At 61.0% G+C, this 115,343-nt stretch carries 96 protein-coding genes and 3 pseudogenes (2 of these 99 cut by a window edge); 51 read left to right on the top strand and 48 right to left on the bottom strand.

The window, feature by feature from the left end:
• The 3 genes from LDN90_RS10345 to LDN90_RS10335 all read right to left on the bottom strand — a co-directional run.
• Window positions 1-1,525: the 5' portion of an arylsulfatase gene (locus LDN90_RS10345; protein WP_223948971.1), read on the bottom strand. It extends 809 nt beyond the left edge of the window; the window shows 1,525 of its 2,334 coding nt (coding positions 1-1,525); the start codon lies at window positions 1,523-1,525; its stop codon lies beyond the left edge, outside the window.
• Between the two features lie 77 nt (window positions 1,526-1,602).
• Window positions 1,603-3,144, bottom strand: coding sequence for a sulfatase-like hydrolase/transferase (locus tag LDN90_RS10340; RefSeq protein ID WP_223948970.1), 1,542 nt, complete (start codon window positions 3,142-3,144; stop codon window positions 1,603-1,605).
• A gap of 197 nt (window positions 3,145-3,341) precedes the next feature.
• A complete protein-coding gene (locus LDN90_RS10335) occupies window positions 3,342-4,400 on the bottom strand; it encodes a formylglycine-generating enzyme family protein (protein ID WP_223948969.1) in 1,059 nt (352 codons plus the stop codon).
• A 196-nt stretch (window positions 4,401-4,596) separates the two neighbouring features.
• On the opposite strand from LDN90_RS10335, the gene LDN90_RS10330 reads away from it, so the two are divergent.
• Genes LDN90_RS10330 through LDN90_RS10310 form a run of 5 tightly spaced genes read left to right on the top strand, consistent with a single transcriptional unit; the run spans window position 4,597 to window position 9,715 of the window.
• Window positions 4,597-5,616 (top strand): VOC family protein, encoded by a 1,020-nt coding sequence (locus LDN90_RS10330; protein ID WP_223948968.1) that lies wholly within the window; start codon window positions 4,597-4,599, stop codon window positions 5,614-5,616.
• A 6-nt stretch (window positions 5,617-5,622) separates the two neighbouring features.
• Window positions 5,623-6,582, top strand: a complete 960-nt coding sequence (locus LDN90_RS10325; protein WP_223948967.1) for a fumarylacetoacetate hydrolase family protein — start codon at window positions 5,623-5,625, stop codon at window positions 6,580-6,582.
• On the top strand, window positions 6,579-7,616 hold the full coding sequence (locus tag LDN90_RS10320; RefSeq protein WP_223948966.1) for a cyclase family protein: 1,038 nt from the start codon (window positions 6,579-6,581) through the stop codon (window positions 7,614-7,616). The genes LDN90_RS10325 and LDN90_RS10320 overlap by 4 nt, the downstream gene beginning before the upstream one ends.
• 39 nt (window positions 7,617-7,655) lie before the next feature.
• The gene (locus LDN90_RS10315) at window positions 7,656-8,726 is read left to right on the top strand and encodes an amidohydrolase family protein (RefSeq protein WP_223948965.1); all 1,071 of its coding nucleotides are present in this window, start codon (window positions 7,656-7,658) and stop codon (window positions 8,724-8,726) included.
• Window positions 8,727-8,740: 14 nt separating this feature from the next.
• Window positions 8,741-9,715 carry a fumarylacetoacetate hydrolase family protein gene (locus LDN90_RS10310; protein WP_223948964.1) on the top strand — a complete coding sequence of 325 codons (975 nt, stop codon included), beginning with the start codon at window positions 8,741-8,743 and terminating at the stop codon, window positions 9,713-9,715.
• A gap of 13 nt (window positions 9,716-9,728) precedes the next feature.
• Here the strand turns inward: LDN90_RS10310 and LDN90_RS10305 are convergent, their stop codons facing one another.
• Window positions 9,729-10,736 (bottom strand): LacI family DNA-binding transcriptional regulator, encoded by a 1,008-nt coding sequence (locus tag LDN90_RS10305; RefSeq protein ID WP_223948963.1) that lies wholly within the window; start codon window positions 10,734-10,736, stop codon window positions 9,729-9,731.
• Window positions 10,737-11,133: 397 nt separating this feature from the next.
• Between LDN90_RS10305 and LDN90_RS10300 the strand changes: the two genes are divergently transcribed.
• The 17 genes from LDN90_RS10300 (at window position 11,134) to LDN90_RS10220 (ending at window position 31,721) form a co-directional block, all read left to right on the top strand.
• Entirely contained in the window at window positions 11,134-12,549 is a 1,416-nt protein-coding gene (locus tag LDN90_RS10300; RefSeq protein WP_223948962.1) for an ABC transporter substrate-binding protein, read from the top strand.
• A gap of 156 nt (window positions 12,550-12,705) precedes the next feature.
• The gene (locus LDN90_RS10295) at window positions 12,706-13,620 is read left to right on the top strand and encodes an ABC transporter permease (protein WP_263426284.1); all 915 of its coding nucleotides are present in this window, start codon (window positions 12,706-12,708) and stop codon (window positions 13,618-13,620) included.
• Between the two features lie 28 nt (window positions 13,621-13,648).
• Window positions 13,649-14,494 (top strand): ABC transporter permease, encoded by an 846-nt coding sequence (locus LDN90_RS10290; protein WP_223948960.1) that lies wholly within the window; start codon window positions 13,649-13,651, stop codon window positions 14,492-14,494.
• A 2-nt stretch (window positions 14,495-14,496) separates the two neighbouring features.
• Entirely contained in the window at window positions 14,497-16,548 is a 2,052-nt protein-coding gene (locus LDN90_RS10285) for an ABC transporter ATP-binding protein (RefSeq protein ID WP_223948959.1), read from the top strand.
• Window positions 16,549-16,578: 30 nt separating this feature from the next.
• Window positions 16,579-17,937 (top strand): sulfatase, encoded by a 1,359-nt coding sequence (locus LDN90_RS10280; protein WP_223948958.1) that lies wholly within the window; start codon window positions 16,579-16,581, stop codon window positions 17,935-17,937.
• A 392-nt stretch (window positions 17,938-18,329) separates the two neighbouring features.
• A complete protein-coding gene (locus tag LDN90_RS10275) occupies window positions 18,330-19,334 on the top strand; it encodes a LacI family DNA-binding transcriptional regulator (protein ID WP_223948957.1) in 1,005 nt (334 codons plus the stop codon).
• Window positions 19,335-19,401: 67 nt separating this feature from the next.
• Window positions 19,402-20,805 carry a glucuronate isomerase gene (gene uxaC, locus LDN90_RS10270; RefSeq protein WP_223948956.1) on the top strand — a complete coding sequence of 468 codons (1,404 nt, stop codon included), beginning with the start codon at window positions 19,402-19,404 and terminating at the stop codon, window positions 20,803-20,805.
• A 35-nt stretch (window positions 20,806-20,840) separates the two neighbouring features.
• Entirely contained in the window at window positions 20,841-22,256 is a 1,416-nt protein-coding gene (locus LDN90_RS10265) for a mannitol dehydrogenase family protein (protein ID WP_223949274.1), read from the top strand.
• Window positions 22,257-22,290: 34 nt separating this feature from the next.
• A complete protein-coding gene (gene manD / locus LDN90_RS10260; protein WP_223948955.1) occupies window positions 22,291-23,520 on the top strand; it encodes a D-mannonate dehydratase ManD in 1,230 nt (409 codons plus the stop codon).
• Entirely contained in the window at window positions 23,517-24,080 is a 564-nt protein-coding gene (locus LDN90_RS10255) for a gluconokinase (protein ID WP_223948954.1), read from the top strand. The genes manD and LDN90_RS10255 overlap by 4 nt, the downstream gene beginning before the upstream one ends.
• Before the next feature lie 287 nt (window positions 24,081-24,367).
• Entirely contained in the window at window positions 24,368-24,766 is a 399-nt protein-coding gene (locus LDN90_RS10250; protein ID WP_223948953.1) for a DUF202 domain-containing protein, read from the top strand.
• Window positions 24,763-25,113 (top strand): DUF202 domain-containing protein, encoded by a 351-nt coding sequence (locus tag LDN90_RS10245; RefSeq protein WP_223948952.1) that lies wholly within the window; start codon window positions 24,763-24,765, stop codon window positions 25,111-25,113. Before LDN90_RS10250 ends, LDN90_RS10245 begins: the two co-directional genes overlap by 4 nt.
• A gap of 29 nt (window positions 25,114-25,142) precedes the next feature.
• Window positions 25,143-25,475: a hypothetical protein gene (locus tag LDN90_RS10240; RefSeq protein WP_223948951.1), complete on the top strand. Its 333-nt coding sequence runs from the start codon at window positions 25,143-25,145 to the stop codon at window positions 25,473-25,475.
• Between the two features lie 217 nt (window positions 25,476-25,692).
• The gene (locus LDN90_RS10235; RefSeq protein WP_223948950.1) at window positions 25,693-27,192 is read left to right on the top strand and encodes a sulfatase-like hydrolase/transferase; all 1,500 of its coding nucleotides are present in this window, start codon (window positions 25,693-25,695) and stop codon (window positions 27,190-27,192) included.
• A gap of 378 nt (window positions 27,193-27,570) precedes the next feature.
• Window positions 27,571-27,795, top strand: coding sequence for a shikimate kinase (locus LDN90_RS10230; RefSeq protein WP_223948949.1), 225 nt, complete (start codon window positions 27,571-27,573; stop codon window positions 27,793-27,795).
• Window positions 27,796-28,001: 206 nt separating this feature from the next.
• Entirely contained in the window at window positions 28,002-28,214 is a 213-nt protein-coding gene (locus tag LDN90_RS10225) for a hypothetical protein (protein WP_223948948.1), read from the top strand.
• A gap of 1,359 nt (window positions 28,215-29,573) precedes the next feature.
• Entirely contained in the window at window positions 29,574-31,721 is a 2,148-nt protein-coding gene (locus LDN90_RS10220) for a glycogen debranching N-terminal domain-containing protein (protein WP_223948947.1), read from the top strand.
• 34 nt (window positions 31,722-31,755) lie between these two features.
• Here LDN90_RS10220 and LDN90_RS10215 read toward each other — a convergent pair whose 3' ends face one another.
• From LDN90_RS10215 to LDN90_RS10200, 4 genes are all read right to left on the bottom strand, one after another.
• Entirely contained in the window at window positions 31,756-32,028 is a 273-nt protein-coding gene (locus LDN90_RS10215) for a hypothetical protein (protein WP_223948946.1), read from the bottom strand.
• A 207-nt stretch (window positions 32,029-32,235) separates the two neighbouring features.
• Complete coding sequence (locus LDN90_RS10210) at window positions 32,236-32,811, bottom strand: NAD(P)-binding domain-containing protein (protein ID WP_223948945.1); 576 nt, start codon at window positions 32,809-32,811, stop codon at window positions 32,236-32,238.
• A gap of 106 nt (window positions 32,812-32,917) precedes the next feature.
• Complete coding sequence (locus LDN90_RS10205) at window positions 32,918-33,790, bottom strand: class III extradiol ring-cleavage dioxygenase (protein ID WP_223948944.1); 873 nt, start codon at window positions 33,788-33,790, stop codon at window positions 32,918-32,920.
• Between the two features lie 84 nt (window positions 33,791-33,874).
• On the bottom strand, window positions 33,875-34,249 hold the full coding sequence (locus LDN90_RS10200; protein WP_223948943.1) for a DoxX family protein: 375 nt from the start codon (window positions 34,247-34,249) through the stop codon (window positions 33,875-33,877).
• A gap of 163 nt (window positions 34,250-34,412) precedes the next feature.
• Between LDN90_RS10200 and LDN90_RS10195 the strand changes: the two genes are divergently transcribed.
• Window positions 34,413-34,940 carry a MarR family transcriptional regulator gene (locus tag LDN90_RS10195; RefSeq protein ID WP_223948942.1) on the top strand — a complete coding sequence of 176 codons (528 nt, stop codon included), beginning with the start codon at window positions 34,413-34,415 and terminating at the stop codon, window positions 34,938-34,940.
• An 881-nt stretch (window positions 34,941-35,821) separates the two neighbouring features.
• Here LDN90_RS10195 and LDN90_RS10190 read toward each other — a convergent pair.
• Window positions 35,822-36,850, bottom strand: coding sequence for an ABC transporter permease (locus LDN90_RS10190; RefSeq protein ID WP_223948941.1), 1,029 nt, complete (start codon window positions 36,848-36,850; stop codon window positions 35,822-35,824).
• Window positions 36,843-38,384 (bottom strand): sugar ABC transporter ATP-binding protein, encoded by a 1,542-nt coding sequence (locus LDN90_RS10185; protein ID WP_223948940.1) that lies wholly within the window; start codon window positions 38,382-38,384, stop codon window positions 36,843-36,845. Before LDN90_RS10185 ends, LDN90_RS10190 begins: the two co-directional genes overlap by 8 nt.
• 372 nt (window positions 38,385-38,756) lie before the next feature.
• Here LDN90_RS10185 and LDN90_RS10180 point away from each other — a divergent pair, with 372 nt between their 5' ends.
• The 5 genes from LDN90_RS10180 (at window position 38,757) to LDN90_RS10160 (ending at window position 44,094) form a co-directional block, all read left to right on the top strand.
• Entirely contained in the window at window positions 38,757-39,983 is a 1,227-nt protein-coding gene (locus LDN90_RS10180) for a cytochrome P450 (protein WP_223948939.1), read from the top strand.
• 176 nt (window positions 39,984-40,159) lie between these two features.
• Complete coding sequence (locus LDN90_RS10175; RefSeq protein WP_223948938.1) at window positions 40,160-41,029, top strand: SDR family oxidoreductase; 870 nt, start codon at window positions 40,160-40,162, stop codon at window positions 41,027-41,029.
• A 174-nt stretch (window positions 41,030-41,203) separates the two neighbouring features.
• Window positions 41,204-42,430, top strand: coding sequence for an acetyl-CoA C-acyltransferase (locus LDN90_RS10170; protein ID WP_223946793.1), 1,227 nt, complete (start codon window positions 41,204-41,206; stop codon window positions 42,428-42,430).
• A complete protein-coding gene (locus LDN90_RS10165; protein ID WP_223948937.1) occupies window positions 42,431-43,234 on the top strand; it encodes an enoyl-CoA hydratase/isomerase family protein in 804 nt (267 codons plus the stop codon).
• Window positions 43,231-44,094 carry a 3-hydroxyacyl-CoA dehydrogenase family protein gene (locus tag LDN90_RS10160; protein ID WP_223948936.1) on the top strand — a complete coding sequence of 288 codons (864 nt, stop codon included), beginning with the start codon at window positions 43,231-43,233 and terminating at the stop codon, window positions 44,092-44,094. Before LDN90_RS10165 ends, LDN90_RS10160 begins: the two co-directional genes overlap by 4 nt.
• 276 nt (window positions 44,095-44,370) lie before the next feature.
• Here the strand turns inward: LDN90_RS10160 and LDN90_RS10155 are convergent, their stop codons facing one another.
• Window positions 44,371-45,564, bottom strand: coding sequence for an FAD-dependent oxidoreductase (locus tag LDN90_RS10155; RefSeq protein WP_223948935.1), 1,194 nt, complete (start codon window positions 45,562-45,564; stop codon window positions 44,371-44,373).
• Window positions 45,565-45,976: 412 nt separating this feature from the next.
• On the opposite strand from LDN90_RS10155, the gene LDN90_RS10150 reads away from it, so the two are divergent.
• The 3 genes from LDN90_RS10150 (at window position 45,977) to LDN90_RS10140 (ending at window position 47,443) form a co-directional block, all read left to right on the top strand.
• Complete coding sequence (locus LDN90_RS10150; protein WP_223948934.1) at window positions 45,977-46,477, top strand: HtaA domain-containing protein; 501 nt, start codon at window positions 45,977-45,979, stop codon at window positions 46,475-46,477.
• Complete coding sequence (locus tag LDN90_RS10145) at window positions 46,477-46,995, top strand: flavodoxin domain-containing protein (protein ID WP_223948933.1); 519 nt, start codon at window positions 46,477-46,479, stop codon at window positions 46,993-46,995. The genes LDN90_RS10150 and LDN90_RS10145 overlap by 1 nt, the downstream gene beginning before the upstream one ends.
• 151 nt (window positions 46,996-47,146) lie before the next feature.
• Entirely contained in the window at window positions 47,147-47,443 is a 297-nt protein-coding gene (locus LDN90_RS10140; RefSeq protein WP_223948932.1) for a hypothetical protein, read from the top strand.
• A gap of 457 nt (window positions 47,444-47,900) precedes the next feature.
• Here LDN90_RS10140 and LDN90_RS10135 read toward each other — a convergent pair whose 3' ends face one another.
• The 26 genes from LDN90_RS10135 to LDN90_RS10010 form a co-directional block, all read right to left on the bottom strand.
• Window positions 47,901-49,163: an FAD-dependent oxidoreductase gene (locus LDN90_RS10135; protein ID WP_223948931.1), complete on the bottom strand. Its 1,263-nt coding sequence runs from the start codon at window positions 49,161-49,163 to the stop codon at window positions 47,901-47,903.
• Window positions 49,160-49,477 carry a 2Fe-2S iron-sulfur cluster-binding protein gene (locus LDN90_RS10130; protein WP_223948930.1) on the bottom strand — a complete coding sequence of 106 codons (318 nt, stop codon included), beginning with the start codon at window positions 49,475-49,477 and terminating at the stop codon, window positions 49,160-49,162. Before LDN90_RS10130 ends, LDN90_RS10135 begins: the two co-directional genes overlap by 4 nt.
• Before the next feature lie 449 nt (window positions 49,478-49,926).
• A complete protein-coding gene (locus LDN90_RS10125; protein WP_223948929.1) occupies window positions 49,927-51,099 on the bottom strand; it encodes an epoxide hydrolase family protein in 1,173 nt (390 codons plus the stop codon).
• 12 nt (window positions 51,100-51,111) lie between these two features.
• Window positions 51,112-52,539, bottom strand: coding sequence for an FAD-dependent monooxygenase (locus LDN90_RS10120; RefSeq protein ID WP_223948928.1), 1,428 nt, complete (start codon window positions 52,537-52,539; stop codon window positions 51,112-51,114).
• 256 nt (window positions 52,540-52,795) lie between these two features.
• A complete protein-coding gene (locus tag LDN90_RS10115; protein ID WP_223948927.1) occupies window positions 52,796-54,451 on the bottom strand; it encodes an FAD-binding protein in 1,656 nt (551 codons plus the stop codon).
• A gap of 191 nt (window positions 54,452-54,642) precedes the next feature.
• The gene (locus tag LDN90_RS10110) at window positions 54,643-55,101 is read right to left on the bottom strand and encodes a VOC family protein (RefSeq protein WP_216923366.1); all 459 of its coding nucleotides are present in this window, start codon (window positions 55,099-55,101) and stop codon (window positions 54,643-54,645) included.
• Window positions 55,102-55,171: 70 nt separating this feature from the next.
• On the bottom strand, window positions 55,172-56,011 hold the full coding sequence (locus LDN90_RS10105) for an SDR family oxidoreductase (RefSeq protein WP_223948926.1): 840 nt from the start codon (window positions 56,009-56,011) through the stop codon (window positions 55,172-55,174).
• A gap of 129 nt (window positions 56,012-56,140) precedes the next feature.
• The gene (locus tag LDN90_RS10100; RefSeq protein ID WP_223948925.1) at window positions 56,141-57,304 is read right to left on the bottom strand and encodes a substrate-binding domain-containing protein; all 1,164 of its coding nucleotides are present in this window, start codon (window positions 57,302-57,304) and stop codon (window positions 56,141-56,143) included.
• A 740-nt stretch (window positions 57,305-58,044) separates the two neighbouring features.
• A complete protein-coding gene (locus LDN90_RS10095; RefSeq protein ID WP_223948924.1) occupies window positions 58,045-59,385 on the bottom strand; it encodes an FAD-binding oxidoreductase in 1,341 nt (446 codons plus the stop codon).
• A gap of 170 nt (window positions 59,386-59,555) precedes the next feature.
• Window positions 59,556-60,191 (bottom strand): TetR/AcrR family transcriptional regulator, encoded by a 636-nt coding sequence (locus LDN90_RS10090; RefSeq protein WP_223948923.1) that lies wholly within the window; start codon window positions 60,189-60,191, stop codon window positions 59,556-59,558.
• Window positions 60,192-60,344: 153 nt separating this feature from the next.
• Window positions 60,345-60,824, bottom strand: a complete 480-nt coding sequence (locus LDN90_RS10085) for a nuclear transport factor 2 family protein (protein ID WP_223948922.1) — start codon at window positions 60,822-60,824, stop codon at window positions 60,345-60,347.
• 269 nt (window positions 60,825-61,093) lie between these two features.
• Entirely contained in the window at window positions 61,094-61,492 is a 399-nt protein-coding gene (locus LDN90_RS10080; RefSeq protein WP_223948921.1) for a nuclear transport factor 2 family protein, read from the bottom strand.
• Window positions 61,493-61,639: 147 nt separating this feature from the next.
• Entirely contained in the window at window positions 61,640-62,575 is a 936-nt protein-coding gene (locus LDN90_RS10075) for a zinc-binding dehydrogenase (protein ID WP_223948920.1), read from the bottom strand.
• 223 nt (window positions 62,576-62,798) lie between these two features.
• Complete coding sequence (locus LDN90_RS10070; protein WP_223948919.1) at window positions 62,799-63,635, bottom strand: cytochrome b/b6 domain-containing protein; 837 nt, start codon at window positions 63,633-63,635, stop codon at window positions 62,799-62,801.
• Window positions 63,636-64,363: 728 nt separating this feature from the next.
• Entirely contained in the window at window positions 64,364-65,332 is a 969-nt protein-coding gene (locus LDN90_RS10065; protein ID WP_223948918.1) for an electron transfer flavoprotein subunit alpha/FixB family protein, read from the bottom strand.
• Window positions 65,333-65,342: 10 nt separating this feature from the next.
• Entirely contained in the window at window positions 65,343-66,119 is a 777-nt protein-coding gene (locus tag LDN90_RS10060; RefSeq protein ID WP_223948917.1) for an electron transfer flavoprotein subunit beta/FixA family protein, read from the bottom strand.
• Between the two features lie 72 nt (window positions 66,120-66,191).
• Entirely contained in the window at window positions 66,192-66,953 is a 762-nt protein-coding gene (locus LDN90_RS10055; RefSeq protein WP_223948916.1) for an SDR family oxidoreductase, read from the bottom strand.
• Between the two features lie 16 nt (window positions 66,954-66,969).
• Window positions 66,970-68,601, bottom strand: a complete 1,632-nt coding sequence (locus LDN90_RS10050) for an SMP-30/gluconolactonase/LRE family protein (RefSeq protein ID WP_223948915.1) — start codon at window positions 68,599-68,601, stop codon at window positions 66,970-66,972.
• 26 nt (window positions 68,602-68,627) lie between these two features.
• Complete coding sequence (locus tag LDN90_RS10045; RefSeq protein WP_216923329.1) at window positions 68,628-69,545, bottom strand: VOC family protein; 918 nt, start codon at window positions 69,543-69,545, stop codon at window positions 68,628-68,630.
• Window positions 69,546-69,566: 21 nt separating this feature from the next.
• Window positions 69,567-70,550, bottom strand: a complete 984-nt coding sequence (locus LDN90_RS10040) for an alpha/beta hydrolase (protein WP_223948914.1) — start codon at window positions 70,548-70,550, stop codon at window positions 69,567-69,569.
• 41 nt (window positions 70,551-70,591) lie between these two features.
• Window positions 70,592-72,202 (bottom strand): bifunctional 3-(3-hydroxy-phenyl)propionate/3-hydroxycinnamic acid hydroxylase, encoded by a 1,611-nt coding sequence (locus LDN90_RS10035; RefSeq protein WP_223948913.1) that lies wholly within the window; start codon window positions 72,200-72,202, stop codon window positions 70,592-70,594.
• 220 nt (window positions 72,203-72,422) lie between these two features.
• A complete protein-coding gene (locus tag LDN90_RS10030; protein ID WP_263426283.1) occupies window positions 72,423-74,375 on the bottom strand; it encodes a 3-hydroxyacyl-CoA dehydrogenase NAD-binding domain-containing protein in 1,953 nt (650 codons plus the stop codon).
• A gap of 122 nt (window positions 74,376-74,497) precedes the next feature.
• Window positions 74,498-75,412 (bottom strand): cyclase family protein, encoded by a 915-nt coding sequence (locus LDN90_RS10025; RefSeq protein WP_223948911.1) that lies wholly within the window; start codon window positions 75,410-75,412, stop codon window positions 74,498-74,500.
• Window positions 75,409-76,149: an enoyl-CoA hydratase-related protein gene (locus LDN90_RS10020; protein ID WP_263426282.1), complete on the bottom strand. Its 741-nt coding sequence runs from the start codon at window positions 76,147-76,149 to the stop codon at window positions 75,409-75,411. The genes LDN90_RS10025 and LDN90_RS10020 overlap by 4 nt, the downstream gene beginning before the upstream one ends.
• Window positions 76,150-76,552: 403 nt before the next feature.
• Complete coding sequence (locus LDN90_RS10015; RefSeq protein WP_223948909.1) at window positions 76,553-77,455, bottom strand: acyl-CoA dehydrogenase family protein; 903 nt, start codon at window positions 77,453-77,455, stop codon at window positions 76,553-76,555.
• Complete coding sequence (locus LDN90_RS10010) at window positions 77,452-78,597, bottom strand: acyl-CoA dehydrogenase family protein (protein ID WP_216923316.1); 1,146 nt, start codon at window positions 78,595-78,597, stop codon at window positions 77,452-77,454. The genes LDN90_RS10015 and LDN90_RS10010 overlap by 4 nt, the downstream gene beginning before the upstream one ends.
• A 250-nt stretch (window positions 78,598-78,847) precedes the next feature.
• Between LDN90_RS10010 and LDN90_RS10005 the strand changes: the two genes are divergently transcribed.
• The 5 genes and pseudogenes from LDN90_RS10005 to LDN90_RS09985 all read left to right on the top strand — a co-directional run.
• Window positions 78,848-80,410: a class I adenylate-forming enzyme family protein gene (locus LDN90_RS10005; RefSeq protein ID WP_223948908.1), complete on the top strand. Its 1,563-nt coding sequence runs from the start codon at window positions 78,848-78,850 to the stop codon at window positions 80,408-80,410.
• A gap of 133 nt (window positions 80,411-80,543) precedes the next feature.
• On the top strand, window positions 80,544-81,392 hold the full coding sequence (locus LDN90_RS10000; RefSeq protein ID WP_223948907.1) for a fumarylacetoacetate hydrolase family protein: 849 nt from the start codon (window positions 80,544-80,546) through the stop codon (window positions 81,390-81,392).
• An 88-nt stretch (window positions 81,393-81,480) separates the two neighbouring features.
• Window positions 81,481-82,467 (top strand): hypothetical protein, encoded by a 987-nt coding sequence (locus tag LDN90_RS09995; RefSeq protein WP_223948906.1) that lies wholly within the window; start codon window positions 81,481-81,483, stop codon window positions 82,465-82,467.
• A 97-nt stretch (window positions 82,468-82,564) separates the two neighbouring features.
• A complete protein-coding gene (locus LDN90_RS09990) occupies window positions 82,565-82,792 on the top strand; it encodes a hypothetical protein (protein WP_223948905.1) in 228 nt (75 codons plus the stop codon).
• A gap of 87 nt (window positions 82,793-82,879) precedes the next feature.
• Window positions 82,880-83,150: pseudogene (locus LDN90_RS09985) on the top strand (IS1380 family transposase); the annotation flags it as partial.
• Between the two features lie 705 nt (window positions 83,151-83,855).
• Here LDN90_RS09985 and LDN90_RS09980 read toward each other — a convergent pair.
• Entirely contained in the window at window positions 83,856-84,842 is a 987-nt protein-coding gene (locus LDN90_RS09980; protein ID WP_223948904.1) for an NAD(P)-dependent alcohol dehydrogenase, read from the bottom strand.
• Between the two features lie 309 nt (window positions 84,843-85,151).
• Here LDN90_RS09980 and LDN90_RS09975 point away from each other — a divergent pair, with 309 nt between their 5' ends.
• Window positions 85,152-86,180: an amidohydrolase family protein gene (locus tag LDN90_RS09975; protein WP_223948903.1), complete on the top strand. Its 1,029-nt coding sequence runs from the start codon at window positions 85,152-85,154 to the stop codon at window positions 86,178-86,180.
• Window positions 86,177-86,884 carry an iron-sulfur cluster assembly protein gene (locus tag LDN90_RS09970; protein WP_223948902.1) on the top strand — a complete coding sequence of 236 codons (708 nt, stop codon included), beginning with the start codon at window positions 86,177-86,179 and terminating at the stop codon, window positions 86,882-86,884. Before LDN90_RS09975 ends, LDN90_RS09970 begins: the two co-directional genes overlap by 4 nt.
• Here the strand turns inward: LDN90_RS09970 and LDN90_RS09965 are convergent.
• The gene (locus tag LDN90_RS09965; RefSeq protein WP_223948901.1) at window positions 86,782-87,138 is read right to left on the bottom strand and encodes an SOS response-associated peptidase family protein; all 357 of its coding nucleotides are present in this window, start codon (window positions 87,136-87,138) and stop codon (window positions 86,782-86,784) included. The genes LDN90_RS09970 and LDN90_RS09965 overlap by 103 nt on opposite strands.
• A gap of 373 nt (window positions 87,139-87,511) precedes the next feature.
• Complete coding sequence (locus tag LDN90_RS09960; protein ID WP_223948900.1) at window positions 87,512-88,846, bottom strand: NAD(P)/FAD-dependent oxidoreductase; 1,335 nt, start codon at window positions 88,844-88,846, stop codon at window positions 87,512-87,514.
• Between the two features lie 320 nt (window positions 88,847-89,166).
• Here LDN90_RS09960 and LDN90_RS09955 point away from each other — a divergent pair, with 320 nt between their 5' ends.
• A complete protein-coding gene (locus tag LDN90_RS09955; RefSeq protein WP_223948899.1) occupies window positions 89,167-89,388 on the top strand; it encodes a hypothetical protein in 222 nt (73 codons plus the stop codon).
• A gap of 445 nt (window positions 89,389-89,833) precedes the next feature.
• On the opposite strand, the gene LDN90_RS24195 is transcribed toward LDN90_RS09955, so the two are convergent.
• From LDN90_RS24195 to LDN90_RS09935, 4 genes and pseudogenes are all read right to left on the bottom strand, one after another.
• Complete coding sequence (locus LDN90_RS24195) at window positions 89,834-90,355, bottom strand: transposase (RefSeq protein WP_263426292.1); 522 nt, start codon at window positions 90,353-90,355, stop codon at window positions 89,834-89,836.
• A gap of 331 nt (window positions 90,356-90,686) precedes the next feature.
• Window positions 90,687-91,094 (bottom strand): annotated as a pseudogene (locus LDN90_RS09945) (transposase); the annotation flags it as partial.
• Between the two features lie 381 nt (window positions 91,095-91,475).
• Entirely contained in the window at window positions 91,476-91,835 is a 360-nt protein-coding gene (locus LDN90_RS09940) for an XRE family transcriptional regulator (RefSeq protein ID WP_223948898.1), read from the bottom strand.
• Window positions 91,816-92,229 (bottom strand): hypothetical protein, encoded by a 414-nt coding sequence (locus LDN90_RS09935; RefSeq protein WP_223948897.1) that lies wholly within the window; start codon window positions 92,227-92,229, stop codon window positions 91,816-91,818. The genes LDN90_RS09940 and LDN90_RS09935 overlap by 20 nt, the downstream gene beginning before the upstream one ends.
• Window positions 92,230-92,534: 305 nt before the next feature.
• On the opposite strand from LDN90_RS09935, the gene LDN90_RS09930 reads away from it, so the two are divergent.
• Together LDN90_RS09930 and LDN90_RS09925 are read left to right on the top strand one after the other, a co-directional pair.
• Window positions 92,535-94,193 carry a hypothetical protein gene (locus LDN90_RS09930; protein ID WP_223948896.1) on the top strand — a complete coding sequence of 553 codons (1,659 nt, stop codon included), beginning with the start codon at window positions 92,535-92,537 and terminating at the stop codon, window positions 94,191-94,193.
• Complete coding sequence (locus LDN90_RS09925; protein ID WP_223948895.1) at window positions 94,190-95,014, top strand: hypothetical protein; 825 nt, start codon at window positions 94,190-94,192, stop codon at window positions 95,012-95,014. Before LDN90_RS09930 ends, LDN90_RS09925 begins: the two co-directional genes overlap by 4 nt.
• Window positions 95,015-95,105: 91 nt before the next feature.
• Here LDN90_RS09925 and LDN90_RS09920 read toward each other — a convergent pair whose 3' ends face one another.
• Window positions 95,106-95,387, bottom strand: a complete 282-nt coding sequence (locus LDN90_RS09920) for a hypothetical protein (protein ID WP_223948894.1) — start codon at window positions 95,385-95,387, stop codon at window positions 95,106-95,108.
• Window positions 95,388-95,408: 21 nt separating this feature from the next.
• Here LDN90_RS09920 and LDN90_RS09915 point away from each other — a divergent pair, with 21 nt between their 5' ends.
• The 3 genes and pseudogenes from LDN90_RS09915 to LDN90_RS09905 all read left to right on the top strand — a co-directional run bounded on the left by LDN90_RS09915 (window position 95,409) and on the right by LDN90_RS09905 (window position 103,462).
• Window positions 95,409-99,707: a hypothetical protein gene (locus LDN90_RS09915; RefSeq protein ID WP_223948893.1), complete on the top strand. Its 4,299-nt coding sequence runs from the start codon at window positions 95,409-95,411 to the stop codon at window positions 99,705-99,707.
• A complete protein-coding gene (locus LDN90_RS09910) occupies window positions 99,704-100,789 on the top strand; it encodes a Wadjet anti-phage system protein JetD domain-containing protein (RefSeq protein ID WP_223948892.1) in 1,086 nt (361 codons plus the stop codon). The genes LDN90_RS09915 and LDN90_RS09910 overlap by 4 nt, the downstream gene beginning before the upstream one ends.
• Before the next feature lie 1,416 nt (window positions 100,790-102,205).
• Window positions 102,206-103,462: pseudogene (locus tag LDN90_RS09905) on the top strand (IS256 family transposase).
• A 542-nt stretch (window positions 103,463-104,004) separates the two neighbouring features.
• On the opposite strand, the gene LDN90_RS09900 reads toward LDN90_RS09905, so the two are convergent.
• The gene (locus LDN90_RS09900) at window positions 104,005-104,607 is read right to left on the bottom strand and encodes a DUF1349 domain-containing protein (protein ID WP_223948891.1); all 603 of its coding nucleotides are present in this window, start codon (window positions 104,605-104,607) and stop codon (window positions 104,005-104,007) included.
• Window positions 104,608-104,708: 101 nt separating this feature from the next.
• The gene (locus tag LDN90_RS09895; protein WP_223948890.1) at window positions 104,709-105,806 is read right to left on the bottom strand and encodes a LacI family DNA-binding transcriptional regulator; all 1,098 of its coding nucleotides are present in this window, start codon (window positions 105,804-105,806) and stop codon (window positions 104,709-104,711) included.
• A 206-nt stretch (window positions 105,807-106,012) separates the two neighbouring features.
• Here LDN90_RS09895 and LDN90_RS09890 point away from each other — a divergent pair, with 206 nt between their 5' ends.
• The 6 genes from LDN90_RS09890 to LDN90_RS09865 all read left to right on the top strand — a co-directional run bounded on the left by LDN90_RS09890 (window position 106,013) and on the right by LDN90_RS09865 (window position 112,900).
• On the top strand, window positions 106,013-108,118 hold the full coding sequence (locus LDN90_RS09890; protein ID WP_223948889.1) for a beta-galactosidase: 2,106 nt from the start codon (window positions 106,013-106,015) through the stop codon (window positions 108,116-108,118).
• A 44-nt stretch (window positions 108,119-108,162) separates the two neighbouring features.
• The gene (locus LDN90_RS09885; protein ID WP_223948888.1) at window positions 108,163-109,515 is read left to right on the top strand and encodes an extracellular solute-binding protein; all 1,353 of its coding nucleotides are present in this window, start codon (window positions 108,163-108,165) and stop codon (window positions 109,513-109,515) included.
• A 70-nt stretch (window positions 109,516-109,585) separates the two neighbouring features.
• Window positions 109,586-110,542 (top strand): sugar ABC transporter permease, encoded by a 957-nt coding sequence (locus LDN90_RS09880; RefSeq protein ID WP_223948887.1) that lies wholly within the window; start codon window positions 109,586-109,588, stop codon window positions 110,540-110,542.
• Window positions 110,539-111,471, top strand: coding sequence for a carbohydrate ABC transporter permease (locus tag LDN90_RS09875; RefSeq protein WP_223948886.1), 933 nt, complete (start codon window positions 110,539-110,541; stop codon window positions 111,469-111,471). The genes LDN90_RS09880 and LDN90_RS09875 overlap by 4 nt, the downstream gene beginning before the upstream one ends.
• A gap of 13 nt (window positions 111,472-111,484) precedes the next feature.
• Entirely contained in the window at window positions 111,485-111,694 is a 210-nt protein-coding gene (locus LDN90_RS09870) for a hypothetical protein (protein WP_223948885.1), read from the top strand.
• 195 nt (window positions 111,695-111,889) lie between these two features.
• Window positions 111,890-112,900 (top strand): LacI family DNA-binding transcriptional regulator, encoded by a 1,011-nt coding sequence (locus LDN90_RS09865; RefSeq protein ID WP_223948884.1) that lies wholly within the window; start codon window positions 111,890-111,892, stop codon window positions 112,898-112,900.
• A 114-nt stretch (window positions 112,901-113,014) separates the two neighbouring features.
• Here LDN90_RS09865 and LDN90_RS09860 read toward each other — a convergent pair whose 3' ends face one another.
• Window positions 113,015-114,061: a LacI family DNA-binding transcriptional regulator gene (locus tag LDN90_RS09860; RefSeq protein ID WP_223948883.1), complete on the bottom strand. Its 1,047-nt coding sequence runs from the start codon at window positions 114,059-114,061 to the stop codon at window positions 113,015-113,017.
• Window positions 114,062-114,387: 326 nt separating this feature from the next.
• Between LDN90_RS09860 and LDN90_RS09855 the strand changes: the two genes are divergently transcribed.
• Window positions 114,388-115,343: the start of an RICIN domain-containing protein gene (locus LDN90_RS09855; RefSeq protein ID WP_223948882.1), read on the top strand. 1,273 nt of this gene lie beyond the right edge of the window; 956 of the gene's 2,229 nt are visible here — the first part of the coding sequence; it begins with the start codon at window positions 114,388-114,390; its stop codon lies beyond the right edge, outside the window.

The following is a 115,343-nucleotide window of genomic DNA, read 5'->3' as shown; positions in this document are numbered from 1 at the left end:
GTCCGCCCAACTCAACATATTGTTCCGTGTGGCGCGTGGGCAGGACCGGGTTCCGCAACCATTCAGCAAAGGAGAGTCCGTCGGTTTCAAGGGCCGGGCGTCCCTTGCAATCGGTCAGTGGTTCTATCCCTGCGAGCTTCATCAATGTTGCTCCCAGGTCTGTCGCATATGCGTACTGCGTGCGAAGGCCGTCATCGCTTGCTGTTCGCGGAAGCCCGGCCGGCCATGACAGCAGCATCGGGACACGGACTCCACCCGCGTAAGTATGCGATTTATACAGTCGGAAGGGGGTATTGGAGGCATAAGCCCAGCCGTGGGGGTAGTGCACGTATGCCTGCGGGCCGCCGATGAGCTCGGGGTCCCGGGGAACATCGTTTGTCCATTCCGGCGGCATTGCCGGATTGCGGGCACCGAATCCACTGAAGTAGCTGCGGGTGCCACCAATGCCTCCGCCGGCCGCTCCCCCGTTGTCGGAGGTGAAAACCACGATTGTATTCTCGTACTCGCCGGTTTCCTTGAGGTGGTCCGTTATCCTCTTGAGGTTCTGGTCCACATTGTCGATCATGGCGGCGTATACCTCCATGTACCGTGCGAACAGGTCCTTTTGTTCATGGCTCAGAGACTCCCAGGGCACAACTTCCATGCCTGGTTCTGTATTGCGGGGTGCACACCGAGTACCCTCGGGGAACAATCCGCTGCTGATTTGGCGGGCGAACCGTTCGGATCGGATGTGATCCCAGCCGGACTCGTACCGGCCTCGGTATTTCTCGATGTCTGCGGCTTTAGCCTGAAGGGGCGCGTGGACTGCCTGGTGCGAGAAGTAGAGGAAGAAAGGTTTAATCGGGTCAGACGCCCGCAATGCTTTGAGCATTCCGAGGGCGCGGTCTGTCAGGTCATCTGTGAGGTAGAAGTCCTCAGGGTAGTCATCCACCACCACCTGTGAGTTGTCCTGCACCAAGCGGTGTGGGTGGAAAAGAGAAGTGAAGCCATCCATGCACCCGTAGTACCGGTCGAAGCCCCGCTGGATGGGCCAGCTGTCTTTGGGCGCCCCGTCGTGCATTCTGGATTCGACCGTCAGGTGCCATTTGCCCACCATGAACGTCGCATATCCGCCGGCGCGGAAGTTTTCCGCCAGCGTGGGTGCGTCTTCCGGCAACTCCATTGCGGTATTTGGAAATCCCGGATCCATGTGCGGCACGAAGGCAAATCCGGCGCGGTGGGGATTCAGTCCCGTCAGGATCGCGGCCCTCGCTGGAGCGCACATCGGCGGAGTCTGATAGTTGTTCAACCGATAGCCCTCCGCCGCTATCTCCGCCAGGGTCGGGGTATCGATTTCCGCGCCAAAAGGCGAGATGTCGCTAAAGCCCATATCATCCAGAAGCATCAAGATGACATTCGGCGCATCTGGCTTGGCGCGGCGCTGCTTGGGCCACGAGGGGATTGATTCCGAGGCGCGCTCATTGACGACTCCGTCAAATCCCTCATAGCCTCGGACAGGATAGGGGCTGTTTTGTGTTGGGCTCATGTTCATCCTCACGCTGGTACTAAGTTGAAGGCGAGCGCACTCGTGGGGCGGCGCGCAGGTGTGTTCTGCTGGCCGTCTTAAGGGCGGCGGGGCTTGTTGTAGTGCTTGTATGCGATATCGAAGCCCTGGCTGATGCGTTCCTGCATCAGTTTTTCGGCAGATTCCGATAGCTGTGCATGGGGCCGCCCGGCAATGAGGTCTTCCCCATTTGCAGTGAAGCCTTCCGGGCGTCCCTCCAGTGTCTTTGCCAGTAGACGCCGCCAGGCGATCAGGTTTTCGGAGTATCCGTCCTTGGCTGCAAGGTCAACGAGTTCATCAGGATCGTCGGCCAAATTGAAGAGCTGTTCCGCACCCGAACTGTCGAACCAGATGTACTTCCACTTACCGTCCGTCAAGGAATGCCAACTGGGTTCGTAGACCAAATTGCCCTCTACCTGCTGGCCAGGAAGTGCGGGGTACATACCAGCGTGCGCTCCCCTGAGGGAATTCTCACTATGGAGATACTCCCTCCAGGCGTTCTCGCCGCTTCCACTCACCAGCGAGACGATGCTCTCCCCGTCTACGCCTTCGGGGCACGGCAATCCAGCCAGCTCAAGCACGGTGGGCAGAATGTCGTGCCACCCGATTGGTTCATCCCGAACTTGAAGTGGAGAGATGGCCGGGCCCGAAATCAGGAACGGGATGTGAGCCGCCCCTTGGTATGGCCGTGACTTGTGGTACAGGTAATGATCACCCAGGTTCTCGCCATGGTCTGACGTAAAGATGATATAGGTATTGGGGAGGCGGGCCGCGGCGGACAGAATACGCCCGATCTGGAAGTCGGCGAAAGTGATGTTGCCGTAGTAGCCTGCCTGAACGGATTTGAGAAGCTCCCCGTCAAGCTTGACGTAGCCGGTCCTGTCAGGATTCCAGTTCGCGACCGGCGGGATGTCCCAGTCGCCAACGGCTGGCTGATCGACGTCGCTGCTGTTGTAGTACCGGTTGAAGAACTCTTCAGGAGGATTGAGCGGACCGTGCGGCGCGTAGTAGCCGACAGAAAGGAAGAAGGGACGCCCTGCATCCCGGGCGCCCAGGAATTTCAGAGCCTCCTCGGTGGTCCACTGGGTGTGATGGAACGCGTTGTCCATGTGGAAAGGCGCCGCGATGAGGGAATTATTGCCCGTCCCATTGCCGTAGTAGCCGCCTGCATGGCCGGGGGCATTCTTCCGAAGAAACTGGAAAAAGTGGTCCTTAGTTTCCTTCAACTCCGAACTCGGGTCACCGGGGACGTAGTACTCGAACCCATTCGGATCATCTGAAGGAACAGTATGAAAGGTCCGCCCCACGAGCGCCGTCTGATAGCCGCCGTTGCGCAAGACGTGAGGCAGAGAGTTCTGCATCGGCAAGTACGGAATTCCAATGTTGCCTTGAACGCCGTGAGTGGAGGCAAGCTGACCCGTCAGGAACGTCAGGCGTTGCGGGATACATACGGGACAAGTGGAATAGGCTGCTGAAAACCTGGCCCCGCTGACGGCAAGGTAATCCAGGTTCGGGGTGAATACCCGCCGCTTACCTTCGATGCCCAAGCAGTCAGCCCGGTGCTGGTCAGTATGGATGACGATGAAACTAGGCTTGGCCATTCCGTCAGTCCTTTCTCATGCGTCGAGCACCAGAAAAGACAGGGCGTGAAGGAGGGGTCCTCGTTGATTCCCTAGGCGTTCCGGATGCAGTTCTGAGTTGATTCAACTACTAGCGTGATGCACCTCATGTATCTGAGAAAGTCTCATCTTCAGATACAAACTATTAGGGAACTGTATATGTTGGGAATTGAAACCGATCAGCTTGGATGGGGTGACCGTTTCATCTCCGCGACGGTGCGGAACCCGCAGTTTCCACTTGATGAATCAGGGGTGTTCGAGGTCCTCGCTGCAACCCGGTAGCGGTTGCAGTAGGAGTGGTGGCAGAGGTATGAACCGCCCCGCATGACGCGCCCCGCTCCGATGGTCGGCCCCTGTGGATTCTCTCTGGGCGAGTTGCGGTAGTACCGGGGCAGGTACCAGTCCGAGCACCATTCCCAAACATTGCCGGCCACCTCGTATAGCCCGTAACCATTAGGTGGAAAGGTCCGGACGGGCGCTGTCCCGACATATCCGTCATCAGCTGAATTGGCCTCTGGAAAAGTACCCTGCCAAATGTTGCAGAGGTGCTCACCCTGGGGACCATAGAGGTCGTCACCCCAGGCATAGCGCATTCCCGAAAGCCCTCCGCGAGCGGCATACTCCCATTCCGCTTCTGTAGGCAGGCGGCGCCCCGCCCACTCGCAATAGGCCAGGGCGTCGCTGTGGGAAACGTGCACCACGGGGTGGTCAGGAAAGTCGGACCAGTGCGAGTTGGCTCCTCCGGGGTTTCGCCAATGAGCTCCCTGCACGCTAAGCCACCAAGGCGCTCCGGAGGCCTGTCCCAAAACATGCTGGGGAGGTGCCGCAAGAAGCAAATGGAACACCGCGGAGTTTCCGTAGAGCTCAGCCTCCGTCGTGTGGCCTGTCGCATCCACAAACTTGCTGTACATCTCGTTGGTTACGGCGGTTCTGTCCATGCGGAAAGTGTCAATGCTGACCTCATGGACCGGCGTTTCGCCGTTGGCGGCATAGCCTTCGTTGAAGGCGTCGCCCATCGAGAAAACACCCCCGGGTATAAGCACGTCGTCATGGATCACACCGGAAGATGGGTGTCCGCCGGTTCCGAGGCCGATCTCCACTCTCCCCAGCTGGTGGTCTCTGCCACCACCAGAGCAACAGGAACCGGACATTTGGGCCGCTTCACCTCTGGCATCTTTCTCGGTGGGCGCCCCAGGTGTGGGATCTTTGGCCAGCGCAGCCTTCGGCAGGTCATTCATGAGGTTCCTTTTACTATCAAGTGAAGTTGGACAGACAGCCCAAGATGATGGTGACCTATGCTACCGACTTCAAACCATATAATTTGCCGATATTTGGCATTCGGAAATCGGTCTATGACAAATACCAATACGCCTCCATAGTGGTGATGTCCCCGGCACTCCGGGATCGAATTCTGCTCCAGAAGGAAGTGACCACGTGGAAACTCCACTCTCCCATCTTGCCCACCTCGAGATCACCAGCCCGGACGTCGAGGCCTCGGCCAAGTTCTATGAGGAAAAGTTCGGCATGCGCATCATTGACCGCGTGGACGGCAACGTCTACCTGCGCTGCTGGGGCGATTATTACCGCTACAGCCTCGTGATCACCGAGGGCCCGGAAGCGTCCCTGGGCCGCATGGCCTGGCGCACCAACTCCCAGGCGGCCCTGGAAGCTGCTGCCGAGCGCATCGAAGCCACCGGTGTGCAGGGCACGTGGAGCGCCGGCGGCCACGGCTACGGCAAGGCCTACGAGTTCACCGGCCCCTACGGCCACCACATGCGCCTCTTCTACGACGTGGAAAAGTTCGTGGCGGAGCCCGGCTTCGAGTCCACCTACCCGGACCGGCCGGAGCGCCGCAGCAGCCACGCCGCAGCACCACGCTTCCTGGACCACGTCACCGTGGCATCCTCTGATGTCCGCGGCTTCGCCAAGTGGTACAACGAGGCCCTCGGTTTCCGCGTCATGGCCTTCGTGGACCTGGACGAGGCTCCCATCACCGTCTTCTCCGTGCTGACCACCAATGAAAAGTCGCATGACCTTGGCGTGGTCCTGGACACATCCAGCCGCGCCGGCCGCGTCAACCACATCGCCTTCTGGGTTGATGCCACCGAGGACCTGCTCCGCACCGCCGACGTCATGATGGAAAACGGGACCCCGATGGAATACGGCCCCTCCATCCACGGCGTGGGCGAGCAGAACTTCCTGTACTTCCGCGACCCCTCCGGCCTGCGGGTGGAGCTCAACTCCGGCGGCTACCGCAACTACGTCCCGGACTGGCAAGCCAACACCTGGAAGCCCTCGCTCGGTTCCAACAACTTCTACAAGAACGGCGCCATGCCGCACTCCATGACCGAATCCTTCCCACCGGCCGAAGGCTTCACCGCCACCGAAGAAGGCGCCTCCCCCGAAATGAAGGAAGCCCTGCTGAACCCGTACGCCAAGCAGGGCCGGGGCTAAGGCGTGATGGCTGAAGCAACGTATGCGCTGGTCCGGTTCCAGGAGCCGGGCGACAGCAAGGCGCGCGCGGGCCTGCTGATCAATGACCGGGTCCTGCCGCTGGACGGGGACATCAATTCGCTGATCGAGCATTGGGACACCACCGAAGTCCAGTTGGACGCACTCGCCGCCTCCGCAGACGCGGATACCGGCCTGCCTCGTGCCGCCGTCGAGATCCTCGCCCCTGTGGAACCGGCCCAGGTCCTGCAGACCGGCGCCAACTACCGCAAACACGTCATCGACCTCGCCGCCGCGCACCGCGAGCCCGGCCAGGTCGAGGAGGAAGTCCGCGTCAAAACCGCCGCGATGATGGACAAGCGCGCCGGCCAGGGCACGCCGTACTTCTTCATCGGACTGCCGACCGCGATTGCATCCGCGACCGACGACCTCACCCTGCCGGCCTACTCCAACAGCCACGACTGGGAGCTGGAACTGGCAGCAGTGATCGGGAAGACAGCGTTCCGGGTTACCCCCGAAGAAGCGCTTGAGCACGTCTTCGGCTACACGATGGTCAACGACATCACCACCCGCGAGTACGTCTTCCGTAAAGACATGCCAGCAATCGGCTCGGACTGGTACCGCGCCAAGAACGCCCCGGGCTTCCTGCCTACGGGCCCACTGCTGGTTCCCGCCAAGTTCTTTGGCGACCCGCAGGACGTCCAGGTCATCCTGAAGCTGAACGGTAAAGCCATGCAGGACGAATCCACGCAGGACATGATCTTCGGCGTCGCCAAGCTGGTCAGCGAAGCCTCCCAGATCATGCCGCTGCGCCCGGGCGACCTGGTGCTCACGGGCAGCCCCGCCGGCAACGGCCAGCACTGGGGCCGGCTCCTCCAGGACGGGGACGTGATGGAAGGCACCATCACCGGGCTGGGCACCCAGCTCATCCACTGCAAAGACGAAACCATCGAAAGCAGCAAGTCGTGACCACACAGGACACAGCACGTATCACCGGAACCGGGGAATCAACTGATTCCCCGGTCATCCGGCGTGACGATCCGCTCGGCAGCATCCGGGCCATGGCGCAGGCCCACAACAACTGGGGCCGCTGGGGCCAGGACGACGTCCTAGGCACCCTGAACTTCATCGACGCCGGCAAGCGCATCGAAGCCGCAGCACTGGTAAAGACCGGCGAGGCGTTCTCGCTATCCCAGCCGTTCGACACCAACGGCCCGCAGAAGGGCTGGCGTCGCCGCACCAACCCCGTCCACACCATGACGGACACCGGCGTCGATGCCGAACGCGGCAACCAGGGCTTCCCGCACGGCTTCGGCGGCGCAGACGACGTGATCGCCATGCCGCTGCAGTGCTCCACCCAGTGGGACGGCCTGGGCCACATCTTCGACCAGGGCAAGGCATGGAACGGCCGCGCCGCCGGGGACGTGGTCACCTCCGAGGGCGACCTGGTCACCGGCATCGAAACCGCCGCTGCCAAAATCGTCACCCGCGGCGTCCTGCTCGACGTCGGCCGGGCGCTCGGACCCGAACTGGGAAGGAACGACGGCGAACTTCCCGACGGGTTCGCCATCACCCCGGAACACCTGCAACGGACCATCGAGATCCAAGGTCCGAGTTCCGAAGTGCGGCGCGGCGACATCGTGGTGATCCGCACCGGCCAATACAGCCGGGTCCGCCGCGACGGATGGGGCGACTACGCCGGCGGAGCCGCCCCGGGACTGTCGTTCAGCACCGCGCCGTGGCTGCACCGCAGCGAAATCGCCGGCATCGCCACCGACACCTGGGGATTCGAGGTCCGGCCCAACGAATTCGATGCCGCCTTCCAGCCCCTCCACCAGATCGCCATCCCCAACCTCGGCCTGTTCCTCGGCGAAATGTGGGACCCGGACGCACTGGCCGAGGCATGCGGGGCAGACGGCAGGTACGACTTCCTCCTCACCGCCGCACCACTGCCCATCACCGGCGCCGTCGGATCGCCGGTCAACCCAATCGCCGTCCGATAACCACGACATTCCTACTGCAGTTAAGAACGAGGACCACACATGACTGACACCAATGTGCCGCCCGTAGTGGATGTCCACGCGCACATCCTGCTCCCGGCGCTGCAGCAGCTCGTTGCCGACGCGGACCCCGAAGGCTTCGCCGTGCTGCAGTCCCTGGAGGTGCGGCGCAACGGGCCCGAGTCCATGGCTGCCTCGGGAAAGATGATTAAGGAACGCTGGCCGCAGCTGATGGACCTGCATCGACGGCTGGCAGACATGGACGCGCAGGGCGTTGACGTGCAGCTGGTCTCGCCCTCGCCCTCGCATTTCTACTACTTCGCCACCGAAGAACTCGCCCTCGAGGTGGCGCGGCAGGCCAACCAGGCAGTACGGGAGTTCGTGGACCGCGCACCGGAACGGCTCAACGGCCTGGGCGTGGTCCCGCTCCAACACCCACACCTGATGGTGCAGACGTTGGAGCACGCCGTGCTGGAATGCGGACTGCTTGGCGTGGAGATCGGCTCCTACGCCGCCACTCCCGGCGATTCCGACCGCAGCACGGTGGAGCTTTCGGACCCCCGGCTGGAACCGTTCTGGTCCCGCGCCGAAGAGCTCGGCGCGGTGGTGTTCCTGCATCCCTTCGGCTGCTCGTTGGATGAACGGCTGGACCGCTTCTACCTGGCCAACACCGTGTCCCAGCCCGCGGAAAACGCCGTTGCCCTGTCGCACCTGATCTTCAGCGGCGTCCTGGACCGGCACCCGGCCCTCAAAGTCCTGGCCGCGCACGGCGGCGGCTACCTCCCGACCACGCTGGGCCGCTCGGACCACGCCTGGAAGGTACGGCCCGAGGCACATGGCTGCGCCCAGCCGCCATCGTCCTACCTGCACAAGCTCTACTTCGACTCCCTGGTGCACAGCCCGGCCGAACTGCGGGCCCTAGTGGCTGCCGCAGGTCCCGGGCACGTGCTGCTCGGCTCTGACTACCCGTTCGACATGGGTTCCGACCTTCCCGTGGACGAGGTGGAGGCTGCCGCGCTGCCGTCCGACGACGAGGCCCGGGTTTTGAGCGGCAACGCACGCGCACTGGGCATCACCGCTGCGGCCGACCTGGCGACCCGACCCAACGCGTAAGGAAGAAGAACCACATGGTCAAGATCGCACGCTGGAATCACGACGGCGGCACGCAGTCCGGCTTTGTTGACGGCGACACCTGTTTCGCCCTCCCCCAGGGCCAGGACGTGCAGACGCTATTCGACGCCGGACTCGATGGTGCGCTGGACGTTGCCCGGCGCACCATCGGGTCCGGCACCGGGGTGCCGCTGGCGGACGTGCAGCTGCTCGCACCCCTGCAACCCGCCACCATGCGGGACTTCGTGGCGTTCGAGGAACACGTCGAAGGGGTCCGGAAGAGCATCGATGGCGCCGCCGGAGTGGTGCCCGAATGGTACGAGGCACCCACCTTCTACTTCACCAACCCGCATACTGTGACCGGAACTGGCGAGGTCGTCGGAATACCCGCCGGCTGCACCGACCTGGACTTTGAAACGGAGGTCGCTGCCGTTGTCGGACGCGTCCCCGGCAGCGACGGCAGGAACCTGTCAGCGGAGGAGGCGCACCGGCACATCTTTGGCTACACCATCCTCAACGATTGGTCAGCCCGGGACCTGCAGCGCCGGGAAATGAAGGTCGGCCTGGGCCCGTGCAAGGGCAAGGACTTCGCCAACACTCTGGGGCCGTGGATTGTCACCGCCGACGAGTTCGAGAACCGGCACGACGCCGAGGGGTTCCTGCCCATCGCCATGTCCGTCGAAGTCAACGGCAAGCAGATCGGACAGGACCTGCTCTCCAACATGGGCTGGCCGTTCGCCGAGCTCGTGGCTTATGCCTCCCAGGACTCCGTGGTGCGTCCTGGCGATGTGCTGGGCTCAGGCACCTGCGGGAGCGGCTGCCTGGCAGAACTCTGGGGGCGCAACGGGTCCCAGACTCCGCCGCCCCTGGCAACCGGCGACGCGGTCCGGATGACCGTTGAGGGCATCGGCACCATCGAAAACACCGTCGGTGAAGGGCGGAGAGGAATAGCACCTCTGGCCGCCAGACCTAGGCCCGGCACGGGCCGTTAGGGTCGAATCGGTGTCAGCCGCCGTTGGCCGCGTGACAGCCGCAGGACTCTCGCAGCTCGATGTGTGGCGGCATCAGCTCTGCGAAGGGCTCGCCCCCGTCAATCATCTGGAGTACACGTTCCGCCGCCCTGGCTCCCAACTGGCCCACGGTAATGGAGGTCACGGGAGGATCGAACAGTTTGGAGATCGGCAGGTCGTCGAAGCCAATAACGGGCAGAGGCTCCTTACCAGTTTTTCGCCAAGCACTCAGGAAAGCGTAGGCCACAAGATCGCTGTGGCAGATCAGGCCGTCAAACTCGGTCTGGGTGGCTATCGCCGCGGCGCTCATCTGCTCGGCAGAATCAGGGGTGACAGGCCCGTGAAGATCGAACACCAGGCTGACACCCGTTGTCTCTTCAATCCTTGCCCGCACGCCGTCCAGCCTGTCGCGCCGCGCAGGCCCTTCGGAGGGACCGCCAAGGAACGCAAGCTTCGTGCAGCCATGTTGGACGATCATGTGTTCGGCGGCTTTCCAGCCGCCAAGGAAGTTATCCGGCCCCACGTAAGCACCGGATTCGGAGGGGGTGCGCGTCACTGCAAGCACAGGAATTGGCGCGGACGCGAGCAGCCTACGAGTCTCCGCCAACTCTCCTGCGGCCGGGACGTAGACCAGAGCATCAACGGGATATTCGAGGAAAGAGCGGACAAGCTGCAGCTCCCGGTCTTGGTCGTCGAAAGTGTTACTGAGCATGGTGAAGTAGCCTGCCGAGGCCAGCCCCTGTTCGAGTCCCTGTGTCAGGTTTGCGAAGGAAGGATTGGCGATGTCGGTGATGAGCACGCCCACGCTCGAGGAACGCTGCGTACGAAGACTCGCCGCGCCGCGATGGTACACATAACCGAGCTCCCCCATGGCTGCCAGAACACGCTCCCGGGTCTCCGGGCTTAGCCGTCCTGTGCCGCGCACTACCAAAGAGGCCGAAGCCCGGGAAACTCCGGCGTGCTTGGCGACATCAAACAGTGTGACGCGCTTTGTGGCGGGCATGGCATCTCCTCATTCCCGAAGACTGAACGCGTGACCAATGGTTGTCATGGCCGGTTCCGTGCATGAGAGAAACCGGGAAGCTTCAATCAGCCGTCTACCTTGATCATCCTAATCCAAGATGAACGCAATTTTGCTAGTTCGATCCAACAAAAGTATTGCAACTCCCATATCGCTGGTAGTAGCCTGTGATAGATCGATCCACCAATTCTAATTCAGCACTCATCAATGACGAGGAGTCAGGATGTTTCCTTTTCCGCAGGGCAGAAAGCCTGGAAGCCTGTTACGCCGGGCGACTGTCACCTTTATGGCTATAGCCCTGACTGTGTTGGTCTCTGCCTGCTCGTCAGCTCGGGATCTGGGCAGTTCGGCGACTTCCACTCCCGTTAAGGGTGGCAGCGTGACCTTCGCAGTAGCGCTCGACGCTATCCCGGGAAGCGTATTCCAGACCCTGGAGACGAACTACCCTTGGTTTAACAACGTTTTCGAATCGCTCTTGACAGTTGATCCTAAAGATCCAGATCACCCAAAGCCCTTGCTCGCTTCCAGCTGGAAGGTTTCTGAGGACAACCTTTCCATCGACATCACCCTGCGCGACGACGTCACCTTCCATACAGGGCGCAAGATGACCGCGGACGACGTGAAATACTCGTTCGAGCAGGCGGCCAAACCTACGTCCGGCTCCCAACTCTCCTTCGTTCCCAAGGCCTTCCAAGCCATGACGGTTGTCAGCCCCACCGAACTGAAGATCTCTTTTACCGGTCCTCAGCCGAGCCTCTTTGACTTCTTCAACCAGACCCCCATCATCGATGAAAAAACTGCATCCGGCCTGGCGGACGGTACCCGGGTTACGGGTACCGGGCCATTCATGTTCACTGACTGGAAGCCCGGCGCCTCATTCACCCTGAAAAAGTACGAGCGGTACTGGAACGCGAAGGCAGTTAACCTCGACAGCATCCAGTATGTTGTCACGACGGATGCGACCGCGCTGCTGTCGGCGCTTAGAAGCGGACGCGCACAAATTGCCATGGGTATCACTGCCACGGATGCCAAATCTTTCGACGGCAACAATCAGTACCAGGTCACAGGCTCCGGCGGGACGTTCTATACCTTCGGTATGAACACCTCAGTGGCCCCATTCAACAACCCGAAAGTGCGTCAGGCCGTGGCATATGCCCTCGACCGGGACCGCATCAACTCCCAAGTGCTGGCGAAGACAGGCTATGTGTCGGACTTGTACTGGGGAGCGGCAACGCCGGGGCTCAATGGCGACGACGTCACCCACTATTCGTACGACCCGGACAAGGCCAAACAGCTGATCCAGGAAGCGGGTGCGGCCGGCGCTACTGTACCAATCACCTTCCACGGCAACCCTGTCGTCAAAGCCATGTTCGAGATTGTCGCCAACAACCTCACGGAAATCGGCCTCGCACCTCAGGCGAACAACGTCGACCAGCCCACCTTCCAGGCCCAGCAAATCGCTGCCGACCTTGGAACCGCTTGGCTCCAAAACAACGGGCAAGGCGGACTGTCACCGGCGACGTTGCTGAATTCCCTCCCCGTCCTGCGGAAGACAAACCCCTCCAAATTCGTCTCTCCGGAGTACGACAAGCGCAGGCAGTCCATGTTTACTGCCACAAGCGAGTCAGACAAGAAAGCCGCGCTGCAAAAGATGACGGACTATGTGCTCGATCAGGTATGGGCTGCCCCAATCATCCAGGCACCATCTCCCGTCGTAGCCTCGTCCGCCCTGCACGGCTTACAGCTTTCCCCCCGAGGCCCCGTCGTGCTGACGGAAGCTTACCTCTCCAAGTAACCGGAGAAATCCCTGTGGGTGGGGCTGGCCCTGGGCTGCCCCACCCACCAAGTCGCCGAAGGCACGGGTGCCAGCGCTCCAAGTTCAGGCCCCCTTGTCCTTGCAGAGAGAACTGAGAGTTTCGTGCTCCAATTCCTGACCCGGAAGATTCCTTCCGTGCTCTTCGTCCTTGTCGTCAGCTCTATCGTTGCCTTCATCCTGCCAAGGCTCGCACCAGGTGATCCGGCCGTCGTGCTCGCGGGCCCTGATCCTTCACCCGCCACCGTTGAGGCTATACGGCAACAGCTAGGCCTGAACCTGCCATTGTGGCAGCAATATCTCGACTGGATGGGAGGGCTTCTTAAGGGAGACCTTGGCCAGTCTTATGTGCTCCACCGCCCTGTCGGCGAGCTCATCGCCGGCAGGCTTGAAAGTACGCTGGAACTCGCCGCGCTAGCCGCGCTCATCATGATCGCTGTGGGCCTGGGGCTGGGCATGCTGGGCGGCTCACCCCGCTCACGTTGGGCGCGCAGCATAATCGACGTCTTTAATACAACTTTTCTTGCAGTACCTCCGTTCCTCACCGGCCTTCTCCTGATCCTGCTGCTCGGTATAGTCATCCCGCTGCTGCCGGTGTCCGGTGAAATGGGCTTCTTCGAAGATCCGGGCATCTCAATCCAGTTCCTGATCCTGCCAGCCACTGCACTGGCCCTTCCCCAAGCTGCCGTGGTCGCCCGCCTCCTTCAGACGAGCATGCTGCAGATCAGGAGCGAGGATTTCGTCGACCTGGCCACGGCCAAGGGCGTCTCCCCGTTTCGGATTACGCACAAGCACGTATTGCGCAACAGCTTCGGCAATGCGGTGGTGGTCATCGGCCTAAGGATCGGGGAACTCCTTGCCGGTGCGATCGTTGTTGAATCGATCTTCGCCCGCAACGGCCTCGGATCCCTGGCGGTCTCCTCGGTGCAAAGCCGCGATTACCTCGTCATCCAGGTGCTGATCATGTCCGCTGTGTTCATCGCCGTCGTAATCCAACTGCTATCCGAAATCGTTCTCGCAGCGCTTGACCCGCGCATTCGACTGGGGGCCTGACATGACAACCATCAGCAAGCAGACAAAAATGGCACGGGAACCACGCCGCTTCAACCTGACAGCCTCCCGCTACCTCCAGGCATTCCGCCAGCCTAAGGGAATCTTCGCGGCCACCGTGATAGTCGTCCTGACCACAGCGGCTTTCCTCGCACCAGCGGTCTTTCCAGGAGGCTACGACCAGCAGGGCCGTGACGCACTCCTCCCCATGTCCCCTGAGCACCTGTTTGGCACGGACGAGTTGGGACGAGACATCCTGGTCCGCAGCTTGTTCGGACTTCGGACCGACCTTACTTTGGTCTATATTGCGGCTCCCATCACCATGGCGGTTGGAACCCTGCTTGGCCTCATCGGATTCGTATCCAAAACTACGGGCACCTTGATCCAACGCATCCTCGACGTCATTGTCGGCTTCCCGGGCCTGGTCCTTGGCATCTGTGTGGTGCTGGTTCTCGGCACCGGGTTTCCCGCCCTCCTCATCTCCATCGTGGTCATCGGTCTTCCAACCTTCGGTCGCCTCGCACGGGCGGCTCTGCTGTCCCAACAGCAGCGGGAGTACGTCACGGCCGCAAGGACACTGGGCATCAGCCGATCGACGATCGTGGTCCGGCACCTGCTGCCCAACGCCGTGGATGCCATCATTGTGCAGGGCGCAGTGTTCATCGTTCACGCCGTCTTTCTGGAAGCAAGTCTCTCCATCGTGGGTCTAGGAATCCAGCCGCCACAGCCCTCCCTCGGCGCACTGCTCAACACGGGGATGCGCTACATCACCCAGTCGCCCACCTACATCCTCGGGCCGATCATCATCCTCCTGCTCCTGGCATTCGCGTTCAGCCTGCTGACCGATGCCCTGAATGAAACGGTGAACCGAAAGTGACCATGACCAGTGACACCAGGGACTCCGCCTCCGTCCGCGAAGATCAACCGTTACTCCGCGTCGAAGGACTGCAGGTCAGCTTCCCGACAAGCCACGGCGTGGTCCGCGCCGTCAACGACATCAGCTTTGAAATCGGTGCCGGAAGAATTCTCGGAGTCGTCGGCGAATCCGGGTCCGGAAAGAGCGTCACGGCACGCTCGATCATGCGCATGCTGCGCGCCCCCGGACAGGTGGATGGCGGAAAGATCATGCTCCATGGCCGCGACCTCCTGAACGAGACGGAGGCGACCATGCGCGACGTCCGTGGCAAGCGGATCGCTATGGTCTTCCAAGATCCGCAGGCTGCGCTAAACCCCATGATGCGTGTCGGCGATCAGATTGCCGAGACTCTCATTGTCCACGGCACCCGGAAGCACGAAGCACGCCAACGCGCCCTCGAACTGCTCCACAAGGTGGGAATCCCCGACGTTGAACGAACCATTGAGCAGTACCCGCACGAGTTCTCCGGCGGTATGCGCCAGCGCGTTGTCATCGCGATCGCCCTGGCCAACGAGGCCGAACTCCTCATCGCAGACGAGCCGACAACAGCGCTCGACGTCACCATCCAGGCACAGATACTCAAGCTTCTGGTAGATCTCCGGAAGGACCTCGGCGTTGCGATCATCATGATTACCCACGACATGGGCGTCGTCGCTGAACTCTGTGACGAGATGATCGTCATGTACGGGGGACGCGTCGTTGAATCCGGCCCTGTGCGAACCGTATTCAACAATCCGCAGCACCCCTACACCAACGCCCTCCTGCGCGCCGTTCCACGCATTGATACACCGGCCGGACATGCGCTACCGGCCATTCCCGGCTCGCCACCGGACCCTGCCCGGCTTCCGGGCGGCTGCAGTTTCCATCCTCGTTGCCCGGTCGCCGTCGAAAAGTGCCGGACCGACCGCCCACCGCTTGAGGTACTGGCCCCTTCACAGAGGGCTGCATGTTGGGTCAGCGCTTCCGGAGGGGACGTGGAGGCCCTTCCGATGCCGGTGGTGAGAACCCGGACCACTCCAGAGGAACCCGGGAAACCGATTCTGCAGGTGGAAAACGTTCGGACAAACGTCGGCAAGCCTCGCCACCCGATTTGGGCCGTGAACGGCATCAGCCTTGAAGTGAGGGCGGGAGAAACTCTGGGAGTTGTCGGCGAGTCCGGCTGCGGCAAGTCGACACTTTCCCGAACGATCGTGGGCATTAATCCGGTTGGTGAGGGCCGGATAACCGTCGCCGGCCGGGACGTCACCCGCATGGGAAAGGAAGACCTCCGAACGGTCACCTCAACAATCCAGTACGTCTTCCAAGACCCCTATGCGTCCCTGAATCCCCGCCGCACCATCGGCCAATCCCTCGAAGAGGCCCTCTCGGTCGCGGGGGTAAAAGGCCACGCGGCCCGCACCCGGTCGCGTGAACTCCTTGAACGGGTTGGCCTTAACGGTGACCACCTCGACAGGTACCCTTACGCGTTTTCGGGTGGACAGCGTCAGCGTGTTGGAATCGCGCGCGCTCTCGCTGCAAATCCGAAGATGCTCATATGTGATGAGCCGGTCTCAGCGCTGGACGTTTCCATCCAGGCGCAGATCATTAACCTCCTTGAGGACCTGCGGGACGATCTCGGCCTAGGCTACCTATTCATCGCTCACGACCTTTCGGTTGTCCGCCACCTCAGTGACCGCGTCGCCGTGATGTATCTGGGCCGCGTGGTGGAAATGGGCACTGCCGAAGAGGTATACGGTGCTCCTCAACACCCCTATACCGCTGCTTTGCTATCGTCCACACCCGAGCCGGATGTCGACGCCCGTAAGCGGGAGAGGATCGTTCTTGCAGGCGACATGCCCAGTCCCGCAAACCCGCCCAGCGGTTGCCCTTTTAGAACGCGCTGCCCGATAGGCCCGTTGTTCAACAAAGACCGAGAGATTTGCGCCACGACTCCTCCCCCACTCGCGGTGACCTCGAACGGCCAGATTGCGGCGTGTCATTTCGCTGGAGAACTCGCTGCCGCAGCCACTGTCTGAGCCTCCCGCCCCATATTCAGAAAGAGAACCATGACAACAGAAGCTCCGGACATCGTCCTCATCCACTGCCACGATTTGGGCCGCTGGCTCTCGATATACGGCATGCCGGACGTACCAAGCCCGAACCTGGAGGCCTTCGCCAAGGGTTCGGTCGTATTTGAGAACGCCCACTCCACAGCCCCGCTCTGTTCCCCTGCCCGCGGATCACTGTTCACCGGACTGTCGCCCCACCGTCACGGCGTCCAGGGTCTCGCCCACAACTCGTGGCGTTACAGGGGTAATGTCCTCACAGCACCCGAACATCTGGCAAAGTGCGGATACAAGTCAACGCTCATCGGACTTCAGCACGAAAACGCCGACGCCCGTCTTATCGGTTTCGACGACGTTATCGGGCTCGGATATCTCCCGCGCGCCAACACGGTCGTGGAGTCAGCCGCGGCCTGGTTACAAAGACTGCCCGCGAAGGGCGAAAGGGCCCCGATATTCCTCACCGTGGGCATCTGGGAGGTCCACCGCCCCTGGCCGGCCGAAGATTACGCTGCTGCCGACCCCAGCCAGGTGAACGTTCCGGCTTACCTTCCGGACAACGAATCGACCCGCGCCGACATCGCAGCGTTCCACGGCTCAATCCGCCAACTCGACGCTGCAATGGGACGGATCTTCAAAGCCATTAATGAGGAACTGAACCCGAGAACAACAATGATTGTTTTCACCACCGATCACGGAGCCCCGTTCCCCCGTGCCAAGAGCTCACTTTATGACGCCGGAACGGGTGTCACGCTCATCGTCAGGCCACCAACTGCATGGGATGTTCGGCCAGGAGTCCGCCGGGAAATTGTAAGCCACCTCGACATCCTGCCAACCTTCCTTGACGCGGCCGGCGCCTCCGCTGACGAGAACCTTGAGGGGATTTCTTTGAGGAGTCCCATGCAGGAACCCTTAGACACAGGATCCGAACGCGTTGTCTTTACATCCAAGAGCCACCATGACCATTACGACCCGATCCGGGCAGTCAGGTCGGAAAACTATGCGTATATCCGGAATTTCGAGCCGAACCCACTCCTGAAGCTCTCCGGCGATCTTGAAGGCAGCCCCACGCGCCACGGAATGGGCGATTCACACCTGGCCCCACGCCCCCGAGAGGAGCTCTACGACCGCGAAATCGACCCGGACGAGCTGACCAACCTTGTCGATGACCCGACATATGCAGGCATTCGTTCCCGATACTCCGCCCTGTTGGCAGAGTGGATGGACGACACCCGGGACCCGCTCTTGGATGGACCCATCACCACGCCGCCACCACGGACACGAACGACCGATGGTCTCCCCGAACTGGCCGCACCGAAGCGCCTTCCGGTCCCGTCCCACCTCGAGCCGACTAAGACCTAGCCAGGGCTGTACAGGGACGTCATGGACACCGGTACGCATTCAGTCAGATGGAACGGATGTCTCCGAACGCACGGTTCACGGCAAATCGACCCTGAGCCCGATACGTGAGCACGGATATACCGCCGGCTATGAAACAGCCGCGCACGAGCACTGAAGGTAATGGGTCTTCCGGGCTGTTGTGGAAGTGGACGGAGGCCGGACTTAGTCTGCCCCTTCGAACTATCACCAATCGAAATACCTTCTACATGAAAGGCACTCTTCCAGTTCCTGGGCTGTCACGGGAGAGTCAACAAGAGGCATTTCTCGAAGGGACGCTTTGGCGACCTTACAACAATTGAGCGAACATCATTGCCCTCATTATCACTGCGGCACAACGAACGGAGGCTGGAGCTGTGGCAAAATCAGTGCATTCCCGTGCAACCATCTACGACGTTGCACGGATGGCAGGCGTCCACCCATCAACAGTCTCCCGGGCATTGAGCACACCCGGAAGGGTGAACGCAGGCACGAAGAAACGCATCGATGAAGCCGCTGCTGAGCTGGGGTATCTTGCGAACCCCTTCGCAAGGGCCTTGCCCACAGGGCGCACCAACACCCTCGGACTGTTAATCCCCAAGACACAAAATCCGGCATTCTATGACGTTATCTGCACGGCCCAACAGGTCGCCGCCAGCCGGGACTATGCCTTATCGCTCCATGTGTCCTCCGGTGGGGCCTGGACAAGAAGTGGTACTGGCCCTCGTCTGATGGAAACAGTGGACGGTCTCTTGCTGGTAAGCCCTGATATGGATGACGACACCATCCGTGACCTAGCTGATGCAAAGCCGGTTGTGCTCGTGAACCGGGAGGTGCAGGGTGTCCCGAGTGTGCTGCCCGACATAAGCAACGGACTTAACCAAGCCTTTCGGAGTCTTGCGGCGTCTGGCCACCGTGAAATCGCTTTTGTGGCAGCCCCCGGTGACTCGTGGATGTCCCGGCGCCGCTGGGAGAGCGCAAGCGCAGCCAGCACCTGGCTTGGACTTAGGCTCCACAAGGTGTACGCCACCAAAGACAGTACTGACGGCGGCAGGGAGGCGGCACGCAGCGTACGTGCTTGCGGAGCGACAGCGGTTGTGGCCGATAGCGACCTGCTCGCCATCGGACTCATGCAGGAACTCCACGCGGCGGGTCTCGGTATACCCGATCACGTAAGCATCATCGGTTCCGACGACATCCTCGCCGCCGAGTTCACCTCTCCGCCACTTAGTACCATCCGTTGCTCCTCGGAAGCTTGCGCAGCGCAAGCGACAGCACTGCTGCTGGACATCGTCCACGGCGCGAGTGCCCTGGACACAGTCATCACCGTGGAAACAGAGTTCGTCATGCGTGGATCCAACGGCAGATTTACCTCTATGTGAGTGTCCCTACTTTTGGTTCCCGAATGACAACGCCACCTAACACCCCTAAATCTGAAAGTGACAGACCATGCCATCGCTAATAGCGTTCCACCCGGAGCGACTGCTGCCTGCCGATCCCGGGGTCAGGGAGATTGCCCGCTCGCTCTTCGCGAAAGTGGAAGGCCTGCCGATCATTTCCCCGCACGGACACGTGGACGCGGCAGTAATCGAACAAAACACGCCCTTTCCTGACCCGGCAGCGCTGCTGGTCACCCCGGACCACTACGTCACCCGGCTGATCCACGCCGGCGGCGTGCCCATGGACCAGCTGGGCCTGGGCAGCCAGCCGGCGGATTCGAGGCAGGTGTGGCGGCATTTTTGCGAGGCATGGCGCGCTTTTGAAGGGACCGCGTCGGGGTACTGGATCCGGCAGGAGTTCGCGCACGTGTTCGGCCTTCTGGAGGAGCCGTCCGCGGAGAACGCTGACCGGCTCTACGACGCACTTCAGGCCAAACTGTCCGAGCCAGGTTTCCGCCCGCGCGAGTTGTTCAAGGAATTCAACATCGAGGTGTTGGCCACCACGGATGACCCGCTGGATTCCCTCGACAGCCACGCAGCCCTTCAGGCGGATCCTGCCTTTGCGGGCAGGGTGCTGCCCACGTTCCGGCCGGACCAATACCTGAACATGGCGCATCCGGCCTGGCGGGACAACGTGGAGCGCCTCATCAGTGCGGCCGGGGACGGTGCCACCGGTTACGCCGGGTACATCCAGGCACTCGAAGCGCGGCGGCGGCACTTCGTGGAGCGCGGCGCTGTGTCCGCTGACCACGGCGTGTTCACGCCCGCCACATTGAAACTGGACGACGGCGAGGCGGAGCGGCTTTTCGAGCTCGGCCGCGCCGGCCAGGCCAGTACTGCGGACCGGGATGCCTTCGAGGCACACATGCTGTACCAGATGGCCAGGATGTCGGTGGAGGACGGCCTGGTCATGACCATCCACCCGGGCTCATTCCGCAACCACCATGTGCCCACCTTCGAGGCCTTCGGTGCGGACACTGGCCATGACATTCCGGTAGCCGTCAACTACACCGAGGCCGTCCGCCCGCTGCTGCAGGATTTCGGCACGGCCAAGGATTTTCACCTGGTTCTGTTCACCCTGGACGAGACGGTGTTCTCCCGGGAACTGGCGCCGCTGGCCGGGTTCTACCCGTCGGTGTACCTGGGGGCGCCGTGGTGGTTCCTGGACGCCCCGGACGCGATGCTGCGGTTCCGGTCGGCGGTCACCGAGACGGCTGGCTTCTCGCGCTCCTCAGGCTTCATCGACGACACCCGGGCCTTCTGCTCCATCCCGGCCCGCCACGACACGGCCCGCCGGATCGAGGCATCATTCCTGGCACGGCTCGTGGCCGAACACCGGATCACCGAAGAACGGGCGCACGACCTGATCGTCGACATCATCGACGCGGCGCCGCGGCGGGTGTTCAAGCTGTGAAGACGACCCAGTCGGCAGACCACCCCGTCCCTACACTGAACTCTGTTCCTGTCCTGCACCGGGGCCTGAAGCCGCTACCCAACGCGCCGGTGCGGATTGTGCACCTCGGCTTGGGTGCGTTCCACCGCTCGCACCAGGCCTGGTACACCCAGCACGCCGGTGATGCGGCGCAGTGGGGCATCGCGGCGTTCACCGGGCGCCGCCCCGATGCCGCAGAGGCACTGTCCGCCCAGGACTGCCTGTACACCTTGGTGGAACGCTCAGCAGGCGGGGACAGCTTCGAAGTCATCGGCAGCATCGTCGAGGCGGTGGACGGCGCCAACGTCAGCCGCCTCTGCGACCTCGTTGCTGCCAAGGAAACGGCAATCATCACCCTGACCATCACCGAGGCCGCATACGGGCTGGCCGCGGACGGAACGTTCGACCCCGGCGGCCCGGGTGTCGCGGATGACCTCCACACGCTGTCGGCAGCCGCGTCCGGCGGAACAGGGGCGCCCGGCACGCCTTTGGGGCGCCTGGTGCTTGCCCTCGCGCGGCGCCGCGACAGCGGCACGGGACCCATCGCCGTCGTCAGCTGCGACAATCTTTCGGCCAACGGCGAGGTGGCCCGTCGCGCGGTCCTGGGCCTGGCGGGCGCCTGGGGCCAAGGACTGGTGGAATGGATCGATACGAACGTCAGCTTTGTCAGCACCTCTGTGGACCGCATTACCCCCCGCACCACGGAGGCGGATATCGCGGAAGTCGCCGAACAATGCGGCTACCGCGACAGCTCGCCGGTGGTGGCCGAACCGTTCCGGAACTGGGTGCTCAGCGGTGATTTCCCGGCCGGCAGGCCGCGCTGGGAGGACGCAGGCGCCGTGCTCGTGGATGACATTGAGCCGTATGAGCACCGCAAGCTGTGGCTGCTTAACGGTTCGCACTCGATCCTGGCGTACGCCGGGCAGCTCCGTGGCCACGCCACGGTGGCCGAGGCTTTGGCCGATCCGACGTGCCGGAAGGCCGTGGAGGACTTCTGGGACGAGGCCGCCCGCCACTTGACCGCTGAAGAGCTGGATATCCCGCAGTACCGGCAGGCCCTGCTGGACCGGTTCAGTAACGCCCGCATCGCCCACCGGCTGATGCAGATCGCAGCTGACGGGACCACCAAGCTGCGTATGCGCGCCGTGCCCGTCCTAATGGCGGAACGGGCCGCGGGCCGCAGCGGCGCCGGCAGCGCCCTGATGATTGCCGCCTGGATCGATTACATCGCCACAACCAAAGACTTCCAAGACCCGCTGCGCTTGGAAATACAGGCGGCAAACGCCCTCAAGGGCGAGGACAGAGTGGAAGCCCTGCTCCGCCTGGTCAGCGCCGGCCTTGCCGAGGACCCGCAGATCGTTGCGCTTGTTCGGCGCCTGCCAGGATTTTTCACCCCAAACGCTGCGGCCACGGCCGCCCCGATACAGCACTGAAACTGCCTCTAGCTCCGGAAGGAACCACTTCTCCATGAAAATCATCGCCGCCGACGTCTTTGTCACCAGCCCGTCCCGAAACTTTGTGACGCTCCGGATTACCACCGAGGATGGGGTTACCGGCATCGGTGACGCGACTCTAAACGGCCGTGAGCTCGCCGTTGCCGCGTACCTCAAGGAGCATGTGGCGCAGCTGTTGATCGGCAAGGACCCGCACCGGATCGAGGACACCTGGCAGTTCCTGTACCGCAGCTCCTACTGGCGCCGCGGACCCGTGACCATGGCCGCTATCGCCGCGGTAGATATGGCGCTGTGGGACATCAAGGGCAAGGTGGCCGGCATGCCGGTCTACCAGCTGCTAGGCGGGGCGTCCCGCAACGGGCTGCGTGCCTACGGCCACGCCTCGGGGGCCGATCTTCCGTCCCTGTTCGACTCCGTCCGCGAGCACCTGGAACTGGGCTACAAGTCCATCCGCATCCAGACCGCCGTTCCCGGAATCAAGGCCGTCTACGGTGTTGCCGCACAGGCCCAGGCCTCCGGGGAGCGCTACGATTACGAGCCTGCCGGGCGGGGTGCCTTCCCCGTGGAGGAAGACTGGGACACCCGCGCCTACCTGCGCCACCTCCCCACCGTCTTCGAAGCCGTGCGCAATGAGTTCGGCCCGGAAATCCCGCTCCTGCACGACGGCCACCACCGCATGACCCCCATTCAGGCAGCCAAGCTTGGCAAGGCGCTGGAACCGTATGACTTGTTCTGGTTGGAGGACTGCACACCGGCCGAGAACCAGGAAGGCCTGCGCCTAGTGCGCCAGCACACCACCACACCGCTGGCCATCGGCGAAATCTTCAACACCGTGTGGGACTACCAGACCCTCATCAAGGAGCAATTGATCGACTACGTCCGCGCAGCCTCCACCCACTTCGGTGGCATCAGCCCGTTGAAGAAGGTCATGGACTTCGCCGCGCAGTACCAGATCAAGTCCGGCTTCCACGGCCCCACGGACATCTCCCCGGTGGGCTTCGCCGCCCAGCTGCATGTTGGCCTGGCGATCCACAACTACGGCATCCAGGAATACATGCAGCACTCGGACAAGACCAACGAGGTCTTCCAGCAGTCCATGACGTTCAAGGACGGCTACCTGCACCCCGGGGACGAGCCCGGCATCGGTGTGGAGTTCAACGAGGAAGCCGCCGCGGCCTACCCCTACCAGCAGGCCTACCTGCCCTACAACCGCCTCATCGACGGAACGGTCCATGACTGGTGAACACTTCCCAACCCAACACAGGCCAGCCTAAGCTCCGGATCGTCGTGATGGGCGTTTCCGGCTGCGGCAAGACCACCATCGGCGACGTCGTGGCGCGGAAACTGGGCGTGCCCTTCCTGGACGGCGACTCCTTGCATCCCGTGGAGAACGTGGCCAAGATGGCAGCCGGCACACCCCTGACGGACGAGGACCGCTGGCCCTGGTTGGCAATCGTCGGGCGGGAGCTGGCTGCTGCCGGGGAAGGCGGCCTGGTTCTGGCCTGCTCGGCGCTGCGGCGTGTCTACCGCGACGCAATCCGCGCCCAGGCACCGGACACGATTTTCCTTCACTTGAACGGGGGCAAGGACGTTCTCGCACAGCGGGTGGCAGGCAGGTCCGCACACTTCATGCCCCCCGCCCTGCTCGACTCCCAACTCGCCACGCTCGAACCACTCGACACCGACGAGGCCGGCGTCGTCGTCGACATCGCCGCCCCAGTCACCGACGTCGTGGCCCAGGCACTTACGAGCCTGGCCGCCCCTGCTCACGTACTGTTCGCTGAACTCCCAGAGCAAAGGTGACTGCTATGGAACGTCAAGGTACTTATTGGGCTTGTTTCCTATCAGCTTCGCGTCGACGAGCTGATGGCCGCCGCGAAGCAAGCCGACGGCTACCCGCGCAGAGGCACCGTGCATCACCTGCGATTCCGGCCCTTGCCACGGCTACTTCTAGGAGGAAATCCCGCGCTAGGGCTGTCACGTTCGGTACCGCGTGCCTTTCCTTCGGCGACCTTGCGACTCCGCACACTCCCCCCAATTGCCAAAACCGCCGGGCCCCAATCCGGTGGCCTGGTTAGAAAGAAACCTACATGTCAAACACCAGGCCAGATGACAGCGGCAGCCGGATGCCGCTGTCGGTCCGCCTCCTGCGCGGCGGCGAAGAACCGGATCCCCGATTCACCCTCGCAAACGAACGAACTTTCCTGGCATGGATCCGTACCTCCTTGGCTTTACTTGCTGCCGGCGTCGCGGTCGAAGCCTTCATGGCAGACTTTTTCGGCCCGGAGCTACGGAAAACCATTTCAGTTCTCTTACTGTTTTTAGCTCTCGCCCTTGGCAGTGGATCCTTCTTTCGATGGCTTGCTGTGGAACGTTCAATGCGCCATAGCATCCCTCTGCCGCTACCCTGGATCGCGCCCATCCTGGCCGCGGGCGGTAGCCTGGTTGCCGCCGCCATGGTCGTTTTCGTTATTGCTCACCCCACATGATGAAACAGCCATCAAAGGACCCCCCAAGGCATGGCGATGCCGGCCTCCAGCCTGAACGCACGGACCTCGCCTGGGGGCGCACCACCCTATCTCTGGTCGTCGCGGCTGCCGTCTTCCTGCGCTGGATTCCCCATCACGGCTGGTTTATCGGAGTCCTCGTCGCCGTAGCCATTCTTGGCGCCTTGTCCATCAACTTCACCCGCAGACGCCGGTACCACCGGGCGATCCACGGTATTAGAAACGAAATTATGGCCTCCGACCTTGCATCCACAGCGGCCCTCGCCACAGTCGTCGTCGTCTTATCGGGGCTTGGCATCTACGCTGTCCTCTTCCTGCCCTTGGGTTAGAGGACGACGCATGCATATTAGGAGGACTCGTGTCCCACGATCCGCTTTTTTCGATCGTCACCGCAGCCTTGACCATTATGGGCGGCGAGCGTTTCCCGACCTGGCCGTTTCCTCCTTCCCTTGAGGTCAGCGTTGTGGAGGAGCCCAGAAGCAAAGATGAAAAACTTAGCCACGCGGTCGGCCTGCTGATACCCGCGGCTTTGGAACGGAAGCAGGGGATCCTCGTCATAGAACGCGATTATGGCCAGTACACCATCCGTGTCGATCAAGGAGTGCCATGCGGCGTGACTCAGGAGTCACGAGGAGGAGTGGTCTGGTCACCAAGGATGCCCTCGACCATAAGGGGCGACGGAAGGGGCTGAAGCCTCATGCCCGGCCGCACAGCCCCCATTGGAAATCCCACGGTTCACCTCTGCCCTGCGAACCATCGGAAATTTGCATAAATACTATTTAGAATCCGGCTTTTTCAAATACTTCAATGCGAGGAGAGTTGAGTTCAGCAGAGAGCCCGTTAAGCGGGCCGTCACAGGTTCCTGCGTGCGCGGGAAGTTCCAATCTCAAAAGAGGATGTAGGCCTTCATGGATAAGCCCAACATTGTTTTGGTTGTTTCGGATCAGCACAGAGGCGATTGGTTAGGGAGGGCCGGCAGTAAACTGGTAGACACCCCTAACCTTGATCGCCTGGCCCAAAGGGGCGTCACTTTCGAGCAGGCGTACTGTTCTTCGCCGCTTTGCGTGCCGTCACGAATGTCCATGATGGCTGGCAGGGAGCCTCACCAAGTTGGTGTTTTCGGCAACGAGGATATTCTGCCTTCAGGGATTCCAACCTTTGCGCACGCTCTGGGGCTTGGCGGATATGACACGGTCCTGTGCGGCAGGATGCACTTTGTCGGCCCGGACCAAAGGCACGGCTTCCAGCATCGTTTGGTGGGAGACATTACCCCGAGTTATCCGGGCGGTCCCAAAACCGACTATGCCCATCTCGCCCGTACCCCGGGCCCGGTGAAAGACTCGATCGACCTTGCAGGTCCTGGTCATAGTCCAGTGATCGACTTTGACGACGCTGTAATCCGAGGCTACGAGGACTTCGTCCTGGAGCGTGTCCGTGCCGGAGTGCAGGATTCTCTACTGATCACAGTGGGCCTCTACTCACCGCATGCACCCTTCACATGCCCGCCCGAGGAATTTGAGAAGGCGTTGGCGGCCGTGGATGCCTTCGACGAAGTTGTCGCCGTCGATGATCGGCCACATCCGTGGGTTGAGGATCAATGGCGCAAGCACGGGCTGAATGAGGTTACACCGGAGCAGGTGAGGATGGTCCGGGCCAATTACGCTGGCCTCATCAATCATCTCGACAAGAACATTGGCCGCATAGCTGCTGTCGCTGCCGAACTTCCTGGCGACACTATTTTCGTCTACGTGAGCGACCACGGTGAAATGGCAGGGGACCATGGCCTTTTCTGGAAGCGTTCGTTTTACGAACCCTCCTCACGGGTACCGATGATATGGAATCAAATCAGTCAGGGATCGCGCCGTTACGTTGCAGAAGGTCTCCGGATGGACTTGCCGGTCAGCCTCACGGATATCGCGCCCACCTTGGTCGCCCTTGCCGACGCGCCGCAGCTCCCCAACGTGGACGGCGATAATCTCGCGCCCCTACTGGCTGGAGATCCGACAGACAGCGACTGGACTGAGCGCCCTGTTTTCTCGCAGTTGGTCGATGGAAGCACCTCCGCTATCCGCATGGTGAGGAAAGGGGACTACAAATGCGTCTATTACCACGGGTCTCTTTCGGTCCAACTGTTTGATGTGCGGAAGGACCCGAGCGAACTCAACGACTTGGGCAGTGATCCTGCCTACGAGGACGTTCGTGCCCAACTCCTTGAACTTATCCGCGAAGGATGGGAAGCCGACGCCATCCTCAGCGAACGCTCTCTGGACAGGCATGACAAGGGCTTCCTCCGCGAATGGGGACGAAAAGTTGGTGCCGGAAGGATGGACCTGTGGACAGAAACCGGGCCGTTCTTCGACTCGGTGGCGGCCCAGCGTGCAGCGAAGCTGGAGCGCGTAGGGGGATAGCAGGTGCAGACCGTCCGAGAAGGACGTAGTCGTTGCCGTCCTATTCAATTGGCACGACCTCGACGCTGGCGTTTCTTCGATTTTCGAGAGAACCGGTGGGACGACGGGCACCACCGTTCCGAACTCCAGAAATTCCCGGGCGATCTCAACTCGCCCGGGAATTTACCGTCAAGGTCACCCTAGAACTTCGCCCGCCCTCCCTGGTTTTCATTATTTCCGAGCTGATCCACCCGGTCAGCGCCACCCACGTGGGGAGAACTTGGTGCTTCGCACGTTTCTGGCGACGCATGGAGTTGTGGCAGTGGTCGGCGCACTGTGTTCGCTTGGTTCCAACGGCCGCGAGAATGCAGCAATCAATAAGGAAATTACTGCCCTATAGTGGCTCTGACCGCCGAACCGGTGGCGGTGCTTCCACGCCTGCTCAGAAATCCCGACCGCCCTCTACTAAAGGGCAAGGTGGCCGAACAGTGGCTGAAACTTCACGAACAGCGGAAGGCTATATACGCGTCAATGGCGGACATCAGTCTCGAAGCGGGCCTCGGAACCCCAGCCTGCCACGCCCAGAAACTCCTCGTGCTACTGGCTGCCACATCGGCTACGTGATCTGGTCCAGTCGATTCCTGGCCGAATCCTGTCGTAGAACTTGAGCAGTCCAGCTGAGGCGCTCCCCATGCTGACGGCCTTGTGTGAACGTCCCCGCGTTCGGATCCGTCAGGCAGCCAACGCCATCCGTTCGTAACCAGCCAAGCCTCCCTTAGGAGTTGTCCCACCGACCACCGGATCCTTCCCTCGTTATGCACGTGACCCCGATGACCACCGCGTCTCCCCCATCGATCACACTCAGTATCCGCCGCCGCGCCGAAATGGAACGCCAGCTCGACGGCGCGGTCGAGAGCTTAGTGGGAACGGCAAAGCAACTTCGCCAAGGCGTTCCCGTCACCCGAATCAGCCCGGCCCAGTTCGAGATCAGCCTCAGCCAAGAAATACCGTATGGCACGATTAACGAGGACGTCTGCTGGTAAGCACTGTCCCTATCGTTGGAATGGTCAGTGTTTAGGCAGCCCCGTCCGGGCAAGGCACACCCAATCCTGACGTCAGATGCCATCCGATACGGCATCAGACTAGGGCGTATGTCGCAGATGTCTGACGGTTCACCCCCGAGGTCGTAGACCCTGTGCTGGCCAGTCGGCCGCGACTCAGGCTAGCTAAAGCCTTTCCGCCCATCGTCGTTGGAATGCAGCTTCTAACAAAAGATGAGACGAAGTGCCGCTACAGCACGTGGGTTTTTGGCGACCAGTCATGACGCCGATGACGGCACGCGGAATGAACACGTGACAGCAAAAAAGCGAGCAAAACGTGGTCACCAACAAAGCAGACTTAAGTGTGCACATTGTGCACACCCCCTTTGGCCGGACAAAGCGGCTCTTCCGTGCCGTGACGAGACGGAAATCTCTCGAAGTCATGTCGTGCCAAATCCCCGACCCCATGAACAGGTGTAGGCCACCACGGACCTACCGAACAGAACCGAAGAAGGAATCCGCGTGACACCATCTGAGATCCAGCGGAACGCCCACCAGCCAGGGCACTGAACCCGCTCCCCCACACAACCGAACAGGCCGCACCCGGCGGCCAGGCACGAGCCGGGCATCCCAATCAGAGGGACTTGTCAACATTTGTACACACTTAAAAGCAAAAACCCCTCTGACGAGGGGTTATGCCGTGCCCGAGGTGGGACTCGAACGCGATTCTTGGCCTTGTGGATACTGGGAAGTGGCGGAAACATGCGGAATCCGGGCCAGTCCGGCGGTTGTACGGAGCAGTCCGAGGCGAAAGGTGTGCACATCGTGCACACTTTCTTATTTGCCCGTTTGCTGGGCAGCGCGAGACATGCCGAACTGCCCGGCGAACGGCCTCAGGAATCACGGACAAGGGCAGGCTGGCGGCGATCCAACCGCAACACACTGGGCAACTAGACTTCATCACTTTCCTCCTTCAGACATTCATGCTGTACCTAAGCACGAGCGACATGACCTTTCGCCGCGTCGCCGCAGCCTTCGTTCGAGGTGCGCCAAAAAGGCTGTGGGCATGAAGAGTCACCCGCCCTACGCTCCGGCTCGCGAGGACAACGGCCAAGGTCCCCACCCGCGCCGGCACGCTCCTTCTTGAACCTCCTCGGCGGCTCTCACGGCGCAGGACCAGCAGACCCACGGCAGTCATGGCAAGCGTTGAAATATGGGGCGAAAGCTGGCTGAGTGGTGCTGGCATCAATGAACACACAGGCGTAGCGTCGATTGGACAATCGACGGCGGCAAAGTCACGTTGACGCGGTACCTTGTGCAGGTCCGTGGTGAGCCGTTAAGTCAATCCTTTAGGAGCTTGGGATGACTGGATGGAATGTGGACACCGTTGCTGGGCCCCTAGGGCCCGGGACAGTCACCTTGGTGGAGGGCTCGTCTTTCTGTATCTCCACGGCGAACGGGGACATCCATCCGGATTACCCGCACGGGGTTTTCTTCGAGGACACCCGCATCCTGTCCCGCTGGAACCTGACCGTGAACAGTCAACCATTGGAGCCACTGGCCGCGAATACGACTGAGCCATACCGGGCCCTGTTTGTCGGTCGCGTAGTCCGATCGGACGGGTACTCTGACAGCCCGCTGATCGTTGAACGGCTTCGCGAGGTAGGTGTCGGGATTCTGGAGCAGATAACTGTCCGAAACTACGGAAACATCAGTGTTGATTGCGTGGTTTCCCTCTGGGTCGAAGCGGACTTCGCGGACCTTTTCGAGGTAAAGGAGGCCAAAACCCAGCGCCGCTGGAGCGAATCCCGCGAAGCAGATCCCGAATCGCTGACGATCCAGGCCCTCTGGCAGGACGTGAGGAAGGGCGTCGTAGTGTCGGCCATTGGAGCCGACGTGGCACCTGAAGGCCTTAGCTATCATTCTGTTGTCCCGCCGCATGGGGAATGGAGCACGACCGTGAGCGTGGTGCCTACCTCCGACGGGACGGGCCCGATGGCACCGTTCGTTCGTCCGCATGAGGGCGAAATGTCTCCGCAAGACGTGCGCCGACATGAGTGGGTATCCAAGATTCCCGTGCTGCACATGGGCAACAGCTCCATCGAACGGACCCTGCGGCGCAGCTACGACGATCTGGGCGCACTTCGCATTGAGGACCCTGACCACCCTGATCGGAACGTGGTAGCTGCAGGCGCCCCCTGGTTCATGGCGCTGTTCGGACGGGACGCACTTTTGGCCTCCCTTATGGCACTGCCCGTGGATCCGTCCTTGGCCCTTGGCACCATCCAGACGCTGGCCGACCGTCAAGGTCGCGTCGTGGACCCAATAAGCGAGGAAGAACCCGGCAAGATCCTGCACGAGGTCAGGCTCGATGTCTCCAGCGGACTGGCTCTGGGTGGGAAATCCGCCTACTACGGCAGCGTGGACGCCACCCCGCTCTTCGTGACCGTGCTGGGGGAAGTGGGCCGCTGGGGTTTTGCCGCGGAGACCATTTCCGCACTCCTGCCACATGCGGACCGGGCACTGGACTGGATCCGCGACTACGGCGACAAAGACGGTGACGGTTTCGTCGAGTATTCGCGGCTCAATGACCGGGGACTCATCAACCAAGGATGGAAGGACTCCTGGGACGGTATCAACTTCGCTGACGGCAGTCTGGCCGAGCCACCTATCGCGCTGTGCGAGGTGCAGGCTTACGTCTATAGCGCATATCTGAGTCGCTCCATGATCGCCTACGACGCCGGTGACATGGCACTGGCCGAAGAGTATCGAGAGCGGGCGGCGCGGCTGAAGCGGCAGTTTAACGAACAGTTCTGGCTGCCCGATCGCGGTTACTATGCCATCGCACTGGACGGCCGAAAGCGGCCGGTCGATGCATGCGCGTCCAACATGGGGCAATGCCTTTGGTTCGGCATCGTCGACAAAGATAAGGCACCACTAGTAGCGGAACGTCTAATGTCCCCCGAAATGTTCAGTGGCTGGGGGGTGCGTACCCTGGCAACCGACATGGGGGCCTATAACCCCGCAAGCTACCACAACGGGTCGGTCTGGCCCCACGACAATGCGATCATCGCGGCCGGTCTTCTCCGCTATGGCTTTGTGGAACAGGCGCAGCGCATCTCCACAGCGCTGCTGGAGGCAGCACAATACTCAGAGGGAAGACTTCCGGAATTGTTCTGCGGCTTCAGCCGAGAGGTCCTTGACGAACCCGTACCCTATCCCACCGCGTGCTCGCCGCAGGCCTGGGCCGCCACAACCCCGATCCTCTTGGTGAAAAGCCTCATGGGTTACTACGCCGACGTCGCCCGCGGCAGTCTTTGGATGGATCCTGTGCTCCCGGAATCCTACGGTGGACTGCATATCACCAATGCACCAATGGCCGGCAGTCGCATCACCATCGACATTTCCGGTTCCACGGCTACTATTCAGGGGTTGCCGCAAGGGATGGTCTTGCACCACGGCATCCGGCCGTGGGCGGCCGACCTCGTGGAACAGCGCCGAAAGGCATAAGCCTCCACTTCGGAGGCCGTTCGTCTGTCCGGATTCAGTAGGGTGCCGGCAGGTACATGAGCGCCTGATTCACTTTGTAGTTCAGGCCAACATCTTCAGGAGTTACCCATATTTCGAAAGACTCGCACCGTTCATACAGTCTCCGTCTCCCCGTGTCGTCGTAAACCCACGCAATGGCGCCATCGCTTGTGACACGGTCGATGACGCCGCGCGCCATCGTTCGACCCTTTAGGAGGATTTCAGCTGCGGCGCCGTTAACGGAAGTCCAATCGTCAATTCGCCGGAGAGCGCCTGGTTTCGAATTCACGATTTGATCTCTACGGTCGGCGGTATTCGCCGCTCCAGGCGTTGCTTCAGGGTGCCCCGATACGGCACTGAGGTGCCGGAACCTGCTGTTGCAGCTATGGACGCCCTCTGCGGGTCCAAGGTCGGTGGCATGTTTGCCTCTCTTACCTCCGCTCGGTGGCCGTACCTGTGTCCTACTCCAGTGAGGCCAATTCGGGAACACTGGGTGCTACTTGACAACAGCAAAGCCGCCGGTCCAGCCGACCTGTTCGGAAACGGCCAGGGTGATCTGCAGGAAGCCAAGTGCTTCAAGTTCGCGGGCGCGGCGCAAGGAACCTGCGTCTATGCTACGGAGGCCGCCGGCGGTGACGACGTCGGTGAGTGCAGTCTTGGCGTCGGCATCGTCGCCTGCTATGAGCACGGTGGTGAGCTGGTCCCCGACCCTGCCCATGGCGAGGGTGGGGGCCAAGATGGTGTTGAAGGCCTTCAGGACCCTGGACTGCGGGAGTGCTGCGGCTAGTTCCGCAGCTGCGGAGGAGTCTGCCGGGACGGTGAGGGAGTCGAAGGTCTCGAAGTTCACCGGGTTGGTAATGTCGACGACGGTGCGGCCGGAGAGCTGTCCGGCGCGCAGTGCAAGGACTTCATTGATCGCGGGATAGGGCACGGCGAGGATGACGATGTCGCCGGTGACGGGCTGATCTGTGTCCTTGCTGTTGAGGGCTTGGACGGTGTTGCCACCCTTTTCGGCGATGGCCGCGATGGCCTTGCCCATGTTGCCGGTTCCGAGAATGCTGATGCGGGTCATGACGATCTCCTCTTGGTATCCGCACTCTTTGAGTGTCTGGTTGTGATGGCTGTCGGGGACGGGTTAGGCAGCGCCCGGCCCTGGTCAAAAGGTTTGAAGCTCCGGTTCATGCGACTTGGAGCGAGCGTATGGAGTTGCCGAAGCGCATGCGGTCGATGGTGGTGGTGACGCTTTTTGGGTCGGTAGCGGCTCCGAGCGTCAGGAGCAGTGGGACGAAATGGTCCGCGGTCGGGTGCGCGATGCGTGCACCGGGACCTTTGGTCGCGTAATCGGTAAGCGCGTCAACGTCCCCGCTCGTGAGGGCGTTGTTGGCCCACTCGTCGAACGCCTCCATATACCCGACGAGGGCGGGCCGACGCATAGCCTCGAAGCTATGGGTCATGAAACCGGACCCTATGATCAGGACACCCTCTTCGCGAAGATGTTTGAGTCGCTGGCCGAGCTTGAGGAGGGCTTCGGGGGCAAGGCTGGGCATGCTGAGCTGCACGACCGGAACGTCTGCGGCCGGGTACATGGCCATAAGCGGAACAAACGCTCCGTGGTCCAGTCCGCGGTTGGCGTAGTGATGGATGGTGGTCCTGTCGGACAGTGTTGCAGAAATACGCCGGGCCAGCGCGGTTGCGTCCGGGGTGGCGTACTTCAACGTGTAGTAGCGGGGGTGAAAACCGCCGAAGTCGTAATACAGGGGCGTCCCGGCCGCGGCACCGGTGATGGCCATGGGCGCGTTTTCCCAGTGTGCGGAGACGATGACGATCGCGCGGGGCTTGGGCATACTCTGGGACCAGGTGAAGAGGTCGTTGAGCCATTCCGGGTCGTCCAGGGTGGGAGGGGCGCCGTGACTGACGAACAGCGACGGGAGCGGCCCGTCGTCGGGCTGCCACGATTTCTGCGCCTTCGCCAAGGGCAGGACACGTTTGAGCAGGTCATCGTAAGCACCGGCCGGAACGGCCGGATTGAACAGGTCAGTGGTGTTGGTCATGACAAGGGTTTCCTTCACGGATCCGCTGCTGGGGCGGGAGGGCGCTGGCGGAGAGGCGGCCCGGTACTGCCGGGGGTGGTGGTGCTAGAAGGCCCCGGCACCAAAGCGTCCAACGGCCACAACCAGGGCAAGAACGGCGAGGACAACATTGACGAGTGCCATCGACTTCTCGCTCCGTTTGAGGTGGGTGGTTACTGCGCCGACCATCACGATGGCCAACCCCGTCGCAGCCAAGGGAACCAAGTAACCTGCGATACCGGTGGCCGCGGGAAGTATCAGGCCCACGGCCCCCAGAATTTCGGCGAGCCCGATGGCCTTGATCGTGACGGATTTTGAGTCCTCGGTCCAACCCATGCCAGAGGCGGCCAGCTTTTCCCGTGGCTGGAAAATTTTCATGCCACCGGCGGCAAGGAAGGCCAGGGCCAGGAGGGAAGCGATAATCCAGAGGGTGATGTTCACGATGGGTATCCTTTGCTGCGTGGATGCCGGCGGCGTGACCTTCCGACACTTGGTCAATTCTCTTCACGATTGAAGTAAACTGTAAGCAGACTTGCTTCAAGATGCAAGTAGATTTCAATTCTTTTAGTTCAAGGCTGAACCGATGGGTTGGTACAATCGGGCTATGGAAACGTCAGCCAATACTAAAGTGCCCGATCCCGGAGCAGGGGGCAGTCCACCGTCCGCGCCCCGCTGGCTGAATGAGGAGGAACGCGCCACATGGTTTGCTTTCGCCAGCGTCCTTCTGCGGCTTCCCGGAGCACTGGATGCCCAGCTGCAGCACCAAGCCGGCATCAGTCATTTCGACTACATCGTCATGTCCACCCTCTCCGAATCGCCGGGGCGCACACTTAGGATGGGTAGCCTGGCTGTCATGGCCGAATCTGGCCTGCCCCGCCTCTCCCAAGTCGTTGGACGACTCGAAAAGCGGGGCTGGGTTACACGAACAGCTGACCCCACCGACGGACGTTCCACTCTGGCTTCCCTCACTGACGAAGGGTGGGAAAAGGTGGTTGAAACAGCGCCCGGACATGTTGAAGAAGTACGCCGGCTCGTATTCGACCCGCTCACTAAGGCCCAACTGAAGCGCCTTAACGAGCTCAGCCGCCGCATCATGATCACGGTTGACCCCGAAGATCGTTGCCTCCGGTAGTTACCTACGACCTTCGTGGCATCGCGGCTGCAGACGGGATCTCACTCCCGAAATTTTCGTTGTCGCTGGCAGGGGCACGCGGGAGCAGGCAGTTCGAGAAAACCTCGTATCCGTCAAGACGGAACACCATCTGCCTCAGTGAGGCGCCTTCTGTAGAAATCCAAAGAAACGAATCGTCCGGCATGACGGCCTCGACCGTGCCTTTACGGACCAATTTACCGCCCTTCCAAATTTCTACACGCTGCCCGACAGTGCGTTGCCAATCCGGTTGCAGGTGAAGGTCCACCGTTTACTCCTCGTGCACTTCAGTAAGACATGAACAGCTGTCCGGTGACTCCGGGAGCCGAGGGCTCGACGCCCTGGTTTTGCGCATTTTCACAATTTACGTGCTGATATCCGAACGGCGGCTGCGGATGCCGCTCGCTCCCGGCACCCGCCCGGACCCGGTCCGCACGAGCCCGGCTGCGGTATCGTGCCGCTGAAGGGACGGAGCGCTTCCTTGGCGAATGTCCGGTGCCCGGGTATCGAATAGCCAGGACGGCTTGACCGTGTCACCTCATCGTGCAGGGGTGGGTGGTTGGGCTACAACGTGGTCATTCGGGCTGCGCTTCGAACAGTATTCATCTGCATAGTGCATTCCTACCCAGGGGGAGACAACTAGCTGTCTCGGATAGGCCTCTCTCGCGAATCCCGATGCGTTATCCCACCCCGAATCTACCTCCCGAGATGAGCAAACGACTTCTGTTCGTGTCCTTGTGAATCGCATTGTGCTTCCAATCTGTTCTCTTCCTAGTGACTTTTTGGACATTCCATCGTGAGCCGCCGTTGGAATTCAGTCAGGGCATCGCTACAGCCTCAGCCTTAAGAGCCCGCCATCGGGATCAGGTAGCCTCTCCGTTTCCCTTCTTTGCGTTTCTATCGCGTACCCTCACCATGACTTTCGAGAAAACGACAGCAAGTACGAGAACGCCGCCATTGAATACCTGAGTGATCCAGTTCTGGGCGCCGAGGAGCGTGAAGCCGTTGACTGCGATGGCGACGAAAAAGACGCCGATCATCGTACCGACGACGTTCGGATATCCGGGCTTGATGGTGGTCTGGCCGAGGAATACAGCAGCGAGGGCAGGGAATAGAAAGCTGGGTGCTGAAGCGGCATCGGCAGAACCCGATCTCACAGTGAGTAAGACTCCAGCGAAACCAGCCACCAGGGCACCTAGCATGTAGGCGATGAAGACATGCCGTTTGACGCCGATACCCGCGAGCCCCGCGGCACTCCTGTTGGAGCCGATGGCGGCGAGCCTTCGGCCAAACGGGGTCTGATTCAGCAAGTACCAGACGATCGTTGCGGCAAGTAGAAGCAGCCAGAAGGGGCGGGCGATCCCGAGCCACTGTCCAGCACCCCAGGTTCCGATCTCCGCGGGGACACCCTGAACCACCCTGCCTCCCGTGAAAGCGAGCAGAATCCCGTTAATCAGAACGTACGTCCCGAGAGTCACGATGAACGGATCCAGATCCAATGCCGTGATGAGCGCGGCGTTTATCACGCCAGCAACCAGAGCAAAGAGTACGGACACCAGCATTGCCATCCAGAGGGGTACCTGATTGGAGGCGAGTAGGGAGGCCATCGTCACGCTGGAAATCCCCGCAATGGCAGCGACGGAGATGTCGAAGTATCCCGCAACGAGCGTGATGACCATGGCCAGGGCGATGAGACCTGCCACTGATTGGTTGGCGAGAATATTCTGGATGTTGGGTGCCGAGAAGAAAAGCCTCGAGGTTGGAGCTACCAACCCGAACACCAGTATCATCAGAACGAGCAGCCCACCCAGGCCGTATCTTTCAGCAAGGTTGACGGGGCTCCGTCGGGCCCGGTCCTTGGGATCTTTTCTTGCTTCAACCTCTTCAGACAACAACACTGGATTCCTCTCCCCGTTGGTAGATCACTTCGTTCAGCCCCTGCGCACTCAGCTCAGGCGCCCGTACCTCGGCGACAATCCGGCCCTCATGCAGCACGATCGCCCGATCAACGACCTGTGCGAGTTCCTCCAAGTCAGATGTGACGATCAGCGCCGCGCCGCCGGCAGCGACCACCTCACGGACTGCCGAATAGATGTCCGCTCTCGCTCCGACGTCGACACCCTGGGTCGGCTCGTCAAGAAGTAGCAGGCTTGGGCTGAGGCGAAGCCACCGACCCATCACAATCTTTTGCTGATTCCCTCCAGACAGTGACCGGATCGCTACGTCCCCGGATGGCGTCTTCACCCTGAATCGCTTTCGGAGGACGCCGGCGTCACGTTCGATCGCGGCTCGACGGAACCAACCGCCACGCCAATATTTGCCGAGTACGCTCACCGACATGTTTTCATCGACGGTGAGGTTCGGAAATATGCCACCGTTGACACGATCCTCCGGGACCATGATCACGCCAGCAGCGATCGCCTGACCCGGGTTGCGGAAAGCAACGTTTCGTCCGTTCAACTCAACTCGACCAGATGCCAGCCGCAGGTCCCCGTACAGAGCACGTAAGAGCTCCGTCCGGCCGGATCCGAGCAGGCCGGCCACCCCTACAACCTCCCCCGGGCGCAGTTCAAGGTCTACGTTCCGCAGTGGGCCGGCGTCGAGATCGGCAACCTTCAGAACAAGAGGTCCGGGAGCGCGCCCGGGGTGGTGGATTTCGAGGCGGTCTGCGGCTACCTGCCGTTCGGTTCGATCCATCGTCGACCGCTCACCAAGAATTGACCCGATGAGGTCTTGCTCGGTGAGGCTGGCAGTTGCATGTTCGCTGACAACCCTTCCATCGCGCATTACGGTGACGCGCTGCGTGAGTTCGAGAACCTCGTCCAGTCGGTGGCTCACGAAAACTACCGCATGACCCTCTGTGGCCATTCGTCTCACTGCTTTGAAGAGGACGTGTACCTCGTGCCTGGGCAGTGAAGCAGTGGGTTCATCGAGGATGATGATTCCGTGGCGACCATCCATGCCGCGCATCGCCCGTGCCGCCGCGATCTGCGCTCGGACAGCAACGGGAAGGTCGCGAATAAGGTCAGTGGGACGAGCAGCGATGTCCAGCTTCCTTATTGCATCGCGAGCGCCCTGATGCAGTTCGCGCCAACGAACCTGACCGAACCCTGTTGCCGGGTAATCTGTGCCGAGTCGCAGATTCTCGGCGACGCTGAGGTCCGGAAACACTGCAAGGTCTTGGTGGACGACTCTAATGCCGAGGTCGTGAGCGAACCGGGGGTGCATTCGGGCCGCTTCCATGGTGTGACCTGCAATGTGCACCTCACCCGCGTCAGCCTGGACGACGCCGCTGAGAATCTTGATGAGTGTCGACTTGCCGCATCCGTTGCCCCCGACCAAGGCGTGAATCTCCCCTCCGCGTACATCGAGGTTGACACCGTCGAGTGCGCGGGTGCCCGGATACATCTTCGATACACCGCGCACTGACAGGAGTGTTTCGCCGTCGTGCATCACGCCACCCCTCCGAAAGCAACCAAGTGATCGGTTGACATGGCTCCAGCCATAGGCCAAGGTAGGCCTCTTCGCCGCAGTATGCGACGCCGCCGCCACGAGGCAGTGCCGCCGCGGAAATAACAGTTGAGTGACATTGCAGCTCCTTTGCTGTTGTGTCCTACCAAGCTCCGTGCAGGTTAGCATCCAATTCTTAATCAAACAACCGTCGGGTAGCTTCATCGGCTCACTCGCGTAGACAATCGGTCGGTTGGTCGAATAGAATCGCGATGGCACAGTGCAGTGCGATCGAAGTGCTGCAACAATTCAGTGCTTCGGGATCGAGACCACCAGAAAAGGAAGCGCATGAAGAACGCGACTAAGGCATCCCGTCAGGGAGCACAGTTTCCACCGCGGCTACCGATTGAACGCGACCCCGTCGACCGAGTGGCACCGTCATCCAAGCTCGCCGAGGCTCGTCGGAGCGGAGAGTGGCCATCTTTCGACTTCATCGACCCGATGGTCGGTGGCTCCGGCGTCCAAGATGCGAAGGCTATCACGCGATATGCGGAAGTACGCGAAGTACTGCGAGCTCCGGGAACGCGGTTGGGTATCGTCGTCCATGCGGAAGAAGAGTCGCTAAAAATGCCAGGCATGCTTCTCGTCGGAGAAGGCGAGGAGCATAGGCGGGCTAAGTCCGTGCTCGTAAGGCACCTCAACCCGAGGCGGGTACAGGAATTGAGGCCCGAGCTTGAGCGTATCGTCGACGAACTGCTGGACCGACTTGCAACACAACCCAGTCCAATAGATCTCGTTGCGGAGTACACGTCCCAGCTTCCGGCTCTGATGGTTTCGCACCTACTCGGGATACCGTACGAAGAAGCCAGCAAGATTGACCACTGGACGCGGAAACAGTCAGACCAGACAGTCAGTGCCGGGGAAGTTCAGACCGCCATAAGCGAGTTGAAGGCGTATACCGCCGAGAAGGTGACTAAGGCTCGGGAAAATCCAGGCAACGACCTTCTAAGCGCGCTGGTCCACGATCACACCGACGTTCTTAGTGACGAGGAGTCTGGCGGCCTCGTCTTTAGCATCATCACCGCGTCCCTCGATACGACTGCGAGGTTCAGCACTCTCGTCATCTTGACGCTGCTGCGAAACGCAGAGCAACGGGCCATCATGCAGGAAGCAGGCGGGATATCCGAAGCGAACATCGACGAGCTCATTCGCTATCTCTCCCCTGCCCCGGCCGCGCAATGGCGATACATTACGGAGGACCTCGAGATTGGCGAGAAGTCATTGAAAGCTGGTGAACGCGTGCAAGTTTCACTCCTGGCGGCCAACTGGGATCCGGAACTGGTGGGCGACCATCCGGAACTCGATCTCCGACGCAAGCCCATACCGCATGTTGCGTTTGGCTACGGTATGCACCAGTGCCCAGGGCAGCACCTCGCGCGCCTTGAAGTCAGCATTCTCGTGAGCAAGCTCTTCAATCGCTACCCTGGTCTTCGACTCGCAGAGGACATTGATGACCTTGAGTGGCTCAAAGATGACCTGCTTTACGCCACACGCACGCTCCCGGTCACGTGGTGATAGAACCGAAGCTTTTGCCGCAGACAGCGCCCCGCACTGGCTGTTGTTTCTTCGGCCTTGTCGAAACCCAAGTGACGAGCCGAATCAACAGCACAGCCAGCTCACGGCCCCGCTCCGCCAGACCTTAGTCCGCTGGGGGCAGAATATCCACAAGAATCCGTGAAAGGAACGACCGCATGAGCATCGTTATAACTGGCGCAACGGGCCAGCTGGGTCGCCTCGTCATCGAGGCCCTATTGGACCGCGGTGTTCCCGCCGGGGGCATCGTCGCCGCGGGCCGCTCCATTGGGAAGCTGGCAGATCTCGCCGGTCTCGGAGTCAAGGTCACATCATTGGACTACGAAGACGCCGCCTCTGTCGCTGGAGCGTTGAAAGGGGCCAGCAGAATATTGCTGATCTCCAGCAGTGAGGTCGGCCAGCGTGTGGAGCAACACCGCACTGTTATCGAAGCGGCCGGGGACGAGGGCGTGGAGCTGCTTGCCTACACCAGCATCGCGAACGCCGACACAACTGGCATGAAGCTCGCCGCAGAACACCAAGCTACAGAGTCAATCCTCGTGGAATCCGGAGTCCCCTTCGCACTCCTACGGAATAGCTGGTACCTGGAGAACTACACCGGCCAATTGTCGGTAACGCTGGCCCAGGGGGCGTTGGCGGGCAGCGCTGGAAATGGCAAGGTCAGCGCTGCCTCCCGCGCCGACTACGCAAACGCTGCCGCTGCCGTCCTGTTGGCAGAAAACCAGGCGGGCAAGGTATATGAACTTGGTGGAGATGAAGCGTTCACCATGAACGACTTGGCAGCCGAGATCACCGCGGTCTCGGGTCAGACGATTACCTACAAGAATCTTCCTGCCGACGACTACATTGGCCTGCTGACTGGTGTGGGCGTACCGGAATCTTTCGCGCATATCCTTGCCGATTCCGACCTGGGCATCGCGCGCGGAGATCTCTTGGTTACCGGCGGTGACCTTCGCAGGCTGATTGGACGGCAGGCAACCTCCTTATCCGAGGCCGTACGCTCGGCTGCCGCCAGCGTCTTGCCCTAATCCAGCCCGGTCAGGAGATGGAGCCTTGAGTGCCTGGATGTCCGCACAGCATGGGAGCCCCAGCGGCGGTGACGCGATATTACATTGACCGTGCGCCACCCCCGTGTAATCTTTATAGAACGAACGGTCAGTAATTGGCTTCTGACCCCCACTCACTTCGCGAAGGATGTTCTCATGGTCGAGGCTTTTCTTGTTGGCGGCGCACGGACGCCGGTTGGTCGTTACGGCGGGGCATTGTCCTCAGTCCGTCCTGACGACCTCGCCGCGCTGGTGGTCCGTGAGGCAGTGGCGCGTGCCGGCGTCGATCCTGACTCCATTGATGAGGTAATCCTCGGCAACGCCAACGGCGCTGGCGAGGAGAACCGCAACGTGGCCCGCATGGCGACCATCCTCGCAGGACTTCCCCTCCACATTCCGGGCATCACCGTTAACAGGCTCTGTGCCTCCGGCCTGAGCGCCATCATCATGGCGAGCCAGATGATCAAGTCCGGCGCCGCGGACATCGTAGTGGCCGGTGGCGTCGAATCCATGAGCCGGGCACCCTGGGTCCAGGAGAAGCCGACCACTGCATTCGCCAAGCCGGGCCAGATCTTCGATACGTCCATCGGCTGGCGCTTCGTCAACCCGCTCTTCACCAAGGGCGAGCTCTCCCGGGACGGCAAGATGACCTACTCCATGCCTGAAACGGCCGAGGAAGTGGGCCGCGTGGACAACATCTCCCGCGAGGATGCAGACGCTTTCGCTGTCCGCTCGCACGAGCTCGCGCTGGCAGCCATTGCAGGCGGCCGGTTCAAGGACGAGATTGTTCCGGTCACCGTCAAGACCCGCAAGTCCGAGACCGTGGTGGACACTGATGAGGGTCCCCGCGAAGGCACCACCATGGATGTCCTGGCTGGGCTCCGGCCAGTAGTTCCCGGTGGCTCCGTCGTCACTGCGGGCAACTCCTCCAGCCTGAACGATGGAGCCTCCGCGATCATCGTTGCCTCCGAGGCAGCCATCAAGAAGTTCGGCCTGACGCCTCGCGCCCGCATCATCGATGGCGCTTCGGCGGGCTGTGAGCCGGAAATCATGGGCATCGGTCCTGTCCCGGCAACGCAGAAGGTCCTTGCCCGCACTGGCCTTACCGTGGACCAGCTCGGCGCAGTGGAACTCAACGAAGCTTTTGCCACCCAGTCCCTTGCCAGCATGCGGCGCCTGGGGCTGGACCCGGGAATCGTCAATAACGACGGCGGTGCCATCAGTTTGGGGCACCCGCTGGGTTCCAGCGGGTCACGTCTGGCCATTACCCTCCTGGGCCGCATGGAGCGGGAGCTTGCCAGCAACAATGGACCGAAGCTTGGCCTTGCCACGATGTGCATCGGCGTGGGCCAGGGCACGGCAATGCTGCTGGAAGGCGTGTAAATGGCACTGAACCAGGAAGACTTCAGCACCCTTCTCCTCGAGGACCGTGACGACAGGCTCACTGTTCTTCTCAACCGTCCCGAAGTACGCAATGCGATAGACCAGGAGATGGTAGATGAACTCCATCTGGTGTGTGCCGAACTGGAGCGCAACCCCAAGGTCCTGATCCTTACTGGCGCCGAGGGCGTGTTCGCGTCCGGTGCTGACATTGGACAACTCCGGGAACGCCGGCGGGATGACGCACTGCGGGGAATCAATTCCACAATCTTTGTCCGCATCGCCAAGCTGCCGATGCCCGTCATCGCAGCTTTGGACGGCTATTGCCTAGGCGGCGGTGCGGAGCTTGCCTACGCGGCAGATTTCCGCATCGGGACCCCAAGTGTGCGGATTGGCAACCCCGAAACAGGCCTGGGAATCCTTGCTGCGGCCGGCGCCAGTTGCCGGCTCAAGGAGCTTGTGGGCGAACCAAAAGCCAAGGAAATCCTCCTGGCCGGTACCGTGTTGCGGGCCGAGGAAGCGTTGCGGATCAGTTTGATCACCGAGATTCACGAGGCCCCTGAGCTCATGGAGGCCGCGCACAATCTGGCTGACAGGATCGGCCGCCAGGACCCCCTTGCGGTCCGCATTACCAAGTCGGTGTTCCACGCTCCAGCCGAAGCACACCCACTGATCGACACCCTTGCCCAGGGGATTCTGTTCGAATCCCAGGCCAAATTCGATCGAATGCAGGCTTTCCACGATAAAAAGTCGGCGAAAGCTTCGCAAGATACTGACGCTCCCACGCAAGACAGGACCGAAAAATGACAGCAGTTCCCGCTATCCCCCACGTCGTTGGAGTCCTGGGCGGTGGCCGGATGGGTGCAGGCATCGCGCACGCGTTCCTCACCAAGGGCGCCACGGTGGTGGTGATTGAACGTGACCATGAGGCAGCGGCCGGGGCGCAGGGCCGCGTCGCGGAGGCTGTGGCGAAATCAGCTGCCCGCGGCACCCTTCACGGGAGCCCTGAGGAAGCGATGGCCCGCTTCAGCACCTCCACGGACTACGAATCGTTAATCCACTGCGGCCTCGTAGTAGAAGCCGTGCCCGAGGACTACGAGCTCAAAGTCACGGCACTGAAAGCCGTGGAGGAACACCTCTCCGCCGATGCCTACCTCGCGTCCAACACCTCATCCCTGTCCGTCACAGGGCTCGCCAACGAATTGCACCGCCCCGCAAACTTCGTGGGGCTGCACTTCTTTAACCCGGTGCCCGCCTCCACCCTCATCGAAGTGGTGCTGGCCAAAGAGACTTCGCCCGAACTCGCCCAAGCGGCGAAGAACTGGACCGTCGCACTCGGCAAGACCGCCGTCGTCGTTAATGACGCGCCCGGCTTCGCGTCCTCAAGGCTGGGCGTCGCTATTGCCTTGGAGGCAATGCGCATGGTCGAAGAGGGTGTGGCATCAGCGGAGGACATCGACGCCGCGATGGTCCTTGGGTACAAACACCCCACCGGGCCGCTCAAGACCACCGACATCGTGGGTTTGGATGTTCGTCTGGGCATCGCGGAGTACCTGCATTCCACGCTGGGTGACCGCTTCGCGCCACCACAAATACTCCGGGACAAAGTAGAACGCGGCGAACTAGGACGCAAAACCGGCAAAGGCTTCTTCACCTGGAACAACTAAGAACGCTGCGGGTCCTTGCACGACCAAGGGCCCGCAGCTTCGAGGGAGCATCTCAAGCGCTTCCGGGCCGAGGAACTGGTGCCCGCAACCTATACGCTCAACCCGACGGTAGTGGCCTGGTTGGAAGCAAAGGGCGGTACCTCAGCGAGGATCTCCCCCGCTGGGGTACCGCCAAAAAACCCGCATTGTGTGTTCCCGTCTCCGGCAAAAGCTGCCTAAAAGGTCCGGCCCCGCCAGTTGGGGCTACGCGGACCTTTTGGCCGCTATTGCAAGGCGCTATGCCGACATCGAGAGCGCCTTACGCTCGTCGGTCAGCCAACGCTTGAAACGCGCCGCTCGTTCCTTCATGCCGACAAGGACAACACCCACTGGTGCACCAGCTCGTCTATAGGCGACTGCGCATTCGGCGGAGAGGTCACCCTCGAGAATCTCGACTTCGTCAGCGAGCCCGAGCATTCCGTAAGACGTCAGGCGCACGTCGCCTTGATCCGACCAGAACCAAGGCATTAGGGCGACTGCCGGCGGAATGTCCCGGGTGACTCCGAGGTCGTAGAGAAGAGTTCGCGCTGCGAATCGGGCAGTGTCAATGGCTGTCTGCCAGTGCTCGATACGAAGTGGAGGGGCATTGAAGACCGGATTCGCGAAGCGCGCTGCATCGCCTACGGCAACGACACCCGGTCTGCCTCCTGCACGCATCTGAGCATCGCAGAGAATTCCGTTGGTGAGATCAAGACCGTTTCCATCGAGCCAGCCAGCGTTAGGTACGGATCCGATCGTTTCAAGGAGGATGTCAGCGGGAAGTCGTTGCCCGTTGTCGAGCACCACACCCTCAACCCGCCCGTTGCCCTCAGTCGCTAAAATCGTCCGCGACATATGGAAACGCACACCGATCGCCTCGTGTCTACGCTGAACTTCGCCGCCTACCATTTCTCCCAGAGGAACGAACATCGCGCAGGGGTCCATTGCGACCACGTCGACCTCACAGCCGAGTTTGCGGGCAGTCGCCGCCACCTCACATCCGATAAAGCCCGCTCCCAAGATGACAACGTGGGCACCAGGGACCAAGGCACTTCGAAGGGCAGCCGCATCTTCGAGCGTGCGAAGTACGGTTCGCCCCTGTACCGGGCCCGGTGCCGACAAACGTCGCGATGAAACTCCGGTTGCGGCCACGAGGCCGCTGAAGCTGAGCTCAGTACCCGTGGCCAAGGTCAGGACACGGGACTCGAGGTCGGCCTTCACCACAGGAGATCCTAGTAGCCAGTCGACATCGGCCACGCTGTCGCTAAGGGCGAAAGTCAAGTCCTCGCGTTCCATCGTCCCCCAGAGCAATTCCTTCGAGAGAGGCGGTCGGTTGTAGGGCATCTCCCGTTCGTCAGAAGCAACTACGATCCGGTCGGTCCACCCTCCGGCGCGGAGGTTCTCGGCCGTTCGAAGGCCGGCAAGGGCTCCTCCGGCGATGACAATAGTCATGGCATACCTACTAAGACGGCGGATAACGTCACGCCGTCGAGCGCTCCGCTTCCAGCCGGAGCGGAAGGGATATCAACACCAAACACTAGGACTCCTATCTACGCACTATGAGCGGCGTGAGGTCACATGGGGGTCGTTTCGCCCGATCACTAGCCCACCGCGTAGCGACTTCTGACGCCTGCTAGAAAGCTAGCATCAAGCAGCCAATCAAACAACTGGCCGGTTTATAAATCGCCTTGGCATTCATTGCGGCAAGTTGACGTCGATCAACATTTTCCGCCGATTGACAGGGATACGAAAGCGTCGAGCGTTCCCGTTGACAACCGGTCGGTTGGTTGAAATAATCAAATGGTTATTGCCATGGTCCTTAGTTCGAGGACGTTGAAATTGGCCACCGTCGAAAGGTGTCGCTGTGGATTCGCTCGCTTGCCTGTGGGGCATCAAAGCAAGCTTCAGGCGGTATCTCGCTATGCAGCCTGGTGCGGAGGCCACCGTTGGCGGTGGAGCTGCCTCCACGGCACGTAGTGAGTTCCTGTTCCCTGCGGCAGTCGGAGTCGATCTTCTCCCGCCCACCGGGCATGGCGAAATGAAGTTTGAGGGCGACGTTCAGTTCACTGCCCACGGCGGTTTGCTTAACGTCATACTCGCGGACCCGTGTATTCAACGCGGCGACGACCAGATCTTACTGAGTGTCATCACGGGACAATACTCCGGATCTGCAGGGAGCCAAACGGTTGTCGCCGAACTCGTTGAGCGGGTCGAAGTGGACGGCTCAATTACTTACGATGCGACGTTGGCGTCCTCTGGCGTCAAGGTCTTCGGCGGTGTCTACTCCGCTGGTGAACCTCTTGATGCGGTCCGAATCATACATAACCCCCTGTCAATAGCCACGCCGAGAGCAAAGAAGAACTAATGATGACCCAGACCACTTATGACATTCGCATCATCTTTGGATCGGAATCGGGTGGTGGCGAACTTACCGCAGAAGACATATCGGAGTCGCTCCCTGAAGGGTTCCAAGCGCGGATCGAAAGTATGGCTGACGTTGATGTCGCAACTCTGACCGACGGGGCTTTCCTCTTCGTCATTTGCTCAACATATGGGGAGGGCGAACTGCCCATGGGTGCGCAACCCTTTCACGATGCGCTCGAATCCGCGCGGCCCGATCTAAAGGGCTTGAGATACGCTGTTTTCGGCCGGGGCGACAAGACCTACCTCAAGACCTTCGCGCAAGGCAGTGTCATCATCGACAGCCTGCTCGCCGAGTTGGGCGCAGAACGCTTCGGTGACGTCTGCCATCACGACGCGAGCGACTGGAGCATCAGTGATGATCTCGCCATCGAGTGGGCCGCAGGGATCGTTAAGGGCTTCTTTATGGACGAAATATCAGCACAAACGGTCGCTGTCGGTCAGTCTGCGAAGGCCACCTAAGCGGCTGTTGCCTCTACGGAGGGTCCCTCCTGGCGCCGCACACCAGCATTCCAGCACAGGCGGTAGACCGGCGGCAGCGTTAAGGCTTCAACCGGGCTGTACGCACGAGACCTAGTTTCAGGAGCCGAACGCGCAGCCTAGGGGCAAGCCGATGGCAACACTCCTCGTAGCCGAACCAGCAGCAGGGTTAACGGCCCGCGCTGCCTCCTGCGAGTCATCCCTGACCATCAATACCGCCTTCTCCCGAGGCGAGAAGTCCGAACGGCGACGACGGGAACTGGATCTTTGCAGCCTGCCCGCAGCACAATCGGAGCGCTTCCGGAACCTCGAGCCGAGCGGATATGTCGTTAGTTGTGTCCCACTGGCCGGGCTGGTGTCCAGATCCACGATGGTAGTCATCCAGGGTTCGGACCCGGTCCGTGCTCTCGTTGACGGGTCCGGGAAATAGCGCACGGACCGGGAGCGATGCCCGTCAATGCCCAGGATCCGCGGACGATGTCTCTCGCACGCCCGCTCCTCGCAGGAATACCCCTCAGCGGCGGGAAGACCTCCCGCTGGCCTGCAGCGGCGGTGGTGGAGATAACGCGGTAGTCGGGCAGGCAGAAAAGAAGGGTCGCAGCTTCCGCTGCGACCCCGGAAGGCTCGCTCAAGATTCGTAGTGCTGTTCACATTGAATGCGAAACAAATACTCTTCCCGCCAGCGCCATGGGCCGATTGTCCTCAAGGACACGTACACCAGAGTCCTCGTCCCCCATGCGCCTTTGGCGGAACGCCGGCCCGGCACTCTGCGCGCCACACCGGCATACCGCCGTACAGGCTCCCTCAACCTAATAGCGAATTTGGGCCCAAGTATGATGCCGGCGCTCGACCGCTCCGCTGCATATTCTGCGCCTTCCGCAACAGTTCTAAGGCACTTTTGTCGTCAAGCTCTTGAGCTGGATCGAGGTGTCGGCAAGCTCCTCGGCGGTCGCTGGCGTGCCTTGCGCGACCAGGAGCTTCCCCTGCGCGAAGTCCGCTATTGAATTGATGCAGTCCAGAGCGACGACCCTGCCACCGCGAAGGTAGATGACACTGAATTTGGACTGCCCGGGCTCGCCTCGAAGGATTGCCTCGTCGTGGCCAGCCTGCAGACCCACCGTCTGCAGCCGGGTGTCGAATTGATGTGACCAGAACCACGGTGGAGTCATACCTTCGTTAGGCGTCGATAGAATCGCGCTCGCAACGGCCTTACCGTGCTCGACGGCGTTGGGCACGGATTCCAGACGAACGCGTATCCCACCGGCGAACGGACTCTTGTAGTTGGCGCAGTCCCCGACAGCGAAGATGTGAGGAACCGAGGTGCGGCAGTCACCATCTACCTCGACGCCGTTAGAGCAGACGACGCCGGCCGCTGCAAGCGGCTCGACATTCGGAATCAGACCGACACCGACGATAACCAAGTCGGCAGGCAAGATCTGGCCGTCGCTGAGTTGCACTCCTGCTACGTGGTCGTGTTCGCCGAGAATCTGTTCAACGCCCGAGCTAAGCAGAACTGTGGTGCCGGAAGCCCTGTGGAGGTCTGAGTAGAAGTCAGAGACCGCAGCACAGGTTACACGTGCCAGCAGGCGTTCCTGCACTTCGATAACAGTCACGCTAACACCTCGCTGAACGAGCGCTGCCGCAGCTTCCAGGCCTATGTAACCTCCACCGATGATAACGGCGTTCCGTGCACCAACGAGGCTCCCCCGCAACCGCTCAGCGTCAGCGTGATTGCGCAAGCTAAAGACGCCGGAAAGGTCTGCTCCCGGTACGGTGAGCCTCCGCGCCCGCCCGCCGGCCGCCCAGACGAGGTGCGAGTAGCCGATCCGTAGACCCACACCAGTCAGGACCTCGTGCGCTTCGACATCGACAGATTCAACGGTCATACCGGAGATCAAGTCGATTGAGTTCTTTGTCCAGTAATCGGCGGACCTGAAGCGGAACTCTCCCACCTCTGCATCGCCGCGGAGGTACGCCTTCGAAAGCGGCGGTCGCTCATATGGCAATTCGTTCTCTGCGTCCACTATTGCTATGGAACCGCTGAATCCACCCTGGCGAAGAGACATTGCTGTCTGCACTCCGGCTTGCCCGGCACCGACGATAAGCACATCGTAGGACCGGGGTCCGCCAGCAGAAGACTCCCCGCTCATTGGTGATCAGAGATTCGCGAGGTAAAGCCATGCATGTCGGGGTGGACGCGGATCTGGCACGCGAGCCGGCTCTCGGGCCTCACATCATCCATCATGGAAAGCAACTCACGCTCGCCCTCCGATTGCGGGGCGACCCGGTCGCTCCACTCGTTGGAAACGTATATGTGGCACGTTCCGCAGGTGAGTTCCCCGCCGCATTCTCCAACGATCCCAGGCACGTCGTTTTGGAGGGCCGCCCGCATGAGGGATTCACCGTCCGTGGCGTTTACTGTGTGCTCGGTGTCATCGACTGACACATACGTGATCTGCGTCATTATTATGTCCTCATCGTTTGGGCCGTCGCACGTTCTCTGGCCGCCTGGAGGCGAGCACGTCCCGGCGAGCTGGCGGTGGGGTCACGCAATCGCTTGCGCTTGAGTACCCTTAGTCTACCATTCATTTGGTTGATTAGACCCGTGGCGCGGGTAGGGATTGGCGGCAGTCGGTCACCTTGGCTAGTCCCGACGCCGGCGAAGAACCTGGCCTGGGCTCTTTCCCTTGAGAGCGGACGGCGCCGCCCAGAATCCCACAATGGGGCAGGATCACAGGGCCCCAAGCTGAAGGCCCCCGAAGGCTAGTGGGCTTGCCCGCGGCTGGGTGATCCGGCTCGTCGCGGACCTACTACGCGGTGGCCGGTCCCTGAAAGAACAGCGGCGCGGAGCTGATCGCTCCGCGCCGGTGTTCCGCACGAAATACTACATACAGGCAGAGAGAAACTTCCGCCCTATCCGACGCTCCTCTCGGCAGGCACGCCTGACATTGCACGGAGCGACTCTCGAATATCGGTAGCCAGGAGTTGTGGCTGTTCCAACGCCGGGAAATGACCGCCCTTCGCTTGCGGAGTCCACCGCACAACGTTGTAATGATGCTCCGCCACCCGCCGCGTTGCGCGATAGAGCTCGTGCGGAAAGATTGCCACGGCAACGGGCGACTCGACCCGCTCTGATGAGGGACCCATCATCCCTGCGGCGCCGGTCTCGAAGTAGAGCCGGCCCGACGACCCACCGGTCGCGGTGACCCAATACGTCATGATGTTGGCCAGGATCTCATCCTTGCTGAGTACTGACTCAAGGACGCCGCCATTGTCAGTCCAAGTGTTGAGCTTCTCGACGATCCATGCCGCGAGTCCAACCGGGGAGTCGACCAGCGAATAGGCGATAGTCTGTGGTTTGGTCGCCTGCAGTGCCAAATAGCCCGTTTCTACCATGTTGTATACGGCCTGGTCGGCAGCCAATTGCGCCTCTTCCGCCGTCGGGTCGCCATCCTCCGGCCGAAGGCCACCTGTAACCAGGAACGTAACATGTAGTCCAGCAACCCGGTCGGGATGACGAACTGACAACTGACCCGCGAGCACCGAGCCGAAATCGCCGCCATGGGCAAAGAACGTGTCGTAGCCAAGTCCCGTCATGAGCTCAGCGAACGCGTCGGCGATCCTGCCCGGATGCCAGCCGGCCTCAGTCGTCGGCCCACTGAAGGCAAAACCCGGAACCGACGGGATGACAAGATCGAAAGCGTCCTCGGCACGCCCGCCGTGCGCAACCGGATTGCTTAGTGGTCCTATTACCTTCAGGAACTCCAGCGGAGAACTGGGCCAGCCGTGCAGTAGCAACAGTGGCTTAGCTTCAGCTTCCGGCGACTTCACATGAAGGAAGTGGACATGCTGCCCATCGATGATCGTGGTGAACTGCGGGAAGGCGTTGAACCGCTTCTCGAAGGCGCGCCAGTCGAAATGGTCCTTCCAATACGTTACGAGTTCCCGCAGGTAGCCGAGATCCGCGCCGTAGGTCCAGCCGGAGCCGGGGATAGCGTCGGGCCAGCGGGTGCCTGCGAGACGACGATCCAGATCAGCAAGGACCTCGTCGGAAACGTCGACACTAAAGGGTCGGAACTCCATCATCACTGTCCCCTCTCAAACGTTGCTTGAAACATCAGAGCGGCGAAGGGATCCGAGACGATCCCAGTCCCCGAGCACACGATCCCGGAGAGCCTCGTCGCCCAGCCATTCTGTAGACCGCACCATGTTGATCGTCTCCATGAACTTGAGCGAAATCGACTCGTCCTCTGTTGCGAGGGCGATCACGCGGTCGGCGTACTCGGATTCCGGTGACTTGGACGACTCCTGGGTTACACCGTTGATTTCCACCCCCGGGATGCCGTAATCAGAAGTAGTTGAGAACATCCAGGACGGCTCAATGACGGCCTGAAGATCGTTCTGGAAGCGCTCGGCGAAACCATCCAGACCCGATTCCGGCGCGGAATCTTGAAGGAAGTCCGTGAGCGAAGAGTCCAGCGTTCGTGCGCCGCGTGCCGCGACGGTCATCCCCTGTCCGTAAATGGGGTTGAAAGCTGCCGCCGCATCACCGACGACCACGAAGTTCTCGGGACGCTCTTTAAGGTTTGACCAGTCACGGAGCCGGTTGGAGGTGTTCTGCCAGGCCTCGATGCCGCTCACCCGGCCGTACTGCTCGATCAGATCTCGGAACTCTGACGAACCAAAACTGGAGATGAAGTCAAGGAAACCCTCGACGTCGCTCGGCGGCAAGTCACCGGCGCACCCCTGCGCTGTGACGACCATGAGGTTATCCTCCTGGCGCCACATGGATGCGCCGCGCGTTGCCGCGTAGCCTTCGCCGCTGACGGTGGGCCCGACGTAAAGGGCAGTCCACCCCGGGTCAAAGCCCTCCGGTACGCGAACATAGGTAGTGGCATAGCCCCACCGTGCGTTGATGACCGTCTCGACAGGCTTCGCGTAACCGGCCTCAGCAAACCAATCGGGGGCGATTGACGGGCGCCCGCTCGCGTCCACGATGAGGTCGGCGCGAATGACTCGGAGCTCTTTGGTGTCGAGGTCCTCAACTTCAACGCCGACAGCCCTGCCGTCCTCGATGACGAGGCCCTTCGCGGGAGTACGCTGTATGTACGTCACGTTGCCTAGTTTGGCAGCGCGGCCCCGGAGATACCACTCAAGGTAGCGTCGCGTGCCAAGCAGGATGCGCATGTCGGAAGAGTGCCTCGGAAACCAGCCAAACTTCGACCCATACCGGAAGACCGCGGTCGGATCGGCATACGGCACACCGACTGCCGTCAGATCATCGGTTAGCCCGGGAAATATCGCCTCAAGGTCCAGCCTGCCGCCCGCGCTAAGGATGTGGAATTGACCCGAGTGGGGTACGCCCCGTCGTTTAGTGGCTTCGGCTGGGAGAGTGTCGCGATCAATGACGATCACCTCTCCGAACCTGGTCGAGAGCGCCGCCGCGGCGCTGGAGCCCGCGACGCTTGCACCGATGACGACGGCCGTGCCGAGTCCTCGGGTGGAGACGTTTTGATCTGAGGTCATGAGTATCGGAATCCTTTCGTATGCCGGGCGGCATTGCCCGGCCTGTTGTCTGGACGTCATTCCGTCGCCCGCACAGGCCCGACTAACGTCCACTAATGTTACCAACCGGCCGATCGTTTGACATCGGCTAACCGGTATTTTTCTTATGAATTACTCGCCAAGGGAGTCCTTGGAGGTCCTGGGGCGCAAGACGGAGGGCGCGCAGCTGGTGGGGTTGCGCGGCGCGACCGGACCACCTGCACGCGCAACTCTTGGCTTAAGGCGCCGAATTTGCCGCCGCGAGGGCAGCCCGATAACCGAACACCATTGCTGCTCCAATGGTTGCACCGGCCGCAGGGTAGGAGTCCCCGAGCATGGACGCCGTGGCATTGCCAACCGCATAAAGCCCCGGGATCGTCGTGCCGTCTTCACGCAGCACCCTGCCGTCGCAGTCGGTGATCGCGCCACCCTTTGTCCCGAGGTCCCCTAGCCCGATCTTAATGGCGTAGAACGGCGCGGACTCTATCGTCCCGAGCGTTGGGTTCGGCTTCTGACGCGGATCACTGTAGTGCCGCTCAAAGGCGCTGTAGCCGCGGTTGAAGTCCTCGTCGATGCCGGTCTTGGCAAACCCGTTAAAGCGATCAACAGTAGTGCGGAGGGCCCGAGGATCGAGACCAATTTTGTTGGCAAGCTCCTCGATGGTGTCCGCGCGAATCAGGAAGCCTCCATCGATCGCCGACTGGGGAGTCACGCCGGGGGGCATATAGGCGAATGGGTATGAGCGGCGATGCTGACTATCGATGATCTGCCACGACGGCAGGGCAGGAACCGTCTTGTTGCGCTCCTCCATCGCTGCACCGAACTCAAGGTATCCGGTGGATTCACTCACGAAACGCTGAGCGGTCGAATCGACAACAATCGCGTGGGGATGCGATCGTTCCCAGATATTGAACCGCGTCACACCCTTGTCATCGATCATCGTCGGCATCCACCAAGCGAGGTCCATCTGCGCTGTCTCCGCACCAAGTTCAGTCACCCACTGGTAGAAATCTCCGTCGGCACCTTCAGGAACGAGGCTCCAGTTGAGGTCAACGGGGCCCTGCTGGAACTCCTGGCGCATGCCCGTGTTCCGCGAGAAGCCTCCTGAAGCAATCAGTACACCCCGGCTGGCGCCGATCCGCATCTTCTTGCCGTTATGGTCCGCCACGACCCCGACGACGCTCCCGCCTTCGACGATCAGCTCGCCTACAGGGCTGGAGGGCCAGACCTGGACCCCCCGGTCCAACGTGATCTTCAGCAGTTGACCGATGAGCGACTGTCCCACGGCAGCCGTGTGCCGGCCGATGATCTTCTGAATGAATGACCGAAGGCCAACCTTGCCGGCTGTATAGAAGCCACGAATTGTTCGCCGAATCATCAAAAAGTCGCGGGCTTCGGTGTTATACAACACAAGCCCCGGCATGCCTTGGGCTCCGCGGACACGCTGCTCCCAAGGCCCAAGCGTCCTCATGTCGAAGCTGTCCACCTCCAAAGAGCGCCCCTTGACATCGCCCTTGGGCAACGATGAATAGTACTCGGGATACGGAATCATGACCCGCCAGCGCATGCCCTCGGCTTCGAGGAACTGGACCATTTCCGGACCACTATCGAGGAATGCCAACCGAAGGTCCATGCTCGTCGCCGGCGTCTCCGGTCCGACTGCAGCATTCATATAGGTGAGCGCGTCCTGGCGGCTATCGCCTTGTCCTGCCCGGTGGAGTAAGTGGTTATTTGGAATCCACACAGCACCACCTGAAATGGCGGAAGTGCCACCGACCTTATCGGTCTTTTCCAGGATCAGCGTCTTCATTCCCTGCTTGCGGGCTGCAATGGCTGCGGCGAAGGCTCCAGCTCCCGAACCGATCACCACGAAATCAAAGTTTGCGTCGAACACAATGTCTCCTCTCTGAGACTGGCTACCATGCGCTGTAATCCAAATTGAATCGCCTCAGCCACTTTCGCGAGGTTTCATCTACCAACTGTATGGTAGATTCGCTTGTCGCTAAGCGCAAGCACCTTGGCCGGATTCTTCTTGATGGCGTCCCCGTGGCCCACGCTGTCTACCGCAAAACGACAAGAACAGGTTCAGGCGAAGCTGCCTGTATCGAACCAATGCTCAAAGGAAGCCCGTTGAGCATCGGCGACGTATTCGACCCGCGCCCCGGGCACGCTGGCCGACCGCGCATAGATGATGGATACAGAACCGTCCTCCTCGCGGAAGACAGCATCCACGGGATCGCCGGCTTCCTCCAATGCTCGTAAGCGCCCAGTGGGGTCGGGCTCCCAAATTCCCAAGTGATGCAACCCAAGGAAGTCCTTCCCATAGATGCCCACGCCCGTACTTTCTATAACCTCCAGCCGGAACGGAGAGTCGATCGTATAGGCAATCCACAGATCCATCGGGCCTCTGGATCCGCTAACGCGGTCCTCCATGTCCTGAGCTTTCACCTGGGTGGGTTCGTTGAATCGGTATCCGAGACGTTCTTCGAGATCTCGGATGCCCTCGCGGATGTCGGCAACGATGAATCCGGCATGATATGGCATCTGCAACATAGTGTTCCCATCAATTGTTTGTTGGATTGAAGAACCAGTAACTGAATAGAGGACGCGCTAGTCAGGGAGACACCATCGCGGAGATTTCTGCAAAGGTTGTGCTCATTGCTGCGTCTGCCCAGCTGTACGCATCTGTTCCGCGCAACACCACCTCCGCGCCGCCGTCGCAGTAGAGCATTTGCCCGCACATATGGCTGTTCTGCTCAGACGTAAGCCAGATCAGCAGATCCGCAATTGATTCTGGCGGCTGGTGGCTGTTCAGCGGAGTCGGCACTATGGCGTTCATCATGGTCGCGCCATCAGCCGTACCGAGCAACCCTGCCGTCATCGGGGTCATTACCAGACCAGGTGCCACGGCGTTGAGCGGAATGCCGGCGCCTGCCCAGACAGCGGTTGGGGCCTCGCGACGTAGCCACAGAGATATCGCGCGTTTGGTGGACTGATAAACGAGATTCGCCGAGCCCTCATCCAGCGTCATGTTGGATGCAATCTTGAGCGCAGCGCCCTCATCGTCAGCCACCAACGCGTCCACCAATTGCGGGTGATTCGGGTGGATACACGACACGGAGGAGACGAGTGCGGCACGCGGGGCTGACGCCTGCGCCAAAACGGGGCGGATCAAAGTAAGGAACTCCGTCATGCCGAAATAGTTCACAGAAGCCGTCAACGGCTTCGGTAACGCGATTCCCGCACAGGCGATGACCGCATCCACGGAGCCAGACGCTGCATCGACGGCAGCCTTCACTGCCGCCCCCCGGCCGGTAGCCGTCGACAGATCCCCCTGGATATCAGCGCCCCGCAGATCCACTCCCACGACGGTCGCTCCCTGTGTAAGCAAGCGGTCCGCGGTGGCCTTACCTATACCCGAACCGGCCCCGGTGACTACATACGTGCGGCCCATGTCCAGACCATCCCTTCTGCTGGCGTAGCAGCCCGTCCCCAGGTCAGTTGCCTCGGACTCCTTGCCTGCAGGAAACCGGGCGTAGGATTACCAACCCGTAGCACTCGGCTACCCTGGATCATGATTTGGCTAATTCCCGGCCCAAACCGACCTGTAGACGGCTTTGTAGTCAAACGGCACCTGATACGGCTTGCCCGCTGGCGGAATGGCGTCCGGGTTATCTGTGTTCACGGCCGCCTGCCCCACCCCCTGAGGGGCCGCAGCCACCCCATTGAAGTACCGGTTGAGGTTGTCCATCGCAGCCCACCCCTTGAAAGTGTCGTCTGCGGCGCCGGGCCACGTTAGTTTTCCGTTGCCGACAAGTTCAGTCGCCTCGGCGATGCCGAGCCCTCCGGCCATGGTTGCCTTACTGCCCGCTTCGTTCATCGCCGCGGCTCCGCCAAGCGTGCCGTACATGAAGTCAAACGGCAGGAACACGCCGTTGGCGTCGGGGTTGGTCACGAGTGAGGTCCTGAAGTTTTGGATCCACGGACCGTTTGGGATGAGGTCTGTCCCCGGGGAATTTATCGACTGAAGAATCTTGCATCCCGAGCACTTTGCGATCTCTTCCTGGAACCCTTCGGCGATCGCATGTTCAAGCGGATCCGGCCCATCAGTTGAGATAGCTCGTAGATTTCCTTTGGTTGCTGCAATGAGGTACCATGCAGCCCTCCTGCCGTTGTCCTTCCAAAATTCCTCGATATTGTCACCGACGGACTTATTGACGGCGTTCGGGACAGTGAACAAGGGGGTTCCGTCGGCACCATTGCAGTTCACGCCGTCAACGCTGATGACAGGGACACCTTGGTCTTTCGCCTCTTGCAAGGGCTGCTGCGCGACCGTGCAGCTGAAGCCTTGGATGTAGAGGGCATTAGGGTGGGATGCCAACGCTGTGCGAATCGCGGTGGCATACCCGCCGGCGATGTTCAGGTTTCCGTCCGCGTAGTTGTAGTCCCAACCCAACGCTTTGGCGGCTTCTTTGGCAGCCTCCGCACCCGAGTTGCAGGGTGAACCGCAATTGATGACCCACACCGACTTGCCCTTTGCGGCTGCCGGTCCGTCGGAGGGCGGTTCTGCAGAGGTGCCCTTGTAGAGTTCGGCGAGCGACGGAAAATCCGCAGTGCCGGCGCCGCCGGAGGATGAACCGATATTTGCAGCCTCAGGTGATGCTGACGAGCAGCCCACCACCAGCATGGCCAGCACTCCCATCACTGCGATGGCCGTAGACAGCCTCCGCGCTTTCGTGAATCTCATCTTGCTTCCAATCTATGAGTAGTTAAAAGTTGCCGTGAGAGGGTCGCCGCCGGAGTCACTTCGCGCCTATTCCAGCCCGCTCCGGTTTTGGATGACTTTCCCAAGCCTGACTCGGTACCGCGCTACGGGCGGCAGCGGCGCGTCCGCACCATGTGTGCTCGTCCTACTGAAGCCAGCGCCCTGCGGGACCGCTGCCGTGCACACCAGAGTCGAGGACATTTCCAGCTCCCTTGCTGTTGTGTCCTGCCAGGCTCTTTGCACAAGTTAGCATTGAAAGATGTATCAAACAATCGTACGGTAGTTAAATTTTGCGACAGATTCTCGGGACCCTACTTCTGAGCTATTACGCAAAATCGTTTATTCCTGCGCCGACAGGCACCCAGCTTCATGCTCAACGTCGTTGACCTGGTTGTAAGCGCGGTAATGTTTCCGCCTCGCCTGGCTAGGCATGGAATCCGCCATTCGGCGGGATGATATACACTGGCGATTCTCATTTAACGGAAGCCTTTGACGGCGCCAGCGCTGCCCATTTCCATACCGGAATCGTCCGGCGTTCTGCGCTCCCCGCTCCCGCGCACAAGCGTCCTCACGGAGTTCAAGACAGCCGTCATCCACACGGGACTCCGGGGTCAACGCCGATATGAGGCCTCCCGTCCCCTTAGCGGTCGAGGAGTTCAGAGATCAGTGGCAACGTCTTTATGGTGCTTGGTCACGAGGACGCCGGCGTAGTACGGTATTGGCTACTCAAAACCGGGAAAATTGAAGAACCGCCTCGACCCATCGTGCTTGTCGCGGAGTTCCTTCAGCTTCTTGAGCTTCGGCTCTGAAAGCGGTCGGAAATAGCGACGCCCGAGGTTCTCGTCGTTGAGCTGCACCCCATTTGACCAAGGCTCAAGGGCCCGCATGTTCTCAGTTACCCACGCAATGGCTCTCTCATCGTCCGCAGCGTCTTCGTAGATCGCGTACGCGGAATAGAACGAGGGCCCAGGAGAGGAAACGGCAGCGGTCTCCTCGTCGTCAGCGGTCCACAGCCACCACAGAAGATATGACCTTGGTGACGGCAGGTTGTCGATGATAGGCGCCAGCTGGGGAATAAGGTCATCGATTCCCGCACTTGTCCACATGTTATCGACGGCATACCTGTAACCAGGCGGGTCGATGAGGTCATTAAGCGCGTAGATCTCTTCGATAGAAGTAGGCGCGGCTTCACCAATGGCAGCTTCCGCCACCGGGCAATCCTTGAGTGGCTGAAGAGCGGCACGAGCGGCCTCTTCGCTGTCGGCAAAGATGGTTGCCGCAACCAATACTCCGAGGTTAATAACCGAAGGGTCCTCACTGTCGGGGTAGCCGCCGATCAGCAGGTATAACTCGACATCGTTGTCAAGCTTGTCCGAGATGGTCAGGCTCCATCGCAGCGCCTCCTCCCAGCGCGATAACGGAAACGTGAGGGACAAGTTCATCCCCACACTGGGCCGTGGATAGACCTCGAGATGGAAGCTTGTAACAATGCCAAAGAATCCGGCGCCCGAACCACGTGCTGCCCAGTAATAGTCAACGTTCTGGGTCTCGTCAGCGCGAATTAGTTCGCCTTGTGGAGTGACGACGTCGATCGCACGTACGCTCATGCACGACTCGCGCTTACCCCCTGCCACGCCGTAACCGCCACCCAGCAGGAAACCGCCCAGACCCACCGAAGGGCAGTGGCCCGTGGGAAAGAAAAGATCATAGGGAGCCAAAGCTCCGTTCAGCTGTTCTCCCTTGGTTCCCGGCCCTACACGGGCCAGATGTGATTCAACATCTACTTCAATCGAGTTCAAAGCAGAGAGATCGATGAGCACGCCTCCGTCACGCAGACTCGAGGCGGCCCAGGCGTGGCCACCAGATCGCGCGGAAACCTTCATATTATTGGCTGCGGCCCATCGGACCACCTGGGCAACCTCTATTTGATTCTTGACTTTCACAATCACGTCAGGAAAACGGTCAGGGACGTTCTCCTGCCACACAATCCCCCGACGTGCTTCCTCGTAGCCATCCTCACCTCGAGCGACTGCGAAGTCCACCAAATCCTCTACGCTACTCATCCCGACAGGTCCTCTCCACAGCCCAGGTAATGAAGCCCATTCAGCGTATGCTAAGGCGATACTCTACCCTACAGTTGTTTGAAAAGGGGGTGGGTCCCGTCGCTGTTTTACGGAGTTGCTGAAGACGGGCAGTCGCCCTAAGACTAAAGTGAATGTCGGGACTCTCGCAGCTAAGAGGCTCGGATAGAGTCGCCGACAAGAGCGACGAGCGCATCAACAATGGCATCGTGGTCAAACTGACGGCTCGAACGCCGGCTCGGCCAGAACCTGACGTTATTTACAGCGCCGAGTATGAAGCGCGTCAGCAGGCGCTGATCGATGTCGTTGCGGATACTTCTGTCGGCTTGACCAGCGACCACCTGATCGCTGATGTCACGTTCGAACGCGCGGCCCCAACCTGCAGCCGCCACCTGCCGATCTCCGGTCAAGTGCTTCATCTCCGTGAAGAAGATGTTCGCGCGCTCGACGTTCGCCAAGTACCACACACTTAGCCTGCGAACGTAGAGGAGGAGGGTTTCCAGCGGCGGCAAGTCGAGTTCGATCACTTCACGGTGAATTTCCCTCGACTGCTCGTGGGACTCTTCCAGGATGCGGTAGAGAAGCTCTTCCTTGGAGCTGAAATAGTGGTAGAGGCTGCCCTTAAGAACGCCGACCCGTTCCGCGACCTCCTGGATCGACGTCGATGCGTAACCTTTATCGGACATGACCGAGATAGCTGCAGCGATCACATTGTCGTCCCGGTTAAAGCGTTCGCGCGTTTTTGCGGCTTTCTCTGGCACGCCTTGGGTAGTCTTGGCGGTCGGCATATTCCTCCTAGGATCAGCTCCACGCGACTGGCTGCGCGGAGAATTATCAAGATTATGGCTTCAGGCAGATTCGCCAGGAACATCAACGAAGTGCCACTACCCCCGTTTGTCAGTTACGAGACTGCCGTGATGAGGTGCAGGTTGAAACTCCAGCTAGTCATCTCCCCTCACGGTCCAGACCGCGTGGTGGCGAATGAATTTGGCGCTAGCGACCTTCCAAGCCCCGTCCACCCTTTTGTAGGTCTCCTCGTAATGACCGTAGCCCTCCAGTTTGGAGAAGCGAAATTCCGAGCCGGGTGGAAACCAAATCTGATCGTTCAACGACCACGTACCGATGGCTGACTCATCATCCAAAATATCGATGTCCGGCATGTGGCCGTGGTGCGACGTTACGGCGTCACCGAGGGCATCCCTGGCCCACGCCGCTGCTTCCTTGGCGCCTTCAACCCGGTAGACATGCTGAACGAGTTCGTCGACATCTTGGCCAGTATCCGACTCCGTGAAGTCGAAGATGATGTCGTCAGTAAAGTTCGCGGCAAACGCGTCCCAGTCCTTTTTGTCGAGCGCTCGAAAGTACCGCGACTTGAGTCTTTTGATTTCTTCCACTGCGATCAGCCGCTGGACATCATCCAAGCCATTCTCCTCTCGACGTTTTCCCGAACAGGATGTAGAATCCTCAATTTTACAGAAGTGGCAATCTCCTGTCAAACAAACGATCGAATTACTATGGGCTGGTCCCACGCGTGTTGAGATCACCGCGTACCGGGCAGCAGAGAGAACCGTGCTGCCCGGCAACAAGGCCAAGAGCGCGGAAGCCAGCCGACGCATGGCCACGTAGACGGCTGCATTGCACCCCGAATTTGTCTCGGACCGGCGACATCGTGAACCCAGTAGTCATGGCCTTATGACTGGAAGGCTTCAAAGGCTGCGTAGCTATCCAAATGCTCGCGGAAGAGATTGATCTTGTCGCCCTGGAAGCGAAAGTACCAGTGATAGCGATTGGAGTAGCGCTTTCCCGACCCTGTCACCGTTTCGCATGAGCCCTGCATCGACGCGTGGGTGCCGTCAGCCAAAGCTTGGCCGCAGGTGTAGTTGAAACCGTTGGGGAACATTTCGCGAAGCACGCCAGGCATTACTTCGAGAAATTGATTCCTGTCCACTTTTTGCGAGCTTCCGGGTGCAGAGGTGATGATTTCAAATTGAAAATCTGCTGCGATCATGTCGGCCAAGTCTGCTGTAGCATTTCGGTCAAGTGCTGCGATGAACTCGCGGATGCGCTCTTTCTGTCGATCTGGGTTCATTATTCTTTCCTTTCAGAACGTGATTTCACTTCCAGTGGTGATGACTTCGGGAAGCCGAGAGCCTCAATGAGCATCTCTTCTACCGTACGTTTGGCGGCTATCTCACAAAGTGCCGGTCGATGTGCCCAACGACTCAGGGTTCGGGGCTCAGTACACCGCGACGAGGCGCCCCGTAACTTCCCCATTGGCGAGCCGGCGTATCCCGTCCGGGATACCTTCGAAGTCGGTGGGGGAGATTACTGGCTCGATGTCACCGGAAGCGATCCAAGCGAGCACAGCTTCCATATCCCTTTTGCTGCCTCCACCGCTGCCCACAAGGGTGACGTTCTTCGATACCAGTTGATAGGTGTCGATCGTCGCTTCCAAGCGGCCCATTCCAATCAAAACAACTCGTCCGCGCTCACGGACAGCACCGATCGCACCTGACGTAGTAGACCCGAACCCAGCGAAGTCAACGATGACGTCCAGCTCCAGGTCCGCCAATTCGGACACGTCGCGCACCACTCGGCGCGCACCGATCTCTCGAGCATCCTCCCACACGTCCTGGTTTACTTCGGCGACGTAAATCTCGGCACCGCTTAGCACAGCGATGCGCGCACCCATCCGTCCAAGCGCCCCGAACCCGATGATCCCAACGCGTAGCCCACTCTTAACCTGGCCAGCACCGACAATGCCCGCGTGGGCGGTCATCCCAGGTTCCGCGAACACAGCTCGCTCCAGCGCAACGCCATCGGGAATGCGAACCAGATTCTCGGCGCGCGCCACAACATACTGTCCGAATCCACCATTCCTCAGGTAGCCGTGGAGCTCCCCAATCGACCACACAACCACGCGGTCCCCCTTGGAGAACCCCGTGACATCTGAACCGAGAGCGATAACTTTACCCGCGATCTCATGGCCGGGGACGACGGGCACATTCATCATGCCAAGCCATTTGCTGTCTTCGAACAGCCCGACATCGGAGTGGCAGATACCACAGGCACCCACGGCGATGAGCACCTCCCCCGCTTTGGGTTCGGGGTTCGGTAAATCGACCAACTCGAGTGGGGCATCCGTATCGCTAAAGCGCCAGGCTTTCATCATTCTCTCCTTCTATTTCGGGCACAGCTCGTGCCGTGCAGACGCACCGAGAACGGCTCGCGTCTTATGACTTTCGGTAAAACTGATGCGCGAAGGTCTTAGCGAGATGCAGTTGGTTCGTTCCTCGACCACAACGAGCGGCACCGGTCTCCGACCGGTCGCAAGGAAGAACCAGCCATGTGCGATCACGCCCCCGCCGATTTGATTTTGCAAATCTGTGACGCGCTCAGCGCCCGCTGACTTTGCCAAAGAGTTGGGCTACGGGCGCCAGCACTGGGGGCCGCGCGGCGAACCATCCGACAACGATCAGCACGAGACCACCGAAGAATACCCAGAACCCAAACCAGTTCACGGCATCCTGCCCGCCGTACATGTGGTTAAGGTTGCGAAGGGCACCCGTCGCCATGACCAGAGTGACGTGCACGACAATGAAAACCACGAAGTAGAGCATCACTGGGAAATGCACCGCGCGCGCCCATTCGAGCGGGTAGAACTTATTCAACCTGGAAGCGTTCTTGGGCCAGAAGCCTGACATGCGTACACCGCTGATGGCGGCCAGCGGTGCAGCAATGAAGATAGTCAGGAAGTAGGCGAGCACCTGCAGGCTGTTGTAGTTGACCCATCCGTTCTCGGTCGGCCAGTCCAAGGATACGTACTGTAGCGCTGCCGAGCCAGCGTTCGGAATGACATCCCAGCCGGTAGGAACAACCCGCATCCACTGGCCAGTCGCGAAGAGCAGGACGACGAAGACAAGGCCGTTGATCAGCCACAAGAGGTCAAGGGACTGATGAAACCACAGCGAAAGGCTGACCTTGCCTCCGCCATTCATGGACCATCGAGGCGTCCAGAACACGCGTGGACGCTTATCTGTGCGCACCTGCCATCCGGTACGGATGATCAGCACCATGAAGAACGTATTGAAGTAATGCTGCCAACCCAGCCAGCCGGGAATCCCCACCGACGCAGTATCCGGCAGACGCGACTCCCCCGGATAAGTTGTCAGGAAATCCTGTACATCATCAAGCGAGACGAACCATCGTGCTGCAAGCACGAGCGCTGCCATGGCAACAAGCATCCCACCGCCACCTAGAAGGCCCGACCGCCACCACTGAACACCTGTGCGGGATCTGCGGCGCTTCGGCTCGGATGGCGGGGCCTTACTGCTCGACGATGGCGCCGGCAACACACCCAAGGTAGGCATTCCCGGCTTGTGCGGTACCGCTGGCACGGCATCGACGGATTCTGTTGGAGCCGCAGCAGGGTGGTCGAAGACGGTCTTCGGCGCTTGGGGGGCCAGCAAGGGCGACGCATTAGGCTTCGGTGCGGATCCCATCGCGGGCTCGCCGTCGACAGCTCGCGGGAGCCCCCGACGCAGCGGTGTCGGACCGGCGACCGGTTCACTGACTGACCCCTGGACGGCCTCGACTACCGAAGACGGTTTCGGTGCCGGTTTGTCTGCGATCGCTGAATTTGTCTCGAGTAATCCCGGAATTTCGGGGATGACGTGGGGTACGGAAGGCCAGGGTTCGCCTCCGGAAACGCGTGGGAGCCCGCGGCGGGGGGCAAGGACTGCCGAGCCGGTGGTCGACACAACAGCGGTCGATGAAATACCGACGGGGGAGTCTACCGACGCCGCGGAACCTGCCGCCAAGCGTTCAAAAGGCTCTTCAGCCCCCGCATTCCCCTCGGCCTGGCCGCGCTCAGGAGCCGACACAGAGATAGGCCATGGCTCACCACCCAGGCGCCGTCGCAGACCACGGCGTGTAACTCCCCTATACATCCCCATGGGCTCTAGACCTTCCGCGCTTGCAAAGCCGCGATCAATTGCGGCACTACGGTGAATACGTCGCCGACGACACCGAAATCCGCAATCTCGAAAATGGGTGCCTCCTCATCCTTGTTGATCGCGATGATAGTCTTGGCTGTCTGCATTCCCGCCTTGTGCTGGACCGCCCCCGATATACCCAGTGCGACATAAAGCTGGGGCGACACCGAGACACCGGTCTGGCCCACCTGATGTGCTTGCGGCACGTAACCCGCGTCAACAGCGGCCCGCGACGCGCCGACCGCGGCACCAAGGGCGTCGGCCAATTGATCCACGAGCACAAACTGTTCCTTCGAACCCAGTCCCCGACCACCCGACACTACGGAGACCGCTCCCCGTAATTCCGGGCGGGACGTGGCGACCACCGCGATGTCCACCGAACCGATCGACGCCGAGCGCCGCCCCGATGGCTGCACCACAAGTTGCTCCGCAGCCGGTGGCATTGCCTCGGCCCGCGCCTCAATGGCGCCTTGGCGTACCGTAATTACAGGCGTACCCCAAGTGGCCGCAGACTCGACGTTGTAGGCGCCCCCATACACCGAATGTTGGATGACGATCCCCTCTGCGTCTCGTGCAAGACCGACGGCATCCACGGCGAGCGTCGACCGGGTGCGTGCTGCATATCGGGCGGCTACATCGCGTCCTTCAATCGAGTTGGACACGAGGATGGCGTCGGGACGAACCAGGCCTGCCGCAGCCACCAGTGCGTCGACCAGGGGTACGGTGAGTCCGGCGCCAATAGGGGCGACCAAGACTGAAGCCGCACCCAACGCCGCGGCGTCCGAGGCAAGCTCGGTCCCGTCGGCCACAATCAGCGCTATTGGGGTGCCGACAACGGCGGCGGCCCCAAGCAACGCTGCACTGGAACGGGCGAGCTCGCCCGTCGGCGTCACATCGAGATACACCAGGATCGCATCTTCCGCGTATGCAACCATTTCGATCTCCTTAAGTCAACTGGTTCTGGATGAGAAAATCCGCAAGCTGCTCGCCCGCGTCGCCCATGTCGACAATCTTCGTGCCCCCGGCGCGCGGAGGCTTCTCCGATAGGGCAATCACAATCGACCGGGATGCTTCTGGATCTTCCGCACTGACGCCGAGATCCTTCAGCGACAACGTCTCGATGGGTTTCTTCTTGGCGGACATGATGTCCTTGAAGCTCGGGAATCGCGCCTCCGGCAGGGCCTCAGTGATGGAGATTACCGCCGGCATTTCGGCGGACACCTGCAGGGACGCGCCGTCTGAGGCACGCAGGCCGGACACCGCACCTTCTGATATGGCAACCGAGCTCAACGACGAGAGCTGTGGCGTATCCAACAACTCGGCAATCATGGCAGCGATCACGCCACCCGAACCGTCTGTGGACTGATTTCCCGCGATCACCAGATCGAACCCGATTCGGGTGAGTGCTGCCGCGAGTACCTCAGCTGTCAGCCCCAGGTCGGCCCCCGTTAGCGCATCGTCGACCACCTGAACGGCGGAGGCCGCCCCCATCGCCAAAGCCTTCCGCACCGTGGCAGTTGCCCCCGACGGAGTCATGGAAAGCACCACTACCTCAGTCCCTGCATTCTTTCTTGCATAGCTCAACGCGACCTCGAGCGAACGCTCACAGACTTCGTCCATGACCATTTCCACTGTGTCACGATCAGCCAGTCCCGTCTCCAGATTTAGCTTTCGATCCCCATAGGTATCCGGGACGTCCTTGACCAAGACGACGATCTTCATATGCGCTCCCAACTTTGGCTAGAAACATAGTCTACCAAACGCTTGTTTGCTAAACAAGCATAGCGGACTGGTTCAGCAGATCGAGTTTCCCCCGTCGGCCACAATCGTGGTACCGACGACGTAACTGGAAAGCTCAGATGCTAGCCAGACAACAACGTTTGCGATCTCATCCGGCGTTCCGAAACGGCCAGCAGGGATTGAGGCAGCCATGTCAGATCGTATTTCGGCGGTGGTAGACGACGAGAGCATCGGCGTGTCGGTCATGCCAGGAGCTACGGCGTTGACGCGAAGCCCACTCTGGGCGTAATCAAGGGCGGCAGACTTAACGAATCCAAGCACAGCATGCTTGCTCGCGACATAGGCGGCGAGCCCCGGTGCGCCTACGACGCCAAGTCCCGATGCTGTCGCAATAAAGGACGCGCTTCCCGATTTCACGAGTTCGGGTACCGCCGCCTGAAATGTCACGAACAGACCTGTCAGGTTGACCTCGAGCACACGCCTCCACAGATTCAGCGGGATATCGCCGGCAACTGAGGCTGGCTGGGAAACTCCAGCGTTTGCATGGACGACGTCAAGTTTTCCGAACTCGGCTACAGCAAAGGCAACGACCGCCCCGACGTCGTCAGGATTGGTTACGTCTCCTCGCATGTATCGGGACGAGCCCGGCCGAAGGATATTGGCAAGGCGACAGGTTTCCGCGAGGGCGTCCTCGTCCACGTCGCAGCCCACTAGGTTCGCTCCGTGCTCCACCAGTGCGAGCATGGAAGCGCGCCCGATTCCCTCACCCGCACCGGTAACGAGCGCAACTCGTCCAGTCAACAGGTTCGACGTCATAGCTTCTCCATTCGTTTCAATCGACACTCGACTTTTCAGGTTCGCGTTTGACTGCGATGATGCCGCCTGACCCGTCGCAACCCACCACGACGGAACCGTCCGGAGCAATGGCCAGGTCGGCGAAGGGAAGCCATGGACCGGGAGCGAGCCCCGGGAGTCCGGCGACAATGGTCTCGCCCACTCCAGCGGCGGGTCCGACAGGGACGTTATTCGCGATTACCGAGCTCGGTATACGACCACTGAGCGCTACATGATGCAGCTCCCGCGTTTGGCGATCGATCACGTATGCGTCGTCGCCGGAAGCGGCGACGCCGTGAGGTTCACCAAGGCCCGTTAGCAGCAATTTCGAGGACCCGTCCGGATTGAAATATCGTAGTTGTCCTGACCCTGACTCGGACACAATCACTCCCCCATCCTCAGTCACCGCGACGCCCATAGGGCGCGCAAGGCCCGTTGCGAGAACGGCCACGCCGGTAGTATCGACTCGCAGGATCTCACCGCTCTCCGATGCCGCGGCGATTATCGCACCGTCTCGGGTGCTGGTGATTCCCATCAGCCCATTGATTCCTTTTGCCAGAAACTGCGCGTCGCTTCCCGGACGGTAGACCGCTATGCCGCCGGCTGTCGTTCCGAGGGCGAGCCGTCCGTCGCTGAGATACGTGACTGAACGCAAGACCCCTGGAAAACCAGGGATACTTACAGATGCTGGTCGATCGATGACGCCATCTTGTCTCAAGACCGCGTAACTCAGAGCGTCTGCAGCACAGATTGTGCCGTCTGGTGCGACGTCGATCCCGAACGGACCCACGAGACCAGGACTGATAAGGACCGCCGACGCGCCGTCGTGGTCTATTCCGACTATGCTCCCGTTGAGCTGATTGGATACGAACAGCCAGCCGTCCCTGCGGAACGCCAAGTTGTCGGTTCCTTGCGGCAGGGATGCCACGACGACGGTTGAACCCGACCGCGGGTCCACCCGCAGCACATCGCCTCCAGCCAGTGATGCATAGAGTTCGCCCTCAGGGCTGAACTTGACCGCGGTTGGACTGCTTAATCCGGAGGCTACGCGCTCGGGTGAACCTGCGTCGATGCCAACTTTCCACAGCTCCCCTGCGAAGACCGATGGGTAGTAAAGGTGGTAGTCGGGTCCCACCGCTAAGCCGTTGGGCCAATCGACGCCCTCGGCGATCACCCTTCGCTCACGTCCGTCGGGGTAGAGTTCCATGATGCGTCCGCCCGGACGAAACTCATCGACGAATACCCTGTCACCATGGGTCGTCACGCCGTTGGCCGACGGCACGTCGGCATCCAGAACGCTAACCTCACCGCCTGGATGCCGCATACTGACCCTTCCGAGAGCAAACTCGGTGACGTACATCGTGCCGTCCGCGCCGAACGCGAGGTCGTCAGGACACTCGATGGGGTCGTCAGAACGACTGATGTTCCGCACACTCCCGTCACGAGTGTTGATCGCACTTATCTCGCTTCCATGCCCTTCAGCGACATAGAGGTCTCCATCCGGCCCGAACACCAGTCCATTTGCACCGACCAGCGAGCTTGGAGGAGCGACCTGCGTCCAAGACCATCCCGGAGCCACCCCGAGTTGGTCGACGACATGTCCCCCATATCGGGTCGTAGTTTCATTCATCCGGCTTCGCCCCCTGACCGGCAAGGCTAGCGCTTGGCGATCGGTGCGTGCGGGGCCATGAGCTTCTGAAAATCCCCGGGCATTTCGCCCCAGAGGTTACCGCCGCGAGGGTCCTCGACGCTCCAGTGGCGTGGCTTCCATCCATCTCCGGCGATCTTCTGCATGTCCGCGTATACCTCTACGAGCAACCCATCGGGTGCTACATGGTAGCTCGCGATGTTGTCCCCACCACCATGCCGTCCAAGTCCCCACATGTATCCGAGACCCGAGCGCGCGAGTTGGTCGCCCAAGCGTCCGAGGTCAGCCGTGCCGGGTACTTCCATGGCGTAGTGGTGAACGCCCTCGATCGGTCCGCGTCCAACCGCAATCGTGTGATGCTCAAGGTGGCACCGCAGGAAGCCGATGTAGGGATCTTCGGGTGTCCCGATCCAGTCGGACGCCTTGAATCCGAATACGTCGATAAGGAATTCGACCAACCCTTTAACATCCTGGGTCCACATGAACGCGTGTGCCAGCCGGTGTGTCATGACCCCCTTGGGTTGGTAGTCGCGTTCGACCTGTTCCATCTCCACATAGGTGTCGATGACGTGTCCAGTGGGTGCGATAATGCGCAGAAGTTCCGGAATTCCGGGCTCACTGGTAACAGAAGAGTCAATCGTCGCCCCGATCGCGATGGCTCGCGCACGGATCTCGTCCAGTGCAGCTTGATCCTGGGCGATGAGACCGATGTGGTCGAACTCCGGTCCCTCGGATCCGCCAATGAACTCCATGATGTGGTGGTTGCACTGCGGCCAAACGGAGGGGTAGGGGCTTCCTTGAGTTACGTACGCGGTATCTCCGATGCGCTCAACTTCGAGCATCCCGAGTACTTCCGTGACGTATTTGACAGAGACATCGACGTCCGGGACGCGGAAGGCGATATGTCCGATGTCGGCGATAAGCATGAGCAGTTACTCCTATTGGTTTTAGACGGTATCCGTAGCCGAACCGGCGACAGGGTTGAATGGTTGGTCGGTGTAGGCCAGTTGGCGCTGAATGAATCCTGCTATCCCAGCGAGGGCCCTGACGAGGTTTTCGCTCTCGGGAGCGAGACCCCGATTGAGGAAGATATGCGGCGCGTCGGGGTAGATCGCGAGTTCCACGATCCCGCCAGCTTTGGCGTAAGCGCCAGCGAAGGCTACCTGACGGTCTGTCGAAACGCCTCCCATATCGTCGGCATCGCCATGAATGAGAAGCAATGGCGGAGTGGCGATGTCCGTGCGCGAAGAGACGATGTGCAACGGACTCAGCGCAGTGACCTCCTTCACGCCTCCGAAGTATTCGTGCAAGCCGTAGAAGTCAGGTTCACCCACCTCGATACCGGGAGCAGCTTCGGTGACATTCGCGTCCACCATCATGTCGACCAGGTCGACTGGGGATCCGGAGCAGACGATGTACGCGAGACTGGCATCGACCGAATCCGCATTGGGAAGAGTCGTTGCCGTAAAGGGTGCCTCGTGCCCCAACATTGCGTTGATAAGAACGTTGTGTGCACCGCTGGAGACCCCCAGGGCACCGACACCCTCGGCATTTGCGTTGAACTCTGCGGCGTGTGCCTTGAACCATCGGATGCCGAAATTGACGTCGCTGAATGTAGCCGGATAGGGGGCATAAGGACCATCGACGCGGGTGAATGTCGACGTCGGGGGCGCTTGGCGGAAATCGAGCGATACGACCACGATGCCATGCGAGGCGAGTTCGAGATCGATAGGACGCTGTCGTGTGCGACTGAAAAGACGCCACCCGCCGCCGTGGACGTCGATGAGCATGGGAAACGGACCCTGGCCCCGCGGCTGGAAGACCGTAGCGACGAGGGTCACTCCGTCCACATTGAGGTATTCGACGTCGCGGCTGTCGACTTCGAACATCGCGGTCGGATCGTAGTAGAGCGCAGACTTCAGATTGGACATAAGCTTTTGTCTCCTTCGTAGTGTCGAATAACTTTTGGCGGCTAGCCGGCGTGCGCTGCTTCGTGCACCGCTTGTTCGTGCGATCCACTCAGCTGCCGGCGCAGCTCGCCGACGACGACAGCCGCGTCCTCGATCTCGTGCATAACTCCGAAGACGTAGAAATCCGGCCGAGCGAGAATTCCCACGATGCGGTGTTCGTCGAAGTAGGCGGCATACGATCCGTCGACGTCGACTGCCACGCCGTTTCTCTCTACGTCACCGACACCGACGACGGAGCAGTTAATCGCCTCGAGAAACGCACGGTCCTCGTCCGAGAAGCTTCTGGAGACGTCCGCGTCCCGCACGATGAGTTGGAACCCCCAGCCAAAGACGTCGTCAAATTTTCCTTCACGCCCACCAAAGGACACACGTCCTTGGGGGGCGAGCTGGCCCACTGCCGGTTCAATGTCATGCTTGAAGAGGATTCCCTCATCGATGTCGGCGGCTGGTGGCGGCGGCGGCAACACAGCTCCATCAAGCAAGTCCTTGTCACGTTTTCGAGCCTTCACCGGATCCAATTCCATCGCCCAAGCTCCGATTTGCTCGGATACGGCAACCACCTCGCTGACCTGCGGAAAGCGCTCGACGAAGTACATGTCGAGCAATGAAGGATCGCTCGCGCCGCGCAGAACAAGATCAAGTTTCCACGAAAGATTCACCGCGTCGCGCAATCCGGAACAGGCTCCCTGGGCAAGGAACGGCGTCATGGTGTGGGCGGCGTCCCCCGCCAGCAGAACCCGCCCCTTCCTCCACGTGCGGGCGAGTCTGCTCTCAAAGGGAAAGAGCACCGTCCGGTAGATCTCGACATCGTCCCGCGTCAATCCATGCACGCGCTCAAGCACCTCATAGCCAGCATCGAAGCCCATCCGCTCGTCGTGCGCGCTCGCCGGGTCGGCGTAGAACTCGAATCGAAGCCGTCGGTCACCAATGGGGATAACCGCGAACGCCCGGCCCTCGGGTGCCGCCATGATAACCGACTCCCGCATGTCTTCCGACAGGCCCCAGAATTTCGGCAGAGTACGTTTGCGCACGGCGTCGACGCAGATCCAGGCACTGCGAAAATCGGAGCCCTCCCTCGCGATGCCAGCGGCTTCCCGGACGGCGCTTCGTGCTCCGTCCGCGCCGATAAGGTATTTTGCCTGGAGAGTCATGGTGTCTGCGGGATCATTGGACCCGGTCTGCCGCGCTTCGACCGTGACACCATCTTCGCTTTGGGTCCAAGACTGCACTTCCCATCCTTGGTAGACGGTAGCGCCGTGCTCACGGGCCGCCGCGTCCATGGCGTCCTCGATATGCGGCTGATACATCGAAATATGGCTCGGGTAACCGCTGGTGGTGATGCGATCGTGATCCATCTTCAAAATGAGTTGCTCGTCCTCATTCAGGAGCAGGGTGCGCCTAAGTTGGTGCGAGTCACGAAGTGCCTCATCGATGTTGCCGGCAGCCTGGACGATCCTCGCGGACTCGCCGTCGATGGTGCATAGCCGGGGAAGGCCATACAGGGAGGGCCACCTTTCTATGACACAAACACGATGACCAAGCCGAGAGAGCAAAGATGCAAAAGCCTGCCCGGTCGGACCGTAGCCAGAGACGATAACGTCAAAGGTTTCCATATGTGCGCTTCCTCCACGGAGCTAGACACCGATGTCTTTTGTAGTTTCGCGAGAGCGGGAAATACCGGCTCATCAAACGACTGGTTGTTAGATTAGCATCAAAATTACGACAGTTCCATACTTTGCCGACCTTGGGCCTTTATATGGCCCTATCCTTCTTCGCCGAGCAACTCCCCTCCCGATTCCAGCATCGTGTGGCTAAGCCTCAGCGGCGTAGAAATCAGCGATTCGGAGCCCGGACAGCGTCCAGAGCAACGCGAATATCCTGTGGCACCTCGCCCAGAAGTGCGGGTTCGGCAATTGCGAACGCAATCGGGTCGGATTCAAAGACCGCTTTGAGGACACGAACGACGTCGTCGTCCTTGAAGCTGGAAAAGTAGCGGAGCGGGCCACCCAGCCAACGCGGGAATCCGAATCCTTCCGTTAAAGCGATGTCGATGTCGCTGGCCCGGTCAGCGACGCCGGCCCGCAGCACGACCGCCGCCGCGCACACCATAGATCCGAGCACCCGCAACTGGATGTCCCGGGCAGCTATCGCCCGCGGAGTAATTCCCTTTTCAGCACGAGCCGCATCTATGATGGCCGCGACTTGTGAATCGGGGGTCCCTCGAGCCGCACCGTCCGCATAGCTATACCACCCTGCACCCGTCTTCTTGCCGAAGCGGCCGAGTTCGCAGAGTGTATCGGGAACTACGACATAGCGCTGAAGAGGGTCGCGGGTCGCCGCGAGGCGCTTCCGGCGCGCCCAGGCGATATCAAGGCCGGACATATCGCCAACCGCGAAAGGACCTATCGGGAGGCCAAAGTCGCGCATCGCTGCATCGATTTCCTGCGGATTCGCACCTTCCTCCATCAAGAACTCGACTTGACAGCGGTAGTCTGCATACACGCGATTGGCAACGAACCCGTCACCCACACGCGCTGGAATCACCGTCTTTCCTAGTTTGCGCGCCAACCCCGCGAGTACTTCGATGGTCTCCGCACTCGACGACGCCGTGCGCACCACCTCGATCAACGGGTTACGATCAGCCGGGTTGAAGAAATGGAACCCGGCGAACCGCTCCGGACGATTGAGAACACTGGCAATCTGATCGAGGTCGAGATAGGACGTATTACTGGCGAATATAGCTTCATCGGATACCAGTGGTTCCAGATCCGTGAAGAACTGCCGCTTAACTTGCATGTCCTCGAAGATCGCATCAATAACGACGTCCGAATCGGCGAGATCCTGCAGCCGGTCCGTAGTCACAATCGCGCTCGTTGCACCAACTCGCTCCAGGGCAGTCGCATTTAGATCGAAAACGATAACGGAAAATCCGCAAGCGTTAAGGAGCCGCGCAACCGCCGCACCCATAGTGCCCGCCCCGGCCACTGCGATCCGATCGATTCTCCGTTCACTCGTCGAGGCGCGCAGGCTCCTGACGGCCGTCCGCTTGGCGAAGAACAAGTAGCGAAGATTCGCTGCCTCATCAGTACGTCGAAGTCTGTCGAAAATCGCACGCTCTTCCAAAAGCGCCTCGTCCGGTCCCAGAGTTAGGCCGCGGCGCACCATGGCGATGGCTTCGAGCACATTCGGCCGTGCGCGCGTTGCAGCGCGTTGAGCCGCGTCTTCTATCACCGCCGGATCGAACGCGGGAACAGGTAGGTCTCGAACCCGCCGCTTAGTGCCCATGGTGGATGCATATTCGATGGCGGTATCGCGCAGCCTGCGAGGCTCTACGACCCGGTCGAGGATACCCAGTTCTTTTGCCTCCCTGGCGTCAACCCGCCGCCCAGATCCGACGAGATCAATCGCAGAGGCAGGCCCGATGAGACGTCCAGCCCGGACGGTACCTCCAGCTCCGGGGATTATGCCGAGTGTCACCTCGGGGAATCCCACTATCGCACTAGTGTCCCCTATGCGTGCGTCACAGGCGAGCGCGAGCTCGAGCCCTCCGCCAAGTGCAAACCCGTTGATTGACGCGACAACGGGCACCGGCATCGCCTCGATAAGGGTGATAACAGCCGTCAGCTGCGGTTCCTCGATTGGATGATCAAGCTCACCGATGTCTGACCCCGCATAGAAGTGGCGTCCCGACGATTCAATGACCACGCCGTCGAGGTCCGCAACAGCCGCAGCGCTGAGAAGAGCGTCCCGAAGGTCGCGGCGGAGAATTGCGTCTCCAGTATTCATGGGCGGATTATTTAGTGTCAGGATCGCTGTCGACCCAGACCACGAGGTTTCAACGGGCATGATGTACTTTCCAGATGTTGAGCACCGTGCAGATCTGCCGCGGGCTAGGGAGTTCAACTTAGTCAGAGGATCGCCATCGCATTCGCAGGCGAACTGACCCCTCCGCTGAGATGCAGGGGTACAGAGACGAAGAGGAATTCCCATCGCCCCAGGCGCTTGCACATTTCGCTAAGCGTTTCCAAGTCAAGTAGCTCGAACATTGACATTCCGAGTGCGGGCAGCAGACGACGGTGCAGAGAACCAATATCACGGGCGCCGGGCGCGCACTCCACAGCGGGGTTGTCTGCTCCCACCGCGGCGATTCGGTGATCCCACAGCCACGCAGCCATGGCCTCATCTGCTCTCAGGCCGTTCCAGCTCGAGGGGGGCCTCCGATTGGACGCCGGCAGCTGCAGATACCCTGGCGCCCACCCCGTCCGAATGAGCAGAACATCGCCTGATTGGATCTCGACCCCCTGCGCATCGGCCACGTCGTTGAGCAATTTGGTGTCGTACATACGCCCGTCGAATGGTGTGAGGCCTTCCCCGCCATCGCTTTCAGCGATATCCAGTAGGACACCGCGAGCTGCGATACCTCGCGATGCGACATGCTGGATACCGATTCGCTCGCGGGCTTCTGCGAGTTCAAGGAGTCCGCCGAAGTACCCGAACTCACGGGCACGAACATGCGCAAGGCCGTCGAGTTGAGAAGAGGCCTGCGGGTTGAACGAATCAATCAGGTCCTCGGCCTCATTACCGGTCGGCTGCAGCACTGTATGGCCAATGGGCGCCCGCCCGAACAGCGGTGGATCGAAGGCGTTGATGGGGAGGTTCAGAGGGATTGTAGCGCCGGCCGAGACGAGCTTGCCCGCCCGTACGATGTCCTCCGGTTCAACGAACGAAAGCGTCCCCATGGGCGAGGACAAAACGTCCCAGGAATGCCTGATGTCGAGTCCCCCAAGTTTCGGAAGGTCCGAATAGGGTGGCAGTATGTTCACTGCGCGTCTTCGATATCAGGCAGACCGTCGTCACGGAACCGCTGGATCGCGCCCTTGAGACCAAGTTCTTTGATCCAGGCTTGGGCGAGAGCCACCTCCGGAGTGAGGTGAAGCAGTGCATCGGTCTCAGCACCCGTCCGCGCATAGCTCAACAGTCCGTCCATTTCGGCCGCTCGATTGATCGCCTCCTTTTTTAGCCGGAGGAGGTTACCCGGCGTCCTTGCAATCGAATAGGCCAACTCGCGCACGTAAGTCTCGAGTTGATCGGCGGGGACTGCCTCGGTGGCCCAACCCCAATCCACGGCCTGCGTGCCCGAGATGCGTCGACCTGCATCGAAGGACATCAGCTTCGCGCGTTTCGGTCCCACCAGGTGCACCCAGAGAGGGGAAAGATATCCGCCACCGATCGGCAGGGAGGGAGATGACTGAATCGATGCGTCATCGGCGACGATCGTTATGTCGCATAAGGATGCCAATTGGGTGCCGCCGCCAATGCAGTGCCCGTGGATTGCCGCGATGACCGGCTGCTCGTGGCGCCAGATTCGGGTCCATAATTCGATATTGGACAGCAGCCTGTCGCGGTCACCCACGGGCCCGCGTGCTGAGGCGTACCCTATCTCTTCGGAATCTGGGGACACGTCGTAGCCGGCGCAGAAGGCACGTCCGGCGCCGCGTATGACCACTACCCGATTCTTCGTACCCCGCAGGCTCTGCAGCGCACTGTCGAGATCGGTCAACAGTTGATCGTTCATCGCGTTGAGACGTTGTGGCCGGTTGAGTGTGATCCACGCAACTGGGCCATCGTGCTCTAGAAGTATGCATTCATATGACACAGGTGACTCGCAAAGGTCGGAACCCGTCTCCGGGTTGAGATGGTGCCCTTGACTGAGTCGCATAATAGAGCCAGTCGGAGTCGGGCCAAGGTGGCCACAACAGGCAGTAAGAAGGGGAACAAGAATTACACCCTTCAGGTTCACAGTTCATCGGCATTAAGAACTAATCAAACAACCGATTGGTATTATCGTAAAAAGGTAATGCTTGACCGTCAACGGTCCGGGTCCTGCCACGAAGGCCTACAGAGATTAGCGATCGGGGTCTGTTCGGGGTCGCTCGTGGATTCAGCAACCCCGAACGCGTAGTTCACGGACAGTTGCGTAATCCACCGACAATCTCTTGTGCCGTGAGCATATGGCGCAGGTAGTAGTGCAGACCCATCTCCCAGGTGAACCCCAGTGCACCGTGCACTTGGAGGACGAGTTCGGCCGCATCAATACAGCGCTTGACGACGAACTCCGTAGTCTGCCGTACGCCTTCAGTGGTCCGACTTGCTCGAATGACTGCGGTGTCAGCCTCTTCTACGGCGATCAACGCATCTGCCAGATGATGTTTGACTGCCTGGAACGAGCCGATAGGTCGACCGAACTGCTGGCGTTCCTTCGCGAAGGTGACACCGAGTTCAAGCATTCGCCTCGCAGCTCCAACTGAGCTGGCTGCATAGACGACGGCGAGCTCCCGAGCTGCAGTTTCCGAGAAATCAGTCAGGATCACATCCACTTCCAGACCACGAGCACAAAGATCCAGTCCGGCTGGGCGACCTTCCGGAATTTCAATGAGTTGACCAGAATCGCCGCCAAGGGCTGTAACCACACGCAGGCCTGCGAACTGTCCAAATGGGACATACCGCTGCTTTCCAGGCCCGAGGGTCGAAGTGGGTAACGCGAAGGACACGGGACCGTCCCAACTTCGGGCTATCTCCGAGTGACGTTTAGCGATCACAGTTTCCAGGTACGGTAAGGGGATCAGGCGAGTTCCCCATACTTGAGCGATGGCGACAATATCTCGCAGTTGAGCTCCTTCCCCATCGTCAAGGATCCCAACGAGGTCCCACCCCCCTTCCTCAAGCGCGTTCCACGACAAAGGCGATTCGCCTTCGGCGTAGGCGGTGATGCTTGTTCCAGCGGTGGCCCGTTCGATGATGTCGCTTATCGCCTCAGACGCAAGCTCGCCAATTTCTCCGGCCTTTGTATCAATGAGAACGTTCATCGCGGCAGCCCCAAAACTCGTTCCGAAATGAGGTTACGCTGAATCTCATTCGTGCCTGAGTAAATTGATACAGCCTTCGACTCGAAAAACTGGTAGCGCCAATGCTCCCTGTCGGCAGGAACGTGAGCCTCGAAACCCACCCGCGCCACGACTTGCCATAGCTCGCTCCATAGAACCTTGAGGACTGATACTGCCCGCGCGAATGCCTCACCACCCATGCCCTCAAGATCAATCACCTTGGCAAGATGCCAGCGTAGAGTCTCGGTGCGCTCGTCCAGTTCCTGCAGTGCGTTCGCCAATTCCGGCCGATCGCCGCAGGTGCGGAACAGCAGGTCCAAATCGGATCTGATTTCGACATACCGGGCAGCAGCCTCGGAGCCACCCCGTTCATCACCGAGCAACTCCATGGCTATTTTCCACCCGTCACCTTCATTCCCCACACGATCTCGTTCCGCAACAAATACGCCGTCGAAGTGTGTCTCTGCGAAGTGGATGGCGCCGGAAATCTGCCGGATGTCGTTGATGGACACGCCCGGTGCGCGCATGTCCACAAGGAACATGCTCAGGTTCTTGTAGCGCGGTGCATCGGGATCAGTGACTGCCAGAACAAATATTCGGTCGGCGTGCTGGGCAAACGTGGTCCAGGTCTTGCGCCCGGTGATTCGATAGCCGTCACCGTCTCGCACTGCGCGGGTCCGCACGCCAGCAAGGTCAGATCCGGCGTCCGGCTCGGAGAAGCCTTGGCACCACAATTCCTCCCCGCGCAACAAGGGCGGAAGATAGCGTTCCTTCTGCCAGTCGGTTCCGCTGCGAACCACCATGGGGGCAACAAGCGTTTTGCCAACGCGCGAGAAGCCGTCGGGAGCCTGCGCCTTGGCTGCAAGCACGTGAAATATCACGTCCTCGGCCAGACCTAGGCCCTGGCCACCAAAATCTTTGGGAAAAGCTATCCCCGCAAATCCTCCGCGCCACAGCTGAAGGTCCCACTCGCGCCGGATTGCATCTGATTCCTCGCCGCTGAGAGCACCTCGGGACTCCCGCCACTCAACGGGCACCGCAGTCTGCAGCCATTCCTCGGCACGCAGCGCAAAATCGCTTAAGTCCGCGTCGCCTGCACAGACATCATTATTCACGGTCGTCATGGTGCCACCTTTCGCTTACAGCCAGGCCCGCGAACACTTGGTTACTCGCGAGCTCTACAAATCGATCGTTTGTTTGGTAGCATACCGTATTGCAGGCCCAAGCTGGCAAGTGGGCGGACTTTATCTTCGATCGGGAGGCGATCGGGGTACATGATGGTTGCATTCGACCAACATGCTGCTTGACGCGGAAATCGGATCATCGCATTCGTTCGATCGCTTTCACACCAGGACCAATGCTCGGAGGGCAACGATGACCACCACACAGACACTCCTTAACCCCGCCGCATACAACCTCGGCTCTCTCGTGCGAATTGGTGCTCAACGGGCGCCTAACCGCATTGCGATCCGCATGCTGGATGGAATCGGCGTCACTTACGCCGAGCTCGATGACAACACCAACCGCATTGCGAACGCGATGCTGGGCGCGGGCATTTCGTCCGGGGATCGTGTAGCGATCTGGATGGAAAATGACATCCGCTATATGGAGGCATATTTGGCCTGCCTGAAGGCCGGTATGGTGGTCGTCCAATGCAATGTGCGGCACACATCCTTCGAGGCACAACACATGCTCGACGATTCCGGAGCAGTCGCTCTCTTCATCGACGACAGTACGGCAGAGCGGGTCGAGGCACTCGAAAACCGCGACTCCATTCGGCTGACGGTGACGACAGGGGCCAATCGCGATGCCGCCACACGCGGGTACGAGGGATTTCGCGCTTCCGGACAGCCGACCCCTCCAACGCCAATCAGCCCTGCTCCCGACGACCTGGCTGTTCTGGCCTACACAAGCGGCACCACAGGTCTCGCTAAGGGAGCCAGGTTGACCCATCGTTCACTTCGCTCGATCGTCCAAACTAATCAAGTCGCAAACCGCTACAGCATCGGCAGCACCCAGATATTTGCGCTGTCACTATCGTCATCCGCGGGTATTCCCGCCCATGTGTTGCCCCATCTGGCAGTAGGTGGCACGACGATCCTCATGAGCAATTTCGACACACCGCGACTCGTTGATGCGATCGATCGGCACCACGCGACATTCACTACTCTGCCTGGTCCGCCGATCGTCGACTTCTGCACCATTGTTCGCGAGCAAGGGCTAACGCTGCCATCGCTGCAGAGTCTGCTCCACGGCACGGCCAAGGCACCAGAGGAACACCTGGAACTCCTCGTGGACGCCATCGGCCCCCGCTTGGTCGAGGGGTGGGGCATGACGGAAAACTCGGGAGGACTCGTGGCTGCCACATCGGCGTTGGACTACTCAGAGCGCCGACCAGGAATCTTCTCATCGACCGGCCGATCCGTACCGGAGACCGTCGTCCGACTCATCGACGAACACGGAAACAAGCTCCCTCACGACGGCAGTTCCGTCGGTCAGCTGATCGTCCGCTCCGGCTCTCTTGCTGACGGGTACTGGAACAACGAAGAGGCGTCAGCGAAGGCATTTCGCAATGGCTGGTATCACACTGGCGACGTCGGCAGAATCGACGAGGAGGGGTACATCGAAGTACTGGACCGTCGCACCGATCTCATCATCTCCGGCGGCATGAACATTTATCCGAGCGAGATCGAGCGTGTCCTGCTTCAGATTCCGGGCGTCATCGAATGCGCCGTCGTCGGCGTCCACCACGAGAAGTGGGGTTCCACACCCGTCGCATACGTCGTTCGGGCTTCGGACGTATCGCCGTCTCTGGGCGAACTCGAGGCTGTTTGCAGACGGCAGCTCGCCTCCTACAAGCAGCCAAGTCGAATCGAGTTCACGTCGGCTCTCCCCCGAAATGTTGGCGGGAAGGTCATGCGCCATCGACTCCGGTAGAAACCAGCACTAACAACATAACCTGACGGCGACCCCCGAGCAGCTGACACGCGTTCGGCTGGCCTCTGCCTGAGTGGTCCACCCCGTAAGTCAGCCCTGGTGCTGGCTTGCGACAATCATGAGGAGAGCAGTCATGCGACTTGCAACGATCAGGCTAGAAGGCAGCACCGCGGCAGCCCGAGTAGAGAACGGGCTATATTACGTACTCCCGTACTCGGACGTTCGAAGCGTCCTGGAATCGAGCGGGGACTGGCGGAAGACCGCAGAGACCGACATAGGTCTCGTGCTCGATGAACACCAGGTGGATCTCGCGCCTGTTGTACCGAATCCGGAGAAGATCATCTGCGTCGGCCTGAACTATCAAGACCACGCAGCCGAGACTGGACAAATGATCCCGGAATTCCCCACCCTCTTCGCCAAGTACTCGCGGAGCCTCATCGGCGCGTTCGATGAGCTGGTGCTTCCCGATGCTTCCGACGCGGTCGACTGGGAAATTGAGCTCGGCATCGTCGTTGGCCGGCAGGTACGCAGTGCCCCCCCGGAAAAGAGTTGGGATGCCATCGCCGGGTATACAGTCGTCAACGACGTCTCTATGCGCGACTGGCAAGTTCGAACGTCGCAGTATCTTCAGGGAAAGACTTTCGAGTCGTCGACTCCGATCGGACCACACCTCGTATCGCCGGACGAAATCGACCACGCACGTGACTTGGAAGTGCGATGTGACGTCGACGGGGATGTCGTGCAGAAGTCGAGCACCTCAAAGCTGATTTTCAACCCCGCAGAGATCGTGTCATACATCAGTCAATTCATTACGCTCGTCCCCGGTGATGTTATCGCTACGGGAACACCCGGTGGAATCGGAGCTGCGCGCAATCCCGCCCGCTTCTTGGAAGCGGGCCAGCGTCTCACCTCCACCATCGACGGCATTGGTTCGCTCTCCAACCCCTGCACCCGCAATATTGGACAGAACAGAAAGGTATAGCAGTGTTCATCACAGCTCTAAGACTCATTTCCCGCGTCGACCGGACCCGGCTCTGCCCCTCCCCCGGATCCCAGCCGTTCGGGCTGTCATGAGCATCCACACGGTAAGCGGTACCGCCGAGGAAGCATCAATTGGCTTCACCCTCATGCATGAACATCTGTTCATGCTGTCAGTGGGCATGTACGAGCGATGGCCGCACCTCCTTGACCGCGATGCTGCCGTCGCGGCCGTTGCAGCCAAGGTCTCTCGGGCGAAAAGTCTCGGTGTGAAGACGATCGTGGACATGACAACGCCCAACATGGGACGGGATCTGTCGCTGTTGACGGAAGTTGCCCGCCTCACCGATGTGAACATCGTCGCCGCTACCGGGGCGCACCCTCACGAACCGCTGCCGCTCTATCTGCAGGGAGTGGTTGGAGATGCTGCGGATGGTATCGATCCAGACCGGCTGGCCGATCTGTTCGTTCACGACATCGAAGTGGGCATGGATGGAACCGAGATCAAAGCGGGAATCATCAAGACCGGCTCCGACCCAGTTGTGGACGAAAACAACACACGGCTTTTGTTGGCGGCGGCGCGCGCTCATCTGCGCACGGGTGCTCCGATCTGTACCCACACTCACGCGGGCAACCAGGTGGGTCTCCAGCAACAGGACGTCTTTGCCAACGCAGGTGTCGATCTCCGTCACGTGATAATCGGACACTGCGGCGACAGTACGGACCTGAGTTATCTCACAGCTCTGGCAGACCGGGGCTCGTATCTCGGGATGGACAGGTTCGGCTACACCATGCCAGGACGTGCCACTTTGACAACCTCCCAACGCGTAGAGGTTGTGGCCGAGCTCTGTCGCCTCGGCTACGCATCCAAGATGGTGCTTTCCAGTGATTCAGTCACCTGGAGCGATGTCATCTCAGGTGACTACTTCGCCGAGCATCTTCCGGATTGGAACTTGGCGTACGTGCCGAACACCGTTATCGATCACCTGAAGGAAGCGGGAATCTCTGACGACGATCTGTACCAGATGACGCATATGAACCCCGCAACGGTTCTCTCGGGCGGACGGGGCGGTTCCTAGAGCGGGACTACATTTCCCGCGATGGGGCACACCTCATGGGGCACAAGGCTGGCCCAGTATCGCCTGCGGCTGCTACCAACCACTAAGGAGACCAGGAATGACCGTCCAAGAGCTGGAACCCATCGAAATTAGAGTCCACGACAGGGCCTCAATGGACCGTTGCCTCGCCGCTGCGGTCGACCAGATGATCGACAGCGCCAAGGGGCAACGGACGCATGGCATCCTACTGACCCGGCTTGGCGATGGGCACTTCATTGTCGCTTTCAGCAGTGCAGTCCCCTTTGGCCACACGGACCAACTCGATCTCCGACACCAAACCGCCTAGTGGACTTGCCGACACGCTTCCTGTACTTCGAACTATTCGGGCTCAGGGCCGCTCTGTCGGGACCACCGCGGGTGCAATTCCGACGACGGCGAGGTGCGCAGGCTCTTCCAGGCCCGTTATGCGCTCTCGACCGCGGGCTCGTTCCTACGATCCGTCACCTGCGGGCACTTCCGCCAACTGGATGCGGTCGACTCCAGGTTCTGCTGAACCTGGCCGGCCCGGGCCCCCTCGGCTTCAGGCCGGCACGGGCGGATATACACTGGTGGAGGTGGACGCCACGATCGTCGAAGTCCACGAATACCAGAAGCGGGGCTCGGGCTACGGATATTCCGGAGCGCTCGGGCTGAACGCGCTCCTTTGGTCCCGATTCGGCGTTCTAAGGACGCACCGCGGCCAAAGCCGGCGCCGTGATTTCCATCGCAGCCTCATAGACCCACCATCACACGGCCGATCGCGGGAACAGCCCAGGACGCCTGCAAACCCATCCAGTACAGGGACGCGGTCTTCGACGAAAATGCTGACCGGTGGCTCTCCACTGGTCAGCATCGCTGAAACCCTCGCTTCCTCCGTCGGGATCTTCTGCCACCGCACGGACCATCGGACCCGGAGAAGGCCTTCTGGACCACCTTCAGCCAGGACTCCACCCCTTGCCTCTGATGCCGCCGGAACGAAGCCCATCGGAAACATCACCTATTTGCGCACCCGTGAGGCCTGACGCTACCTGACCACCGTCATCGACCTGCACACCCGCATGGTCATCGGCTGGACTATGACCGACCACAACCGTGCCTCCCTTACCCGGACGCGCTAAGAAATGGCCAGTAACACCTGACTCTGATGCTGATGCCACTTCCCGCAGCGAATACAGTCTCGCCAGCCGCTAGGCCGCCCGACGGGCGACCGAGCGCTACTTCCGAGGTCTTCGATGACCGCAGGCCGCCCCACACCAACAACGACGGCGGGGCACCCGCCGGGAACAGCAACAGCCAACTACAACAGATGAACTGTTAAGAACAGACACCCCAGCCATGCACTCGGCGCGCCTGGCACACCCGCCAGTCGTCTAGGGCACGAGAATGGCGCGTCCAACGACCCGCCCGCGGTGAAGATCGTCCAGCGCATCAAGAGCGGCATCGAGCGGATACTCCGAGGTGTGAAGGGTGACGAGACCCTTGGCCGTAAGAGTCATCAGCTCGACCAGGTCTGTGTAGGTGCCGACCAGATTCCCTACCACGCTGATTTCTTTCGAGATGACCTCGATGGTCGGTAGCTCGATTGCCCCGCCATAGCCGATCACGTAATGCGATCCCTGGTTGCGCAGCAGCTGCGGAGAAATCTTCTCTGCGCCCGACTCCCCGACGTAGTCGAACACGACATGCGCCCCGCCCTCGGTGATATCCCGCACTCCATTCCTCACCGCGTCGTCCGTTGTGGCGAGGATCGTATGGTGGGCCCCCAGTGTCCTCGCCAGCTCAAGAGCCGATTCACTCCGATCCACTACGGTGATCTCGGTGCTAGTGATCGCAGCCAGAGCCTGCACCCCGATGTGGCCCAGCCCACCGGCGCCGAACACAACGGCGTGCGAGCCGGGGAATAGCCCGGGGGCGGCTTTTCTCACCGCATGGTAGGCCGTTAGGCCGGCATCCGCCAAGGCCGCCACCTTGCTGGGGGTGAGCGAAGGGTCCAACTTGACCACTGCCCGGGCGTTTGTCCGGATCAGCTCGGCCATACCGCCGTCTGCGTTGATGCCGGGGAAGCTTGCACGCTCGCAATGCGAGTCCTGTCCGATGCGGCATGAGGCGCAGAGCCCGCAGGTCACGAGCGGATGCAGAATCACCAGGTCTCCCGGCTTTACATTGTCGACGGCGCTGCCCACCTCCCGCACCCAACCGGCGTTCTCATGCCCGAGGGTATATGGCAGATCGGGTTTCTGGATCTCTGCCCATTGACCCTCGATGATGTGTAGATCCGTGCGGCAGACGCCTGCCGCGCCAATCTCGACGATCACATCCCAGGGACCAGAGACCGTTGGCTCGTCGATCTCATCCATCGAGGGTGCTTGCTGATATCTGTGGAGACGAAGCGCCTTCATTTTCCTACCTCACTGTCGATCACGTGGTGACCACGCTAACAAACAAGTGGTTGGTTGGCTAGCGGGGGCTTGCCACCCGCCCTTCCGGAGCAAGCGCCCCTTTGACGGGTCCAGTTTTGAACCAATCTGGGGCCACATTTCAGGATATAGCCGGGCATGTCTTCAGATGTGCCTTGCAGTATCAAACATATGATTGGTAGATTGCCTTTGACATGCAGTATTCAATACCGCGACGCAGCTGTCGCGGGATAGAGAACGAGGGTCGAGATGTACTCCAAAGACGGGGAAGATTATTTCGTAGTGGACTCCCATGTCCACATGTGGGATGGCTCGGACGAGAACCAGCGGAACATTCACGGAGCGGAGTTCATTGAGTGCTTCTACGCCTACCACCGAAACCTCTCTCCCGAGGAGTACGTGTGGGATTTCCGCAAGTATCAGAAGTACACCGAACAGAATTTCATGACAGACATCTTCGAAAATGGTTACGTCGATCACGCGATTTTCAACCCGGCGGCACTCCCAGCGTTCTACAAGAACGGATTCAGTCGCGACCTTGCTCAGGACATGGCTCGCCGGTCGCCGGAGCGCCTCACCTACAACCATAATTTCGATCCTCGATTTGGTGAGGCAGGGCTTGGCCGTTTGGAGGACGCCGCCCACGAGTTCGGTCTAAAGGGCGTCAAGGTTTATACGGCGGAGTGGCATGGTGAGAGCCGCGGGTTCAAGATGAGCGACCGCGAAACCTACCGCTATCTGGAGAAGTGCCAGGAGCTCGGGATCAAGAACATCCACGTTCACAAGGGACCGACAATAAAGCCACTCGACCGCGACTCGTTCGACGTCGCTGACATCGACTACTGCGCCACTGATTTCCCGGATCTGAACTTCATCGTCGAGCACGTCGGCCTTCCCAGACTCGAGGATTTCTGTTGGATCGCGACGCAGGAGACCAATGTCTATGGAGGACTCGCAGTCGCGATGCCCTTCATCCATACCCGACCGCGTTACTGGGCTCAGATCATCGGCGAGCTCCTCTACTGGATCGGTGAGGACAAGATCCTGTTCGGTTCCGACTATGCCCTCTGGCAGCCCAAGTGGCTGGTGGAGAAGTTCGTCGACTTCCAGATTCCGGAAGATATGCAGGGCGAATACGGCGAGATCACGGTGGCACAGAAGAAGAAGATTCTGGGCCTCAACGCCGCCGCACTCTATCCGCACATAGAGGTGCCCGAGCACCTCCGCTTGAATCCCGCAACGACCGAAGCCGAACCCGTGGGCGCGCTGGAAAAATGACCGCGACAAGCACGCGTTTTGGCTTGATCGAAGACCGAGCATGGCGGGCACTTTCCACCGTCACTGACCCGGAACTGGATGAGCCGCTCACGACCCTCGGATTCGTCGGGAAGGTAGAGACGGACGGCAGGGTCGTCACAGCCACCCTCAGACTACCGACGGCCTTCTGCTCCCCTAACTTCGCGTTCATGATGGCGGCCGATTCCGCTGATGCCTTGCGGACGGAGTTTCCCGAAATGTCCACTCGGGTTGAGCTTGAGGGTAATGCTGACTCCGAGCGCATCAACTCGGCTGTGGCCGCGGGAGTCGGATTTGCCGACGCCTACCCGGACGAAGCATCAAGCGGCCTGGACGACCTTCGCGCCATCTTCCGATCGAAGGCCCACCTCGCATCCCTTGAGCGCGTGATCGCGAGACTCGTATCCATTTATGCGGTCGTCCCAGAATTGCTGCCGTCGATTCGGCTCAAGGATGTGCCGCCTATGCAGGAACGAGAAGCTCTGGTGCGGCGCCGAAGCGATCTCGGGATCAGCATAGACGACAACGCGTTCCTCCTCGTCAACGCCGATGGTTCCCCCTGGGACACCACCGACCTGGCAGTTCAAATAAGGTTCGCCAAGGCAACACGAATCTCAATCGAGGGAAACGCCCACTTCTGTCGCGGTCTACTACGCACTCGGTATAACGAGCCTACACACGCCTGAGCCCATAGGCCCGTGAAGGGTTTGTCCTCCCGTTGGTGTTGTCGGCTTCGACCTTGCCATTCGTGGTTGTCAACTTCAACTTTAAACTGACCGCTGGCAGCAGAACGGAAGGACGGCTTCTCCAAGATTGATTCGCTACGAGCATCTATTAGCTTGGAGCCGATCTTGGCGTCCTTTGCCCGGGAAGGAATCAGGCACCAGCGGGCTATCAGCAGACGCCTGTCGATTGTGCCCTCATCCAAACGCTCTGCCACGATCGGCACGTTTCTGGGTCGGTGCCACGTTCCAGCTCCGCCGTGGTGGGGTGCCTTCAATTTCCTTTGCCTCGAAGTGGCTCAGAAGGTCACTCGTTTGCTTTGGACATCACGTATCTGCCGCATATGAGCCCATTCTGCCCACAAAACCGTCAAACCTGGACCGGCCGTCACACTCACGTCTTCTGTGTCCCGAGCTCCCTGCCTCAAGGGCTAGCGAGAAGCAGGGGACACGGAATCTAATACTTCCCCTGGATGTCACTAAGGTCGAGAACCCGGATCAGGTGAAGAATCTGATCCGGGTTCTCTTCCCCTAAATGGGAAATGCAGTAGATAAGCATAAATACCGGAGCCGTAGTGACCTACGTTGTGCTCACGACTTGGATACTTTTGCCTTCTCTGGAGCATCCGGAATGTGAGCACTTTCGGAGGCTAACAGGTCGTTTGAGGCATTTGCTGCCGTGAATGCGGATTCTATTGCACCGTCAATCCAACCGGCCCATCCGGACGCCAGATCAGAATTGGCGAAGTGAACGCGCCCGTGAGGTACTTGAAGCTGGTTGGAGTATTTCATGACCTGGCCCGGCCGGTAGGCCATCCACGTTCCCAAAGAGAACTCGTCCTTGTTCCAGTCGTGCGAGTCCAGTGCGAGGACCGTTGCTTCAGGGAGGAATTGGCGCACGGCGTTGGTAACGGCATCCATGTCTGTTGCGTCAATGTCTGCTTCCGCACTGGCGAAGCAGCACAGGTAGGTCCCGTCATCGGTTGTGTATTCCGACGCAATCCACTTGAACGTAGTGTCCATCCCGATGCCGTAAAAGTCCTTTTCCAACTTGGGCACGAGTGCCCAGACTTTTACGGACTGCCCTGCCTGCTTCTCGGTGGCCATGGCCCGGTGGGCTTGGGGCAGTTCGGGTACGAAGTTGATTCGTTCCCAGGTGTTGACAGGAGCAGTTACGATGACGGACCTTGCGAGGATTGTCTGGCCATCTTGGGTGAGGACCCGCACTTGCGAATCTTCGTCCACGATCGATTCCACTGCAGAGCCGTACCGCACGTCAGCATTCGCTTCGTGGAGGATGTGCTCAATAAGATTCTTCGTTCCTCCCACAAATTTGTCGGACAACAGGGTGTACCACCCCACGGAGCTTCCGAAACCGCTCACCCAGGAAATAGCGTGAAGGGCTGAAAGCTCTTGAGGGTAAGCCCCGAAGTAGAACGTAGGCCACGCAAGAAGGAAGTCCCGCGTCTTGGCCGGGACGTTGAGGGCGTCGACGTATGCCGAGAATGGGATGTCCAAGTCTTCCAGGCCAGTCTGCCCGAGGGGTGCTTCGTAAAAGCGGATTCGTTCGGCATCCTTGTCAATCTGTACGATGGCATGCTCCAGCGCCGCCCATTCGTCGGCTGGGATCGGAAATCCAGTGTTCAGCATCTCGCCGTCGAGGCCCCAGCCAAAGCTTGATGCTACCGGGCTTTGAAAGGTCTGTACCTTATAGCGTTCCAACTCCGCCTGCACGAACTTCTGCTGGTCGGGGGCAATCCAGGTTCCGCCGATTTCGACTCCCTGATCTGTTCCCTTGAACTTCCTGTACCAGGTACGCCCGCCGAGGCGGTCGCGCCCTTCGAGCACAAGCACGGATTTCCCATCAGCCCTTGATTCGCGGGCTGCGATTCGCCAGCGAATGGATAGCAGCACAGGGGCCAGCACGATTCGGTGCTAGCGTCAGGCCGCACTACACCTCAACCTGTCGTCAGATCCCCTCCGAAATAGCGTCAGACTAGCGCGCATGTCGCCGATATCTGGGCGGCTTACGCCCAAGGCCATAGACCCTAAGCTGACAAGTCGACCGCGACGAAAGGTAGCTGACGAAAGGTAGCTAAAGCCTCGCCGCCCACCGTCGCTCGGATGCAACTGCTAACAAGACATGGGACCAAGTGCCGACCCCAGCCTCTGAGCTTTGGCGCTTAGTCATGCCGCCGATGACCGCACGCGGAATGAACACGTGAAAGCAAGAAAGCGAGCAAACCGTGGCCACCAACAAAGCAGACTTAAACGTGCACACTGTACCCACCACCTTTGGCCGGACAAACACGACGAGTCGGCAGGCGGCAGGAAGCATCGTTGAACCGGATCCGGAAAAACTCTTCAAAAATTTCCGTGAAAGTCATGTCATCGGCACACGCGACAACCATGAAGCAGTGAACGGCCAACAGCAACCACCGCAACACCCGCAAAGGAGGGCTGAATGACCCCAAAACCCAGCTGGCGGAGCGCCCACCAGCCAAGGCACTGAACCCGCTCCCCCACCCAAAACTGAACAGGCCGAACCCAGCGGCCAGGCACCACCCGGGACCTCAAAACAGAGGGAAATGTCAAGCTTTGTACACACATTAAAGCAAAAACCCCTCTGACGAGGGGTCATGCCGTGCCCGAGGTGGGACTCAAACTGCATTCAAGGCCTTGGCAACACTGGGAACACCTGAAACATCGCCAATCCGAGCCAGTCCGGCCAACGTACGACTGAGACCGAAGCCCAAAGTGTGGACATTGATGCTCCTATTGTTGTCAACGGTTGTTGAGCCACGCGGCCGCGCAGGTTACCGTGGCCGCCGCTCCGGCCTCAAGGGTCGCTCCTGCGATCGCTGCGCGACGGCCATGCGGCCGCCCTTGACCCCGGGGCTTGCGCGGCCATGGTCAGGCAGGCAGCACGCGGGCCAACCCGGGATCCGGCATGTGCACGGTTGCCGGGGACTGGCAGTTGAGCCAGGTTTCGTAGCGTTGGTGGAAGTCGTTGTCGTGGGTGAGTCCGCGTTCGAGGCGGGACAGTGCGGTGGGCCAGACGTGGAGGGCGTCGGCGGCTTGCTGAAGGGTCAGCTGCTTGGTCGTGCGTACCGTCCGGAGTGTTCCGGCGTCGGGGCCGGGTCGCGGGTGGAGGAGTTGGTCGTAGATTTCCCGGGCGACGTAGCGCTTGAGGCAGCGCATGATTTCCTTGGTGCTCTTGCCTTCCTGGTGTCGCCTGGCCACATAGGCCCTGGTCCTGGCGTCGTATCTCATCCGCACGAGGACCACGCGGTGGATGGCTTTGTTGGCCTGCCGGTCGCCGCCGCGGCTGAGCCGGTGACGGGCGGTCTTTCCCGATGATGCGGGGATCGGGGCGACGCCGACCAGTGCGGCGAACTTCGCTTCGGAGCTCACGCGTTCGGGGTTGTCTCCCACCGTTACGAGGAGCTGGCTGGCGACGTCGGTGCCCGCCCTGGAGATCGCGGAGCATCGGTGCGTGGAGGGCGAGGATGGCGTCGAGTTCGGCGTCGATCAGTGCCAGTTCCTGGTGCAGGTGCCGGTAGCGGACGGCGAGGCGTTTGAGCACGGTCGCGGTGCTGGTGAGTGGCTCGGAGGCCGGTCCGGCGGGCCGGGTCTTTTCCAGCGCGGCCATCAAAGCGGGACTGGTCATGGCCCGGTATCTGGCGCGGATCGTTTCCGGTGCGGTCACCAGGATCGCCTTGACCTGGGCCATCACGGCGACCCGGGCGCGCATTGCGGTGGCGCGCTCGGCGCGCAGTACCCGCAGCGATTCCACGGCTCCGTCCCGGGATTTCGGGGTGGCGCCGGCGTGGCCGGACAATACCGATTCGGCGGCCTGATAGGCGTCGAGCGGGTCGGATTTTCCCTGCAGCCGGCGGGCCTGCCGGTTCGGGCGCATCACCTCGACGACGTGAATGCCCTCGCGGACGAGTACGCGTGAGAGTTCGGCACCGTAGCTGCCGGTCCCTTCCACGCCGGCGGCGAGGACCGGACCGAACTCTGCGATGAACTCGATGATGCCCTGGTAGCGGGACCCCGCGGCAGGGAATTGCCTGTCGGCCAGGTGCCGGCCGGTGTCGGTGATGAGGGCGACGTGGTGGGTACCGGCGTGGGTGTCGATCCCGGCGATGACTTCCAGATGTTCGTTTGCCATGATGAAACTGCCCTGACCTTTGCATGCGATGAGAAAAGGGCACGCCGGCCGGGTGGGCAGACAAGACAGTAATGGGACTCTTCGGAACAGGCTCCTATAAGGTCATGTCCACCTGGCCGCCGCGTTTAGTGCGGTCGTGTCGCGGCGGACAGATCAATGTCAAGACAAACCCCTCACAGGGCGTCAGCCACACTTAGAGCCACGCCGCGACACAACCAATTTCATCATTACTGTCCACACTTCCTTTTTGCCCCATTCACGTGACTCTTGAGACCGGCCGCACTCCCCCAGCCGCGCGAGCAGTGGCCACATCACCGGAAGCAAGCTCGACTATGCGGAGTCCCCTCCGGATGGCGATGCCGGGTCCTTCCGCAAACGTTCTCAGCCCTGCACTTGATGCTGCAGACTGCGGAGGTCCAGTTCAATTTCGCGGCCGTTAACGTGCACCACCATCTTTGCGTCTTCTACGCCCGCGGCTGACAAATAGTCCATAAGCGTTGACAGAAGCATGTCTTCGCGGCGCTCTGTCTTCGAAACAACACTCTGATCTATTCCAAGCCTCTGGGCCAAGTCATCCTGTGTCAGTTCTGCGGCCTTGCGAATTGTGGCTAGGTTAAGGGCGTAAATACGGTCCTCGCGTGCGGAAGCTTCCCGAATTTCGGCTACGCGTTCTGTCATACCCGGCTTTGCCAGGATACGTCCGAGCCGGTCATCGCCCTTCCTAAATGTCTTCCTCACCATTTTCATCAACCTCCCCTTCTCTGATCCATTGATCGATTATTTGGTCAGCTCTGCTTCCCACACTGTCGTAGAAGACATCGCCCATGTTGGCTTTATCACCTGAAAACAGGGCCACCACCGCTGTGTTCTCATCGGGTGGAAACCAGACGATCAATCGGACGGCGATCCCGTGATGGTACGGGTGAGAAACCCGCCATACTTGGTACCTCTTCGCCTGACGCACCGTTTTGAGTGTCGGAGTCTCTTCGGCGGGTGGTGCGCTCAGGCGCCGCAGATAGTCCATCTCTGCGGCTACATATTCGAATACAGCCTTAGCCCTCTCATCACCGCTTTCGGCCTCCTCTTCGAGTCGGTCCAGCTGCTCGTCAAAGCTGTCCGGCCAGAAAAGTTCCATAGGCAATTATGACTTTGAAGGCATATGCATTGCAAGTCATTCAAAGAGCCATCTCCGAAGGCACAACTCGCACTGTCAGCCGGTATAAAGGGACTACATCTTTGGTCAGCCCATCGCCCTCCTTCTGAAGGAGGGGCCGCTATTGGCCCGAAGGTTCACCTGGGAGAGCCGCACCACTTGGACCGGGACAAGCGGGTCATCACCAGTATACTGACCTTCCGTTATCGCTTACCTTCCGCGTCAGAACTAGCGGGCTCCCTGTGACTCGGCCCATAATGTCACCGCTCGCCGTTACCCTGACCTGTATGGAAGTCGAATTCGAGCCAGGCCGCCCGTTTGACGATGCCGCAAGTGACCTTATCTCTGATAGGGCTTTGACTTCGGCCGGCTTCGCCCAGCGGGTGAAAGCGCTTGCGACGACGGCACCGCTGCATGATCTTGACGCCCGCAAGGCCCAAGTACAGTCAGCCGACTACACCGTGTACCAGATGGCCGAGCTCGCGCTGCACGCCATCGACCTAGTCACCATCGCGATGGACTTCGACACCGGTGCCCGCCCCGTGTCCGTGCTGAAAGATCTGGCCGCCGGTGTCACCGCACAAGCTCCAGACCGCGCACTCGCGGAACATCAGCGTGTTGCGAGCTGGGTGCTGGAGAACCTCCTCAACGTCGGATCTACTGACCGCGGGTTCCGCACCGTATATGGCCTGACCGGGCCGGGCGGGTACGAGCGCCGCACCTTCGACTTCAAGCTGCTTGAGGAGACGCGCGGCCTCGACGGGGACCTCTACCTGCGCGCGTCGAACGAAGCTGTGAATGTCCTCGTCGGCGCGCTCGAGGTTGACCTCGAAGCCGCGCATATAGCTGCCGACGTCCGCCTGGATATCCTCATAAAGCGTGGCCGGCTCAGCGAAGCACAAGCCGCGGCGCAAAACGCCCGCTACCGCACCATCCAGTACGGCGAGATGCTCCGGCAACGGCTCGAGGCCACCAGCCGTGATGTCCGTAACGTCGACTGGGCCCAGGCCATGCCGGCGTTTATCGACGAAGCCCTCGCCCACATCGAAGGCCGCTATCGGGCCGAAAACGCCATTCTGGTCAACCTCACCGAAGTCCGCGACACCGCCGACACCCCCGCCCGCAAGGCGCACGCAGCGCGTCTGGTCGACCTCGTAAGTGACTGCCTCCGCCGCCACGACCAGCTCCAAGCGGGCCTCCAGACCGCCGGCCGCCGGTTCCGTGCCGAACAGGACCGCCAGACCTTCGCCCCCGGACCGATCCGGGCCGCCCTTGACCTGCATGCCCAGCTGCTCCAGCCGGTGCTAACCCGTCCCGTCGCTGAAGCGGACGTGCCCCTGCTGCGCTTCTTCAGCCCTGCCGCCGGCCTCATCGTCCCGCACGCGCTGCGTCTGGTCGACCTCTTCGAAGGACTCATCACGCCGCCGGCCGAACGAGACCCCCTCGGCGGCCTCATCGAGGATCCCGAAATCGAGCTCGACGAGGAACCGCCGCGGTTCCCAGGCGCTAGCTACGAACATCTTGCATCCCTCCTGGATCTCGACCCCGCTGCGCCACAGCGCCTGTCCGGGCTGCTGGCCGACGCACGCGCACGTCAGTCCGAGGACCCCGACGCTGAAGACCTGCCGCTGCTGGTCGTGGTCCGAGTCCTTGCCCTGGCTGCGCAGGAGATCGGTGTCGCACGACGCCACCACGACGCAACTGTGCTAATCGCCCTTGATGACGGGACCGTGCTCCAGGACCCGGCGTTCGCCGGCGCCGATCTCCTGGTCGCCCGCGCCGAGGTCCTCCAGACCCGGTCCGGCGACACTCAACCTATCGTCCTCGAAACCGCCGACGGCAGCCACTGGGCCAGCGATGGGACCGAGACCATTGATGCCGGCCCCACGAACGTAAAACCGGAGGGGAACATGAACAGCAACATGATCCAGGAGAACGCACCATGAGCTCAACCGGTCAGACCACTGCCAGCTCCGTCGGGGCCGTCGCCGATGCCTCCCGTTTGGTGGCGTTTGCGTTGCGCCCCAAGCTGCGCCCAGCGCGCGACGAAACCTACGCCGAACTCGTCCGCCGGTTCCACCATGATGACGGGTTCGCCGAACTCGTCAAAGCCATTTGCCTGGGGCTGGATCTCGTCATCCTAGACGCGGACGACCGGCACGGTCTCGTCGTCGCCAGCAGCGAGGAAAGCGTCTTCGCAGTCCGGATGACTGACTACGCCCGCCGCTCCGGTGGGGAAGGCAAGGCCGCAGAACGCGTCCTGCACGCACTCGCGCATCTCGGCGCCGCCACCCTGGCCTATCCTCGCCCCGCCGACCTTTCCAACCCTGCCTACGTGGGCCGCGTCACCGTCAACGGCGTCGAGGCGTTTGTCCGTGAAGCCTGCCGCCGCCTCAGTGAGGCCGCCGCCGAAGCCGGCGACGACGTCGATCCGTCAGCGGATACCCCCGATCTGGAAACAGCTTGGCGGGTTTACCAGCGCCGTGCCGCGACACCCGGCTCCGGCGACGGACGCCGGGTGGCGTCCTCGACCATCGGCATAGTTGGCAAAGCTCTCACCTTCCTGGCCGACCAAGGCATGCTTGTCAAGCGCAGCGAAGAGGACGGCGGCACCTACGCCACCACCAGCCGGTACCGCATCCAGGTTGCCGAGGCCGGCAGCCGCATGTTCGCCGAGCTACTCTCCCTCGGCATCACCGAGATCACCGACGGCACCGGAACGCTTACGCCCGTCGAGTGGACCGACCAGACGGTGAGCCAGCTGTGACCACCACATGTACTGCCACATCCATCGCGACGATCCGCAACATCCGCTCCGGGAGCTGAACGCCACCATGTACGAATTGAACCGAGCTCGCCTAGTTAGCATCGGCCCCCGCGGTGCCCGCTACTCCGATGTCACCATTGACCTGTCCGGCCTCGGGGAGCAAGTCCCTCCGCGGAGCCTGTTCGACGCCCTCACGCGGCGGCCTTCGCCTTTCTCGCTGCTGCTGCTGGAGAACGGCGGCGGCAAGTCGGTCCTGCTCAAGCTGCTGTTCAGCGTGGTGTTGCCCGGGCGCCGCAACACCGTCGGCGGCGCCTCGCTCGACAAGTTCGTCCTCGACGGCGACACCGGCCATGTAGCGCTGGAATGGATGCACGTGACCACCGGGGAACGGCTCGTGACCGCCAAGGTATACCAGCGGCGAACTCGCAGCGGTGACAAGTACCCGGTCGCCGAGGCCTGGTACTCCTTCCGGCCCAGCCAATCACTAGACCTCGAGACGCTTCCGGTCGCTCACGACGGGCACCGACGACGGCTCGAAGGGTTCCGCGAGGCCGTGCAGGAAGTAGACCGGCTCGAGGCGACCACCGAGCTAAATTGGCTCGGCGACGACCAGGGTCGGTGGCGCGCACACCTGCGCGAGCGCGGTATCGAACCGGACTTATTCGACATCCAGCGCCGGATGAACGTCGACGAGGGCGAAGCCGCCAAGGCGTTCAAGTACGCCTCCTCCAGGGAGTTTGTCGACTGGCTGCTGACGACCGTCACCGATCCCAAGGACGCCTCCTCGGTCGCCGAGACGTTCAGCCAGTGGGCAGCGAACCTCGCCGACCGCGAGCAGATGCTGCTAGAGCGCGACTTCCTCGAGGGGGTCATCGCTTGCCTGGACCCGCTCTCAGTCGCGTACATCGCCCACCAGGAGGCCGCACACGACGCGGCAGCCGCTCTCCGTGGCGCCGAAACCCTGGCCGTTGAGCTCGACCTGCGCCTGCGGTTCGAGCGGGAGAACGTGTCCCAGCTGTCCGCAGAATACGCAGCCGCACAGACGGCCGTCGTCACCCGGTCTACCGAGCGTGACGCCGCCCGCGCGCTCCTCAACGAGGTCCGCCGCCAGACGCTCCAGCTCGAGCTTGACGAAGCCGAGACGCAGGCGACAGACACCAAGGAGCAGCTCATTGCCGCCGACCTGGAGCTGCACGGATGGCAGACCATCGCCGCCATTGAGGAACGTGACCAAGCCATCGCGACCGCCGACGATCTGGCCAAGCAGGTCGCGGCCGCCGACGATGACGCCGCGCCCGCGCTGGCACGACGCGACGAAGCCGCTGGCCGGCTGCTTGCGAAGTACCTGGCCGAGGCCGATGCCAGTGACCGGGAGGCTTCCGACAACGACGCCCAAGTTGCCGCCGCCAAGCAGGCAGCGGCCGACGCCGATGCTGCCCGCAGCCGTGCGCTGGGGGCCGCCGCCGCCGCCAGTGAGCGGCACCGGGCGGCCGTCCAGACGGTTGGCGCGGCGACTGATAGGCTCACCGCCGAGGCCGCTGCCGGGCTGGTGCCAGCCGGGACCACGCCCGGGCAGGTGCCCAACGTCGTGGAGACCGCCCAAGGCGTCCACGCCACCATCGTCACGCGCCTCGCCGAGGCCAAGCACAAAGCCGCCGCCGCGGAAACGAAGGTGAAACGAGCCACGGGCGCGGTCAAGGAAGCCGAGAAGGAGCTCCGGACCAGAACCGCCGCCGCCGACAGCACCTCCCGTGACCTGCGCGCAGTCGAGGACGAGGCTACGCGACTGGGCCATCTCACCGTGCTCGCAGAGGCCGCCGGAGCAGAGTCCGCCCCCACCAAGGACAACAGACCGGAGTCCGGTGACGCGTTGAGCGTCGATGAGCTCGAGGAGTCATGCGACCGACTCCTTGCCCAGCTCGCCCGCGACATCGTGGACCACACCGAGCACCTCGATGAGTCGCGGACAGCCCAGCGCGAGGATGCACGGGTTGTCGAGGCGCTCGGCACGGGCGGGCTGCTCCCTCCGCGCGAAGAAGTCGAACGGGCATTGGAGGTCCTGGACGCCGCCAGCGTCGTCGCGCACGCCGGCTGGCGCTATCTGCACGATGCCGTTCCGGCCGCACAGCGCATTGAGCTGATCGCCGAACACCCCGCCCTGGCTGACGGGGTGGTGGTCATCGACCGCGACCAGATGCCCGCAGCACGTCAGGCCCTGACCGAGGCGCGGCTGCTTCCGGCAGCGGCAGTCGCGGTCGGGTCCGGCGCCGATCTGCTCAGCATCAACGCCAGCATCTCAGAGGTCGACGCACCCGCCGTGCGGGACGGAGACGAGTGCTCGGACGTGTTCGTGGTAGACCCGACCCCGGCATTGTTCGACGAGGAGTCCGCCGCCCAGCGGCGCGAGGAACTGCGCGAGCAGATGACCCGCCGAGGCGAGCAGCTCCAGTTCGGCGCCGAGCAGCTGGGCATAGTAACCACCGCATGCAGCGACCTCGACCGATGGCGGAATTCGAACCCTCCGGGACACCTTGCCAAGCTCCGCGAGACTGCAGCCGACGCCGCCACTCGCGCAAGCGCCGCGCAGGAGCGTCTCGACGCTGCCGAGGGAGACCTGGAGACGGCCACTGCCGATCACGAGCGGGCGGATTCCGACGTCGAGCAGATAGCGGGCCAAGAGCGGCGCGCCTCAGAACGCGCTGCGAAGCTGGAGGGCCTCGCCTACCTCGTCGAGTCCGCCGCCCAGGTGCAGCAGCTCCTACCAGAGCACGAGGCAGAGGTCCACCGGCAAAACGCAGCCGCCAGCGACGCACTCGACCGCCGTGAACGTGCCCAGCAGACACAGGAGGAACACGCCCGTCTGGCTGAGCAGGCACGTGGGCAGGCTCGACGCCACCGGGCCGCCCGTGACGAAGTGCCCTCAACAAGCGGGCAGCCCTCGCAGGAAGTTCCGACGACGTCACTGGCTGACCTGCGGGCGGCAGCAGCCGCAGCCCAGCAGACCTACCTGGCCGCAGCCGTCGACGCCGACCTGCGCCGCCGCGCCGAGGAGGCCGCCGAGAAGGTCCAGTCAAAGCGCTCTGCGCTTGCCCTGCGCGACGCCGGGCACGTCGTCGAGGCCGAACGGCTCCGCGCGACACCAGCGGGTGCCGACCGTGCGTCGTGGAGCGTCGGCGCCGACAACGCACGCCGCGCCGTCTCGACGTTGCGGGCCGAAGCCGACCGCCTCGGCAAGCGCGCCGGGCAGCTGGAACAGGCGGTTCTGGATGCTTCTCCGACCGAGCCTGGCCGGCGATCGTGGACCAGCCTTGGCGAACAATGGCAGCCCACCAACCCCAGGCATGGCCGTGAGCTCCAGGTCGAAGCGCAGCAGGAGTCCCGGCAGGCTCAGCAGCGCCTCGACGAAGCGACCGGCATCGTCAGCAAGCTCGAGCAGCAGCGCCGGGCAGCTGACGACGCCGCCCGCGGCATCAACGAGGCGCTGCTGCCACTGGTCACCCTCCTGGGAGGAGTCCCTGAGGGTGTCCCAGCAGGCGTTGCTGCGACGGCGTACACCGCCGACGAGGCCGCTGCCCAGCAGGCTGCATCCGTCGCGGTCGACAGACTGCGTGACACCAAGGACCGGCTCGAGAGCTGCCGTAACGAGCTCGCGGACGCAGCCCAGGAGCTGGTCGCGTACGCCAGCCTGGCCCGGTATGAATCGCTGGCCACCCAGGCGCGGCGCAGCATACTGGAGTCGAACCGGAACACGCTCCCGGTACGTGCTGCCGAGTGGTCCATCTCTCTCCAGGCTCGACTGGCGACCCTGACCAGCGACCTGGAGAACGCCAACAGGCACCGCAAGACCATCGTCGACCGGCTCAGCGCGCTGGTCGACCAGGCCCTCAAGACCCTACGCCGGGCCACCAAACTGTCCCGGTTACCTGAGGACCTCGCTGAATGGGGCGGACGCCCGTTCCTGCGGATCGCGTTCAGCGAGCCGGACCGCACCGCGATCAGCGTGCGCGTCGGAGAGGTTGTCGACCGGGTCGCCAGTGAGTACGCTTCCCGCGCTGTCGGCACACAGTCCCGCAGTATGCGCCGCGACGGGATGGCGCTGTTGCTTAACGCCCTCAACGCCTCGGTTCCAACGGGGTTCACCGTAGACGTCCTCAAGCCAGACTCCGTGCTCCGCGACGAACGGGTCAGTATCGAGGAGATGAACGATGTGTTCTCGGGCGGGCAGGAGCTGACTGCAGCCATCGTCTTGTACTGCACTCTGGCTGCTCTCGCCGCGAACGAACGCGGCCAGATGCGGTCCAAGCACTCCGGCGTTCTCTTCCTCGACAACCCGATCGGGCGCGCGAACGCCTCCTACCTGATCGACCTGCAACAGTCCGTCGCCCGCTCTCTGGGTGTCCAATTGATCTACACGACAGGCATCTCCGATGACCGGGTGCTCGCCGCGTTCCCGCTGTGGGTGCGCCTGCGCAACGACGCCGACCTGCGCGCCGGGCTGAAGCACATTCGGGTCGCCGAGGTCATGCGCCGCAAGCTGCCAGCCCCATACTCTGACGGCGAACTTGCCGCCAATGGGGACCAGAACGGCGGTCCGTCCGCGCCAGGCACCGTCACCGCGACCCGTGTCCACCGCCACCCGGCCACTCCTGCCCGCGAAGTGCGCGACGCCGATGAGCCGATGGAGATGCCGTGACCGCTAGGGACAGTCGTCAACCCGGCCAGCCGGGAGATGGCACTGCAGTGCAACTGAGCCCGCGCGCCGTCCGGCTGGGGACCCTGCTTGAGCGTGTCACTGGGCGGACAGTAACCCTGACGGACCTGTGGCCCTTGTGGGCCACGGCCGACCCCGCTTCCGCCGGACGGCCCGACCGGCGGGCTGGGCTCGCGCAAGCCATCGAGCAGCTAGCGGCAGCCGGGCTGGTGACTCCATCGAAGAAGCAGGACATCCACGCCTGGCCACACCTGCCGTCCAGGCTCACGCTGGCGCCGCCGGCGCCCTCTGAGTCCGCGGCTGCACTCGCCCGCACCGTCGCTTGGCGCCCTGAACTTGCCTGGGTGCTGCGCACCCGCCTGACCTTGGGGCAGGTCGCCCAGCTCCGCCTGGTCAACAACTGGCTCCGAGACCACGGCCGCGAAGCCGACGTCATACCGCTGCGCGAGCGATCGCTGGAGGTTCTCGGGCACGAGAAGGCGCTCGATGGCCTCCTGACCACGAATGTGTTCGCGCCGGAACGGCTCAGCCTCACTCTGCTGCGAACGTTCCGCACCCACCCACCCCTGCCCGTCGTTCGAATCGGAGACGGGCCCGTACTGCTGGTGGTCGAGAACGACAACACCTTCCACAGCATTCGTACTGTTCTGGCGCCAAATCCGGGGCCCGTCGGCCACGTTGCATGGGGCGCCGGAGGCGCGTTCGAGGCTTCCGTGCGGTCGGTCGGCGACCTGCCCGGCCTGGAGCGTGTGCGGTACTTTGGCGATCTAGATGCCGCCGGATTGCGCATCCCTCGCAATACCGCCGAAACCGCGGCACGAGAGAGGCTGCCGCCCGTTACCCCGGCGCTCGATCTGTATCGCGCCCTGCTGGGCAGTGGCATACGCCAGGGCGGCCAGCCACCCCTCACCGCTGAACAGACTGGCGCCTTCGTCGGATGGCTTGAGGACGCAAGATTGATGCTGGAAGCCGCCGACATGCTGCGCTCCGGCATTCGGGTGCCGCAGGAGGCGCTCACACTCAGGTCTTTGGCCCGTGACCGCTACTGGCTGGACGCACTGTGACGTGAGAGGCGCCCGAGACCCGTTGGGAACGATGGCATCTCAGCGGCAGTCCTTGCGTTGTGGCGTGACTAGTCTTTCGGTTGGGCCCGACATAGCGCCGCGCCCGCTACCCTGATGGGATTGAGCCAAGGGCCCGCCGTGATCCCTATGCGAAAGATGCCAATCCCGTCACGTTGAACCACACCCAAACCTGACAGCCCGACGGTCTCGAGACAGCACAGCCCCGTCACCCTCGTCGCTGGAATGCAGCTGCTCACCAAGAACGAGACGAAGCGCCGGGACAGCACCATGGGTGCTTGCCTTGTCATGTCGCCGAATCCGGCGGGCGAAATGAACACATGAAGGCAAGAAAGAGAGCAGACCGTGGTCAGAAACAAAACAGACTTAAGTGTGCACAACGTGCACACCTCTCTTGGCCCGACAAAGCAAGTATTCGGCGCCGTGCTATGCCGGAAATCTCATGGCTGAAACCGACGAGATGGAAATCTGCGGAAGTCATGTCGTACCTAATCCCCTAGCCCATGAACAGGTGTAGGCCGCCCCAGACCTACCGGACAGAACCGAAAGAAGGAACTCGAATGACCGCAGCATAGAGCCAGCGGAGCGCCCACCAGCCAGGACGCCAACCCCGCTCCCACATCCAAACTGAACAGGCCGATTCCGGCGGCCAGGCACCAGCCGGAACAACAAGTCAGCGGGACTTGTCAACGTTTGTCAACAGTTAAAAGCAAAAACCCCTCTGACGAGGGGTTATGCCGTGCCCGAGGTGGGACTCGAACGCGATTCCCGGCCTTGATATTGCTGGGAAGTCGCGGAAACCTGCGGAATCCGGGCCAGCCCGGCGCTTGTACGAGGCAATCCGAGGCGAAAGGTGTGCACATTGTGCACACCCTCTTTTTCCATGGAACCAGTGCCACGCAGGACGTCCCAGACGGCGCAGCGGACGGGTAGCCGCCCCGAATCGAGGGCTAGATGTAGTGGAATTTCAAGGGCCGGACGGGGGCAAGAATCCTCCATAGTGCCACCTCCTTTCACACTTCTATGGTTCGCTCAAACACTCCCGACATGACTTAATCCGATAACTCCAACGACCGCTCTTTCACCGACGTCGGCCTGGACGTCTCTCTGACCAACTCACCAGTCACTACTAGGGTTCTGGAAATGCCCTTGATCGCGCTGCTGCGATCTGCTTCCTCATGTACAACAAGCAGAAAACATCGCACGCCTAACCTGGCTTGAGCTGCCCGATCTTGGTTGCCATGACATCCTCGAACGCCGAAACGCCACGGCGAAGCTGTTCCGGCAAACGACGCCGGTTTCGCCAGCAGAAACGGGACTGTCTGAATAACGGTGTGTGGGGTTCGGCCTGATCCGAAGGAGACGGCCGTGTCAGAATCCGCGACCGAGATGACAGGGATGATGATCGATCCTGTGACGGGAGAAATCATTGACCAGAAGGAGCTTGCGGAGCGGTTGCTCGCGCAGGCCAAGGAACAGGGCGTGAGCCTGGTGGGCCCTGGCGGACTACTGAACCAGCTCACGAAGAACGTCCTGGAAGCGGCACTGGACGCGGAACTGACCGAGCACCTCGGGCATGAGCATGGCCAGAAACCGGTCGCCGCGAACATGCGTAACGGCACGAGATCAAAAACCGTGCTGACCGAGATCGGCCCGGTTGAGATTGAGGTGCCCCGGGACCGGGACAGGTCATTTGAGCCGATGATCGTGCCGAAACGGAGACGGCTTTTGGACGGGATCGACGAGGTCGTGCTCTCGCTCTCGGCACGTGGGCTGACTACCGGGGAAATCGCCGCGCATTTCGAGGAGGTTTAGGGGCCAGAGTTTCTAAAGACACCATCAGCCGCATCACGGAGAAAGTCGCAGCCGAACTGGCCGAATGGTCCTCCCGGCCGCTGGATCCGGTTTATCCGGTGCTCTTCGTTGACGCGATCGTGGTCAAGGTCCGTGACGGGCAGGTACGCAATACCCCGTTCTATGTCGTCATGGGAGTAACCGCGAACGGGGAACGGGACATCCTGGGTATCTGGGCCGGTGACAGTGGCGAGGGTGCCCGGTTTTGGCTGCAGTTCTTCTCCGAGTTGAAGAACCGGGGTGTGGAAGATGTGTTGATCGCTGTCTGCGACGGGCTCAAGGGCCTTGCCGGAAGCGATCACGACCACATGGGAACGCACGATCGTGCAGCAATGCATCGTTCACCTGATCCGAAAAAGCTTCCGCTATGCCGGCCGCCAACACCGCGACGGCATCGTGAAGGCACTCAAACCCGTGTACACCGCCCCGTCCGAGCAGGCAGCCAAAGACCGGTTCGCTGAATTCACGGCAGAGTGGGGACAACGGTATCCGGCAATCGTGCGGCTTTGGGAGTGCTCCTGGGCGGAGTTCGTGCCGTTCCTGGAATACGACGTCGAGATCCGGAGGGTTATCTGCACGACGAACGCGATCGAATCGATCAACGCCCGCTACCGCAGGGCCGTGAGGGCCCGAGGTCACTTTCCGAACGAGAATGCTGCCCTGAAATGCCTGTATCTGGTCACCAGATCCCTTGATCCAACGGGCGGCGGAAGAGCACGCTGGACCATGAGGTGGAAGCCCGCGCTCAACGCGTTCGCCATAACGTTCGCCGGACGGTTCGAAAGAAGCATCAAACAATGAAAACCGCCGGAGCCCACACACCGTTTATCGGACAGTCCCGCTCTAATCGAAGTGATCGTGGGCCTAACCAACGCGAGAGTCGATGAGGATAGATCCGAGTAGCCTAAGGCGATCGCTATCGACTAACTGACGAAACGATAATTATCGGCATTCAGAGCACGGGAGTGGAAGCTGCTGCGTTAACTCGTCCTGAAGGATCTTTCTACGTTTTTCCACGTCAGCTGTAGGCCAATGCTTGCCTGCTTCAGATAGCGATCGGCATGCCGAGCGCATTGTCATTTGCAGTTCGTCCGAGCCAAGCTGCAGCGAGGAAGCCGGGGGCAGCCGGACAGGTAAATCCAACACAAGCCAGTTCCGGACGCGCTTACGTGTAATTATCTGGAGCTGCCATAACCAGACCAACCAGAAATGGGCCATCAGGTAGAAGCGCTATGGATGTGAAAATCATCAACGAATAAACTGAGCCACGGGCTAGGTGAGTCACTGAAACAGTGCCTCGCCTACTCGAATGTGGACAAGTCCTCGCTATCCCGGCCGCGACGCTAGCTACCGTCCCGCAGGTTGGAGGGTGGTTGCCTCGTCAGGTGGATCATGTCGAACGTCGCCACACAACTCCCGCCCAGTGGTGCTTGTGACAGGAACCCGACATGGACGTGGTTTGGCGTGCCCAACCTGAACAAGCGGACGAAGCTCCACATCTTGCCGTCGGCGGAGTAATGGAAGGCCCAGGCTGGCCCTATCCGGCTCACGCGGAGGTGGACCCATGGCTCTGCGACAACAGTCGAGTTGCCGTCGTCGGAATAGTTGTTTGTTACAACGCTGACCACCATCGCCTCGCCCTGGGGAGAATGCTCGAAACAGAGCTTGGCCCAGTGGTCTTGATCCACCCACAGGCTCAGCGCCCCGGCGTCGAACGTCGTCCGGGGTGCCTCCACTCTGACCCTGGCGGACAGCGAAAAAGATGTTGGCGCGGTGAAGCCAAGTGCCGAGGCCCGATGTTGCTGCTGCCCGCCGAGGGAATCGTTACTCCAATCGACTCCCGGCGCAGCTGTCAGGGTCAGCGTCGCAGATGTGGGCTCGTACTCCGCTTGACCTTCGACGCTCGTCCAGGTCAGGGGTGGGAGCCCTGCTGCTTCGAGGGTCATGTCCATGCTCCTTGTTCAGTTTTCCGCTGCGCATGTAGCGAGCGGGGCGGCGGTGTGGGAGAGCCTGCGGTGCTGAGGCGCCTGCCAGCGGGTTTTTAGTTTTACTGCCCGGACAAGTCGGATAAGTTCCGCCCTACCGGGCCCGTTGATTTCCGGGCGACGAGGCGGGATGGCAGGGCTGGTCTGGGAGGAAGTACGAGGTGCTCGATCTGGGCAAGGAGCTGTTCGACAGCGTTGCGGCCTTGGGTGGCAAAGTCAACCCGGAGTGTGGTCAACGGCGGCGCGAAGTAGGCCGCTTCGGGGATGTCGTCAATGCCGGTCACGCTGACGTCCTCGGGAATGCGGTAGCCGCGTTCAGTCAGCGCAAGCATCGCACCCAGAGCCATCTGGTCATTTGCGGCGACCACAGCGGTGACAGGAAGGGGCCCTTTGAGGCTCATGATGGCGTCGTACCCGGATTTGGCCGACCAGTCGCCATACAAAACGCCATGGGAGCCCAGTCCGTGCTTTGCCACAGCGCGCTCATAAGCCCGGACGCGGTTCCGCGCGGCTGACCACGCAGTGGGCCCGGCTATATGCAGCAGCCGCAGATGTCCCAGGCCTGCGAGGTGGCTCAACAGGGCAGGCAGTCCCACGGACGTGATCTCGGATGGATGCCCACCACGGGCGTCATCTTCCTCGGCAGCTATGTACGCGGGTACACGGAAGTCCGCCGCTTCGAAAGCTTGCGTCATTTCATCGGTTGATGACAGCGCCAGGACGCCGGCGAGATCATGCTGCATGATCAGCTCCAGGGCCTGGTTGATGGCGTCCCGGTTGCTCATGTCCAGCGTGACGATGTCCAACAGGTAGCCCGCCTCGCGAGCGGCAATGCTGGCACCCTGGGCGATCTTGCTGGGACCCACTTGGTCAATTTCATGGGTCAGGGCACCGATGCGGTGGGATCTGCCGGTCGTCAAGGAGCGTGCAGCAAGGTTCGGCCGGTAGTCCACTTCATGGAGGGCCTTTAGGACCCTTTCCCGTGTTTCGGGTCGGATTCCTTGGTACCCCCGCAGGAAGCGGCTGACCGTCTGGTGGGAGACCCCAGCCAGCCTCGCCACGTCGTAGATCGTCGGGGTCTTCGTAGGGTCGACATCAGAACGGTCAGTTGGGTCTTCGGATCCAGCTTGATTCATGCCTTTAGGCACTTCCAGTTCCATACGGGCCCCCTGATCCGCCCTTCCGGGCCTTGGTGCCGAGACGTTCGGTCTCGTGCGTACTGAAACTACTTTACCGGCAACATCGCCGCGGAAGCGCGATGTTTGTTTCCGGTAACAGAAAATTCCAAATAGCCTTGTTTCCGGTAACATCCTCCCGTAACGTACCTCACATACCTTTCGAGCACGACAACGGAGTACACGTCTCAATGAACCTTCGCCCTTCAGTTTACGAACCGTCCGGACTGCTGTTCGGTGTTGCCTATTACCCTGAGTACCACCGCACGGATCGATTGCACCAAGACCTCGATTTGATGCACGACGCAGGGATTAATGTCATCCGTGTAGGGGAATCGGTGTGGTCAACGTGGGAACCCCGTGACGGCGAATTCGATCTTGAGTGGTTGGCTCCGGTCCTTGATGCCGCCCAAGAGCGCGGCATCAAGGTCGTCCTTGGGACCCCGACCTACGCGGTTCCGCCTTGGCTGCAGGAGGCACACCCTGAAATCGCGGCGGAGCGCCGCTCCGGAGAGCCCATAGCGTGGGGCGCCCGGCAGGAGGTTGACTACACTCATCCCGGCTTCTTGTTCCATGCTGAGCGTGTCATCCGTGCCGTACTGGGTCGCTACGCTGGCCATCCAGCAGTCGTAGGTTTCCAGGTAGACAACGAACCTGGACTGGAGATTTTCCACAACCACGGTGTTTTCGTGCGCTTCCTACGATGGTTGAAGGCACGGTACCAGGACGTCGAGACCCTCAACCGGGAATGGGGTTTGACGTACTGGTCCCACCGGATCGGTGATTGGTCAGAGTTGTGGCGGCCGGACGGAAACACTTTCCCGCAGTACGACCTGGCGTGGCGGCGGTTCCAGGCGGAGCTGACCACCAATTTCATTTCCTGGCAGGCAGGGCTGGTCCGCGAATATGCCCTCCCCGGACAGTTTGTCACCACTTGTCTTCAGTACCCGCGCCGGGCGCTGGATGACGAGCAGTTGTTCTCCAATCTCAACATCGGGGCCGGCAACCCGTACTACGGCATGCAGGACCACTTGGACGCGCACGAGCAGCTTGCGCAGCCGAATTACTGGACCACGACGGGCGTCGCGGGGCTGTTCCGCCAAGCGGACCGGATGTATTCATCCAAGCAAGCCCGGTACCTCGTGACGGAAACCAACGCCCAGTCCATCGGCACGGCAGACCAGAACTTTCCGTCCTACCCGGGGCAACTGAAACAGTCTGCCTTCGCACTTATTTCCCGGGGCGCCGCCATGGTCGAATACTGGCACTGGCACACACTCCCCTACGGCACCGAAACGTACTGGGGCGGGCTACTGCCCCACAGCCTCAAGCCAGGCAGGGTCTACACCGAAGTGGCGGAAATCGGCGCCGAACTCAAGCAAATCGGGCTGGCACTCGACGGCTACGAACCAGACGCCGACGTAGCGATCCTGTGGTCGAACCCCAGCCGCTACGCGATGCAGTACATGCCGCCCCTTCACCGTAACGGTGCCCCTGATGAGGAATCCTACGAACGCATCGTGGACGCTTTTCACCGTGGCGTAATTGGCGCCGGGGGCCAGGTCCGCATCCTCCACATCAGTCAATCCCATGCCATCGGCGCTTCGGAGCTTGCCCGCAAGTTTCCGATTCTTGTTGCCGCCGGCATCTATATCACCACCGACGAGGACCTGAACCTACTGCGCGACTACGTCAAAGAAGGCGGGCACCTCATCATCGGACCACGCACCGGCTACGCCGACGAAGAAGCCCGGGCGCGGGTCGCAGTAGCACCGGATAAGCTCAACGACCTCGCAGGGGTCTGGTACGAGGAGTACTCGAACCTGGACGGTGCTGTCCGCGTTGTCCCCAGCCCCAACGGGCTGGTCCTGGACGAATCGGCTTCGGCGGAGGCCTGGATTGACGGGTTGAGATCCGAAGGCGCGAGCGTCCTCGCCCAATACGACCATCCGAGGTTCGGCGATTTCCCGGCCGTCACCACGATGTCCCAGGGCAGTGGCCGGGTCACTATGGTCGGCTGCGTTCCTTCTCCGGGACTGGCACGGGGAATCTTTGCCTGGGCGGCACCGACTCCCGTCGCCACTGAACTTGCCGGGGAGGTCAAGCTGCCCTTGTATGTGTCCTCCGGCACGGTGGCCGGAGGGAGCCGTGCATGGTTCGTTTTCAACTGGGGATGGGACAAGCAGGAGATCACCTTGGCCCTGCCCGTCTTCGATCCTGTCTCGGGCATCAGCCACGAGGCGGGCACAATTCTCTCACTTGACGCGTGGGGCACCAGCACGTTCGTCAGCCGGTGAGTATCCGGATCATTGATCCACCAACAACCAAAGAAAGAGCCACGATGAAGAAGGCGTCAAAAACAGCGGCGGCCATGGCCGTGCTGGCCGGTATCACCGGATTCATGATCACCGGCTGCTCCCCAGCCGGCACATCCCCCGCACAGTCAGCCACGGCCATGTCGCAGGAGGACTTCGACAAGGCCATGAGCACCCCGACAAAGCTCACGTTCTGGACCTGGCTTCCGGACGTCCAGAATGAAGTAGCCCTGTTTGAGAAAAAGTACCCCCAAATCGACGTCACAGTCGAGAACGTCGGACAGGGCGGGGAGCACTACCAAAAGGTTCGCACCGCCCTGCAGTCCGGCGACGGTGCCCCTGACGTGATCCAGCTTGAATACCAGTACATTCCCTCATTCAACCTCACGAACTCCCTGCTGAATCTCCGCCCGTACGGGGCAGACGACATATCCGGTGACTACGTGGATTGGGCCTGGAAGCAAGTCTCGAACGACAAGGGCGTGTGGGCCGTCCCCCAGGATGTGGGACCGATGGGCAACCTCTACCGGACCGACATCCTTGAAAAGGCGGGCATCACCAAAGCACCGGCAACCTACGAAGAGTACGCGGCCGACGCGAAGGCCGTGAAAGAAAAGACCGGCTCCTACATCTCGAACCTGCCCACCAACGACCCCGCTCAGGTGATCGGGCTCTTGTGGCAGGCGGGCGTCAAGCCGTTCAGCTATGACGGTGACAAAACGGTCGGCATCAACGTCAACAGCGCCGAGGCCAAAAAGGTGCTCGCCTACTGGCAGGACCTGATCCAGAAGGACCTCATCTCGGTGGACGCAGATTTCAACGACCAGTACTACCAAGGTTTGGCCAGTGATAAGTACGCCGGCTGGCTGACCGCAGCCTGGGCGCCGATCTTCCTCCAAGGCACGGTTGAAAACACCGCCGGAAAATGGGCCGCAGCCCCGCTGCCGCAGTGGAGCGCAGGTGAGCAGGTCTCCGGAAACTGGGGAGGCTCCTCTGACGCCGTGCTGAAGACCACAAAGAACCCGATCGCCGCAGCCGAACTGGCCAAGTTCATCAACCACGATGAAGAATCCACCAAGATGTTCGCAACCAAGCAGTTCCTGTTCCCCGCCGCCAAGAGCGTGCTGGAAGACTCCTCCTACACTGACCAGAAGGTCGCGTTCTTCGGCGGCCAGCAGGTCAACAAGCTGTTCGGGCAGATCTCAAACACCGTAGACACCGACTTCCAATGGCTTCCCTTCACCGAATACGCCTACTCGCAGTTCAATGAAATTGTCGGCACGGCCATCGGCGCCAAGGGCGACCTGAACACCGCCCTGGACAAATGGCAGGAAACGCTCGTCTCCTACGCCAAGGACCAAGGCTTCACCGTCAAGTAACACCCTGCCGGGAAGCGGGACCCTGTCCCCGCTTCCCGGTTCCCAAATCAGCCCCAACAAGAGGATTCCAGTGGCAAGCGACACCATCATCCCGGCCACCCGGAACGCAGGATCCACCGTCCGGCGATCCACATCCAGCCGCCGCACCCAGGTCACAGCGGCCTACCTGTTCGTTCTCCCGTTCTTCATCGTGTTCATCGCGATGCTCGTCATCCCCCTCGGCTACGCCGGGTACCTGAGCCTGTTCAAGAGTCAACTCATCGGTGGGCTTTCCTTCGCCGGGCTTTCAAATTACGTCGAGGCCCTCACCGACCCTGAGTTCCTTGCAGGGATCGGCCGGATGGGCGTCTTCCTCCTCGTGCAGGTTCCCATCATGCTGGCAGTCGCCCTGTTCCTTGCCCTCGCCCTGGACAGTGGCAGGGCCCGGGGCTCGAAGGCCCTGCGTCTGCTCTACTTTGTGCCCTATGCCGTTCCGGGAGTTGTGGCCACCCTCATGTGGGGCTACCTGTACGGTCCCGACTTCGGCCCCTTCGCGCAACTGTTCCACAGTTTCGGCCTCGAATCGCCCAACTTCCTGGGCCAGCAATCGATCCTTGGTTCGATGATGAACATCGTCACCTGGGAGTTCGTCGGCTACAACATGATCATCATGTACGCGGCGCTGCGCGGAATCCCCGGGGAACTCTACGAAGCCGCGGAAATCGACGGGGCCAGTCAATTCCGCATTGCCTGGAACATCAAGATCCCCGCCATCCGACCAGCCATCATCCTGACCGTCATCTTCTCCATCATTGGCACGTTCCAGTTGTTCAACGAACCCAGCCTGCTGGACGCCATAGCACCCAACGCCGTCACGAACGGCTTCACCCCAAACTTCTATGCCTACAACCTGGCGTTCGTCAACCAAGACGTCAACTATGCTGCCGCGATCGCGTTCCTTCTTGGCATCGTCATCGCCATTGTCTCGTACGTCGTTCAATTGCAGACCCAGCGCGGCGAACGACGGCAGCGAAAGGCCAGCAAATGACAACCATGCACATCACATCAGACACCACCAACGAACCTGCACCCCCGACGACACCGGCACCCCGCAAAAAGCTCCGCCCCCGGGAAAGCCAGCGCAGTACGCTCCTCACGGTGCTGCTGTGGCTGTGCGCCCTGTACTTTATCCTCCCCCTGTTCTGGTTGATCGTTGCCAGCACCAAATCCAACGCGGACCTGTTCTCCACCTTCGGACTCTGGTTCGGCAAGACCTTTGAACTCTGGAACAACCTCGTCTCCGTCTTCACGGTACGGGACGGACTGTTCCTGCAATGGGTCATCAACACAGTGCTCTACGCAGGTGTCAGCGCCGTCATCGCCTCCATCCTGGCAACAGCAGCCGGATACGCCTTCGCGAAGTACCAGTTCCCCGGCGACAAACTGCTCTTCAGCATCATCCTCGGCGCGATCATGATCCCCCTGACTGCCCTGGCGTTGCCCACCTACTTGCTCTTCAACACGGCCGGACTCACGAATACCCCCTGGGCCGTCATCCTGCCCTCCCTGGTCAGCCCCTTCGGCGTCTACCTCATGCGCGTCTACGCCGCCGACGCTATCTCGGATTCACTCATCGAGGCCGCCCGCGTCGATGGAGCCGGTGAATTCCGGATCTTCTGGCAGGTCGGCTTCAGGCTCTTGGGTCCCGGCGTCGTTACAGTCTTCCTCTTCGCGCTCGTCGCTACCTGGAACAACTACTTCCTCCCCCTCATCATGCTCAACAGCTCATCGCTATACCCGCTGACCGTCGGACTCGCCCAGCAACAGGCCGCCAGCGCAGCCGGAGGCGGAGCCCAAGCCCTGTTCTCCACCGTCATCACCGGCTCACTCGTCAGCATCGTGCCCCTGATCATCGCCTTCCTGGTCCTCCAGCGCTACTGGCAAGCCGGCCTCACCACAGGCGGCGTCAAAGAATAGAAAGGAATCACCCATGACGGCTGCACCAGCAACCATCGACATAAAGGTAACCAACCCTGCGGCGTTGGACGAACAACTCGACAATGCCCACCAGTCACTCCAAGCTCTGGCCCTGCACACCAGAACCCATGGAATTCTCGTCACCCGCCACGCTCCCGGCAGATACACCGTGCAACTCTCTGACCAGGTCCCCTATGGAATAACGCAACAACGAATGCTTTGAAAACCCGAACATGAGTTTCGTGAATCCCCTACCAGACACGGTACCGCCAGCCGCCGTCGCCACGATGAAGACGGCGGCTGGACAGTCATGTTGCCTCGTTGAGGCCGAACAGCTTGCTTCGGCAATACATGCATCGGTGTCAAAACCACGGGCCGTCCCCCAGTTGAAGAACCAACTCCCACCCAATCCGTCAAAATGATGGCGCCCTCCCCCGATTCCAAAAACCGCCGCGTCACCATCAAGGACGTTGCCCGAGAAGGTGGCGTGTCAACGCAGACTGTTACCCGGGCGATAAACGACATGCCGGGCATTAACATTCACACCAAAGACCGGATCCGCAAGCTCGCCGAAGAACTCGGCTACACACCAAGCCGCTTTGCCAAAGGGCTTGTGCAAGGTGCCGGGACGTGCGTCGGTATGGTGGTGCCCGAATTAACAAACTCCTATTTCCCCGCCGTCGTTTCCAGCGTTGTCCACCACGCCACCCGACGAGGTTGGCAAATCACGCTCAACGAGTCCGCTTCCGATCCAGACACTATGATGCTGGCAATCGAGCAAATCGCACCACAGGTTGACGCAGTCATCGGATGGTCAGGCAGCGGACTTGCGACCTGCCAAAGGGTTTTGGGAAGGCGCCCGCTGGTCCTCTTGGACCACCCGGAGTACCCCGGTGCCGCCGGAGAAGTGTCCTTTGACTACGTCCATGCGGCCCAGCTCACGCTCAGCCATCTCATCAGCCAGGGACGAACGAGAATTTCCTACCTCGATTCCGCTCCCCCTTTAGGACTGTCGGTCCGTGCACAAGCGTTCGCTCGGCAAGCAGGTGAAATTGGTGTTCCCGTAACCTTCCTCAATGCCGAAGGCTCTGCGGAGGGCGCACGAACGGCGGTGTCCTCCCTCATGGAAACGAATCTTCTTCCGGATGCCCTCATTACCTTCAACGACGTCATGGCCATTGGCGCAATGAAAGCCATCGCCGCCGCCGGTAAATCGGTTCCGCGAGAGTGCTCCGTCATCGGAATGGACGGCATAGCTATAGGTGAGTTGTTGACGCCGGAACTCAGCACACTATCGCTCGATTTCAACGAGGTTGGGGCAACAACTGTTCAACTTGTCGAGGACCTCCTTGACGGAAAGATCTCCCCCGGTGCTATGGAAGCCAAACGAACCCTGAGACATCGCATGGTCTACCGGCAATCAAGCTGATTACACGCTCCGGCCGATGGCCGTGTGCAGCGTGGGATCTCCTCAGCCCGCGAGGGAGCCCAGAAGTTCGGGCATAGCAATGGGCGCTCGGGGCTGGAGGGTAATCGTTCTGCTTCAGCGTTTTGCCGGACCTGTCGATTTCCGAACGATCAGACTTGACGGGAGGCTCGGACTGTGCGGCAGCACACGGTGCTCTATCCGTGCCAGGAGTTGTTCGACGGCGATGCGGCCTTGGGTCGCGAAGTCAACCCTGAGTGTGGTCAGCGGCGGCGCGAAGTAGGCTGCTTCAGGGATATCATCAATGCCCGTGACGCTGACGTCGTCGGGAATACGATAACCGCGTTCAGTCAGCGCAAGGATTGCACCTAACGCCATTTGGTCGTTTGCGGCCACAACAGCCGTAAACGTGAGCGGACCCGACAAGGCCATGATGGCGTCGTAACCGGACTTGGCCGACCAGTCCCCATCGAGGACACCCTGGGAGCTCATCCCACACTCCGCAGCTGCCCGCTGGTAAGCCCGAACGCGGTTGCGTGCCGCGGAATAAGTGGTGGGCCCGGCGATATGCAGCACTCGCTCGTGACCCAAGCTTGCGAGGTGCCCTACCAGTGCGGGCAGCCCTACAGAAGAAAGTTCGGAGGGATGCCCTCCGCGGGCGTCATCGCTCTCGGCAGCTACGTATGCCGGTACTCGGAAGTCGGCAGCTTCGAAGGCCTGAGTCATCTCGTCAGTGGATGAAAGCGCCAGCACACCGGCCAGATCGTGCTGCATGATCAACTCCAAGGCTTCGTTAATCGCGTCACGGTTACTCATGTCGAGTGTCACGATGTCCAGCAAATACCCTGCCTGACGGGCGGCAAGACTGGCCCCCTGCGCAATCTTGCTGGGGCCGACTTGGTCAATCTCGTGCGTCAAAGCACCAATACGGTGGGATCGGCCGGTCGTCAATGAGCGGGCAGCAAGGTTCGGCCTGTAGCCCAGTTCTTGGAGTGCGTTGATGACCCTGTCACGGGTTTCGGGGCGTATTCCTTCATAGCCCCTAAGGAAACGGCTCACCGTCTGATGTGACACGCCGGCGAAGCGGGCCACATCGTAGATTGTTGCGGGCTTGGACGGATCGAGACCGGGTTGCTCCAGGTCTTTGGGCAAATCCAACTCCATGTGTAACCCCCAGAAACATCGGACCCTTCCGGGCCTCTGAGCCGAAACCTTGGGTTCAGCGTATCGCAGCCAGTTTACCGGAAACATCGCATCGAATGGGACGCCATGCCTTCAGTGGCACAAAGTTCTGCAGACTCTTGTTTCCGGTAACACTGTCTTGTAGCGTTCCTCACAGTCCTTCATGGTGCCAACGAAACACAAGGCTCCATGAACGCATCCCCACCTTCCCGATCGTCGCCGTGTACAACGGCGCCTCGGAATCCGCGAAATCGGTGAATACACCAAGGCGGGGCCAAACAGTTGCCACCAACCCCAAAGGAGGGGCTATGAAGGAAAGAAGGCTGGTGAAGGCTCTTGGAGTCTTCGTTGCCGCAGTGTCACTTTTGTACCTGCCCGCGATCAGTGCCCAGGCCTACGCACCCGAGGGCGGGGTTATGTACCAGGTTCCCGCCGATCAGCCCTGCCTTAAAGGTCGCGGCAACTGTGCCATTTATGTGAAGTCGACCCAGTTGCCGAGCGGGCGTCTGGTGGCGACGTTTGAGAAGTCAACCGTCGTTGCCGAGTCTCAAGGGGCTACCGGACAGACGCTCCCCGTCTATAAGAGCGATGACCAGGGAACGTCATGGCAGCCGCTGTCAGAGGTCAAGGCACCGGCTTACCTTTCCAGCGACCCTCAGTTCGCCAAGTACACCAGCAACTGGGCGAGCCCCTACCTTTACACGCTGCCGCAGGATGTTGGAAACCTCACGGCGGGTACTCTCCTGCTGGCAAGCACCGTGACTGGTGAGGACGCCTACTACAAAGAGCACAAGGCCGCCGATCCGAACTGGGTGCCGACAAATGACGGAGACCGCAAGGACATGGCGCTCGCGCTCTTCTCGAGCACCGATGGCGGAATGACGTGGAACGTCCTGAACGTCATCGCGACGGCTGGATGGCAGGGCGGCAGCGCTGGTGCGACCGGAACGAATATCGCCGCGGAGAACACGGCCCGGCAGGTTGACCCCATCTGGGAGCCGTTTCTGATGGTGCATGCCGGCAAGCTCGTGGCTTACTATTCCGACGAGAATGACTATCTGGGCTTTGATCCGGTCACCGGCGTGCCGATCCTTGACCCGAACAACGCCGCGGCCCCGGACTCGGAGGGTCAGATTCTTGTCCACAAGACCTGGGACGGCACCAGCGCTTCCTGGAGCGCGCCCGTCGTGGACGTCTCGGGGTCCACGCAGAACATGGGCAGCGGCAAGACCGAGATCGGCGGCGGACGCCCCGGGATGACCAC

Source organism: Arthrobacter sp. NtRootA1 (assembly GCF_019976975.1).
Taxonomy (GTDB): Bacteria; Actinomycetota; Actinomycetes; order Actinomycetales; family Micrococcaceae; genus Arthrobacter; species Arthrobacter aromaticivorans.
Note: the sequence above shows the minus strand (reverse complement) of the source record. Positions and strands in the feature narration are given on the sequence as shown.

What these genes read in the sequence shown, in the direction of transcription:
- LDN90_RS10340 (WP_223948970.1), bottom strand. Translation starts at nt 3,144, where the DNA reads ATGGCCAAGCCTAGTTTCATCGTCATCCATACTGACCAGCACCGGGCT.
- LDN90_RS10335 (WP_223948969.1), bottom strand. Translation starts at nt 4,400, where the DNA reads ATGAATGACCTGCCGAAGGCTGCGCTGGCCAAAGATCCCACACCTGGG.
- LDN90_RS10325 (WP_223948967.1), top strand. Translation starts at nt 5,623, where the DNA reads ATGGCTGAAGCAACGTATGCGCTGGTCCGGTTCCAGGAGCCGGGCGAC.
- LDN90_RS10315 (WP_223948965.1), top strand. Translation starts at nt 7,656, where the DNA reads ATGACTGACACCAATGTGCCGCCCGTAGTGGATGTCCACGCGCACATC.
- LDN90_RS10310 (WP_223948964.1), top strand. Translation starts at nt 8,741, where the DNA reads ATGGTCAAGATCGCACGCTGGAATCACGACGGCGGCACGCAGTCCGGC.
- LDN90_RS10305 (WP_223948963.1), bottom strand. Translation starts at nt 10,736, where the DNA reads ATGCCCGCCACAAAGCGCGTCACACTGTTTGATGTCGCCAAGCACGCC.
- LDN90_RS10290 (WP_223948960.1), top strand. Translation starts at nt 13,649, where the DNA reads ATGGCACGGGAACCACGCCGCTTCAACCTGACAGCCTCCCGCTACCTC.
- LDN90_RS10285 (WP_223948959.1), top strand. Translation starts at nt 14,497, where the DNA reads ATGACCAGTGACACCAGGGACTCCGCCTCCGTCCGCGAAGATCAACCG.
- LDN90_RS10280 (WP_223948958.1), top strand. Translation starts at nt 16,579, where the DNA reads ATGACAACAGAAGCTCCGGACATCGTCCTCATCCACTGCCACGATTTG.
- uxaC (WP_223948956.1), top strand. Translation starts at nt 19,402, where the DNA reads ATGCCATCGCTAATAGCGTTCCACCCGGAGCGACTGCTGCCTGCCGAT.
- manD (WP_223948955.1), top strand. Translation starts at nt 22,291, where the DNA reads ATGAAAATCATCGCCGCCGACGTCTTTGTCACCAGCCCGTCCCGAAAC.
- LDN90_RS10250 (WP_223948953.1), top strand. Translation starts at nt 24,368, where the DNA reads ATGTCAAACACCAGGCCAGATGACAGCGGCAGCCGGATGCCGCTGTCG.
- LDN90_RS10245 (WP_223948952.1), top strand. Translation starts at nt 24,763, where the DNA reads ATGATGAAACAGCCATCAAAGGACCCCCCAAGGCATGGCGATGCCGGC.
- LDN90_RS10235 (WP_223948950.1), top strand. Translation starts at nt 25,693, where the DNA reads ATGGATAAGCCCAACATTGTTTTGGTTGTTTCGGATCAGCACAGAGGC.
- LDN90_RS10225 (WP_223948948.1), top strand. Translation starts at nt 28,002, where the DNA reads ATGACCACCGCGTCTCCCCCATCGATCACACTCAGTATCCGCCGCCGC.
- LDN90_RS10220 (WP_223948947.1), top strand. Translation starts at nt 29,574, where the DNA reads ATGACTGGATGGAATGTGGACACCGTTGCTGGGCCCCTAGGGCCCGGG.
- LDN90_RS10210 (WP_223948945.1), bottom strand. Translation starts at nt 32,811, where the DNA reads ATGACCCGCATCAGCATTCTCGGAACCGGCAACATGGGCAAGGCCATC.
- LDN90_RS10205 (WP_223948944.1), bottom strand. Translation starts at nt 33,790, where the DNA reads ATGACCAACACCACTGACCTGTTCAATCCGGCCGTTCCGGCCGGTGCT.
- LDN90_RS10195 (WP_223948942.1), top strand. Translation starts at nt 34,413, where the DNA reads ATGGAAACGTCAGCCAATACTAAAGTGCCCGATCCCGGAGCAGGGGGC.
- LDN90_RS10180 (WP_223948939.1), top strand. Translation starts at nt 38,757, where the DNA reads ATGAAGAACGCGACTAAGGCATCCCGTCAGGGAGCACAGTTTCCACCG.
- LDN90_RS10175 (WP_223948938.1), top strand. Translation starts at nt 40,160, where the DNA reads ATGAGCATCGTTATAACTGGCGCAACGGGCCAGCTGGGTCGCCTCGTC.
- LDN90_RS10170 (WP_223946793.1), top strand. Translation starts at nt 41,204, where the DNA reads ATGGTCGAGGCTTTTCTTGTTGGCGGCGCACGGACGCCGGTTGGTCGT.
- LDN90_RS10165 (WP_223948937.1), top strand. Translation starts at nt 42,431, where the DNA reads ATGGCACTGAACCAGGAAGACTTCAGCACCCTTCTCCTCGAGGACCGT.
- LDN90_RS10160 (WP_223948936.1), top strand. Translation starts at nt 43,231, where the DNA reads ATGACAGCAGTTCCCGCTATCCCCCACGTCGTTGGAGTCCTGGGCGGT.
- LDN90_RS10155 (WP_223948935.1), bottom strand. Translation starts at nt 45,564, where the DNA reads ATGACTATTGTCATCGCCGGAGGAGCCCTTGCCGGCCTTCGAACGGCC.
- LDN90_RS10145 (WP_223948933.1), top strand. Translation starts at nt 46,477, where the DNA reads ATGATGACCCAGACCACTTATGACATTCGCATCATCTTTGGATCGGAA.
- LDN90_RS10140 (WP_223948932.1), top strand. Translation starts at nt 47,147, where the DNA reads ATGGCAACACTCCTCGTAGCCGAACCAGCAGCAGGGTTAACGGCCCGC.
- LDN90_RS10135 (WP_223948931.1), bottom strand. Translation starts at nt 49,163, where the DNA reads ATGAGCGGGGAGTCTTCTGCTGGCGGACCCCGGTCCTACGATGTGCTT.
- LDN90_RS10130 (WP_223948930.1), bottom strand. Translation starts at nt 49,477, where the DNA reads ATGACGCAGATCACGTATGTGTCAGTCGATGACACCGAGCACACAGTA.
- LDN90_RS10125 (WP_223948929.1), bottom strand. Translation starts at nt 51,099, where the DNA reads ATGATGGAGTTCCGACCCTTTAGTGTCGACGTTTCCGACGAGGTCCTT.
- LDN90_RS10120 (WP_223948928.1), bottom strand. Translation starts at nt 52,539, where the DNA reads ATGACCTCAGATCAAAACGTCTCCACCCGAGGACTCGGCACGGCCGTC.
- LDN90_RS10110 (WP_216923366.1), bottom strand. Translation starts at nt 55,101, where the DNA reads ATGCCATATCATGCCGGATTCATCGTTGCCGACATCCGCGAGGGCATC.
- LDN90_RS10105 (WP_223948926.1), bottom strand. Translation starts at nt 56,011, where the DNA reads ATGGGCCGCACGTATGTAGTCACCGGGGCCGGTTCGGGTATAGGTAAG.
- LDN90_RS10100 (WP_223948925.1), bottom strand. Translation starts at nt 57,304, where the DNA reads ATGAGATTCACGAAAGCGCGGAGGCTGTCTACGGCCATCGCAGTGATG.
- LDN90_RS10095 (WP_223948924.1), bottom strand. Translation starts at nt 59,385, where the DNA reads ATGAGTAGCGTAGAGGATTTGGTGGACTTCGCAGTCGCTCGAGGTGAG.
- LDN90_RS10090 (WP_223948923.1), bottom strand. Translation starts at nt 60,191, where the DNA reads ATGCCGACCGCCAAGACTACCCAAGGCGTGCCAGAGAAAGCCGCAAAA.
- LDN90_RS10080 (WP_223948921.1), bottom strand. Translation starts at nt 61,492, where the DNA reads ATGAACCCAGATCGACAGAAAGAGCGCATCCGCGAGTTCATCGCAGCA.
- LDN90_RS10075 (WP_223948920.1), bottom strand. Translation starts at nt 62,575, where the DNA reads ATGATGAAAGCCTGGCGCTTTAGCGATACGGATGCCCCACTCGAGTTG.
- LDN90_RS10070 (WP_223948919.1), bottom strand. Translation starts at nt 63,635, where the DNA reads ATGGCAGCGCTCGTGCTTGCAGCACGATGGTTCGTCTCGCTTGATGAT.
- LDN90_RS10065 (WP_223948918.1), bottom strand. Translation starts at nt 65,332, where the DNA reads ATGGTTGCATACGCGGAAGATGCGATCCTGGTGTATCTCGATGTGACG.
- LDN90_RS10060 (WP_223948917.1), bottom strand. Translation starts at nt 66,119, where the DNA reads ATGAAGATCGTCGTCTTGGTCAAGGACGTCCCGGATACCTATGGGGAT.
- LDN90_RS10055 (WP_223948916.1), bottom strand. Translation starts at nt 66,953, where the DNA reads ATGACGTCGAACCTGTTGACTGGACGAGTTGCGCTCGTTACCGGTGCG.
- LDN90_RS10050 (WP_223948915.1), bottom strand. Translation starts at nt 68,601, where the DNA reads ATGAATGAAACTACGACCCGATATGGGGGACATGTCGTCGACCAACTC.
- LDN90_RS10045 (WP_216923329.1), bottom strand. Translation starts at nt 69,545, where the DNA reads ATGCTTATCGCCGACATCGGACATATCGCCTTCCGCGTCCCGGACGTC.
- LDN90_RS10040 (WP_223948914.1), bottom strand. Translation starts at nt 70,550, where the DNA reads ATGTCCAATCTGAAGTCTGCGCTCTACTACGATCCGACCGCGATGTTC.
- LDN90_RS10035 (WP_223948913.1), bottom strand. Translation starts at nt 72,202, where the DNA reads ATGGAAACCTTTGACGTTATCGTCTCTGGCTACGGTCCGACCGGGCAG.
- LDN90_RS10030 (WP_263426283.1), bottom strand. Translation starts at nt 74,375, where the DNA reads ATGAATACTGGAGACGCAATTCTCCGCCGCGACCTTCGGGACGCTCTT.
- LDN90_RS10015 (WP_223948909.1), bottom strand. Translation starts at nt 77,455, where the DNA reads ATGAACGTTCTCATTGATACAAAGGCCGGAGAAATTGGCGAGCTTGCG.
- LDN90_RS10010 (WP_216923316.1), bottom strand. Translation starts at nt 78,597, where the DNA reads ATGACGACCGTGAATAATGATGTCTGTGCAGGCGACGCGGACTTAAGC.
- LDN90_RS10005 (WP_223948908.1), top strand. Translation starts at nt 78,848, where the DNA reads ATGACCACCACACAGACACTCCTTAACCCCGCCGCATACAACCTCGGC.
- LDN90_RS10000 (WP_223948907.1), top strand. Translation starts at nt 80,544, where the DNA reads ATGCGACTTGCAACGATCAGGCTAGAAGGCAGCACCGCGGCAGCCCGA.
- LDN90_RS09995 (WP_223948906.1), top strand. Translation starts at nt 81,481, where the DNA reads ATGAGCATCCACACGGTAAGCGGTACCGCCGAGGAAGCATCAATTGGC.
- LDN90_RS09990 (WP_223948905.1), top strand. Translation starts at nt 82,565, where the DNA reads ATGACCGTCCAAGAGCTGGAACCCATCGAAATTAGAGTCCACGACAGG.
- LDN90_RS09980 (WP_223948904.1), bottom strand. Translation starts at nt 84,842, where the DNA reads ATGGATGAGATCGACGAGCCAACGGTCTCTGGTCCCTGGGATGTGATC.
- LDN90_RS09975 (WP_223948903.1), top strand. Translation starts at nt 85,152, where the DNA reads ATGTACTCCAAAGACGGGGAAGATTATTTCGTAGTGGACTCCCATGTC.
- LDN90_RS09970 (WP_223948902.1), top strand. Translation starts at nt 86,177, where the DNA reads ATGACCGCGACAAGCACGCGTTTTGGCTTGATCGAAGACCGAGCATGG.
- LDN90_RS09940 (WP_223948898.1), bottom strand. Translation starts at nt 91,835, where the DNA reads ATGGTGAGGAAGACATTTAGGAAGGGCGATGACCGGCTCGGACGTATC.
- LDN90_RS09935 (WP_223948897.1), bottom strand. Translation starts at nt 92,229, where the DNA reads ATGGAACTTTTCTGGCCGGACAGCTTTGACGAGCAGCTGGACCGACTC.
- LDN90_RS09930 (WP_223948896.1), top strand. Translation starts at nt 92,535, where the DNA reads ATGGAAGTCGAATTCGAGCCAGGCCGCCCGTTTGACGATGCCGCAAGT.
- LDN90_RS09925 (WP_223948895.1), top strand. Translation starts at nt 94,190, where the DNA reads ATGAGCTCAACCGGTCAGACCACTGCCAGCTCCGTCGGGGCCGTCGCC.
- LDN90_RS09900 (WP_223948891.1), bottom strand. Translation starts at nt 104,607, where the DNA reads ATGACCCTCGAAGCAGCAGGGCTCCCACCCCTGACCTGGACGAGCGTC.
- LDN90_RS09895 (WP_223948890.1), bottom strand. Translation starts at nt 105,806, where the DNA reads ATGGAACTGGAAGTGCCTAAAGGCATGAATCAAGCTGGATCCGAAGAC.
- LDN90_RS09890 (WP_223948889.1), top strand. Translation starts at nt 106,013, where the DNA reads ATGAACCTTCGCCCTTCAGTTTACGAACCGTCCGGACTGCTGTTCGGT.
- LDN90_RS09885 (WP_223948888.1), top strand. Translation starts at nt 108,163, where the DNA reads ATGAAGAAGGCGTCAAAAACAGCGGCGGCCATGGCCGTGCTGGCCGGT.
- LDN90_RS09875 (WP_223948886.1), top strand. Translation starts at nt 110,539, where the DNA reads ATGACAACCATGCACATCACATCAGACACCACCAACGAACCTGCACCC.
- LDN90_RS09870 (WP_223948885.1), top strand. Translation starts at nt 111,485, where the DNA reads ATGACGGCTGCACCAGCAACCATCGACATAAAGGTAACCAACCCTGCG.
- LDN90_RS09865 (WP_223948884.1), top strand. Translation starts at nt 111,890, where the DNA reads ATGATGGCGCCCTCCCCCGATTCCAAAAACCGCCGCGTCACCATCAAG.
- LDN90_RS09860 (WP_223948883.1), bottom strand. Translation starts at nt 114,061, where the DNA reads ATGGAGTTGGATTTGCCCAAAGACCTGGAGCAACCCGGTCTCGATCCG.